This is a genomic window from Streptomyces sp. HUAS YS2, from assembly GCF_033343995.1.
Lineage (GTDB): Bacteria > Actinomycetota > Actinomycetes > Streptomycetales > Streptomycetaceae > Streptomyces > Streptomyces solicathayae.
Genome location: NZ_CP137573.1, coordinates 1,644,286 through 1,759,628, shown reverse-complemented (window position 1 = coordinate 1,759,628; position 115,343 = coordinate 1,644,286). Strand labels below are relative to the sequence as shown.

Here is a 115,343-nt window from a genome sequence, read left to right as displayed (position 1 = left end):
AGCCGGCCTCCTCGACGTACTCGAGGTGCGGCACCTCGGCCAGCCCGGCCGGGTCGGCGATCAGCCGGTCGAGGAAGGCGTTGTCCCACTCGCGGTTGATCAGGCCGGCACGGGGGCCCTGCAGCTGGTGGCTCATGCCGCCGGTGCCCCACACCTGGACCTTCAGCGGCCGGTCGTACGACTCGACGGCCTTGCGCAGCGCCTGCCCGAGCCTGAAGCAGCGGGCGCCCGAAGGCACCGGGTACTGCACCACGTTGACGTGGAACGGGATCACCCTGCACGGCCACTTCTCGACGTCGCCGAACATCAGCGACAGCGGGACGGTGAGGCCGTGGTCGACGGTCAGCTCGTTGGCGAGGGTGAGGTCGAAGTCGTCCCGGATCAGCGAGTGCGCTATGTGCGCGGCCAGGTCCGGGTCGCCCTCGACGCCCGGGACGGGACGGGGCCCGTACCCCTCGTCGGCGGTGGGGAACGAGGCGCCCGTGCCGAGCACGAACGTCGGGATCAGCGAGAGGTCGAACGACGAGGCGTGGTCGTTGTAGACCAGGAAGATCACATCGGGGAGATTCTCCCTCTCCCACGCCTTCGAGTACTCGTACCCGTCGAACAGCGGCCGCCAGTACGGCTCTTCGGTCTTCTCGTGGTCGAGCGCCGCACCGATCGCCGGTACGTGGGAGGTGAAGACGGCGCCGGTGATCTCGGCGTGTTCGGCCGGGGGAGTCGGGTCGGCGTGCGCCGCCTCCAGGACGGCGTGGTCGATGCGGTTGCCCTCGACCGAGCGGCCGCCGCCGACCATCATGGCGCGGTACTCCTCCTCGGTCATGCCGGTCATCGAGCCCGCCATCTGCTGGAACGAGAACCCCAGCGTGGCGCCCCACTTGGCGAGGAAGTAGATGTTGCCGCCCTCGCGCATCGCGGCGTTGAGGTCGCGGTCGAGCAGGGCCTGCTTCTGCTCCTCGCGCAGCGGCCAGGAGTCCAGGTAGGCACGCTCGTCGGCGAGGTACAGGGCGCGGTTCTCCGCCGTCATCAACGACATGCAGAACTGGTTGAGGTGGTAGCCCTTGGCGGACTGCTCGGCGTCGAAGATCGTGGTCCCCGGCACCAGTTTGTAGGTCTTGTCCAGTGACATGGTGGCCTCCGGTCGTGGGCGGGTCAGTCGGCGTCCGGCCAGTACAGGCGCATCGGGTTGGCCACGAGAAGCCTGTGCTGCAGGGCCGCGGTCGGCGCGATGTCGGGGACGAGGTCGACGAGCAGACCGTCGTCCGGCATGTGGTCGGTGAGGTTCGGGTGGGGCCAGTCGGTGCCCCACAGCACCCGGTCGGGGAACTCCTCGACCACGCGGCGGGCGAAGGGGATCACGTCGCGGTACGCGTGCCGCTCGCCGTCCAGGGCCGGCGGGCCGCTCTCGGTGAGCCGCTCGGGGCAGCTCACCTTGCACCAGATGTCGGGCCGGGCGCGCAGGAAGTTCAGGAAGGTCTCGAACTCCGGGCCGTCCGGGGCCTTGGTGACGTCGGGCCGCCCCATGTGGTCGACGACCAGCGGCACCGGGATCGACAGGAAGAAGTCCCGCAGGTCGGCGAGGTCGGCTGCCTCGAAGTAGACGACGACGTGCCAGCCGTAGGGCGCGATCTTCTCGACGATGTCCCGCAGGTCCTGCCGAGGCGCCGCGTCGACGAGCCGCTTGACGAAGTTGAACCGTACGCCGCGGACGCCGGCCTCGTGCAGCTCGCGCAGCTCGGCGTCGGTGACGTCCCTTCGTACGGTCGCGACGCCGCGGGCCAGGCCGCCGGATGTGCGCAGGGCGTCGACCAGGGCACGGTTGTCGGCGCCGTGGCATGTTGCCTGGACGACGACGTTGCGGGCGAGGCCGAGGTGGTCGCGGAGCGCGAAGAGTTGTTCCTTGGAGGCGTCGCACGGCGTGTACTTGCGCTCGGGCGCGTAGGGGAACTCGGCGCCGGGGCCGAAGACATGGCAGTGCGCGTCGACGGCGCCCTCGGGCACCCGGAACCTCGGCCGGCTCGGGCCGGCGTACCAGTCCAGCCAGCCGGGGGTCTGCTCGAAGGCCGGTGCGTCGAGGGTCTGCTCGAAGGCCGGCGCGCCGGGGGTCTGCTCGAAGGCCGGCGCGCCGGGGGTCTGCTCGGAGTTCGTCATCGTCGGTCCCCTCAGTCCTCGTACCGCAGGCCGAGCTCGGCCAGCGGGCCGCGCATCCCGTACATGTCCAGGCCGAGCTTCCCCGCGCGGAACCGGGCGCGCTTGCCCTCCTCGTTCGCCTCGCGGGCGGCCGAGGCGGCGGCCACCTCGGCCGCCCGCTCGCGCGGCACAACGACGACACCGTCGGCGTCCGCGACGACGACGTCACCGGGGCGCACGAGCGCGTTGCCGCAGACCACGGGCACGTTGACCGAGCCGAGGGTGGCCTTGACGGTGCCCTTGGCGTTGACCGCGCGGGAGAAGACCGGGAAGTCCATGCCCTCCAGGTCGGTGACGTCACGGACCCCGCCGTCGATGACCAGGCCGTGGCAGCCCCGGGCCCGGAACGAGGTGGCGAGCAGCTCGCCGAAGAAGCCGTCCTCGCTCTCCGTCGTGCAGGCCGCGACGACGACGTCGCCGTCCTGGATCTGCTCGGCGGCCACGTGCAGCATCCAGTTGTCGCCGGGCTGGAGCAGCACGGTCACGGCCGTGCCGCACATCCGGGCCTTCGGGTACACCGGGCGCAGGTAGGGGCGCATCAGCCCGACCCGGCCCATGGCCTCGTGGATCGTCGCGACGCCGTACTTCGACAGCTCCGCGACGGCCGCCGGATCCGCCCGGTCGATCTTCGTGTGGACGACGCCGATCTCGGTGTGTTCCATGCGTCCTTCTCCTGGAATGCGGGGGTCAGCGGCCGGCCGCGGCGAGGCGGGCGGCGAGTCGGGGGTAGACGCGCAGGGCGTTGCCGGAGTACACGGCGGCGCGGTCGGCGTCGGAGAGGTTCGAAGTGGCCTCGACGTACCGCTTCGTGTCGTCGAAGTGGTGACCGGTGCGCGGGTCGATGTCGCGGACCGCGCCGATCATCTCGCTGGCGAACAGGACCGACCGGCTGGGGACGACCTGGGTGAGCAGGTCGATGCCGGGCTGGTGGTAGACGCAGGTGTCGAAGAAGACGTTGTCGAGCAGTGTCTCCGGGTCCGGCCGACCCAGCGCCATGGCCAGGCCGCGGAACCGGCCCCAGTGGTACGGGACGGCGCCGCCGCCGTGCGGGATCACGAACTTCAGCGTGGGGAAGTCGGTGAACAGATCGCCCTGGAGCAGCTGCATGAAGGCCGTGGTGTCGGCGTTGAGGTAGTGCGCGCCGGTGGTGTGGAAGGCCGGGTTGCAGGACGTGCTGACATGGATCATGGCGGGTACGTCGTACGCGGCCAGCGCCTCGTAGACCGGGTACCAGCTGCGGTCGGTCAGCGGAGGAGCGGTCCAACTGCCGCCCGACGGGTCGGGGTTGAGGTTGACCGTCACCGCGCCGAGCTCCTCGACCGCGCGTCGCAGCTCGGGCAGGCAGGTCGCGGGGTCGACGCCCGGCGACTGCGGCAGCATCGCGCCCATGGCGAACCGGTCGGGATACAGCGTGCTGACGCGGTGGACCAGGTCGTTGCAGATCCGGGCCCACACCGAGGAGACCGCGAAGTCGCCGATGTGGTGGGCCATGAAGCTGGCGCGCGGGGAGAAGATCGTGAGGTCGCTGCCGCGGTCGTCCATGAGCCGCAGCTGGTTCTCCTCGATCGCGGCGCGCAGCTCGTCGTCGGTGATGACCAGCTCGGCGGGGTCCGGGACGGGGCCGCGGCCCTCGGCCGCCGCGATCTGCCGGTCGCGCCACCGCGCCAACTGCTGCGGGGCGGTGGTGAAATGGCCGTGACAATCGATGATCATGGGAAAACCTCGGGGTCCTCTCGGTCAGCGTGCGGAGCTGACGGGCCAGCCGGTGTACTGCTCGGCCAGGTACGTGCGTCCGGCGCGGGTGCCCACCACGTTGTCCAGCTCGCCGAGCTGGCGCCGCAGGTCGAAGGCCGAGCCGCCGGGCGCGGTGTGGAGCAGCTGGGTCATCCAGTACGAGAAGTTCTGCGCCCGCCAGACCCGCTGGAGGGCCCGCGGCTGGTACTCCTCCAGCGCGGCCCCGCCCGCGCCGCCGAGCGCCCGCGTCAGCACGTCGGCGAGCACCTTCACGTCGTGCAGTGCCAGGTTGAGCCCGCGGGCGCCGGTCGGCGGCACGGTATGCGCGGCGTCGCCGGCCAGCAGCAGCGAACCCCAGCGCATCGGCTCCTGCACGAAGGAGCGGAACCGCAGCACCGTCTTCTCCAGGACCGGCCCCTCCTTCAGACGGAAGCCGTCCTCGCCGGCAACCCGGGCCTGGAGGGTCTCCCAGATGCGGTCCTCGGACCAGGCGTCGACGGACTCTTCCGGGGAGCACTGGAAGTACATCCGCTGCACGGTCTCGGTCCGTTGGCTGATCAGCGCGAACCCGTGCTCCGAGTGGGCGTAGATCAGCTCGGGCGCGCTCGGCGGAGCCTCGGCCAGGATGCCGAACCAGGCGAAGGGGTACTCGTTGCCGTACCGCACCCGCCGGTCCTCGGGGACCAGGTTGCGGCACATGCTGCGGGAGCCGTCCGCGCCGACCACGTACCGCGCGCGGATCTCGTGCCGGGACCCGTCGGCCGCGGTCCAGCGGACCCGGGGCGCCTCGGTCGTGATGTCGAGGACCTCGGTGTCCCGGATGCCGAAGTGGACCGTCCCGCCGTCGCGTTCCCGCGCGTCGGCCAGGTCGATGAACACGTCGGTCTGCGGGTAGAGCCACACCGACTCGCCCACCAGGGCCTTGAAATGGATCCGGTGCGCCCGGCCGCCGAACCGTAGTTCGGTGCCCTCGTGCTCGTGGCCGTCCCGCAGGATCCGGTCGGAGACACCGGTCTCGACCAGGTCCCGGGCCACGTCGGCCTCCAGGATGCCGGCCCGCTGCGTCGTCTCGATCTCGTGCCGGGTACGGGTGTCGAGCACGACGGTCTCGATCCCGGCGCGCCCCAGGCGGTGCGCCAGCATCAGGCCGGCGGGGCCGGCGCCGACGACGGCGACGGGCACCGAGGCGACGGTGTCGACGGGGGCATCGGCCATGGCAACTCCTGAGCGGGCGCGGACGTTCGGAACACCCCGAACGCTGACACCCGACCCGGTGTCCGGTCGCCGCCGTTTCCGTCAGGCGGAAGCCCGTCCCGATCCGGGCAGGCGGAGGCCCGTGCCGATCCGGAGCCTCAGGAGCTCGTACGGGTCCGCCGGCCCAGCTCCTCGGAGATCCCGTGCGCGGCCCGCAGCAGCGGCTCCCGCAGCCGGCGCGCACGGCTCGCGCCCTGCGCCGTGATCACCACGCCCAGGGCGGCGCTCACCGGCCCGACCCGCCCGATGCGCACCGGCGCGGCCACCGCGACCGTGCTCTCGGAGAGCTGCCGGTCGCTGACGAAGACGTGCTCGCGGCGGATCCGGTCCAACTGCGCCCGCAGCGCCTTCGGATCGACGACCGTGTGCGGGGTCCAGGCCCGCAGCGGCGCGTCGAGGACCTCCTGCTGGATCTCCTGCGGCGCGTGCGCGAGGAGGACCCGTCCCATCCCCGTGGAGGCGATCGGGAACCGCGTCCCGACCATCGTCAGCAGCTCCACCGACCGGTGGCCCGCGATCCGTTCGACGAACACCAGCTCCGTGCCCTCCCGCACCGCGAGCTGGATGTTCTCGTGCGTCACCTCGTACAGGTCCTGCATGAACGGCAGCGCCACGTCGCGCAGGATCTGGGTGCGCGGGCATCCCGAGGCGATCTCCCAGAGCCGCAGCCCGACGTGCCACGACCCGTCCTCGCCGCGCTCCAGGGCTCCCCACGCGGCCAGCTCGGCGACCACCCGGTGCGTGGTGCTCAGGGCCAGGCCGGTGCGCTGAGCGATCTCCGACAGGGTCTGCGACGGGTGCTCGCGGTCGAAGGCCGAGAGGACCTCCAGGACTTTTCCAGCCGCCGTGCTCCGGGTTGCGCTCACTCCGCAAGTCTCCCAGACCGGCGTTGAGCCACCCGGTCGCCCGCCGTACCATCTGCCGGACATCCAAGGAGGCGACGTGCACCGACCGATCTCCGGGCTGTCCTCGATGGCGACGCGGCCCGTCCTGGCCGAGCTGTCCGAGCACATCCGGCTCGCCGACGGGCTCTCCGTCCGTTTCGATTCCGCGGGCGGGGTCGAGATCGCGCGCCGGGTGCGCGAGGGCGCCGAGGCCGACCTGCTCGTCCTCGCCGCCGGCGCCCTGGCCGCGCTGGAGAACGAGGGGTACGTCCTGCCGGGCACGGCGCGACCGCTGTGGGTCTCGCAGGTCGTCGCCGCCGTGCCGGAAGGCGCCGCCGTGCCGGCGCTCGGCTCGGAGGCCGACCTGCGCGCGGCCCTGCGGTCCGCCCGGCGGGTCGCCTACTCCACGGGCCCCAGCGGTACCGCCCTCCTCGAACTGATCGCCCGGCTCGGGCTCGCCGACGCGCTGTCCGACCGACTCGTCCAGGCGCCGCCCGGGGTGCCGGCCGGCAGCCTGCTGGCGGACGGCCGGGCCGACCTGGCGTTCCAGCAGCACAGCGAGTTGATGGACCTGCCGGGCGTCGTCGTCATCGGCCCGCTGCCCGGGGACACCGCGATCAGCTCGACGTTCGGCGGGGGCGTCCTCGCCGCCTCCGGCCGGCCGGGTCCCGCGGGTGAGGTCCTCGACCTCCTGGGCTCCGACGCGGCGTCGAGGGTCGCGGCAGCCCGGGGAATGCGGGCCGCCGAGAAGCAGGAGCACGGAAACTAGGGGATCGCGGCGGGACTCCCGGATCATGTAGACGTATCGGTGCCGGCCGGGCCACAGCCCGACCGGCACCGCACCCGAACACGATTCGAGGAGTTCCATGGACATCGCCGGTTCCGCCGCGCTCGTCACCGGCGCGGCGTCGGGTCTCGGCGCCGCCACCGCCGCCGCTCTCGCCGCCCGCGGCGCCACCGTCTACGGCCTGGACCTGGACAAGGCCGTCGCGGCGGCCGGTCCCCAGCCGGACGGCGTCACCCTGATCGCCGCCGACGTCACCCGGGAGGAGCCCGTCCGCGAGGCGCTCGCCCGCATCGACGCGGACGGCGCGGAGCTGCGGCTCGCGGTCAACTGCGCCGGGATCGCGCCCTCCGCCCGCGTCCTCGGCCGCAAGGGCCCGCACGACCTGGAGCTGTTCCAGACGGTCCTCCACGTCAACCTGCTCGGCACCTTCAACGTGATGCGGCTGGCCGCCGAGGCCATCGCGCGGCACGAGCCGGACGAGCACGGCCAGCGCGGCCTGGTGGTCAACACGGCCTCCATCGCCGCGTTCGAGGGCCAGGTCGGCCAGATCGCGTACGCCGCCTCCAAGGCCGGCGTCGCCGGGATGACGATCACCGCCGCCCGTGACCTCGCCCAGTACGGCATCCGGGTGGTCACCATCGCCCCCGGCATCGTCGACACGCCGATGATGGCCGGGTTCAGCGAGGAGATCCGCGCCGGGCTCGCCGCGGGCGTCACCTTCCCGCAGCGCCTCGCGCGCCCGGAGGAGTACGCGCGGCTCGTCGCCATGGTCGCCGAGCACGACTACCTGAACGGCGAGACGATCCGGATGGACGGCGCGCTGCGGATGGCCGCGCGCTGATCCCTGGCGTGGCACCAAGTGCCGCCGCGCGAGGGGTCTGAGTGTTAGGTTCGGGGTATGAGCACCAGCCCCGCAAAGTCCTCGATGCGCGACGCCCTCGTCGCGGCGGCCTTCCAGCTCTTCCTCGAGCGCGGCTACGAGCAGACCACGGTCGACGACATCGTGAAGACCGCGGGAGTCGGCCGGCGGTCCTTCTTCCGGTACTTCCCGTCCAAGGAGGACGTGGTCTTCCCGGACCACGAGCAGGCGCTCGCCGAGATGACCGCCTTCCTCGCCGCCAGCGCCGACACCGACGACCCGCTGGTCCGGGTCTGCGACGCCACCCGCCTGGTGATGCGGATGTACGCGGAGAACCCGACGTTCTCCGTCCAGCGCTACCGGCTCACCCGCGAGGTGACCGGACTGCGCACCTACGAGCTCTCCGTGGTCTGGCGGTACGAGAAGACCCTCGGCGACTATCTGCGCACCCGGTTCGCCGACCGCCGGGACGGCACCCTGCGGGCCAACGTGGTGGCCGCCGCCGTGGTCGCGGCGCACAACCACGTCCTGCGCGCCTGGCTGCGCTCCGGCGGCGAGGGCGACCCGCTCGCCGAGGTGGACCGGGCCCTGGCGTTCGTCCGGGACACCTGGAACCCGGACGGGCCGGGCGCGGAGCCGCCGGCCGACCGGGAGGACGAGGACGTGGTCGTTGTGATCACCCGGCGCAACACCCCGATGTGGCGGGTGGTGCGGGAGGTGGAGTCGAGTCTCGGTAACGGATGAGTTATCGAACTGAGGGAACTGAGTGCTTTCTTTCGTGGCACTCAGTGCCATATGTTGGATCCATGCACGGTCGAGCCGTCGAGTGCAAGGAGAAGGCATGTTCCACACGGGATTCAGGACTGGGACCGCCACCCGGACCGACGAGCCGGTAGTCGGCTCGGAGCTGTACTTCCAGCGCTGCCAGTGGTGTCACACCACGACGTTCCAGCGCCTCCTCTGTCCGACCTGCGGGTCGACCGATCTCACCCCCGAACTCAGCACCGGCGAGGGCATCGTCTCCGTCCGCCGCGGGGTCTCCGCGGCCGAGGCGGACCTCTGGCCGGTCCACATGACCGAGGGCTTCGTGGTGCGCTGCCGGGTCGACGGCCCGCTGCACGCGGTACGCCCCGGGGTCCGCGTGAAGGTCGCGGCCGCCTCCGAACTGCCCGGCACGGAGCCGGTGGTGCGGCTGTGCGAAGAGGTCCCGCTCGACGGCTGGATCTGAAACGGACGCAGAACGGCGAGAGCCGGTCGAAGGCCCAGGGCCTCCGACCGGCTCTCGTCTTGAGCGCGTCCTGACTACCGGGCGCCGATCTCGTCCGTCAGCTGCGGGAGCACCTCGAACAGGTCGCCGACGACGCCGTAGTCGACCAGGTCGAAGATCGGAGCCTCCGGGTCCTTGTTGACCGCGACGATCGTCTTCGACGTCTGCATGCCGGCCCGGTGCTGGATCGCGCCGGAGATGCCCGCCGCGATGTACAGCTGCGGCGAGACCTGCTTGCCGGTCTGGCCGACCTGGTTGGAGTGCGGGTACCAGCCGGCGTCCACCGCGGCGCGCGAGGCGCCGACGGCCGCGCCGAGCGAGTCGGCCAGGTTCTCGACGACACCGAAGCCCTCGGCGGCGCCGACGCCGCGGCCACCGGAGACCACGATCGCGGACTCGGTCAGCTCCGGGCGGCCGGAGGAGACGCGCGGGGTGCGCGAGACGACCTTCGCGGCGTTGCCGGTGAAGGCGACGGTGACGTTCTCGACCGTCCCGGCGGCCGGGGCGGCCTCGGGCGCGGCGGAGTTCGGCTTGACGGTGATGACCGGCGCGCCGTGCGAGACCGTCGACTTCACCTGGTACGAGGCGGCGAAGACGGACTGGGTCGCCACCGGGCCGTTCTCGCCGGCCTCCAGCTCCACCGCGTCCGTGATCAGACCGGACTCGAGGCGCAGCGCGACGCGCGCGGCGATCTCCTTTCCCTCGCCGGACGAGGTGACGAGCACCGCCGCGGCGCCCTTGTCCTTCGCGATCTGGGTGAGCGCGTCGACCTTCGGCACGACGAGCTGCTCGGCGAACTCCGGGCCGTCCGCGACGTACACGGTGGCCGCGCCGTACTCGCCGGCGGTGGCGGCGATCGCGGCGGCGGCGTCGCCGGCGCCGAGCACGACGGCGGAGGGCTCGCCGATGCGGCGGGCCAGGGTCAGCAGTTCGAGGGCCGGCTTGCGGACCGCACCGTCGGCGTGGTCCACGAGAACCAGGATCTCAGCCATGATTCATTGCTCCTGAAACGGTGAACAGCGGGGCGGTCAGATGAACTTCTGCGCGGAGAGGAAGGTGGCGAGCTGCTTGCCGCCGTCGCCCTCGTCCGTGACGATCGTGCCCTGGGTACGGGCCGGGCGCGGGGTCGCGGAGTCGACGAGGGTCCAGGACCCGCCGAGGCCGACCTCGTCCGCGTCGATGCCGAGGTCGTCCAGGTCGAGCTCCTCGACCGGCTTCTTCTTCGCGGCCATGATCCCCTTGAAGGAGGGGTAACGGGCCTCGCCGGACTGGTCGGTGACGGACACGACGGCCGGCAGCGGGGCCTCGATCAGCTCGGTGGCGGCGTCGCCGTCGCGACGGCCCTTCACCAGACCGTCCTCGACCGAGACCTCCGAGAGCAGCGTGACCTGCGGGAGGTTCAGGCGCTCGGCGAGCAGCGCGGGCAGTACGCCCATCGTGCCGTCGGTGGAGGCCATGCCGCAGACGACCAGGTCGAACCCGGTCTTCTCCAGGGCCTTGGCGACGATCGCCGAGGTGCCGATGACGTCAGAGCCGTGGATGTCGTCGTCGTTGACGTGGACGGCCTTGTCGGCGCCCATCGACAGCGCCTTGCGCAGCGCGTCCTTGGCGTCGTCCGGGCCGACGGTGATGACGGTGACCTCGGCGTCGTCGGCCTCTTCCGAGATCCGCAGCGCCTGCTCGACGGCGTACTCGTCGAGCTCCGACAGCAGACCGTCGACCGCCTCGCGGTCGGTCGTCAGGTCGTCGGCGAAACCGCGGTCGCCGGTGGCGTCGGGAACGTACTTCACGCAGACAGCGATCCTGAGGGTCACGGCCTGGCTCCTTCCAAGAGGTGGTGGGTTACGGGAGGTTGCGGGCCATGACGATGCGCTGGACCTGGTTGGTGCCTTCGTAGATCTGGGTGATCTTGGCGTCGCGCATCATGCGCTCGACGGGGTAGTCGCGGGTGTAGCCGTAGCCGCCGAGGAGCTGGACGGCGTCGGTGGTGACCTCCATGGCGACGTCGGAGGCGAAGCACTTGGCCGCGGCGCCGAAGAAGGTCAGGTCGCCGTCGACACGCTCGGACTTGGCGGCGGCGGCGTAGGTGAGCTGGCGGGCGGCCTCGAGCTTCATGGCCATGTCGGCGAGCATGAACTGCACGCCCTGGAAGTCGGCGATCGGCTTGCCGAACTGCTTGCGCTCCTTGACGTAGCCCTTGGCGTAGTCGAGGGCGCCCTGGGCGATGCCGATGGCCTGGGCGGCGATGGTGATCCGGGTGTGGTCCAGGGTCTTCATCGCGGTGGCGAAACCGGTGCCCTCGGCGCCGATCATCCGGTCGGCCGGGATGCGGACGTTGTCGAGGTAGACCTCGCGGGTCGGGGAACCCTTGATGCCGAGCTTCTTCTCCGGCGCGCCGAACGACACCCCCTCGTCGGACTTCTCCACCACGAAGGCGGAGATGCCCTTGGAGCGCTTGTCGGGGTCGGTGACGGCCATCACCGTGTAGTACTCCGAGACGCCCGCGTTGGTGATCCACCGCTTCACGCCGTTCAGCACCCAGGAGTCGCCGTCGCGCACCGCGCGGGTCTTCATGCCGGCCGCGTCCGAGCCGGCGTCCGGCTCGGAGAGGGCGTAGGAGAACATCGCGTCGCCCTTGGCCAGCGGGCCGAGGTACTTGTGCTTCAGCTCCTCCGAGCCGGACAGGATCACCGGCAGCGAGCCCAGCTTGTTCACCGCGGGGATCAGGGAGGAGCTGCCGCAGGCGCGGGCGACCTCCTCGATCACGATCACCGTGGCCAGCGCGTCCGCGCCGGCGCCGCCGTAGGTCTCCGGGACGTGCACCGCGTGCAGGTCGGCCGCGACCAGCGCGTCCAGCGCCTCCTGCGGGAACCGGCCCTCCTCGTCGACCGCCGCCGCGAACGGAACGATCTTCGCCTCCGCGAGCGAACGGACCGTCTCGCGGAGCATGTCGTGCTCCTCCGACGGCCGGTACAGGTCGAAGTCCTTGCCCATGATCCTGGCGCTCCCTCTGGCACGGCTACAGCTGGCTTTTGGCACTGAGTACCCTCAGCAAAACACACTCAGTGCCATGATGCCAGCAACTCGGGGAACGGGGTTCCGTGAGGAAGCTCGCGCGCGTCGCTCCGTACGCCCGAACGAAGGGCAATACCCCTTTTTATCCGTCTTATGGGGATTCTCTGATCGTCAGCCCGGTAGAGATGCGTCCGACGGCAGTCGTCCGACCTCTTGCAGCCGCACCGGGAGTACCGAGTTCCGATGACACATGCACGCACCCTGACCGTGGCGACCGCGGTGCTGGGGGCCGCGGGGGCCCTCCTCTGTCTGACGGCGGCGACCACCGCCACCGCCACCGTGACCCCGGCCGGCGGACCCGACGGACGGCCCGGCTCCGTCCACTCGGTGCCGGTGCCGGTGCCGCACGGCGCCGACCCCGGCGCCCGGGCCCTCTCGGCACGCACCACCGGACCGTTCAGCATGATCGGCCTGACCTGGGACGACCCGAAGGCCCAGCTGGGCGGCACGGCCCAGATCCGCACCCGGGACGCCCGTACCGGACTCTGGTCCACCTGGCGCACCCTCGACACCGACGCCCGCACCCCGGAGTCCGGCGGCGAGACCGCCGCCGGCGCCGTACGGCCCGGTGCCCAGCCGCTCTGGACCGGGGCCTCCGACGGAGTCCAGTTCCGGGCCACCGGCGACGGGCTGCCGGCCGGCCTGAGGGTGGAGCTCGTCGACCCGGGCGACCCGGTGACCCCGGCCGCGCCCACCGCTCCCGACGCCCCTGCCGAGACCGGCCTGCCGCCGATCACCTGGCGGTCCTGGTGGGGCGCCGACGAGTCGCTGGTCCGGTCCTCGCCGACGTACACCAAGGAGACCAAGGCGATCTTCGTCCACCACACGGCGGGCACCAACGCGTACCAGTGCAGCGAGTCGGCCTCCCTGGTCCGCGGCATCTTCCTCTACCACGTGCAGAGCCAGGGCTGGAACGACATCGGCTACAACTTCCTGGTCGACAAGTGCGGCACCGTCTTCGAGGGCCGGGCCGGCGGCATCGACAAGCCGGTCAAGGGCGCGCACACCTACGGCTTCAACACGGACACCAGCAGCATCTCCGTGATCGGCAACTACAACACCGCGACCGCCGACGCCGTCGTCCGCTCCGCCGTGGCCCGCGTCGCCGCCTGGAAGCTCCGCCTCTACGGCCACGACCCGGCCGGCGCGGTGACCCTCACCTCCGGCGCCGACAACGGCTACTACACGACCGGGCAGAAGGTCCTGCTGGCCCGGATCTCCGGCCACCGCGACGGCTACCCCACGGAATGCCCCGGCTCCGAGCTCTACGCCGCGCTGCCCGAGATCCGGCAGACGGCCGCGGCCGCCGGCTGACGGGAGTCGCCGGTCCGCCCTCGCCGCCCTCGCCGGCCTCGGCCGGCGAGGGCGGAGGCGTGCTCGGTGACCCTGTTCGACTCCGCAACCAGGTCCTCGGCGCGCTGATGGAACTGCCCGAGAGCCGGCGGGACATGCTGCTCACCACCATGTCGAACGTACTTCTCCGTCGACGGCTCGGCCGACAAGGCGGCGAAGCCGCTGTCGACCCCCGCCAATGACCGGTCCGGCCCGGGAACGGCCGGACCCCTAGGCCGGCGCCTTGAGCGCCGGGTCCCAGCCGCGTCGGGGCACGGAGGCCAGGAGCAGCCGGGTGTACGGGTGCTCCGGCGCCTCCAGGACGCGGTCGGTCGGGCCCGTCTCCACGACCTTGCCTGACTTGAGGACCAGCACCTGGTCCGCGATGTGCCTGACCACCGCCAGGTCGTGGGTGACGAACAGGTACCCGATGCCGGCCTCGCGGCGGATCGTCGTGAGCAGGTCGAGGATCTGCGCCTGGATGGACACGTCCAGCGCAGCGACCGCCTCGTCGAGGACGAGGACCCGCGGCTCCACCGCCAGCGCCCGGGCGATGGCCACCCGCTGACGCTGGCCGCCGGAGAGCCGGCGGGGCAGCGCCGTCGCCTCGCGGGCGCCCAGGCCCACCTGGTCGAGGAGTTCGGTGACCCTGGCCCGCCGCCCCGAAGCGTCGAGCGCGGTGTGCAGCCGCAGCACCTCGTCCAGGCAGCCGGACACCGTGATCCGCGGATCCAGCGAGAGGTACGGGTCCTGGAAGACCATCTGGATCTCCCGCGCGCGGGCCAGCCGCTCGGACCGGTTCCGCGGCCGGGCGGAGCGGTCCCGGCCGTCCAGCCGGACCGTGCCCGCGTCGGCCCGCTCCAGGCCGACGAGCATGCGGACCGTGGTGGTCTTGCCGCTGCCGGACTCGCCGACGACCGCCAGCGAGGAGCCCGGCGCGAGCGTGAACGACACGTCGTCGACGGCCGCATGGTCCCCGTACCGCTTGCACAGACCCTCGACCACGAGGCCGTTCGTTCCTGAGGTCGCCGTGGTCACAGCGTGATCCCTTCGTCGGCGCGGTGGCAGGCGGCGAGACCGTCGCCGTGCCGTGCGAGTACGGGCGCCTCGGCGGCGCAGCGCGGCAGCGCGTGGGCGCAGCGCGCGGCGAAGGCGCAGCCGGCCGGCGCCTCGGCCAGGGAGACCGGGCGGCCCGGGATCGGCCGGGGCGCCGGCGCACCCGCCTCGATGCGCGGGGTGCAGGCGAGCAGGCCCGCCGTGTACGGGTGACGCGGACGGTCGAACAGCGCGTCCGTGCCCTGCGTCTCGACGATCCGGCCCGCGTACATCACGTACACGCGGTCGCAGATCGCCGAGGCCAGCTCCAGGTCGTGGGTGACGAAGAGCAGGCCGGTCCCGCGCTCCGCCCGCAGCCGGGTCAGGATCGCGATGATCTCCGCCTGGGTCGTGACGTCGAGCGCCGTGGTCGGCTCGTCGGCGACCAGCAGCGCCGGCTCGGCGGCGAGCGCCGCGGCGATCACGACCCGCTGGAGCATGCCGCCGGAGAACTCGTGCGGATAGCGGCGCAGCGCGCCGCGCGGATCACGGATGCCGACCGAGGCGAGCAGCTCCTCGGCCCGCGCGGTCGCCGCGCCGGCCGGGGTGCCGGCCGCACGCAGCCCCTCGGTGAGGAAGTCGCCGACCCGGCGCAGCGGGTTGACGGAGGCGCGCGGGTCCTGGAAGACCATCGCGACCTGTTCGGCCCGCAGTCGGGCCCGCTCCGCGCGGTTCATCGTCAGCACGTCCCGGCCGGCGACCCGGACCTCGCCGTCGACCCGCGCGCCTTCGGGCAGCAGCCCGAGGACGCTGCGGCAGGCCACCGACTTGCCCGAGCCGGACTCGCCGACCAGGCCGACGGTCTCCCCGGGGCGGACGTGGAGGCTCACGCCGTCCAGGATCGGCCGGGCCGCCCGGTCGTCCGAGAGCCGGACCCCGAGCCCGTCGATCTCCAGGACCGGTGCCGGTCCGGTGCGCTGGTGGTTCATGCCGTTCACTGCTCTCGCCTCGAGATCCGGTCGGCGAGCCCCTCGCCGACGATGCCGAACGCCACCACGGCGAGCACGATGCACGCGGACGGCGCGAGGGCGGGCAGCATCGCCCCCTGCAGGATGGCCGACTGGCCTTCGTTGATCATGGCTCCCCAGTCGGCGGTCGGCGGCTGCACGCCGAAGCCGAGGAAGGAGAGCGCCGCCAGGTCCATCAGCGCGTAGCCGAAGTTCATCGCGGACTGCGCGAAGATCGTCGGAGCGATGTTCGGCAGCAGGTGCCGGACGCAGACCGTCCAACCCGACCAGCCCTGCACCCGGTACGACTCGATGTACGGCCGGGCCTTCTCCTGGCGCGCGAGGCCGCGCACCAGCCGCCCCGCGTACGGGGTGTAGGCCACGGCCATCGCGATCACCGGCGCGGTCATGCCCGAGCCGACGACCGACACGAGCAGGATCGCGAGCAGCAGGCCGGGGATCGCGAAGACCAGGTCCATCGAGCGGGACAGCAGCGCGTCCGCCCAGCCGCCGCGCCAGGCCGCGACCAGGCCGAGCAGCGTGCCGAGCAGCGTGGAGACGGCGACGACCAGCAGCGGCCCGAGCAGCCCGGTGCGGGCGCCGTGGATCAGCCGGGACAGGATGTCCCGCCCGGACTGGTCGGTGCCGAGCAGGTGGTCGCCGCTCGTCCCGGTCAGGCTCGCCGAGAGGTCGATGGCCTCCGGGTCGTACGGGGCGAGGACGGGGGCGAGCAGTGCGACCAGGACGAGCACGGCGAGCACCACGACCGAGGCGGTGAACATCGGGCCCTGGCCGAGCAGACGCAGTCTGCGCAGGCCGGGCCTGCGGTACGGCGCCGGGGTGGCGGTGGTGGTCATGAGGAGCCTTCCCCGTGGAGGGACAGACGGGGGTCGATGAGCGGGGCGAGCAGGTCGACGAGGAAGTTGACCAGGACGAAGGCCGCGACGCTGAGCAGCGTGACCGCCTGCACGACGGCGAAGTCCTTCGCGGTCACCGACTGCACGAGCAGCGAGCCGAGGCCGGGCACGTCGAAGGCGGTCTCGACGATCGAGGTGCTGATGAGCAGCCCCGCGAGCATCGTGCCGCCGACGGTGACGACCGGCCCGAGCGCGTTGCGCAGGACGTGCCGGCGGACCACGGTCCGCTCCGCGACGCCGCGGGCCCGCGCCACCTCGACGTGGTCGCGGCCCATTTCGTCGAGCATCGCCGAGCGGGTCACCCGGGCGAGCAGACCCGCGAAGGTCAGCGCCAGCGCGAAGGCCGGCAGCGTCAGGTGGTGCAGCCGGTCCCCGAGGCCGGTCGGGGTGCCGCCCGGTCCGGGGAACCAGCCGAGCTGGACGGAGAAGAGCGACACGAGCGCGATGGCGGTGACGAACGACGGGGTCGCCGTCGCCACGCCGGTGCCGACGAGCACCGCCCGGTCCAGCGGGCCCGGCCGCAGCGCGGCCAGGATGCCGGCCGCCACGCCGAGCACGGCGACGAGCAGCGCCGCGTACCCGACGAGCAGGGCGGTGCCCGGGAGCCGCGAGCCGATCAGGCTCGCGACGTCCTGGTGGAACTGCGCGGAGCGCCCGAAGTCGCCCTGCAGGACGCCGCCGAGCCACTTGCCGTACTGCACGGGCAGGGGATCGTCCAGGTGGTACTGGGAGCGCAGCGAGGCCACGGCCTCCGGGGTCGCGGGGCGACCGTGCAGCAGGAACGACACCGGGTCGCCGGGGGCCAGGTGGACGCTGCCGAAGACCACGATCGAGGTCACGAACAGCACCGCCACCAGGCCGAGGAAGCGTCCGACGAAGTAGCGGGTCATGGCGTCGCGGCCCCGATCGTCGCGGCCCACGGGTAGTACAGCTGGGCGATGCCGGTGGGCGCGCCGGTGATCCGCTTGCCGAGGAAGACCGAGTAGGGCGCCTCGTACACGGGGATGACCGGCAGCTCGCGCAGCGCGATCTTCTGCAGCTCCGCGGTGAGGTCGGTGCGGGCCGCGGCGTCCGGCTCGGCGTTCGCGCGGTCGAAGGCGGCGTCGTACTCGGGGTTCGACCAGTTGCCGTAGTTACCGAAGTCGCCGGTCCGCAGGTACTGGTAGAACTCCAGCGGGTCAGGGGTGTTGTCGTAGCCGTTGGTGATCACCAGGTCGAGGCCGGTGCGCGCCTTCGGGTCGACGAAGATGCTGCTGTACGCCTCGGGCGCGACGGGCTTCAGCTCGACGTCGAGGCCGATCGAGCGGCCGGCCGCCTGAACGGCGATCGCGACGACGCTGATCTCGGGCGCCAGCGAGCTGGTCACCATGGTGATCTTCTTGCCCTTGGCGCCCGCCTCCTCGACGAGCTTGCGCGCCCCCTTCACGTCGAAGGCGGGCTCGGGCAGCGCGCCGTAGATCTTCGCGGTCTTCTCCGGGGCGAGCGCCCAGGCGCCGCGCGCCGTGGGAGCCTTGGCGGGTTCGCCGACGCCGCCGGCGGCGGCCTTGACGATGTTCTTCCGGTCCAGCGCCATGGACAGCGCCCGGCGGACCCTGACGTCCCCCAGCGTGCCCTTGAGGTTCAGCACGGCGAGGTTCGCGGCGCCGGTGTTCGGGCCGAACAGCACGGTCCCCCGCTTGCTGGAGCGCAGGTCCGCGATCGAGGAGGACGGCACCATGTACCCGCCGTCGGCCGTTCCGGAGAGGAAGGCGTTGCTGCGGGCGGCGGCGTCCTCGACGAAGGTGAACTTCACCTCGGCGGTCTTCGGGGCGAGCTTGGTGTCCCAGTACCCGTCGTGCTTCTTCAGCGTGATGCTGTCGCCCTGCGCCCACTTCTGGACCGCGTACGGGCCGGAGCAGTTGACCTTGCCGTTCGGGGTGCCGTAGTCCTTGCCCTCCTTGCGGAGGGTGGCGGCGCTCTCCACGGTGCCGGGGGAGGCGGCCATCAGCTCGTGCAGCAGCACGTCGGGCTTGGAGAGCTTGATCGTCACCTCCAGCGGGCCGGTCTTCTCGATCGACGCGACGTTCTTGAACGCCGAGCCCCAGGGCGAGCCGGTGGCCGGGTCGGTGTGGCGCTTCAGGGAGGCGACCACGTCCTCCGCCGTCATGACCGTGCCGTCGTGGAACTTCACGCCGGGGCGCAGGGTGTAGACGAGGGTGCGCGGGTCGGGCTGGGTGTACTTCGTCGCGAGCCCCGGCTCGATCTTGAGGTCGGGAGTGACCCGGAACAACTGCTCGCAGACGTTGGCGAGCACGGTGTTCGGCGGGTAGTCGTACGCGAGGGCGTAGTCGAGCGTGTACGGCTCGGCGTACAGGGACCAGGTGAGCGAGGGCAGCGGGCCGCTCGCGGCCGGCGAGGTCGGCTCGACCTTGTAGCCGGTGGTGCCTACGGCGTTCCGCGGTGCGGTGGCGCCGGAGCAGGCGGTGGCGGTGGCCGCGAGTGCGGCGGTACAGGCGACGAACGCGAGGAATCTGGGCGTGCGCATGCAGACCCACCCCTTTACGGGTGTAGTGACGGGCGCTGGGGGATGGAGCGAGTATTGATGCGGGAACGTTCCCGCACAAGACTCTGCGGGAACGGTTTTCCAGAGGTCACGAGGGTGGCAACATCAGCCCCATGACCGATTCACGGCACGGCGGGCAGCCCTCGTCGCCCACCCCGCGCGTGCGGCTCGTCGACGTGGCCCGCGAGGCGGGTCTGTCCAAGACGACCGTGTCGGCGGCGCTCAACGGCACCGGCCGGCTCTCTCCCGAGGTCCGGGAGAAGGCCCGCGAGACCGCGCGCAGAATGGGCTATCGGCCCAATGCCACCGCGCGCCAACTACGTGCGGGACGGGCCAGGTTGATCGGATATGTGGTCGGTGAGCTCGTGGACGCGCCGTGGACGTTCCTGGAGTCCCCGTACTTCGCCCGGCTGACCGGCGCCACCGCTGCGACCGCGCTCGCGCGCGGCTACGCCGTGGTGCTGCTGCCCGCCGGTTCGCTGCAGCGCGAGTGGGCCGAGCTGCCGCTGGACGCCGTGGTCGTCGCCGACCCCGCCGCCGACGACCCGATCGTCGAGGAGCTGCTCGCCGCCCGGATTCCGGTGTTCAGCGACCGCTCCGTGGAGGGGCGGCCGGGGGCGCACTGGGTGGACGTCGACGGTGCCGCGGCTGTTCGCGCGAGCCTGGACCACCTGTGGGAACAGGGCGCCCGGCGGCCCGCGCTCGTGACGCCGGACAGCACCACCCGCTTCCACTCCGGCGTGTTCGCCGCGTACCACGCGTGGTGCGCGGAGCACGGCGTATCGGAGTGGGTGGTGCGCGCCGCGGCGCCCGGCAACGGTCCGGTCGTCCGCGCCGTCGAGACCGCCCTGGTGGGCGGCCCCGAGACCGGCGGCGAACGTCCGGACGCGCTGTTCGTGGTGGCCGAGGCGAGCCCGCCGCTCGTGCTGGAGGCGGCCCGCCGGCACGGCTACGAGGTGCCGCGCGACCTGCTCCTCGTCTGCGTGAGCGAGGACGTGACGGCCCTGCACACCGATCCCGCGGTGACGACGCTGAGCCTGCGGCCCCACGACGTCGCCCAGGCAGGCATCGAACTGCTCGTGGCCGTGCTGGAGCACGGCCACCTGCAGCCGTCCGGCGTGCTCGTGCCCACCGAGCTCGAGGTGCGGGCGTCTTCGGTCCGGCACGGTCAGACCGAGTGGACGAGTCGGCCGCCGACGTAGGTGCGCTCGACCTTCGCCTCCGCGATCTCCTCCGGCGGCGCGGTGAGGATGTCGCGGTCCAGGACGACGAGGTCCGCGAGGTTGCCCCGGACCAGCGTGCCGGTGTCGTCGAGCCCGTTCACGTGGGCGGTGCCGGCGGTGTACGCGGCGATCGCGCCGGGGAGGTCGAGGCGCTGCTCCGGCAGGAAGACCCTGTCGTCCTCCGCCTCCGGGTCCCGGCGGTTGACCGCGACATGGATGCCGGCCAGCGGGTCCGGGCTGCTGACCGGCCAGTCGCTGCCCGCGGCCAGCGTCGCGCCGGACCGCAGCAGGTCCCCGAAGGGGTACTGCCAGGCGGCCCGCTCGGGCCCGAGGAAGGGGATGGTGAGCTCGTCCATCTGCGGCTCGTGGGCGGCCCACAGCGGCTGGATGTTGGCGATCGCGCCCAGCCGCGCGAAGCGGGCGATGTCGTCCGGGTGCACGACCTGGAGGTGCGCCAGGTGGTGCCGGTTGCCGCGCCGGCCGTTGGCGGCCACGGCCGCCTCCACGGCGTCGAGCGCCTCGCGCACGGCCCGGTCGCCGAGCGCGTGGAAGTGCACCTGGAAGTCGAGGGCGTCGAGCTCGGTCACGTACGCGCGCAGGGCCTTCGGGTCCACGAAGCTGATGCCGGTGTTGGCGGTGGCGCAGCCGCAGGCGTCCAGGTACGGGGAGCTGAGCGCGGCGGTGAAGTTCTCCGCGATGCCGTCCTGCATGATCTTCACCGAGCCGGCGCGGAACCGGCCGTGCTTCAACTCCGCGCGCTTCGCGACCAGTTCGTCGATCTGCTCGGCGCCGCGCTCCCGGTCCCACCACATCGCGCCGGTCACCCGGGCGGTGAGCGAGCCGTCGCGGGCGGCGGTCAGGTAGGCGTCCGCGGGGTCGAGCATGCCGCCGAACGAGCCGAGCAGAGCGTCCTGCCAGGCCGTGATGCCGAGCGAGTGCAGCAGCTTCTGGGCCCGCAGCAGACCGGCCAGCCGATCCTCGGCGGTAGCCGCCGGCGCCAGCCGGGCGACCAGCCCGATCGCGCCCTCCTGGAGCACGCCGCTGGGGGTGCCGTCCGCCTCGCGCTCGATCCGGCCGTCGGCCGGGTCGGGGGTGTCGGCGGTGAGCCCGGCCAGTTCGAGCGCCCGGGTGTTGGCCCACGCGCCGTGGTGGTCGCGGTTCGAGAGCAGCACCGGACGATCGGGGACGACGGAGTCCAGCAGCTGCCGGGTGGGCAGGCCGCCGTCGAAGCTCTCCATCGACCAGCCGCCGCCGGTGATCCAGGTGTGGTCCGGGTGCGCGTCCGCGTACGCCCGGATCCGCTCCAGGTACTCCGGGACGCCGACCGTTCCGGTCAGATCGCACTCGGCCAGCTCCATGCCGCCGGAGACGGCGTGGATGTGAGCGTCCTGGAAACCCGGGACCAGCAGCTTCCCGGTCAGGTCGACGACCTCGGTGTCCGGGCCGACGAGCTCCAGCACCTCGTCATGGCCGACGGCCGCGATCCGGTCCCCGACGACGGCGAGCGACGTGGCCCGGGTGCGGGCCGGGTCGACCGTGAGGACGGGACCGCGGGTGAAGACCAGATCGGCCTTGGCCATGCGAAGCTCCAGTGCGAGAGGCGGCGGTGTGGTGGGCGCCATGGAAGCGGGACGCCCGTTTACACGTCAATGGTGTTGACATAAAATCGGGGCATGGTCGAACGCGTGGTTCCCGAAGGCAGGCGGCAGCGCCGCCGCCCCACCAAGCAGGGCGCGGTGCTCTCCGAGGCGCTGATCGTCGAGACCGCGCTGCGTCTGGTCGCGCAGCACGGCGCCGAGGCGCTGTCGGTACGCCGGCTGGGCGCGGCGCTGGGCGCCGACCCCACCGCCCTCTACCGCTACTTCCGCAACACCGACGACCTGTTGCTCGCCGTGGCGGACGAGCTGATCGGCCGGGCGCAGGACGGCTGGACCGCCACCGGCGACTGGCGTGCGGACCTGCGCTCCATCGGGCTGCGCATCCACGCCCAGTACCAGCTGAACCCGCAGGCCGCGATGCTCGCGGCGCACCGCACGACCGGGCGTCCGAACGAGACCCGGGCGGTCGAGGTGATCCTCGGCGTGCTGCGCACCGGAGGCTTCCCGGACCCGCTCGCGGTGCGGATCTATCACGCCTTCGTCGACCAGGCCCTCGCCTTCGCCGCCCAGGACGCCGCCGCCCTCGCGCTGCCGAAGGCGGCGCGGGACGGCGACGAGGAGGTCTGGCAGGCGGTGTACGGCCGGCTGCCGGCGGACACCCACCCGAACATCGCGGCGACCTATCCACTGCTGGCCGCCGACATGCGCGACAGCGGGTACCCGTTCGCCCTGGAGCTGATGCTCGACGCGGTGGCGGCGCTGCGGCCGAAGTCGCAGGAGGGCGACTGAACGACGATGTCTCGGGCGGCGTCGCGTCAGGCCAGGAAGCGGTAGACCGCCTGGGCGACGCAGGCCGGCTTGTCGGCGCCGTCGATCTCCACGGTCAGGTCGACGACGACCTCGACACCGCCCCTGACGTCCACGACGGACACCACACGGCCGTGCGTGCGGATCTTCGAGCCGACCTTCACGGGGGAGGGGAAACGCACCTTGTTCAGGCCGTAGTTGACGGCCATCGACACGCCTTCGACCTGAAGCAGCTCGCTCCACATGGGGATGAGGAGGGAGAGAGTCAGGTAGCCGTGGGCGATGGTGCCGCCGAACGGGCCGGTGGCGGCGCGCTCCTCGTCGACGTGGATCCACTGGTGGTCGCCGGTGGCGTCGGCGAAGGTGTTGACGCGCGGCTGGGCGATCTCGACCCAGGAGCTGTGGCCGAGGTCGGCGCCGGCCTGCGCGCGGATCTCGTCGATGCCGTTGACGGTGAGGGACATGAGGGTTTCTCCAGAAGGTCAGTCGGTGGGGTTGCTGCCGTAGCGGGCCCGGAGGGGGGCCTTCAGCAGCTTTCCGGCGGCGTTGCGGGGCAGTTCGGGCACGAGGACGAAGCTCCGCGGGAGCTTGTAGCGGGCCAGCAGGCCCTCGAGATGGGTGAGGAGTTGCTCGGCGGTCGGTGAGGTCCCCGAGCGCAGGACGACGACCGCCCGCCCCACCTCGCCCCACGTGGGGTCGGGCACGCCGATGACGGCCGCCTCGGCGACGTCCGGGTGCGCGAGCAGCGCGTCCTCCACCTCGGCCGGGTAGATGTTCTCCCCGCCCGAGATGATCATGTCCTTGAGCCGGTCGACGAGCGTCACGTAGCCGTCGGCGTCGACCGTGGCCACGTCGCCCGACCGGAAACGCCCCCCGTCGCGGAAGGCCGCGGCGGTCGCTTCCGGCAGGTTCCAGTAGCCCGGGGTGACGTTCGGCCCCGAGACCACGATCTCGCCCTTCTCGCCGGGCGCGGCCTCCTCGCCCGAGGGCAGCAGCACCCGTACGTCGGTGAAGAAGTGCGGTACGCCCGCCGAACCGGCACGGCTCAGCGAGTCGCCCCGGTCCAGGACCAGCGCACCGGGCGCCGTCTCCGTCATCCCGTACCCCTGGACGAAGGCCAGGCCCCGGTCCAGATAGGCGCGGGCGGTACGGCTCGGCACCGGCGCCCCGCCGCACAGCAGGGTGCGCAGACTGGTCAGGTCGGCGCTCGCCCAGCCGGGGGCGGCGGCGATCGCGTCGTACATGGTCGGCACCCCGAACATGCCGGTGACGCGGTGTCGTTCGACCAGCTCCAGGGTGCGGGACGGATCGAAGGAGGACTCGAGGAGGACCGTGCCGCCCTTGAGCAGGGTGGGCAGGCAGCTCATGTTGAGCGCGGCGGTGTGGAACAGCGGCGCGGAGACCAGGGCCACCTCGTCGCCGGCGACATCGGTGTCCACGACGACGTTGAGGCTGTTCCAGAGGACGTTGCCGTGGGTCAGCACGGCGCCCTTGGCACGGCCGGTGGTGCCGGAGGTGTACATGATGATGCAGACGTCGTCGTGCCCCACCTCCTCGTCGAGCGGCTCCGCCGACGCTGCCGCGAGCGACTCCTCGTACACCCGGCCCGGCCCCTCGCCCTCGACGGAGAGCAGGGTGGCGGTCCCGGTGGCCGAGACCAGTTCGGCGATCTTGCCGTCCGGCTGCCGGGCGTGCACCAGCACCCGGCTGCCGGAGTCGGTGAGCTGGTACGCCAACTCCGTCACGGCGAGACGGGTGTTGAGCGGCACGAAGACCGCCCCGAGGTTCCCGGCGGCGAACAGCGTCTCCAGGTACGACGGATGGTTCGGGCCCAGGAAGGCGACCCGGTCCCCGCGCTCCACGCCCGCGCCGCGCAGGGCGTGGGCGAGCCGGGTGGAGCGGTCGTGGAGGGTCGCGTAGTCGAACGAGCGCCCCTCGTGGAGGAGGGCGGTGCGGCGGGGAGTCCTCCGGTTCCGGCGGGCCGGCCAGGACCCGATGCCCTGATTGCGCATGGGGTCTCCCTCAGGTGGTGGTGAGGCCGAGCAGGCGGGCCGCGTTCTCCTTGAGGATCTTCGGACGGACCTCGTCCTTGATCGGGAGCCCGGCGAAGTCGGCCAGCCAGCGGTCCGGGGTCAGCAGCGGGTAGTCCGAGCCGAAGAGGACCTTGTCCTGGAGCAGGCTGTCGGCGTACCGGACCAGCTGCGGCGGGAAGTACTTCGGGGACCAGCCGGACAGGTCGATGTACACGTTCGGCTTGTGGGTGGCGACCGCGAGCGCCTCGTCCTGCCACGGGAAGGACGGATGGGCGAGGATGATCCGCATGCCGGGGAAGTCCGCTGCGACGTCGTCCACGTGCATCGGGTTCGAGTACTTCAGCCGGATGCCGCCGCCGCCCGGCGCGCCCGCGCCGATGCCGGTCTGCCCGGTGTGGAAGACCGCGATCGCCCCCGCGTCCTCGATCGCCTCGTACAGCGGGTACGCCATCCGGTCGTCGGGGCGGAAGGCCTGGATGTTCGGGTGGAACTTGAAGCCCCTGACTCCGAATTCCTCGACGAGCCGCCGGATCTGACGGACCGCCGCCTTCCCCTTGTACGGGTCGACGCCGGCGAACGGGATGATGACGTCGGGGTTCTCGGCCGCGGCCTCGGCGATCTCCTCGTTCGGCACCGGCGGGGTGCCGGTGGCCGACTCCGCGTCCACCGTGAACACCACGCACGCCATCCGGCGCTCGCGGTAGTACGTGGCGATCTCCGGCAGCGTCGGGTGACGGTGCTCCGCCTTGAAGTACGCGCCGGCCGCCCGGTCCAACTCGGCCGAGAGAGAGGCGCCGCCCTTCGCGGAGACCTCCGCGTGGGTGTGCACGTCGATGGCGACGAGCTCGTCCGGGTTCAGCGGGGTACGGGCGCTCACAGCTGCGGCGCCGGGATGCCGAAGGTCTCCGGGGTGCGGCCGACGGACACCGGCCAGGCGGCGGCGATCGCCTCGGGGCTCCAGCCGCCGTCCGCGTACGCCACCGACACCTCCTGCGGGTGCGACCACAGCGCCAGCTTGTCGCCGCCGATGCCGATGCACTGGCCGGTGACACCGGCGGCGGCGTCCGAGGCGAGGTAGGTCACAAGGCCCGCGACGTCCTCGGGCGTGCCGAAGCCCTCGCCCTTGCGCAGGCTGTCGGGGAGGGCGGTGCCGTGCTGCTCCAGCGCCTCGACGTGCGGGGCGAAGACGGGGATCGTCCTGGTCATCGCGGTCGCGGCGACCGGGATGACGGCGTTCGCGGTGATGCCGGCCTTCGCCAGCTCCATCGCCCAGGTACGCACCATGGCGGCGATGCCGGCCTTGGCGGCGGCGTAGTTGGTCTGGCCGAAGTTGCCGCGCTGTCCGGCGGGGGAGCCGGCCACCACGATCCGGCCGCCCTCGCCCTGCGCGCGCATCCGCTCGACGGCGGCGCGGACGCAGGTGAACGTGCCCCGAAGGTGCACCTCGACGACGGTGTCGAAGTCGTCGTCGGTCATCTTCCAGAGCACCCGGTCGCGCAGCACGCCGGCGTTGGTGACCATCGCGTCGATCCGGCCGAAGCTGTCGACGGCCCGGGCGACGAGCGCCTCGGCGGCCTCGGTGGAGCCCACCGGCACCACCTCTGCGACGGCCCGGCCGCCGTCCGCGGTGAGCTGCTCCACCGCGGCGCCGGCCGCCTCGGCGTCCACGTCGTTGATCACCACGGCCGCGCCGGCGGCGGCGAGGGAACGGGCGTAGGCGAGGCCGAGGCCGCGGCCGCTGCCGGTGACGACGGCGACCTTTCCGGAGAGATTCAAGGAGGTCATGAACGGGGTCCTTTCCCGTGGGCGTTCCCGTGAGCACGGCGCGGGGCGCGGGGGATCGCGACCGGACGCGCACCGTCGAGCGAACAAGTTAGGCACTTCTGTGTCGGGCGTCAATGAACTGCCGAATATTGAGGTCCTCGTCGGAAGTCCGCCCTACGCTGTCCCCGTGACGCACCCCGCCCCGCCCGCCCGGACCGCCTCCGCCGCCGAGCCCGGCTCCCCGCCCCGCCCGCAGTCGCTGATGCTGAGCTTCTTCGGCATCCACGTGCTCGGCACCGGGACCGCACTGTCCTCGGCGAGCGTGATCGACGCCTTCGCCCGGGTCGACGTCGGCGAGGACGCCGTCCGCTCGACCCTGACCCGCATGGTGAGCCGCGGACTGCTGGAACGGCACCGGCGCGGCCGCCGGATGTACTTCTCGCTGACGCCCCGCGCGGCCGAGGTCCTCGCCGACGGCGAGGAGCGGATCCACCGGAGGGGCGCGGTCAACCGCGGCTGGGACGGCACCTGGACGCTGGTCGGCTTCTCGCTCCCGGAGTCCTGGCGCAGCGAACGCCACGACCTGCGCTCACGGTTGGTCTGGGCGGGCTTCGGGCCGCTGCAGAGCGGGCTCTGGGTCGCCCCGGGGTGCGTGGACGTCGCGCCCATCGCCGCCGAACTCGGGTTGGGGGACCGTATCAGGGCCTTCCACGGGGAGGCCGCCGCGCCCACCGAGGCCGGCCCCCTGCTGCGTACCGCCTTCGACGTCGACGCGATCGCCGGGGGCTACCGGTCCTTCCTGGCGCGCTGGGGTGACGGCCCCGGCCCCGCCGAGGTGCGCGACGACCTCGGCCGCCAGCTCGTGCTGCACACCGACTGGCTCGACCTGGTGCGTCGCGATCCCCACCTGCCGGCCGAGCACCTGCCGGAGGACTGGCCGGCCGTGCGTGCCGAGGCGCTGTTCCGCGACCTGGCGGCGCGGTACGCGCCCGGGGCGCGCGCGATCGCCGAGGAGATCCTCGACCGCTGGGAGCCGGAGCCGCCACCGGCGCCGGGGGCGTAGGGCCCGCGGGGGCGGTCCGGCTTCGGGCCGGGGGCGTAGGTCTTGCCGGGTGGTCCGGTGTCGCGCCGGGCCGCGGGGCCGTCACCGCGACACTTATGTCAACACCATTGACCTTGCCGGGTGCGGCGTCGTCTCATGGGCGGCACCTCGGTGGGGCCCGCGCACTCGGGCCCCACCGCGACCCGAAGGAACACCCATGGATCCCCTCTCCTCGCTCCGGGACGCCGCGCCCACCCCCTTCTGGCTCGACGACCCGCGCCGGCCGCGGCCGGCCCCCGCCCTCGTCGGCGGCACCACCTGCGACCTGCTCGTGGTCGGCGGCGGCTACACAGGCCTGTGGACTGCCCTCGTCGCCAAGGAGCGCGATCCCTCGGTCGACGTGGTGCTCATCGAGGCCGACGAGGTCGGCGGCGCCGCCTCCGGCCGCAACGGCGGATTCTGCGAGTCCAGCCTCACCCACGGCCTGCACAACGGCCTCACGCGCTGGCCCGACGAGATCGGGACCCTGGAACGCCTCGGCCGGGAGAACCTCCAGGCCATCGAGGACACCCTCATCCGCTACGGCATCGACTGCGACTGGGAGCGCACCGGCTCCATCGCCGTCGCCACCGAGCCCTACCAGCTCGAAGGCCTCGCCGAGGAGGCCGAGGCCGCCGCCCGGTTCGGCGGCAGGCCCGTCCTCCTCGACGCCGAACAGGTTCGCGCCGAGATCGACTCGCCGACCTTCCTCGGCGGCCTGTGGAACAAGGACGACGTCGCGATGGTCAACCCGGCGCGGCTGGCCTGGGGCCTCAAGCAGGCCTGTCTCGGCCTCGGCGTCCGGATCCACGAGCACACCCCCGCAACCTCGCTCGACGAGCACGGCGCCCTGATCTCGGTGGGCACCCCGTACGGCCGGATCAGCGCCGGACGGGTCGCGCTCGCCACGAACGCCTTCCCGTCCCTCGTCCGGCGCCACCGCCCGTACACCATCCCCGTGTACGACTACGCGCTGATGACCGAGCCACTGACCGAGGCGCAGCTCGCCTCCGTCGGCTGGGAGCGCCGCCAGGGCTTCGCCGACTGCGCCAACCAGTTCCACTACGTCCGGCTCTCCGCCGACAACCGGATCCTGTGGGGCGGCTACGACGCGATCTACCACTACCGAGGCCGGGTCCGTGCCGAGCACGACCGGCGCCCGGAGACGTACGCGACCCTCGCCGGGCACTTCTTCGACACCTTCCCGCAGCTGGAGGGTCTCCGTTTCACACATTCCTGGGGCGGAGCCATCGACACGAGCACCCGCTTCTGCGTATTTTTTGACACGTGTCACCAAGGCAAGGTCGCCTACGCCGCCGGATTCACGGGACTCGGCGTCGGCGCCACCCGCTTCGGTGCCGAGGTGATGCTCGACCTGCTCGCGGGCGAGTACACCGAGCGCACCGCCCTCGAACTGGTCCGCCGCAAGCCGCTGCCCTTCCCGCCCGAGCCGGTCCGCTCGGTCGGCATCGGCATCACCAAGTGGTCCATGGCCCGTGCCGACCGGAACGAGGGGCGGCGCAACCTCTGGCTGCGCACGCTCGACCGCCTCGGCCTCGGCTTCGACAGCTGACCGCCCCACGAGAGACCTCACATGAACGCATCCGAAGCCCGGCCCCCCGCCGCCCCGCCGGCTGTCCCCGACCAGCCCGCCGCGCCCGGCAGGGCCGCCTCCGGCACGTCCCTGGTCCGCCTGATGCCCCTGCTCACCGTGGCCAACGCCGCGATGTACCTGGTCTACATGGGCATCGGCGCGGTGCTGCTGCCGCTCCAGGTCGAGCAGGTCGACCCGGCGGACAAGGTGGCCAACTTCGGCCTCGTCGCCGGTGTCGCCGCGATCTTCGCCACGCTGTTCAACCCCCTCGCGGGCCTGCTCTCCGACCGCTCCGGCCGGCGCAACCCGTGGATCCTCGGCGGCGGCCTGGCGGCCCTCGGCGCCCTGGCGCTGCTCGGCCAGGCCCGGACCGTTCTGCTGGTCACCATCGCCTGGTGTCTCGTCCAGGCGACGATGAACGTCTACCAGGCCGCCGTGACCGCCGTCGTCCCCGACCGGGTCCCCGTGGAACGCCGCGGCCTGGCATCGGCGATGGTAGGCATCGGCACCCCGATCGGCACCGCCGCCGGCATCTCGCTCGCCACCCTGTTCGTGCCGGGCGACATCGACCTGGGCTACCTCGTGATGGGCGCCGTGATCGCGGGCGCGGCCGTCCTGTTCACCGCGCTCGTCCGCGAGCAGCGGCGCACCGACCTCGCGCCCGCTCCGCTGGGCAAGCAGCTCGCCGCCTTCGCGACCACCCTGAAGGACGCGGACTTCCGCTGGGTGTTCATCGGCCGCTTCCTGACGATGCTCGGCTTCTTCGCCGTGTCGCTGTTCCAGCTGTACATCCTCCAGGACCACATCGCGCTGCCCGAAGGACTCGACCCGACCGAGGCGGTCGCGTTCATCGCCCCGATCGACGCGGGCGTCACCCTGGTCGCCACCCTCCTCGGCGGACTGCTCTCCGACCGCATCGGCCGCCGCAAGCCGCTGGTCGGTATCTCCTGCGCCCTCTCCGGCCTGGCCATGATGATCCCGGTCGTGAAGCCGGACTGGACCGGCATGCTGATCTTCACCGTCGTCGCCGCCCTGGCCTTCGGCTGCTACATGGCCGTGGACACCGCCCTGGTCACCCTGGTGCTGCCCAGCGCCGGCGACGCGGCCCGCGACATGGGCGTGCTCAACATCGCCAACGCCGGCCCGCAGATCATCGCCCCGTTCCTCGCCTCGCTCCTGGTCGGCCTGCTCGGCTACGACGGCCTGTACGCCGTCGCCGCGCTGATCACCCTGCTCGGTGCCGCCGCGGTGATCCCGATCAGGAAGGTGCGCTGACACCGCGCGGCACCGAGCACCCCACCCCTCCCCGAACTCGCGGCCCCACCGGGGCCGCGACGCCGGGCGGCGCGACCTGACCGAGCGCCGCCCGGCACCCTCCTCCCACAGAAGGGACTTCGCGCATGTCGAAGACGCTGCGCAGACTCGGCGCCGCGAGCGCCGGAGCCGTGGTGCTCGCCGCCGCGGGTGTGACCGCCTACGCCGCCACGTCCGGCCCTGGCACCGACGCCCGGCCGCTGGCCGGGATGCGGATCCTGATCTCCAACGACGACTCGATGCAGGCCGCCAAGGCGAGCAATTCCGACGGCCTCGGCCTGTACGAGCTGCGCCGCGCGATGTGCGCCGCCGGCGCCGACGTTGTCGTCATGGCCCCCTGGCAGTCCCAGTCCGGCAGGGGCACCGCCGTCACCAACGGCGGCGTCCTCACCGCCCAGCGCCGCACCGCCCTGCCCGCCGGGTACGAGAGCGACTGCGCGACCGCCCCCGCCAAGGGCGCGGTCATCGGCGTCTGCCTCGGCGAGAGCCCCTGTACGAAGGACAGTCCGAGCGCCACCCCGGCCGACACCGTGAAGCTCGCGCTGCGCGGCGGCCTGAAGGCCAAGGCCGGCTGGACCGACGCCCCCGACCTGGTCCTCACCGGCATCAACTCGGGCCCCAACGTCTCCGCACAGGTCAACGACTCCGGCACGGTCGGCGCGGCGATCGCCGCGATCGACGAGGGCGTCCCGGCCATCGCCTTCTCCTCCTCCGGCGACGAGAGCCAGACCTTCTTCCCCCGGGCCAACTACCGCGCGAACGCCGAGTTCGGCGCCCGCTTCGTCGCCGGTCTCGACGCACGCTCCCTGCTCACCTCGCAGTTCGCCCTCAAGGTCGACTATCCGGACGTCAGCGGCGGCACCCCGGCCGGACGCCCGGCCTGGACCGGCGTCGGGCACGGCAAGGTCGTCTGGCACGCCTACGAGCCCACCGGCGAGGACTCCTTCGCCATCGGCCTCGGCGTCTGCGAGGAGAAGCCCGGCGACCCCTGCACCGAGACGGCCCGCGACGCCGACTCCACCGCGCTGTTCCGCGACGGCCGGATCTCCGTCACGCCGGTGACCCGCGACCGCACCTACGGCGCCCACGAGCCGAACACCAAGACGCTGCGCAAGCTCCGCCAGTACGTCGAGCACGACGCCCCGGCCCACTGACCCCGGCCGGACGACCTCCCGCCCCCAGCCTCCAGGAGCACCGCCCATGACCGCGACCGCACCCGTCGTCCGCACCGCCCACGGGCCGGTGCGGGGCGACCTCCGCATCGACGGCACCCTGCGCTTCCTCGGCATCCCCTACGCACAACCGCCGGTCGGCGCCCTGCGGTTCGCGGCACCCGTGCCGCCCGAGCCCTGGACGGAGCCGCTGGACGCCACCGCGTACGGCCCCACCGCCCAGCGCCGCCCGTTCGCCGAGATGACCACGATCCCCGAGCCGTCGATCCCCGGCGACGGGGTGCTCAACCTCAACGTGTTCACCCCGGCGGCCGACCCGGCGGCGGCGCTGCCCGTCCTCGTGTGGATCCACGGGGGCGGGTACGTGGCGGGCTCGGCGGCCAGCCCCTGGTACGACGGGGCGGCGTTCAACCGGGACGGCATCGTGCTGGTGTCGATCGGCTACCGGCTCGGCGTCGAGGGCTTCCTGCACCTCGACGACGCCCCCGACAACCGGGGCGTGCGGGACTGGATCGCGGCCCTGGAATGGGTCCGGGACAACATCGCCGCGTTCGGCGGCGACCCCGCCAAGGTGACGATCGCCGGCCAGTCCGCGGGCGGCGGGGCCGTCCAGACCCTGCTCGCGATCCCGTCCGCCCGCGGACTGTTCCGCGCCGCGATCTCGGTCTCCGGGGCGGTCATGCGGCCCCAGGGCCGCGACCTGGCCGAGACGGTGTCGGCGCTGTTCACCGCCCGTACCGGCGTCCCGGCCGCCGCCGCGGCGCTCCGCGACCTCTCCGACGACGAACTGATCGACCTCCAGGACCGGTTGGACGAGGACGGACCCGAGCGCGAGGCGCTCCCGATGGTGGTCCTCGCCCCGTTCGCGGACGGCGAGCTGGTCCCCGCGCCCGTGCACGAGGCCCTCGTCGCGGGAACGGCCGGCGCCGACGTCCCCCTGATGCTGGGTTGCACCGCCCACGAGTTCGACAGCATGGAGCCCCGGGAACTGGGCGCGGCCGTCACCGACGCGATGTTCCGCGTCCCCGCCACGGAGATCGCCACGGCGCGGGCGCGGGCGGGCAGCCCGACCTGGCTGTACGAGTTCGCCTGGGAGGCCACGGCCCCCGCCTTCGAAGGCCTGGCCCACCACTGCGTCGACCTGCCTTTCGCCTTCGACCTGCTGGACGCCCCCGGCGTTCCCGAGGCCCTCGGCGAGGCGCCGCCGCAGGCGCTCGCCGACGCCGTCCACGGCGCCTGGGTGCGTTTCGTCCGGGACCTCGACCCGGGTCCCGAGTGGCCCCGGCACACCGGGGACAGCACGGGAGCGCACCTCTGGTCCGCGTGATGTGATGGGCCGGTGAGCAGCGCCACCGAAGACACCAACCGCCGCATGCTGAGGGCCCGGGACGCGATGGACCGCGCGTACGCGCAGCCGCTCGACGTCCCGGCCCTGGCACGGATCGCCCATGTGTCCCCGGCGCACTTCAGCCGCACCTTCCGCGCCACGTTCGGCGAGACCCCGCACCGCTACCTGCAGCGGCGCCGGGTCGAGCGGGCGATGTTCCTGCTCCGGGAGACCGACCGGAGCGTCACCGACATCTGCTACGAGGTCGGCTTCGGCAGCACCGGGACCTTCAGCCGCACCTTCCACGACATCGTCGGCAGCTCGCCGCGCGAGTACCGCAAGCGGGCGACGGCCGTGCCCGTGCCGAGCTGCTTCACCCGGGCGTGGACCCGACCGGCCGCCGACTGAGCATTTTTGGATAAGTTCTCGGCCGCCCCCGCCGCTAGCGTGGGGGACATGTTCAACGCCATCACGCACTCGCAGATTTTCGTCCTCGACCAGGACGAGGCCCTCGACTTCTACGTCGGCAAGCTCGGCCTGGAGGTCAACACCGACGTCGACCTCGGCTTCATGCGCTGGCTGACCGTCAACGTCCCCGGCTCCCCGGACCGCCAGATCCTGCTGGAGAAGCCCGGCGCGCCCGCGCACTCCGAGGAGATCGCGGCGCAGATCCGCGACCTGCTCACCAAGGGCGCCATGGGCGGCCACCTCATCTTCAGCACCGACGACTGCCGCAAGACCTACGAGACGCTGCTCGCCAAGGGTGTCGAGTTCACCGAGGAGCCCACGGAGCGCCCGTACGGCATCGACTGCGGCCTGCGCGACCCGTTCGGCAACAGCATCCGCTTCACCCAGCCGAAGGCCGGCTGAACGGGGCTGACCGGGGCGGGCCGGCCTGCGGGGCCGGCCCGCGGAAAAACCGTTGGCCGCCGGGCGCCGGGCTGCGATGATGCGCCTGTTTCCCAGGCGGAGGATTGTTGTTCGTTTTCGTTTGCGCGGGGTGCGGCGCCGAGTTGACCGCCCCGCTGACTGAAGTTCGTTTTCGTTTGCGCGGGGTGCGGCGCCGACGCACCGGTTGACCGCCCCCGGAGCGATCGTCGACCCGGTGACAGTCGCCGTGCTGCCCGCAGAGGCCCACCAGCAGTTCGGCAACGGGCTCCAGCTCCCGGTGCTCATGGAACCGGGGACGTACGCCGTCGAACCGGAGCCGTGGGGGCCACCGTGGCGCCGCTGGAACGAGTTCACCGAGGAAGAGGCGGCGGCCCGGGGCGTGTACGCACCGGTTTTCGCCCTGTCCGACGGTCTGCCCGGAGCGATCGTCGTCGCACCCGGTGACAGTCGGGGGACCGTGCTGATCCCGGAGTCGGCCGGCGGCTACTGCTGCGGCCTCGCCTGGACCGACGGCCCCAACATGGCCTGCGAGCGCTGCGGTCTGGAGGTGGCGGCCCGGGTCGACGACTGCTCGCTCTGGCAAGCGGTCTGGTTCCTCCCGGACGCCGTACGCCGCGTCCCGTTCGACGGCCCGGCCCGCGAACCCGACGCGTGGACGGATCTCCTGGCGAAGGGTCATGCCACCCCGGCGTCCGAGCCGATGGCCCGGTGGGCCCAGCAGCAGGAGACCCTGTGGTGGCGGTGGAGCCCGCGGTGGGAGGCGGCGGCCGGCGGAGCGCTGGCCCACCTGCTGGTGGCCTCGGAGGGCCGGCCGGTGATCGTGCCGGACGGGCGCGTCGCGCACGTGTTCCGCAACGCCCTCGACACACTGCTGCCCGCCGGACCGCCGCCGAAGCGGGCCGTCCTGGCCGGACCCGGACTACCCGCGCCCGGCGAGGACGCCGACATCGTCCTGGTCCCGGTCCACCCGCAGACGGGGGAGACCTGGGCCGCCCCCGCCGGCACCACGGCGGACGTCGTGCCGATACCCGGCGGCGTGTGGCTGTCCATGGCCTTCCCCGAGCGCGGCGCACCCGTCCCCGCGACGGGCGGCCTGCCCGACGGCGTCCTCCGCGACGACCCGTCGGCGCCGCAGCCCATGTTCTCCTTCCGGATCGACCGGCGCGCGTTCCTCCGGACCCTGAGCCGACTGCCCGCCGTCCGCGCCCCGTGGCTGCGCGAGATCTACGACGAGGTGGACATGTTCCGGCACACGGACCTGTTCTAACGGGTCAGGGCCTCCGGGGCGACGCCTCGGGGGCCGGGCCGAGGACGCGGTCGAGGTACGGGTTGGCGAAGACGCCGGCCGGGTCGTGCGTGTCGCGCAGGGCGACGAAGTCGTCGAAGCGGTCGTAGCGGGTGCGCAGTTGCGCGGCGTCGAGATCGTGCATCTTGCCCCAGTGCGGCCGGCCGCCGAAACCGCCGAGGATGTCCTGGCAGGCGCGGAAGTACCGCTTGTACGGCATGCGGTGGTACTGGTGGAACGCGATGTAGCAGCTCTCGCGGCCCTGCGCGGTGGAGAGCCAGATGTCGTCGGCCGCGGAGAACCGGACCTCCAGCGGGAACGACACCTTCTCGTCGTGGCTGTCGACCCAGCGTTTGATCTCGCGCAGCGCGTCCACGGCGTGCTCGCGCGGGATGGCGAACTCGCCCTCGTGGAAACGGACGTCGCGCACCGAGGCGAAGACCTTGTACGAGTGGTCGGTCCACTCCCGCGAGGACATGGCCTTGGCCGCGAACCGGGCGATCGGCGGGACGAGTCCGGGGAAGCGGGTGCCGATCCGGTTGAGCCCCTCGAAGCCGAGGCCGCTGACGGTCTCGTCGAGGCGGCGGGCGAACTCCCCGATCGGCTTCAGCGGCGCGTCGCCGGGCAGCCGGCGGAAGCGGCGGGTGAGCGTCGTGGTGCTGTGCGGGAACCAGAAGAACTCGAAGTGGTCGTTGCCGTCGGTGAACTCCCGTGCCCGCCCCAGCGTCTCCTCGACGGGCATCGCGGTGTCGCGGGCGTGCAGGGCGAACAGCGGCACGCACTGCAGCGTGACGCGGGTGAGAACGCCGAGCGCCCCGAGTCCGACCCGGGCCGCCGCGAACAGCTCAGGCCGCTCGGTGGGCGAGCAGGTGGCCACCGAGCCGTCGGCGAGGACCAGCTCCAGGGCCCGGACCTGGGTCGCGATGCCGCCGAACCGGACGCCGGAGCCGTGCGTACCCGTCGAGATCGCGCCGGAGACGGTCTGCCGGTCGATGTCGCCCATGTTCTCCAGGGCCAGGCCGTGCGCGGCCAGCAGCGGGTTGAGCTTCCACAGCGGCATGCCGGCCTCGACGGTCACCAGACCCGTCTCGGCGTCGATCTCCGACACCCCGTCCAGCAGGTCCAGGCGCAGCTGGACGTCGGGCGCGACCGCGGCGCCGCTGAAGGAGTGCCCGGAGCCGACGGGCTTGACCCGCAGCCCGTCTCGTACCGCGTCCTTCACCGCCGCGGCCACGTCCTCCGTGCTCGCGGGGCGCAGCACGCGCTGGGGCCGTGCCTCCTCGTTGCCCGCCCAGTTGCGCCACACGCTGCTCATGCCAGGAGTCCTCTCGACCGGATCGGCGGGGCCGGCGCGCGTTCCCGCGGCGGCTTCCGGGAAGACTGAACTTGGTCAACCGTCCAAGTCAAGGGTCCGGAACCCTTGACTTGGACGGTTGACCAAGAGACGGTGGCGGCCCCGCAACGGTCCACGGAAAGGCCGCACGCCATGGGAAGCACCGCGCAGCAGGGCCTCGCACGTCCCGTCTCCCCCGCGGGGTTCGCCGAGCTGGAGAAGGCCACGGCGGACCTCCAGCCGCCGTTCGCCGTGGTCGATCTCGGCGCACTGCGGGCCAACGCCGCGATGATGACGAGGCGGGCCGGCGGCAAGCCGATCCGGCTCGCCAGCAAGTCCCTGCGCTGCCGCGCGCTGATCGGCGACGTCCTGCGGATGCCGGGTTTCTCGGGGATCCTCGCGTTCACGCTGCCGGAGGCGCTCTGGCTGGCGGAGGACGGCGGGGAGGCACCGGGCACCCCGGCTTCCGACACGCCGGCTTCCGGCGGTGCGGCCCCCGACATCCTCGTCGGCTACCCCACCGCCGACGTGCCGGCGCTGCGCCGCCTGGCCTCCGACGAGCGGGCCGCCGCCCGGATCACCCTCATGGTCGACTCGGTCGAGCACCTCGACCTCATCTCCGACGCCGTCGGCCCGACCGGCCCGCCCGTCCGGATCTGCCTCGACCTCGACGCCTCGCTCCGCCTCCTCGGCGGTCGGCTCCACCTCGGCATGCGCCGCTCGCCGCTGCACGCGCCCGAGCAGGCCGCGCAGTTGGCCCGGGCCGTCGTGGCCAGGCCGCGGCTCCGGCTGGTCGGCGTCATGTCGTACGAGGGGCAGATCGCCGGGGTCGGCGACAACCAGCCCGGCGCGGGCCTGACGCGGGCGGCCGTGCGGCTCGTGCAGCGGGCCTCCGCCCGCGAGCTGCGGGCCCGGCGCGCCGCCGCGATCCGCGCGGTGCGGGCGGTGGCGCCGCTGGAGTTCGTCAACGGCGGCGGCACCGGCAGCCTGGAGGGGACCTCCGCCGAACCGGCCGTCACGGAGCTCGGAGCGGGCTCCGGCATCTACGCGCCGGTCCTGTTCGACCACTACCGCGGGTTCCGCCCGCTGCCCGCCGCGTACTTCGCGCTCTCCGTCGTCCGCCGGCCCGCGCCGCGCCACGTCACCGTCCTCGGCGGGGGCTGGATCGCCTCCGGCGCCCCGGGCACGGACCGGCTCCCGGTCCCCGTTTCGCCCGAGGGGCTGCGCCTGCTGTCCGCCGAGGGCGCGGGCGAGGTCCAGACCCCGCTGGTCGGCGCCGCCGCCGACACGCTGCGGCTCGGCGACCGGGTGTGGTTCCGGCACGCGAAGGCGGGCGAGCTGTGCGAGCGGGTCGACCGGCTGCACCTGGTCGAGGGCGACCGGATCGTGGACGTCGTCCCCACCTACCGCGGGGAGCGGCACGCCTTCCTGTGACGCGGCGGGACGACCGACGCACTGGGGTACGTTGACACGCGCCCGGACCGATGGACCCACCACCCCCAGGGAGCGTGCCATGCCCCGCCTGTCAGCCGACGAGCGCCGCGAGCAGCTGGTCGAGGCGGCGATCCGGGTGATGATCCGGGACGGCGTCGCGAAGACGACCACGCGCGCCGTCGTGATGGAGGCGGAGGTGCCGTTGGGCGCCTTCCACTACTGCTTCCGCTCCAAGGAGGAACTCCTCCAGAGCGTGATCGAGCAGATCATGAAGCGCACGCTCACCCCGGTCATCGACCGTCCCGAGGGCGCGAGCCCGTACGACGTCATCCGCGCCACCCTGCACGCCTACTGGGACCGGGTGCGCGAGCGCCCCGCCGAGCACCTCGTCACGTACGAGCTCACCCAGTACGCGCTCCGCCAGCCCGGCCTGGCCGACCTGGCCCGCAAGCAGTACCGCCACTACCTGGCGATCAACACCTCGTACCTGGAGTCCCTCGCCCGCACCGTCGGCATCACATGGACGGTCGACCTCCCGGTCCTCGCCCGCCACAGCCTCAGCCTGCTGGACGGCCTCACCCTGAACTGGCTCATCGACCCCGACGACGCCCAGGCCGCGGCGGCGCTCGACGAGTACGCCGCGTATCTCGCCTCCGTCGCCCGTCCGACCCGCTGACGCGGTCGCCCGGGGCGTCAGGACGGCGGGATGTCGGGCCGCCGGGATGTCGGGCCGCCGGGACGTCACGCCTCCGGCAGGTCGACCGTGAGGTGCGCGGACAGCGCGCGCAGGAAGTCCGGCGCGTCGAAGACCGCTCCGGCGGAGGCGACGCCGCCGCCCGTGGTCGTGGTCCGGCCGGTGATCAGGCGCTCCACCGCCTCCACGGCGAGCGGGGCGGTGACGGCGTAGATGTCCTGTCCGGTGGCCGTGGCGCGCCGCTCGGTGTCGCCGGTGCGTACGACGACGTCGACCAGGAAGGTCTGCGCCGACCGGCCCCGCTCGTCCGTCGCGGTGGGCGCCGGGGTGTCCGGGGCCGAGAGGTCCCGCGCCGCCTCGACCGTCATGTAGGTGGTCACCTCCGGGACGGACAGGTGGCTCGGGACGGTGACCACGTCGGCCATCGTGAAGTCCCCGATCACGGACCGCTCGCCCATCGCGCCGGGGAACGGCCAGGTGACGGTGGCCGGGGCGGCGTCGAAGTACACCAACTCCCCGTTCGCGTAACGGACTCGACGACCGCCGCGCCGCTCGCCGGAGACCCGGCCGGCCACGCGCGTCCCGGCGGTGGGGTGCCAGCTGTCCAGGCCGTACGCGACGTGCACCGCGTCGGCCTTCGTCGCGTCGCCGAGCGCCGCGGTGGCCAGCAGGTCGCCGAGGCCCCCGTAGAAGGCCATCGCGGGGACGATCGGCGTTCCGGCCGCGCGGGCCCGGTCCGCGTACCGGGCGAACGTGTCGGCGTTGGCCTCGATCTCGGCCGCCACGTCCACGTACGGGATCCCGGCCCGCAGCGCCGCCTCGATCACCGGCCCGGCGGTGACGGCGAAGGGCCCGGCGCAGTTGATCACGGCCGCGGCGCCGGCCAGGGCGCGGTCCAGGGCGGCCGGATCGTCGACCGACGCGGGCCGGACGTCGAGGCCGGGCCACGTCGTCGCCTGCGCCCGCAGCTTCTCGGCGTCCCGGCCGGAGAGCACCGGGACGAACCCGCGCTCCGCCAGCTCCGCCACCACGAACCGGCCGGTGTGCCCGTACGCGCCGTACACCACGACCTTGTGCCCCGCTGCCATGACTTCCTCCGTGCTCGAACGGTCAACTGCGAACATCCTGCGGGTGGTTGTCCGGTCGTCGTGAGTGTCCGGAACGACATCCTGCGTACAATTACGGACATGGAGAATGGGGTGGGAACCGTCGCGCTTGCCGTCACCGACGGCATGCTGCACTTCGAACTGTCCGTGGCCCACGAGGTGTTCGGCTCCGCACCGGACGCCGTCCAAGGCCACTGGTACGACCTCGCCGTCTGCGGCCCCGGGCCCGTACGGTTCGACCGCTTCCTGCTCGAACCGGACCGCGGCCTCGACCGTCTCGTGGGCGCGGACACCGTGATCGTCCCGGGGTGGGCCGACGTCGACGTGGCCCCGCCCGCCGAACTGGTCGACGCGGTGCGCGCGGCCCATGAGGCGGGCGCGCGCGTCGCCTCCCTCTGCACGGGCGCGTTCGTCCTGGCCGCGGCCGGACTGCTGGACGGTAGGCGGGCGACGACGCACTGGGCGCACACCGCGGCGCTGGCTGCCCGGTACCCCGCGGTCGTGGTCGATCCGGACGTGCTCTACGTCGACGAGGGCAGCGTGCTCACCTCCGCCGGCAAGGCCGCGGCCATGGACCTGTGCCTGCACCTCGTCCGTCTCGACCGCGGCTCGGCGACCGCCAACGCCGCCGCCCGCCGTCTCGTCGTGCCGCCCCACCGGGCCGGTGGCCAGGCGCAGTTCGTCACCGCACCGGTCCCCGAACAGGACGACCACCCGCTCGGCGACCTCCTGCCCTGGGCGATCGAGCGCCTCGACCGGGCGCTGACCGTGGACGACCTGGCCCGCCGCGCCCGGATGAGCTCTCGCCATCTCGGCCGCCACTTCCGGGCGACGACCGGCACCACCCCGCTGCAGTGGCTGCTGACCCAACGGATCCGCCGCGCACAGGAGTTGCTGGAGAGGACCGACGACAGCGTCGACTCGATCGCGACCGCCACCGGCATGGGCACCGCCACGACGCTGCGCCGCCACTTCAACCGGACCGTGGGCGTTCCCCCGGACACCTACCGCCGCACGTTTCGCAGGAATAAGTAGGCTCTCGCTCATGCCACAGCCGATACAACTCGTCATCCTGATCACCACGCTCCCGGGCCGAGGTCAGGAACAGATCGCCGCGTTCGAGGGCCTCGCGCCTCTGGTGCGTGCCGAACCCGGGTGTCTGCAGTACGACATGCACCAGGTGAGCGGCGATGCGGACCGCTTCGTTCTCATCGAGCGGTGGGCGTCGCAGGAGGCGCTCGCCGCACACGATGCCACTCCGCACATGATCGAGGCCGACGCGGCGAGCCCGGCGTTCCGCGCGGGGCCGGCGGAGGTCCTCCGGCTCGTCGCCGAACCCCTGGCCTGAGCCGGCGGACGCACGCGGCCCGGCGGCAAGGCCGCCGGGCCGCGTGCGTGGAAGAGCCGTAGGGCGTCAGCCCACGAGGGAGGAGTCCCGGACGCCCCGGGGCGCGGGCGCCGCGACCGCCTCACGGGCATCCAGCTTCTCGCCCTCCACGTCCAGGTTCGGCAGGAGCCGGTCGAGCCACTTCGGCAGCCACCAGGCGGACCGGCCGAGCAGCGCGAACAGGGCCGGCACGATCGCCATGCGGACGACGAAGGCGTCGAAGAGGACGGCGGTGGCGAGGCTGAAGCCGATCATCTTGACGAAGTCGTTGTCCTCCATGATGAAGCCGGAGAACACGCTGGCCATGATGATCGCGGCCGCGGCGACCACCCGGCCGCCGTGGCGGAACCCGGTCACGACCGCCTCGGCGGGGCGGGCGCCGTGGACGTACGCCTCACGCATCCTGGACACCAGGAAGACCTCGTAGTCCATCGCGAGACCGAAGACCACGCCGATCATGAAGATCGGCAGGGTGCTGATGATCGGGCTCGGCTGGTCGACACCGAACAGGTCGGCGAGCCAGCCCCACTGGAACACGGCCACCACCGCGCCGAGCGCCGCGCCCACCGAGAGCAGGAAGCCGAGCGCCGCCTTCAGCGGGACGAGCAGGGAGCGGAACACCAGCATGAGCAGGAGGAACGCCAGGCCGACGACCAGGCCGAGGTAGGGGAGCAGCGCGTCGTCGAGGGTCTGCGAGAAGTCGATGAACATCGCGGTCTGGCCGGCGACCATGATCGTGGAGGCGCCGGTACGGGACTCCAGACCGTCCGACATGCCGCGCAGGGTGTGCACCAGGTCCTCGGTCCGGGTCTCGGCCGGACCGGTGGCGGGGACGACGTTGACGAGCGCGGTGTCGCCCGACGCGTTGGCGGTGGCCGGGGAGACGGCGGCCACGCCGCGGACGTCCCGCAGTTCGCTGCGGACCTTCTCCGCGGCGGTCTTCGCGTCCTTCGCCTCGACGGTGATCGTCAGCGGCCCGTTGAAGCCGGGGCCGAAGGACTCCGACAGCATGTCGTACGCCTTGCGCTGGGTGGTCTCCGGGGCCATCGTGCCCTCGCCCGGCAGCCCCAGTTCGAGGCTCGCGGCGGGTACGGCGACGGCGCCGAGGCCGAGCACGCCGAGCAGCAGCACGGCGACGGGGCGGCGCAGCACGAACCCGGCCCAGCGGGCACCGAGGTTGGGCTTGCGGCGGGCGGCGCGCCTCTCCGCGGCACGCTGCTGTCGCTTCGTCAGCGGCTTGCCCGTGTACTGCTTGCGGTCCCGGCGGGCGAGCACCCTGATCGGGGCGAAGCCGAGGAGCGCGGGCACGAACGTGATCGCGACGAGGACGGCCACGGCGACCGTGCCGGCCGCCGCCATGCCCATCTTGGTGAGCACCGGGACGTTCACCACCGCGAGCCCCGCCAGAGCGATGATCACGGTCAGACCCGCGAAGACGACGGCGGACCCGGCGGTGCCCACGGCGCGGGAGGCCGCGTCGGCGTGCTCACGGCCCTCGGCGACCTCGGAGCGGTAGCGGGACACGATGAACAGCGCGTAGTCGATGCCCACCGCGAGACCGATCATCATCGCCAGCGTCGAGGTGGTGGACGACAGTCCGAGCGTGGCGGCGAGCGCGGTGATGCCGCTGACGCCGATGCCGACGCCGATCAGGGCGGTCAGCAGGGGCATGCCGGCCGCGATCAGGGAGCCGAAGGTGAGGAGCAGGACGACGGCGGAGACGGCGATGCCGAGCTTCTCACCCGTACCGCTCATCGCCTGCTCGACCGCGACGGCGTCGCCGCCCGCCTCGACGACGAGCCCGGTGCCCCGGGCCTGCTCCAAAGCGTCGGTGAGCCCGTCGTGCGCGGCGTCGGTCAGCTCGGTGGCCGCCACCTCGTACGTGACGTAGGCGTACGTGGTCGTCCGGTCGCCGCTCACCGCGTTCGCCTTGAACGGGTCGACGACGCCCGCGACCTGGGGTGCTTCGGCGAGGTCGGCGACGAGCCGCTCGACCTGCGCCTTGCGGGCCGGGGAGGTGATCTGCTCGGCGCCGGGGGCGCGGATGACGACGCGGGCGGCGGCGCCGTCCGCCCGGGTGTCCGGGAACTTCTCCTGGAGGAGGTCGAAGGCCTTCTGCGACTCCGTCCCCGGCATCGAGAAGGTGTCGGCGGGCGGGGCGGCGGCGGTCGTGGCCGCGAAGCCCGCGCCCACGAAGGCCAGGAGCCAGAGGAGGAGAACCAGGCCCCGCCGCCGGAAGGCGAAGCGGCCCAGTCGGGAGAGGAACGTAGCCATGGTGGAGGAAGTCCCGTCCGTGGGAGGTGGGATGGATGGGTGGCGCGGTGCTGTGTGGCGCGGTGCTGTGCGTTCTGAGGGCGGTGCTGTGGCGCGGTGCTGTGCGTGGCTATGCGGTGCGGTGCGCGGCCGTGGGGTCGTGCGGCGCGGTGGGCTCCAGGGCGGCGGCCACGGCCTGGACGAGCCAGGCGTTGACCGACAGGGACAGCCGGCCGGCCGCCTCCTCCACGCGCGCCTTGAGGGGCGCGGGGAGCCGGAGGCCGATGCGGACCGTGCCGCCGCCGTCACCGTCCACCGTGGGTTGCGCGCTTGGTGCCAGTGGTGCCACGGATGGCGCCATCGGCGGAGCCGCGGTGACCACGAACTCCGGCTCCAGGCCTCGCAGCCGCATGCCCACCGAGCCCGGCGCCAGTTCGCCGGTGATCTCCTCGGCGGCGGCGGACAGCGCGTCGAGGAGGGTCAGCCGGACGGCCGACTCCAGCGTTGCGATGAGTCGTTCCGCCAGGGCGCGAGCCTCGTCGCCGCCCGCGTGGGCGGCGACGGCGAGCTCGTCGCCGAGGTGATCGATGTACCGGGTCAGGTCCATGGCGCCATCTTGGCATCACAATGGCGCCATGGCAAGCCATAGTGGCGCCGGGTGGTGTCGATCGGCGCCGTCGGTGAGCCAGAGCGGCGCCATGCGTCGGCCGCCCTCACTCTTTCGGCGGGCCAGGTGTGGTCGCCCGTGGCCCGTGACGAAAGGCTCGGAGCAGGGCGACCGGGAGGCAGGATGTCGTGGGTGGACCGGGCGCGACGCATGCGCTCCTGGGGCGAGCGCAGGTTCCCCGTGCTCACCGAGCTGCTGGCGCGGCTGGCCTCGGGGAACCTGCTCGAAGCGGGCACCCGGCTGGCCGCGCAGATGTTCCTCGCCGCCGTCCCGCTGCTGTTCGCGGTGGCGGCGTTCGCCCCGGTCGGGGTGCGCGACCAGCTTCAGCAGTCCCTGCGCGCGATGTTCGGACTGACCGGAGCTTCGGACGACGAACTCACCCGCGTCCTCGACGGCTCGGCCGACGACACCCTGCGCGAGACCAGCGGCGCCGTGGGCCTCGTGCTGGCGCTCGTGTCGGCGACCAGCTGCAGCCGCGCGATGGCCCGGGTCTGCGAGCGGGCCTGGCGGCTGCCCAAGGCGAAGACGCGCGTGTCGGCGTGGCGGTGGGTGGTGTGGCTGCTGGCCCTGCTGTTCGTGGTCCTGCTGCAGGCGCCGATCCGGGACGGCTTCGGGGCGGGCGCCTGGCTGGGCACCCCGCTGCTCTTCGTCGTCAGCACGGGGGTGTGGCTCTGGACCCAGCACCTGCTGCTCGCCAACCGGGTGCCGTGGATGCCCCTGCTCCCAGGAGCCGTACTCGCCGCCGCGGCCACCACCGCCCTCGCGGTGACCGCGCGCCTCTACATGCCCGGCGCGCTCAACCGGGCCCTGGCCCAGTACGGCTCGCTGGGCATGGTCCTCACCCTGCTGTCCTGGCTCATCGTCGTGTGCGCCGCGGTCTCCTTCGCGTTCACCATCGGCGCCGTACTCGCCGAGGAGCCGACGATCAGCCGCTACCTGGGCCGCCCCGACGAGCGGGCCCCGGACCAGCCGCCGGAAGACACCCCCTAGGCCGCGGTCGTCGAGGCGGACCAGAATGGCGCCGTGACCGACGGGACAGAGGCGACGGCGCGGGCGCGCGCCGCGCGGGCGCGCGCGTTCCTGGCGTGCGCGACGGAGGTGGCCCGGCTCCTCGGGATCGAGGACGACGGGCAGGGGACGGACCCGAGACGCGCACGGCACCTGGCCGGCCGGTCGAGGAAGCCGCTGCGGGAGAGCGCCGGCCTGCCGGAGAGGTTCTTCGTCCCGCTCATGGCCGCCGCCGTGGCCGACCCGGACCCCAGCTTCTGCGGCTGGTTCGTCGAACCGGCGCTCTACTCCTTCGGCCGTCGCCGGGTGCTGGCCGCGCTCGTCGAGTACCTGCGGTCGGGCACCGACGCCGAGCGCGCGGGTGCGCTGCGCGCCTGGTACTGGGCGGGCGTGCCGCTGAGCGCGGACCGGTCGCCCGCCTACGCGCCGAACGGCACCCGAGACCCCGCGCTCGACGCCTCGCGGGGCCTGCGGGAAGCGTGGCTGGAGGCCTTGCTGCGGGGCTACGGGGAGGCCACCGACCCGCGGCTCCGCCACCAAGTCCTGTACTGGCTCCCCGACGCTCGGGAGTCGTACCCGTCACGGCTGCACGACCTGCTCGACCGCACGCTCGGCCTCGCCCGCACCGACCCCGACGCGGACCACCGGCGCTGGGCCGCCAGGATGGACCGCGCCGGATCCGAGGGGTGACCGGCGCGCGCGGGCCGTCCGGCTCGCGTGCGCCGGAGAGGGTGTCGATCGGACGGCCGGCGCGGCGGAGGCGCCGGGTGCCGGGTAGCGTCGGCCTCAGGGACGGCCGGCGGTGCCTTCGGCCGTGACGACCCCAGGCCGTGGTGCCCGCGCTCCGGCCAGGAGCTGACACATCCCTGGACCTCTCCCCACACGCCGCTGCCCGGCGTCGGAAAGCTCACGGAGTCCTGAAGGAGTTCTGAACCGGGGCGTCTTGTAGGGCCCGGGGCGCGCGCCCGATCCTGAGAATCCGGCGCGCCGCAGCGCGAGAGCGAGGACGGACACGCATGGCAGAGACGACCCAGGCCCCCACGGCCCCCACGACCCTCGCGCCCGGGGGCGGCCCGCTCTCCCCGGGCGTGCGCCGGATCACCCTCGACGCGGCCGGGCTCCCGCTCTCCGCCCTGCTGAGCGAACCCGCGGACGGCAGCGCGCCCCGCGCCACGATCGTCGCCCTGCACGGCGGCGGGATGCGGGCCGGGTACTTCGACGGCCAGGCGCACCCCGACGTGTCCCTGCTGACGCTCGGCGCCCGCCTCGGCTGCGCCGTCCTCGCCCTCGACCGCCCCGGCTACGGGGCGTCAGCCCCGCATCTGCCCGCGGGGCAGCCGCTGCTCGACCAGGCGAAGACGGTCCGGGCCGCGCTCGACGACGCCCGCGGACGGTACGTCGGCGGCCCGCTGTTCCTGCTCGCCCACTCCTTCGGAGCCAAGCTCGCCCTCGCCCTGGCCGCCGGCGCGCCGCGCGGCCTGTTCCTCGGCCTCGACGTGTCCGGCTGCGGACACCGTCCGGCCGTCGACGCGGCTCGTCTCCTCCGCCGCCCCGACGGCACCGCCCTGCGCCACCTGCACTGGGGCCCCTTGCACCTCTATCCGCCCGGCACGTTCCTGGCCGGGCAGCAGATCGTCGCCCCGATGCCCCCGCGCGAGCGGGACGCGGCCGGCGCCTGGGAGGCGTTCGCCCCGCGGCTGCTGCCCCGCGTGCGCGTCCCCGTGCGGTTCACGTTCGCCGAGCACGAGGCATGGTGGCGGCACACCGACGCGGATCTCGCCGAACTCACCGCGCTGCTGTCGGCCGCGCCGCGTGTCCTCGTCGACCGGCTTCCCGGGGCCGGCCACAACATCAGCCTCGGGTCCGCCGCCCGCGCGTACCACCTGCGCGCCCTGGCGTTCCTCGACGAGTGCCTCGGCGCCGCCGACCGGTCACCCGCCGCACCGTGACACCGACCGTCGCCACCCATCCGTTCCGCGCCCTCCGCGTCCGCAACTTCCGTCTCTTCGCCACCGGCCAGGTCGTCTCCGTCGCCGGCACCTGGATGTCCGTCGTGGCCCAGGACTGGCTCGTCCTGGAGCTGACGGGGGACTCCGCGACCGCCCTCGGCACCGTCACCGCCCTGCAGTTCACCCCGATGCTGCTGTTCACGCTGTACGGAGGGAGGCTCGCCGACCGCTACGACAAGCGGGCGCTGCTGACCGCAGCCAACCTCGTCTCGGGTCTGCTCGCCCTGCTCCTCGCGGTCCTCGTCCTCACCGGCACCGCGCGCCTGGGCCACATCCACGCCTTCGCGCTCTGCCTGGGCCTGGCCAACTCCGTCGAGGTGCCCACCCGGATGGCCTTCGTCGGCGAACTCGTCGGCGCCGAACTGCTGCCCAACGCCTCCGCGTTGAGCGCCGCGTACTTCAACGTGGCCCGGGTGGCCGGGCCGGCCGTCGCCGGACTGGTCATCACCGCCTTCGGCACCGGATGGGTCCTGCTCATCAACGCGGTCAGCTACGCCGCGACCGTCCTCGCGCTCCGGCGCATGCGCCCGGACGAACTGCACCGCGGCGCACGCCCGGCCGGCCGGGCACGGGTCGCCGACGGCCTGCGGCATGTGCGCGACCGCCCCGATCTGCTCGTTCCGCTCGCCCTGGTCGCCGGGGTGGGACTGTTCGGGCTGAACTTCCAGCTGACCCTGCCGCTGCTCGCCAAGACCGTGTTCCACGCCGACGCCGCCTCCTTCGGCCTGCTCACCACCGCCTTCGCCGCCGGTTCGCTCGCCGCCGCGTTCCTGACCACCGCCCGCAGGTCACGGCCCTCGGCGCGGCTGGTCACCGGATCGGCCCTGGTCTTCGCGGTCCTGGAGACCGCGGTCGGGTGGGCGGCGCCCGGCTACGCGGCTGCCGTCGTGCTGCTCTTCCTCACCGGCGGAGCCTCGATCTACTTCGCGCAGGCCGCCAACCACCGCATCCAGCTCGGCAGCGATCCCCACTACCGCGGCCGGGTCCTCGCCCTCTACACCCTGATCCTCCAGGGTTCCACCCCCGTCGGCGCTCTCGTCGTGGGCCGGATCGGTGCGGAATGGGGGGCCAGGGCCTGCTTCGTCGCCGGTGGCCTCGCCTCGTTCGTCATCGCACTCGCCGCGCTCGCCCTACGCGCCGGACGCTCCGGCCCCGAACCCGTGGTCCCCGCCTCGGGCGGCACGTCCGCTTCAGGGCCGGGCCGGGCCGCCGAGGACGTACGGTCATGACCCCCCGCCCCGAGGTCGAGCTGTGGACGCTGCGGCTGCCCGCGCCCGGCGAACCCCCGCCCCCGCTCGCGTACGGCGAACTCGACGCGGGCGAACGGCGCCGGCTCCCTCTACCGCCACCACCGCACCCTTCTCCCCCCGAGCGACGGGTCCGGCCGGCCCTAGGGGTTACGCGACGTCGACGCCGTAACCGCGTGCCAGTGCCTCCAGGCCGTGGTCGTAGCCCTGCCCGACGGCGCGGAAGCGCCACAGCGGACCTCGGCGGTAGATCTCCGCGAGAAGCAGGGTGCGCTCGCTGGTGGCGGCGTCGAGGGCGGCCTGCGCAGCGGCCGGTGCGTCACTGCCCGGGGCGAGCGTGATCTGGACGGCTCCGATGTCACCGAAGGTGGCTTCGCCGTCGATGGCGGCGGCGATCGCGATCCGGTGGACGGCGGGCGGCAGCGCCGTGAGATCGAGGGTGACGCTCTGCTCGGTCGGGCCGTCGCAGAGGAGCCGGGTGGCGCCGTCGGGGCTTTCCGGCGCGCCGTAGAAGACGAAGTCGCCGTCGCCGGAGACCTGTTCCTCCTCGTCGAGGACGAACGCGACGACGTCGATCTCGCAGTTCCTCTGGTGGGCCCAGGAGGCACCGACGTGCCAGCGGGCCGTGGCGGGGAGGTCGGGCAGATCGAGGACTCCGCCGCGGGGGAGGATGGCCGCCGGCGCACCGCCCCGGACTGGCGTGGCGACGGGCTGGGGAGCGGGCGCCCCGAGCCACACGGGATCGTGGACCGGCAGCCCCATCGAGGCGACGCGGCGCATGCGGCGGTCGTTGTCCCCGCCGGCGAGGAGGACGATGTCGGTGACGCTCGCGGAGAGGTTGATCGCGGCGGCCCAGCCCAGCTCGACGACCCTGGCCCGGGCGGCGGAGGCCTCCTCATGGGTTCCGCCCAGCACCAGGACCCGGCGCCGGCCGAACGGCTTGGCGGCGGGCGTCGATTCCGCCCGGGGAGCCGGCACCGACGGAGGTGTGGGCACGGTCGGGGAAGACGGTGGTGCGGCCGGGGCGACGGCCGTCGCGGGCGATCCCGAGGCCCGCTTGCCGTGGGGCGTGCCAGGATGCACGTCTTTCAGCAGGACGAGGAAGGCGTGCTCGTCGACGACCGGGACGCCTTCGGCGATCGCCCGCCGGGCCTTCGCCGAACCTGAGGTCCCGTCATTGGTGACCAGGACGCTGGTGTGCCGGCTGACCGTCGACATCACGTTCAGGCCGGCGTCGACGGCCCGAGTCACCAGCTCGGCCCGGGAGGTGGTGGTCTCGCCCGAGAGGGCGACCTTCATCCCCTGGACGAGCGGCCCGCCGGATGTGAAGCGGCCGGGATTCCGGTAGGCGCACGGGGTCTTCGGCGGCTTGGGCGCGAACTGCGGGTCCTGCCGGGGCGGGCAGGGCACCAGAGGCAGCGGGAGGTCGAGCCGGACGGCTTCCGCGAGGGAGGCGCGGAAGATCCCCGCGAGGACGCGCGTGTCGTCGAGCGCGTCATGGGCCTGTGTCTGCGACACGCCGTAGTGGGCGGCCAGCGACGCCAGGCTGAGGTCGTCGGTGGGCGGCTCCACCCGCCGGTTCAGAGCGAGGGTGCACAGGCGCTGGGTGACAGGGAGGTGGAGCCGGGCGCGGCCGAACTCGTGGGCGAGGAAGTCGTAGTCGAACTGCGCGTTGTGGGCGACCATGACGCGGTCCTGCAGCAGTGCGCCGATGCGTCCCGCGACCTGGTCGAAGGTGGGGGCGCCCTGCAGGCGTTCGGGGGTGAGCCCGTGGACGTGGACGGGACCCGGGTCGCAGCCCGGGTTCACCAAGGTGCTGAACTCCCCGGTCTGCTCGCCGTCCGGCCCGAAGGTCAGCACCGCGATCGACAGGATGCGGTCACGCCGGGCGATCAGACCGGAGGTCTCGACGTCGACCAGGGCCCAGTCGTACGCGTAGTCGGACAGGCGTGACACGTCGGGCGCGAGGGTTTCAGGAAGCATGACGGTAAGGATCATCCGGACGTGCGTGCCGGTTCAACCCGAATGACGATTTGTCCGCTTGGGTGAGCGGCCCCGACGGAGGGCGCCCGGGCCTGGGAGCGAGGCCCGGGCGCTTCGATCAGTGGTTGGGCTCCTGCATCGTCACGCAGTGGGCGCCGCCGCCTCCGTTGCCGTAGAGGTTGTCGAGGTTGAGCTGGACGACGGGCCGGCCGAAGGCCGAGGCGATCGCCGTCCTCGCGGCGGCGTCCTTCGCCGTGTCACCGAACTGGGCGGTGATCACCGCCCCGTTGGTGACGGTCCAGTTCATGTAGGAGCTGAGGAACTGGCTCTGCTTGCCGCGTGAGATCCGGGGCAGGACGTCGGGTCCTTCGATGGTGAGGACCTGCAGCCGGCGGCCCCGGGCGTCGGTCGCGTTCACCAGCACGTCGTGCATGGCCTGGGCGTTCTCGGTCCAGACGTCCGGCCGTACGGCGCCGGCCAGTTGCACCATGACCACGCCGGGGCCGATGTAGCGGGCGGTGCCGTCGATGTGCCCGTCGGTGACGTCCTGCCCGGTGACTCCGGGCAGCCAGATCATCTTCGAGGCGCCGAACCGGGCGAGCAGCTCCGCCTCGATCTGGCTCCGCGTCTTGCCGGGGTTGCGGTTGGAGTTGACCCAGCAGCTCTCGGTCGCCATCAGCGTGCCGTCGCCGTCGTACTCGATGCCGCCGCCCTCGCCGACCACGGCCGCCTGCGCGAACGGGACGCCCGCGTAGGCGGTGAGGTTCCGCGCGACCGCGCGGTCCTTGTCGTAGGCGGAGGCGGGGATGCCGTAGAAGCTCGTGGCGTTCTCGCCCCAGGCGTTGAAGTTCAGGCCGAAGGCGTCCACGCCGCCGGCCCCGTCGAGGCGGAACAACGGGCCGGTGTCCCGCATCCAGCAGTCGGAGACGGGGACCGAGCCGATCACCGTGACCGTGGACCCGCACATGGTCCTGGCCTGTGACGCGGCCGACGAGCCGTCCGCGCACATGACGACCGGCTCGTACTTGGCGATCTCCTTGGCGAGCTTGGCGATGTCGGCCTGGATCTTGGACAGCAGGTTGCCCCAGATCGTGTAGCTGGACGGCCAGGACATCCAGGTCCGCTTGTGCGGGGTCTCCTCGCCGGGAACCCGCCAGGACGCGGCCACGGCAGGCTGGATGCCGCCGAGCACCGGCCCGGCGGCGAGGGCCGCCGCCGCTGCTCCGGTCCGGGCCAGCAGAGTCCTGCGGCTGATGCCCCGTCGGCCGCCGTTGCCGTTGCCGTCGCCGTTGATGTTCTCGTTGCCGTCGTGCTGTGTCTTCACGTGGTGCTCCTTCTCAGGGAGGTGAGGTACGTGCTGCACGCGCTCGGGTCGCTCAGTGGAGTGGTGTCAGCAGCCCCTCCTCCCGGACCATCCGGCGTTCGGTGGCCAGATCGAGACCGCGGGCGAAGGCCCAGTAGAGGCCGCCGGCGACGGGCAGGCCGACCAGGATCGAGCAGTCGACGCCGCCGAGGCGCTCCGCGACCGGCCCGACGTACAGACCGGTGACGACCATGAACGGCGCCATGCAGGCGAGGCCGATCGCGTAGGCGAGGTTGCCGCGCCAGCCCCAACGGCCGTAGATCCCGTGCGGGTTGAAGATCTCCGCCACGACGTACTGGCCGCGCCGGACGAAGAAGTAGTCGACCAGGTTGATGGCCGTCCAGGGGATGAACAGGTAGGTCAGCACGACGACCACGTTGGCGAAGAACCAGTTGAAGCGGTCGATGCCGACGAGCGTGGAGATCGTTCCGACGGCCACCAGCATGATCCCGATGGTCACGACGCGGATGGTCCTCGTCGGCTGGACCGGCCGGAACGAGTCCACGATCGAGATCATGGTGAGGCTGCCGCCGTACTGGTTGATCGCCATGATGGACAGCAGCCCGATCAGCAGCACCACGACCGCGATGGTGCCGAATCCGCCGAACAGGCGGTCCGCGGCGAGCTTCAGCGCGGTCACCGGGTCGGTGCCCTCGGGGGCTCCGGCCGAGACCACCGCGCCGAGGACGAACACCCAGATCGCGGAGACCGCGCTGGGCAGGTATGTCCACCAGAAGGTGCTGCGGACGGGGACGTCCGGCCTGAGGTAGCGCGAGTAGTCCGAGACGTACGGCGCCCAGCCCAGCTGGAATCCGGCGACGAAGACGAACACCAGCATGAACGGGGCGAGTTCGAACGGGCCGGCGTCCCAGACCCCGGCGGGCAGGCCGCCGCCGAACAGCGCCGCCGCGGTGACGGCCGCGGTGATCACGACGAAGGGCCAGGTGAGCCACCGGTTCAGCCGGTGGATCCAGTCGTACCCGAACAGGGCGATGACGGTCGCGACCGCGGCGGCCAGCAGATAGCCGAGTCCGTTGGGCATCCCGGTGAGCATGTGCATGGCCTGGCCGGAGAGCAGGGCGTCGGAGGTGTTGAAGGCCACGTAGTTGACCAGGGCGAACACCCATACGGTCACCGCGGCGCCCAGGTAGCCGAACTGCGGTCGGGACTGGACCAGTTGGGGCAGGCCCAGCTGAGGGCCCTGTGCCGAGTGGAAGGCCATGAAGAACGTGCCGAAGAGCGAGCCGAGGACGGTGGCGACCACTGTCCAGAGGAGCGAGGCGCCCATCGAGAGCGTCACGACGCCGGTGGCCAGCCCCGTGAGGTTGAGGCTGCCGACGAACCAGATGGCACCCACACTCGAGGGCTTGCCGTGCCGCTCCTCGAGGGGCACCCAGTCGATCGAGTGCTGTTCCATGCCGGAGGATGGTGTCGACTCATCAGAATCCATGGCAAATGCACCCATGCGGTCCCTTAGGTAAGGAGGCGTCTGCCGTCCGCCTCGACGGCCTCGACTTCTGGAGGTGTCGGGGCTGCGTCACCGTAGGTATTGACTCAATTTTCAGTCAATACCTACGGACGAGTTACTTAGGGGAGTGCAGGTGAAACGGGAGTGCTCGTCAGGCGCGCCCACCCGTGGCGGTGTCACCGGGGGCGAGCCATCGGCGTGTCAGGTGCCTGATCTCCACGGCGAGCGCGTCCCCCATGAGCTCGCGCGCGCGGGTCGCGGTCAGGGCGCCGCTCAGCCAGCGGGTGCTGAGCCCTTCCAGGAGAGCCGTCAGGCGTTCCGCGGATGCGGTGAGCGCCGGGGCGGGAACCTGCGGGCACACCTGACCCAGATGTGCCGCGACGTCGTGCACCCAGGTCTGGCCGGCTCGGGCCAGGTCCGTGCGGAGCTCCGGCTCGAAGACCGCGCTGGCGCGCAGTTCGCCCCAGGCCGTGCTGTTCTCGCGGACCTCGGGACGGTCCTGGAATTCGAGCAGCAGCGACCGCTCCAGCTCCTGGTACGGGTCGAACGGCCCGGCGGTCTCCTCCCTGTCGGCGGTGTAGCGCTCGGCCCGGTCGCTGATGAACTCCAGCGTGTGGCGCAGGATCCCTGCCCGGTCCTTGAAGTGGTAGTAGATGAGCGCGGTCGAGACCCCCGCCTCCGCCGCCAGCTCCTCGACCCTCAGTCCGCGGACGCCCCGCCGGGCGATGACGCGGGCGGCCCCTTCCAGGATTGCCGTGCGGCGGTCGGTTGTCGTGCCGCCCCGTGTGGTCGTCTGCATCACGACAGTCTCTCACATTTGACTGAATCTTTAGTTGGTCGTCTTCGCGGCGTAGGGCTCGGCTCTGACGGCCATCACGACGACGGTGATCAGACAGAGCACGATGACCGTCTCGGCCCAGAAGAACGCGAGATAGTCGAGCAGGCTGCCGATCGGAGGCGCACCCGGGGCCGTGTTGCGGAAGGCGGCCAGGGCGAACAGGGTGGCGGCCATCCAGCCGAGGGCGGGCCAGGTGAGGCCTTGCCGGCGCGTGACGAGGAACCACGCGCCGATCAGGACGGAGACGGCGAGCGCCCACATGGCCAGCATCATGAACTCGGTGAACACGAGGACGCTGGTGGACCGCGCGAGCTCGACGTCGAAGCCGGCGATGCCCTCGCTCTCGGAGGCGTCCACCACCGCCGAGAACTGGGCGTCGTTGTTGCTCAGCTCCATGTGGACGGGCACCTGCTCACCCCCCAGCGTGGCGCCGAACTCGATGCTCGCGTCATAGGCGTCGAACGGATGGTCCGTGATCGAGCCACCTGTGAGGGCGACGGGCACGTCCCTGGCCGAGATGCGGCTGTGGGCCTCGAACGCCAGGTCACCACGGGTGGAGGTCGACGTCTGCAGCACGAGGTCCTCGCGGGGCGATGCTCCTCCGGCTTCGGAGAGCTCCCCTCGCGGGACGACCAGGACGCGCAGGACGAGCTCCCGGCCGGAGGCGTCGACCCGCTGGACGGTGGCTCTGACGTCCACGCGGTCGGGAGCCGAGCTGCCCGCCGAGTACACCGTGTCCAGGGCCTGACGTTCACCGAACTGGAACCAGGCACCCAAGGCGACGGCGGCCACCATGGCGAAGAGGATCAGGCCGGGGGCCCGCGTTCTCGTGCGCGTGCGCTGTTGGCGTCTGGGCTTGGACATGGTGACTCCGGTGCTTCGTGCCGTCAGGCGGCGGGCTCGCCGGGCTGGTCGTGGGTGGCGCAGTGGATGCCGCCGCCGCCGGTGGCGATGGTGTCGATGCTGACGGGGACGATGTCGCGCTTGGGGAAGTGTTCCTGGAGGATCCCGCGGGCGCGGTCGTCGGCCTTCTTGTCGCCGAACTTGGGCATGATGACGGCGTCGTTGGCGATGTAGAAGTTGGCGTAGGTGGAGAGGAAGTCGTCGCTGTAGCCGGGGATGCGGTCGGGGTCGGGCTGGGGGAGGTCGATGACTTCGAAGGTGCGGCCGTGGGCGTCGGTGGCTTGGCTGAGGACGGCCTTGGCCTGGTCGGAGGAGCGGGACCAGGAGTCGGCGGGCATTGCGGGGAAGGCGCGGTCCAGGAGGATGACGCCGGGGGCGGTGAAGCGGACGAGGCTGTCGACGTGGGCGTCGGTGATGTCTTCGCCGCGTACGCCCTTGAGCCAGATGACCTTCTGGATGCCGAGGGTTTCCTTGAGTTCGGTCTCGATCTGGGTCTGGCTCTTTCCGCGGTTGCGGTTGTCGTTGACGATCGAGCTTTCGGTGATGAGGAGGGTGCCTTCGCCGTCGGTCTCGAAGGAGCCGCCTTCGGCGACGAGGGGTGCCTGGACGCGGGGGATGTCGTACTCGGTGAGGAGTTTGCGGCCGATCTTGGCGTCGTTGGTGTGGACCTGCTTGTTGCCCCAGCCGTTGAAGTTGAAGTCGACGCCGACGACGTCGCCGTCCTCCTCGACGAAGACGGGGACGATGTCGCGGGCCCACAAGTCGTCGTTGGCCAGCGGGATGACCTCGACCTGGGAACCGCACGCCTTCTGGGCGGCCGCCACCTGCTCCGGGCGGGCCATCATCACCACGGCCTCGTACTCCCCGATGGCCCGGGCGACGCGGGCGATGTCCTCGCGGACGTAGGGCAGGTCGTCCTCCCAGACCGACTCCAGCGCGGGCCACGACATGAAGGTGCGGGCGTGGCTCTCCCACTCGGCACCCAGCCGAAGCTCGCCGCCCTCGCCGCCGCCCGGGTCGGAGCTGCTCCTGGAGCCGGTCGGGCCGCTGTCGGTGGGGCCGCACGCGGAGGCGCCGAGGATGATCGCGCTGATTCCGGCGAACGAACGCAGCGCGGAGCGCCGGGTGGGAAGGAAGGTCACGTGGGACTCCGATCGTGGACTGACGGGACCGAGGCGGGCAGACGCGGGGGAGAGGGGTGCGAACGCGGGGTCGCGATGCGCGTCCTGCGGCGGGAGGGTTCTCGCCGGTACCGCGAACGCCGGTGGCTGCCGCCGGCGACATGGCCGCCTCACGTCAAGCACTCTGACACTGACTGGAATTTCAGTCAAATACTCCTCGCCGGCTGATGAGGCGGGCGGCGGCCTCGAGGATGGCCGTTCTGCGGTCCGTCATCGCGTGATCCCTTCTGTGATGCCCGTTGATCATGGTCACATATTGACTGAAACTTTAGTTAGTTCCATGATGAGGGCGCATCATCCGAGTGCGTCCTGTTCCACCTGCCGAAAGAGCCACCACGTGTCCGCTCAGCTTCCCGGAGAGCAGCCCGCGCAGACGGCGCTGTCCTCCGACGACCCCAGTGAGATCGGTGGCTACCGCCTCCACGCCCGGCTGGGCGCCGGTGGCATGGGTGTCGTGTACCTGGCCTACACCCCGGGCGGGCGTCCCATCGCGCTGAAGGTCGTCAGGCAGGAATTCGCCGCGGACCCCGAGTTCCGTGAGCGCTTCGCCCAGGAGGTGGCCAGCGCCCGCCGGATCCACGGTCTGTTCACGGCTCAGGTGGTCGACTTCGGCGTGGACGCCCGTACGCCATGGCTGGCGACGGCCTACGTTCCCGGTCCGACGCTGCAGCAGGTGGTACGACGGCACGGCCCGCTGCCGGTCCGCACGGTGCTGCTGCTCGTGGCCGGCATCGCCGAGGCCCTGCAGGGGATCCACGGTGTCGGCGTGGTGCACCGCGACCTCAAGCCGGCCAACGTGCTGATGGCCTCCGACGGTCCGAAGGTGATCGACTTCGGGATCTCGCGGGCGGCGGACGCCGCCGCGCTGACCGGGACGGGCCTGCGGATCGGGACCGCCGCCTTCATGGCGCCCGAGCAGGCGCTGGGCCTCCGGGCGACGGCGGCGACCGACGTCTTCGCGCTGGGCGCACTCGCCGTGTACGTGGCCGGCGGCGCCCCGCCCTTCGGGGACGGGCCGGAGTCCGCGGCGCTGTACCGAGTGGTCCACGAGCAGCCCGACCTCGCCCGGGTCCCGGTCGAGCTGCGGGATCTGCTCGGGCGCTGCCTGGCCAAGCGCCCCGAGGACCGCCCGACGACCGCCGAACTGATCGCGGCCGTCCACGCCCATCCCGTCGTCGGCGGGCGGCCCGAGTTCGCCGAGGGATGGCTGCCCCACCAGGTCAGCGACGAGATCGCGCGGCACGACGCGGGTCGGGCACCGACGCACGTCCACGCCACCGCCACGGCAACCGCCGCCGTCGCCGCCACGGCCACCGCCACCGCGGTTCCGTCTCCGTACGGGCGCACCGGTGACGAGGGGGCGGCGGCCCCCGTCGGCTTCGGGGGCGTGGCCCCCGCCGACGGCCCGGGGTCCCGCCCGGGCGGGGACGCCGGGGCGCCGTACCCGCCGCGGTCGCGCCGCTCGCCCCGTCGCGGCGCGCGTGCGCCGCTCATCGTGCTGCTCGTGTTCCTCGCCCTGATGGTGGGCGGGGGAGCGGTCTACTACTTCGACTACCCGCCGGAGGGCGAGACCGAGTCGCCCGACGCCGGGGGCTCACCGTCGGCCGTGGCGACCGCCACGGCCGGGCCGTCCGATCCCTCCTCGCGTCCGTCCGGAACGGAGCCGGCCCGCTATGTGCCGGGCTACGCGAACGTCGAGCTGACCTCGCCGGACACGTCCTACGAGTTCGATCTCAGGACCGGGAAGGTCGTCCCCGAGGACACCGCGGCCTGGTATCTCGCCCGCAGCGCCGACGCGTTCGTCCTGCCCGAGGAGAGCGACGCCTTCATCGCGGCCGGAGACGAGCTGAGCGCGGCCGACTGCGTCCGCGGGATCGAGACGCAACCGGTGACGGCGCTGCCGTTCGCCGAGCTCTCCGACGAACGGCCCTTCTGCGTACGGAGCGCGGATCAGAAGGAGTTGGTGATCGCCCGCCTGGTCGAGGTGGCCCCGGAGGACGGGTCCGTCACGATCGTTCTGGACCGGCATCGCAGTGCGGATTGATCCGGAGATCCGGGGGAGGGCGTTTCGACGGTCCCGATAGAGTTCGAACATGGCGACCCGCAGTGATCAGATCCTCGAAGCGGCTGCGCGGGTGATCGCCCGACGCGGAATCCGTGGGCTGCGCGTGGAGGAGCTCGCCGGCGAGGCGGGGGTCTCCACGGCCCTCATCTACTACTACTTCAAGGACCGTTCCGGCATCCTGCGCGGCACCTTGGAGTTCATCATCGGCCGCGCGGAGCACTACACCGCGGAACGTGCCCCGGACGCGCCGCCGTTGACCCCGCGCGAGGAACTCGAGGAGACGCTCCTCCTGGAGCTCCAGGACACCGTCGAGGTGCGGGAGAACAGTGCGGCCTGGGGCGAGCTCCGGGCCAGTGCCGTCTTCGACGAACTGCTCCGCGAGGACCTGGCCCGGGCCACTTTGACGTGGGGTCAGGATGTGGCGGCGCTGCTCGGACAGGTCCGACCCATGGCGAGTGCCGCGGCGCTCGCCTCGGCGGGGGAGCGACTCACCGCTCTCCTGGAAGGGCTCAGCATGCGCTGGCTGTGCGGGGGGATCCACATCGATCACGCGCGCGCCCTGCTGCGCGACGCGATCGACGCGGAGCTGGCCGGACTCGGCTGAGCCCGCGGACCGCCTCGGAGCCCACGGACACCCGTCCGCCGATCACGGCTCGCTCCGGACCTCCGCTTTTCCTTCACCTGCATCTTGACTGGTTTTTCAGTCAGTGTCACAGTGGCATGGCCGAGAGCGGACCGCCCCAGCGCTCGTCCTCCGCCGGCTCCTCAATCTGTCGGGGCTCATCCCGCCCCGCGCCACCCCCGCCGCTTCCGGGCCACGACCGGCCTGATGGCACATCGCGGCCGTGACGCGCAGGTATCTCGCCCACTTTTCGGAGAAGGAATGAACATCATGGTTGCGACTGGCGTACGCGCCGGGGGAACCGGTCGGGGGCCGTCATGCCCCTGACTCCCACCGAGCGGGACCGCCTGCTCCTGTTCACCGCCGCCGAACTCGCCCGGGCACGCCACGCGCGCGGACTCCGGCTCAACGTCCCCGAGGCGACCGCGCTCGTCGCGGACACCGTCTGCGAGGCGGCCCGCGACGGCCTGCGCCTCGCCGAGGCGATCGAGCGGGGCCGCTCCGTACTCGGCCCCGACGACCTGCTGCCCGGCGTGGTGGACGTGGTCACCGAGATCCAGGTCGAGGCCGTCTTCGAGGACGGCACCCGGCTCGCCGCCGTGGCCGAACCCTTCGGAGCCTGGGAGCGCAACGACGGTGCCCCCGGGGCCGTACTGCCCGCCTCGGACACCGTCGACGGGCCGGAGCCCGCCATGACGCTCGTCGTCCACAACACCGCGGCCGTGCCCGTCAGTGTGACCTCCCACTTCCACTTCTTCGAGGCCAACCCGCGCCTGAACTTCGACCGGGCCGCCGCGTACGGCATGCGGCTCGCCGTCCCCGCCGGCGCGTCCTTCCGTTTCGACCCGGACGGCAAGGCCGAGGTGGGGCTCGTCCCGATCGGTGGCGACCGGATCGCCATCGGCTTCGCCGGCCTGGTCGACGGCCCCCTCGACGCACCCGGCGCCAAGGACGAGGCACTCCGCAGGGCAGCCGCCTGCGGCTACCTCGGAGCGACCGCCGCCTACGGAGATGTCTCCGCGGCCCTGGAAGGAAAGACCCTGTGAGCAGGCCGACCCGTCACAGTGACCACTGCGCCCCCGGGCACAGCCGCCACATCGACCCGTACGAGTACGCCTCGGTGCACGGCCCGCGCGCAGGCGACCGGGTGCGGCTCGGCGACTCCGGGCTCGTTGTGCGCGTCGAGTCCGATTCGCAGAAGGCCGGGGACGAGTTCCTCGCCGGCTTCGGCAAGACCGCCCGCGACGGCCTGCACCTGAAGGCCGCGGCCGTCCGTGAGACCTGCGACGTCGTGATCACCAATGTGCTGGTCATCGACGCCGTACTGGGCATCCGGAAGACGTCGATCGGCATCCGTGAGGGCCGGATCCACGCCATCGGCCGGGCCGGCAACCCCGACACGGTCGACGGGGTGGACGTCGTCGTCGGAACCGGAACGACGATGATCCCCGGCGAGGGCCTGATCGCCACCGCCGGCGCCATCGACACGCACGTCCACCTGCTGTCGCCGCGGATCATGGAGGCCTCGCTCGCCAGCGGCGTCACCACGATCATCGGCCAGGAGATAGGCCCGAGCTGGGGCGTGGGCGTCAACTCGCCCTGGGCCCTGAAGCACGGCTTCGGCGCGTTCGACGCCTGGCCGGTCAACATCGGCTTCCTGGCGCGCGGCTCTTCCTCGGACGCGGCTCCGCTGGTCGAGGCGCTCGCCGAGGGCGGTGCGTCCGGGTTCAAGGTGCACGAGGACATGGGTGCGCACACCCGCGCCCTGGACACCGCGCTGCGGGTGGCCGAGGAGCACGACGTCCAGGTCGCGCTGCACAGCGACGGCCTGAACGAGTGCCTGTCCGTCGAGGACACCCTGAGCGTCCTGGACGGCCGGACCATCCACGCCTTCCACATCGAGGGCTGCGGCGGCGGACACGTACCGAACGTCCTGAAGATGGCGGGCGTGCCGAACGTCATCGGCTCGTCCACCAACCCCACACTGCCGTTCGGCCGCGACGCCGTCGCCGAGCACTACGGGATGATCGTCTCCGTCCACGCGCTCAAGACGGACCTGCCGGGCGACGCCGCGATGGCGCGCGACCGGATCCGGGCCGGGACGATGGGCGCGGAGGACGTCCTGCACGACCTCGGCGCGATCGGCATCACCTCGTCCGACGCGCAGGGCATGGGCCGGGCGGGCGAGACCGTCCGGCGGACCTTCGCCATGGCCGGCAAGATGAAGGCCGAACTGGGCCCGATGGAGGGCGACGGCGAAGGCGACGACAACGCGCGCGTGCTGCGCTACATGGCCAAGCTGACCGTCAACCCGGCGATCGCCCACGGCCTTGCCCACGAGGTCGGTTCGATCGAGGTCGGCAAGATGGCCGACATCGTCCTGTGGCGCCCGCCGTTCTTCGGCGCCAAGCCGCAGATGGTCATCAAGAACGGCTTCCCGGCCTGGGGCGTCACCGGCGATCCCAACGCGGCCACCGACACCTGCGAGCCCCTCGTCCTCGGCCCCCTCTTCGGTGCCCACGGCGCGGCTCCCGCGGAGCTCTCCGTCGCCTTCGTCGCGCAGGCCGCCGTCGACCTCGGCTCCGACCGGATGCCGACCCGGCGCCGGCGCGTGGCGGTCCGCGGCACCCGCGGCATCGGCCCGGCCGACCTGCTCCTCAATTCCCGCGTCGGCGATGTCCAGGTCGACGGCCGTTCCGGGCTCGTCACCCTCGACGGGGCACCGCTGCGGTCCGAGCCGGCCCAGGAGGTCTCGCTCAACCGCCTCTACTTCCTCTGAACCCGCTCCACGTCTTTCGATTCCGCACGTGAACGACCCTTGCCCGTTCTCTTGACTGAATTTTCAGTTGAGAGGAAGATTCCAGCAAGAAGAAGAGAGATCGCAGATGACCGCATTCCGTATGCCCGCCGAGTGGTCCCCGCACGAGGGCTGTCTGATGGCCTGGCCCACCCGCCCCGACCTGTGGGACGAGGTGCTGGACGACGTCAAGGAGGAGTACGCGAACGTCGCGCGGGCCATCGCCGAGTTCGAGCCGGTCACGATGGTCGCCCCGCCCGGCCACGGCGACGAGGCCCGGGCCCGCTGTGGCGCGGACATCACCGCCATCGAGCTTCCGCTGGACGACTCCTGGTTCCGCGACTCGGCCCCGCTGTTCGTCCTCGACGGTGAGGGGCGCCGGGCCGGCGTCGACTTCCGGTTCAACGCCTGGGGCCGCAAGCACCACCCGTACGACTCCGACGACCGCATCAGCGCCCTGCTCCTCGAGCACCTCGGGGTGGAGCGCATCCCCTCCGGGATGATCCTGGAGGGCGGGGCGATCACCGTCGACGGCGAGGGCACGCTGATCACGACCGAGCAGTGCCTCCTGCATCCCAACCGGAATCCCGGCATGAACCGGGACGAGATCGAGGCCGAGCTGAAATCCCAGCTGGGCGTCCATAAGGTTGTCTGGCTTCCGTACGGCGGACTGCTCGACACCGAGACGGACGGCCACGTGGACGGTGTGGCCGCGTTCGCCGCCCCCGGCAAGGTCGTCGTGTCCCTGCCCGACGACGCCGATCACCCCGACTACGCGCGGATGCGTGCCAACCGCGCCGTGCTGGAGGCCTCGACCGACGCCGAGGGCCGGCCCTTCGAGATCGTCGACGTCCCGCAGACCGCGTACGCCGCGGTGGCGGGCAACGAGGTCGAGGTGTCGTACCTGAACTACTACGTCGCCAACGGCGGCGTGGTCGTCCCGGTGGCAGGCGTGCCCCAGGACGAGGAAGCCCTCGCGGTGATCGCCGCGGCCTACCCGGGCCGCAAGGTCGTCGGCGTGAGGGCGGCCGCGATCGCGTTCGGCGGCGGAGGAGTGCACTGCATCACGCAGCAGGTCCCCGTCGCCCGCCCGGGCGCGTAACCCGGACCGGACCCGCCCGCTCCTGCCGGACCCTCTCCCCTCGGGTCCGGCAGCCTCCCCCGTCACGTACGGAACCGCCGTACGGAAAGAGAGCGCGACGATGATCACACCCGTACCCGGCAGAGCGAGACGCGCAGGCGTCCGGCGAGGCGGGCAGGTCCCCCGAGGCCTCGCCGCCGCGGCTGCCCTCCTGACCTCCGCAGCCCTGGTCGCGGCCTGTTCGGGGCCGCCCAAGAGCGGCGGAAGCAGTGCAGCCGGCTTCACCCTCTCGAAGGGCACGCCCGCCGCGAAGGGCGAGATCGACTCCTTCAGCTGGGCCGTCTACGCCGAGCCGCCCACCCTCGACTACACCGTGGCGTTCGACTACCCGCAGAACACGATCCTCTCCAATGTCTGCGAGAGCCTGATGCGCTGGACGCCGGGGCTCACCCTCGAGCCGGGCCTCGCGCAGAAGGCGTCGAACCCGGACCCCACGACCTGGGTCTACGACCTCCGTTCCGGGGTGCGCTTCCACGACGGCAAGGTGATGACCGCCGACGACGTGGTGTTCAGCCTGGGCCGGCAGACCGACCCCAACAACGCCGCCGCCTGGGCCCAGGTCTTCCAGAACGTCGCCTCGGTGAAGAAGACCGGTCCGCTCCAGGTCACCGTCAAGCTGAAGAAGCCCGACTCCCAGTTCCCGCAGTACATGGCCACCGCGGCCGGCGTCGTCGCCTCCAAGGCTGGGGTCGAGGCGGCGGGCAAGGACTACGGCACCGCCGGGGGGCTCGCCTGCACCGGCCCGTTCGAGCTGGGCACCTGGAACAAGGGGCAGTCGGTCGAGCTCGACCGGTTCGACGGGTACTGGGGCACGAAGGCCAAGTCCGGCAAGGTCGTGTTCCGCTTCATGACCGACCCCTCGGCCCGTACCAACGCCATGCTCAGCGGCGACGCCGACGGCGGCTACCTCATCCCGACCGAGAGCTACGACCGCCTCAAGAACAGCGGCGTCGGCAAGCTGTACTTCGGCGAGGGCCTCAGCACGGTCAACGTCAACATCACCAACATGAAGGGCCCCCTCGGCGACGTCCGCGTGCGCCGGGCGCTGTCCTTGGCCCTGGACCGGACCGGCTTCGTCAAGGCGGGCCTCGGCGGCGCCGGTACCGTCACCAACTCGCTCACGACCCGCGCTGCCTGGGCCGGCGCCTCGGAGCAGACCCGCAAGAACGCCCTCGACGGCCTTCCGCCGGCCCGGCCCGACATCGAGAAGGCGAAGGCGCTGATCAAGGAGGCGGGTGCCACCGGGAAGACGCTGACGGTCGCCACCAGCTCCATCGGCCAGGACGTCTCCCTCCTCGCCACCGCCGTCCAGGCCGCCGGCGCCCAGATCGGTCTCGACATCAAGCTCAAGACCATCGCCCCCAACGCGTTCACCGCGCTGTTCACCGACCCGAAGGCGCGCGAGGGCATCGACATGTTCCCGCTCACCTACTACGACTCGGTCACCGACCCGCTGGACCTGCTGCAGAACTTCAAGACCGGCGCGTACATGAACTTCGCCGGCTACAGCGACAAGAAGTACGACGAGGTCGTCGACCGGGCAACGGCCGAGTACGACCCGGACAAGCGCCTGGCGATCGAGGCGGAGCTGCAGAAGCACGCCGCCGAGCAGCTGCTGTGGATCCCGGTCGCCGAATGGCCCACCGCCGTCTTCCTCAACAAGAGGATCACCGGCGCTCCCACCACCATCTCGTACATGTACCACCCGTGGGCCGCGGGCGTGGGGGCCGCGCCGTGAGCTTCACGAAATTCGCCGTACGGCGCCTGGCGGAGATGACCGTCACCCTGCTGTGCGCGTCGTTCGTGGTCTTCGGTGCGATGTACCTGGCGCCGGGCAGCCCGGCGAGCTTCCTGCTCGCCGGCCGCTCGGCCTCGCCCGAGGCGCTGGCCGCCATCAACGCCCAGTACCACTTGGACGACCCGTTCCTCGTCCGGTACCTGCGCTGGCTCGGCGACATGGCGCAGGGCGACTTCGGGCGCTCGATCACCTACCGCACGGACGTCTCGCGGCTGCTCGCCGACCGGCTGCCCACGACGCTGCTGCTGATCGCCATGTCGCTGGTCGTGGTCGTGGTCGTCGGCCTGCTGCTCGGCCGGATCGCGGCCGTGCGCGGCGGCGCCACCGACTCCACCGTGCTGGTCACCACCACGTTCGCCGTCGGCACCCCGTCCTTCGTCGCGGCGGTGCTCCTCCAGGCGCTGTTCGCGGTCAAGCTCGGCTGGTTCCCCAGCGGAGGCGCCGGCGACGGCTTCCTCGACCAGCTCTGGCACCTGACCCTCCCGGCGATCGCGCTCGCCCTGTACCTGATCGGCATGCTCGCGCGGGTGACCCGTTCCGCGATGCTCGAGGCCCTCGACAGCGAGCACGTCACCGTGGCCCGCAGCCGGGGCGTGCCCGAGCGCCAGGTCATCCGCCGTCATGTGTTCCGGAACTCGCTGGGCACGGTCCTGACCACCGGTGGCCTGATCGTCTCGACGCTGCTGGTCTGCACGATCCTCGTGGAGACCGCCTTCAGCATCGGCGGCATCGGCCAGCTCCTGGAACTGTCCACCTCCACCAAGGACTTCCCGACGGTCCAGGCCATCTCCCTGATCATCGTCGCCCTGTTCATGATCGTGAACCTCATCGTCGACCTGCTGCTGCCGCTGGTCGACCCGCGGATCACCCTCGGATCGAGGAGGTCCTCCGCATGACCGCAGTGCTCACCCGCCGACCCGGCCTCGCGAAGATCCGTACGGTCCGGTCGCCCTTGCACCTGTGCTGCCTGGGCTTCGTCGTGCTCGTCGTGGCCGGCGCGCTGCTCGCGCCCCTCGTGGTGCCGTACGACCCCAACGCCGTCGACCTCGGCAACGCGCTCGCCGGACCCTCCGCCGACCATCTGCTCGGCGTGGACGCCGCCGGCCGCGACACCTTCTCGCGCCTGCTGCTCGGCGCCCGCACCTCGCTCCTCGGCCCGCTCGGGGTGGTCCTCTTCTCCACGGTGGCGGGCATCGCCGTCGGCATGGCCGCGGCCTGGCGGGGCGGCTGGCTCGACTCGGTCCTCTCCCGCAGCACCGAGCTGGTCTTCGCCTTCCCCGGGATGCTGCTCGCGATCCTCATCATCTCGATCTACGGCGAGGGGCTGCTCGCTCCGGTCGTCGCGCTCGCGCTCGCCTACCTGCCCTACGTCAGCCGGTTGACGCGTTCCCTGGTGCTCGCCGAACGCGAACGCCCCTACGTGAGCGCCTACCGGGTCCAGGGCCACTCGGCGCTCCAGATCTGTCTGCGCCACATCCTGCCCAACATCGCGCCCGTCGTCCTCGCCCAGTCCACCATCAACTTCGGCTACGCCCTCATGGACCTCGCCGGTCTCTCCTTCCTCGGCCTCGGCGTTCCGGCGCTGACCCCCGACTGGGGCCGCATGGTCTTCGACGGTCAGACCGCAGTCCAGCACGGCTACCCGCTGTCCGCGATCCTGCCCTGTGTCCTCATCGTCCTGACGGTGGTCGCGTTCAACGTGGTCGGGGAACGCTGGGCCGACCGCGTCGCCAGGAGAGACCGATGAAACCGCTGCACACAACCGACCAGCCGGCGCTGGAGATCCGCGGGCTCAGGATCGACCTGCCCGGTACCGCGCGCCCCGTCCTGGACGGGATCGACCTCACCGTCGCGGCCGGCGAGACCGTCGCGCTCGTCGGCGAGTCCGGCTCGGGCAAGAGCCTCACCTCGCGCAGTGCCCTGCGGCTGCTGCCGCCGGGCGCCGTCACCGACGGGAGCGTCCTCGTCGACGGTCACGACGTCCTCACCCTGGACGCCGACCGGCTGCGTGCCCTGCGGACGAGCACCGTGGCGATGATCTTCCAGGACCCGCGGGCGGCCATCAATCCGCTGCGGCGCATCGGCGACTTCCTCACCGAGAGCGTCTGCCTGACCGGGGCGATGACCGCCGCGGAGGCCCGCGCGCGGGCCGTCGAGCTCCTGGAGGCGGTGGGCCTGGACGCCTCCGCCCTGGCGAAGTACCCCAGCCAGGTGTCCGGCGGCATGCTGCAACGCGTCATGATCGCCGCGGCGTTGATGGGGGACCCGGCCCTGCTCCTGGCCGACGAGCCCACCACCGCCCTGGACGTCACCACGCAGGCCGAGGTCATCGCGCTGCTGGGCAAGCTGCGCGAGCGATTCGGCACCGGGCTGCTGTTCGTCACCCATGACCTCGACCTCGCGGCGGCGATCAGCGACCGGGTGTACGTCATGTACGCCGGGCGGATCGCCGAGAGCGGACCCGCCGACGAGATCTTCGAGAACCCCCGGCACCCCTATACGGCCGCGCTTCTGGCGTCCACCCCCCGCATGGAGAACCCGCAGGGCCGGCTCGCCGCCATCGACGGTCAGCCGCCCGACCTCAGGGTGACACTCACCGGGTGCGCCTTCGCGGCCCGCTGCACGCTGGCCACCGACCTGTGCGACCAGCAGGCCCCGCTGCCGCTCCCGGCCCCGGGTCTGCCGGAACACCAGGCGGCCTGCCACCACAGTGACCGGCTCGGAAGGAGGGCGGTCGATGCCTGAGAACGTCGACAACACGTGGAACGGCGAGAACGCCGAGAACGTCCTGGTGGTCAAGGGCCTTCGGAGGACCTTCGGGGCCGTACGGGCCGTTGACGACGTGTCCTTCACCCTCCCGCCCGGCGGATCCCTGGGGATCGTCGGCGAGTCCGGCTCCGGAAAGACCACCACCGCCCGCATCGTCGTCGGCCTGGAGCAGGCGGACGAGGGCGAGGTCCATGTACGCGGCCGGTCCCGGACCGTTCGGGGCAGGGGCCGGGCGCAGCGGCTCGCCCGCGCCCGCGAGGTCCAGATGGTCTTCCAGGACCCGCTCCTGTCGCTCGATCCCCGGACCAGTGTCGAGGCGGCCCTCCGGGAGACGCTCAAGCTCCACTTCCCCGACCGGGACCACACCGCGCGGGTACGCGAACTGCTCGACCAGGTCGGCCTGGGGACGCGGGCGGCCGACGCGCTGCCGCGTCAGCTCTCCGGCGGACAGCGTCAGCGCGTGGCCATCGCCCGGGCGCTGGCCGTGGAGCCGGCCGTGCTCGTCCTGGACGAGGCGGTCGCGGCCCTGGACGTGTCGGTGCAGGCGCAGATCCTGAACCTGCTCGCGGACATCAGGGAACAGACCTCGATCGGCTACCTGTTCATCACCCACGACCTCGGCGTGGTCCGGTGCGTCACCGACGACGTCATCGTCATGCGGCACGGCGCCGTCGTCGAGGCCGGGCCCACCGCGGAGGTGCTCGCCGCGCCCCGACACCCCTACACCCGGCTCCTCCTGGAGTCGGTGCCGAGACCCGGGTGGGACCCGGAGCGGATCGCCGCCGCCCGCCGGGCGCTGTAGCGGGCGACGGCCCGCTCAGGCCCCGGCGGTGAGCGTGCGGACCAAGGACCGGAGGGCGGCCCCGCTGTCGACGTCCGCGCCCAGGGAGTCCATCGCGGCCAGTCCGTCGACGGCCGCGGCGACGGCCTCGCCCAGCGGCCGGGGGTCGAGGTCTCCGCCGCGCTCGTCGGCGAGGACCTGGAACAGGGAGACGAAGCAGGCGCGCCAGCGCCGGTACTCCGCCTCCAGGGCTTCACGCACCCGGTCGTCGTTCAACGCGTGCCAGTGCAGCGCGGAGTGGAGGTGGGCCAGGTCCGTGCCCTCGGGCGTGCCGAGCAGGTCCAGCACGCGCTCGGAGCGCTCGGCGAAGGTGCCGGGGGCGGCGACCGCTTCCTCCAGGGGGGAGATCCACTCCGGGCGGATGTCCGCGATGACGGCCACGACGAGGTCGGTCCGGTCCTGGAAGTGGTAGTGGCACATTCCGTGTGAAACCCCGCACAGTGCCGCCACGTTGCGCGTGGTGAAGCGCTCGCTCATCTCGCCCGCCAGCAGGGTGCGGGCCGCCGCGATCAGCCGCGCGCGCGTCTGCTCGCCCTTCGCCGAGGCGCGGGTCCGCGGTGCCGCGCCCGTCCGGGGCGGGGGAGCGGTGAGGTTCCGGGGGTCCTTCGCGGATGCGGCCATGGCCTCACTCTAATCCGTTCAGATTATTGACCGAGCGCTCGGTCAGTTCTAGCTTTCGTCCCACCGCGGAATCCCCCGCGGGCGTCGACGCAGGAGGTACACGTGAACGATCACGCCGAGAGTCACCCCGGCAGCGCGGGAAGGACGGGCAGGCGCCGGTTCCTGAAGCTCGCCGGACTGGCCGCCGCCGGAACCGCCCTGGCCGCGACCGAAGCCCGGGCCGGCGCCGCGTCGTTGCTGAGCCGGACCGCGGCGGCGGGCACCTTCGTCGTCCCGATCGAGGACGTCCGCCACACCCGTACCTGGATGGCCTTCCCGGACAGCACGTCGATCTGGGGCAGCAAGCTGAGCGGCGTCCAGGCGGACATCGCGCTGATCGCCCGGACGATCGCGAAGTACGAGCCGGTGATCATGTGCGCCAACTCCGCGAGCGCCGCCAGGGCCCGCTCGCTGTGCGGCTCCAGAGTCACCGTCATCAGCTCCATCCCCGTCAACGACTGCTGGATGCGCGACACCGGACCCGTCTTCCGCACCGACGGGGCCGGCGACCTCGACGCGGTCGGCCTCAACTTCAACGGCTGGGGCGGCAAGCAGACCTACTCCAGGGACGGCCTCGTCGCCGAGCGGATCGCCGCCTACGTCGGCGTCCCCTTCACCTACGCCGACCTGGTCGGCGAGGGCGGCGCCATCGAACAGGACGGCGCCGGCACCCTCATGGCCACCCGCAGCAGCCTGGTGAACAGCAACCGCAACCCCGGCATGTCCGAGCGGCAGATCGAGGCGGCGATGCGCGCCGCCTACGGCGCGACGAAGGTCATCTGGTTCGACGGTGTCCGCAACCAGGACATCACCGACGACCACGTCGACGCCACGTCCCGCTTCCTCGCCCCCGGCAAGGCGCTCGTGCAGATGCCGCTGTCCACGGACACCGACGCCTACGCCCGTGACGCGCGGCAGCAGTTCAGCGTCCTGTCCGCGTCCACGACGTCCACCGGCGCCCCGATGGCGGTGAGCAAGCTCCAGGGTCCCGACTACAACAAGATCCGCTCCACCAACCGGGACTTCCTCGCCTCCTACGCCAACTACTACCTGTGCAACGGGGCCGTCATCTCGGGCCAGTTCGGTGACACGCAGGCCGACGCGGCCGCCCGCGCCACCCTGGCCCGGCTCTACCCGGACCGCGTCATCGAGCAGCTCAACATCGACCGCCTCGGCACGGGCGGTGGCGGCATCCACTGCGTCACCCAGCAGCAGCCCGTCCGATAGGCGACCGGCAGAACCGAACGTCGCGGCGCAGGCCGCGTCGGTGGCCGGGCGGGCGAGCGGCGAGCGGACGAATCCGCGGCCTCCGGACCGGCCGGCCATCGAAGCCACCACCGTTGTCCAGTTCGACCGAGGAAGGGCGCACAGGTGAACGACACGTCGAGCGGGAGAAGAGGCGGGGGCGGGCTCAGGGCGGGGGCCCTGGGGACGTTCGACTCCGTGGTCACGGCGGTCGCGGGCTGCGGGCCCGCGTACACCGTCGTCGCGCTCATACCCGCCCTCGTGGCGGCGGTCGGCCTCGCCGCCCCGGCCGCCCTGCTCTACGGCGCCGTGCCCATGGTGGGCATCGCCCTCGCCTTCCGGCACCTGGGGCGGCTCGACGTGAACTCCGGAGCCACCTACTCCTGGGTCGCCAGGACCCTCCATCCCGCCCTGGGCTTCCTCTGCGGGTGGGCCGTGGTCGTGGCGACCACCCTCTTCGTCATCGCCTCGACGACTCCGACCGGCATGGCGACGCTGGCCCTTCTCGACCAGGACCTGGCCGAGAACCACGTCCTGGCGACCACGGTCGGTCTCGGCCTGTTCCTGCTCGTCGCCGCCCTCGCGGCCTCGGGCACCCGGATCGCGGCGGGGGCGAGGGTCGTCGCCGTCTCCCTGCAGCTGGCACTGCTGCTGGCCGTGGCGGTGCTCGCGCTGACGCGGAGCACCCATGCCGCCGACTTCTCCTTCTCGTGGCTCGGCTTCGGGCACTTCGACGGGACCGGCGCGTTCACGGCCGCCGCGCTGATCGTCGGCTCCCTCTACTGGGGCTGGGACGTGACGGCGAACCTCAGCGAGGAGACCCGCGGCGGCAGGGGCGGTTCGGGGCTCGGCGGCCTGATCGGCCTGCTGGTCGTCGCCGCCACGCTCATCACGCTGACCGTCAGCGCGAACGTGCTCCTGGGGCCCGACGCCGTCACGTCGACGGACGGGGCGTTCCTCTTCCAGCTCGGCGAGGCGGCCTGGCCCGGAGCGGGCGGCACCCTGCTCGCGCTCGCGGTGCCCCTCTCCATGGTCGCCGTCCTGGAGACCACGCTCCTCCAGGCGACCCGCACCCTGTTCGCCATGGGGCGCGACCGCACCCTTCCCTCGTTCCTCGGCCGGGTCCATCCCCTTCGGAAGACCCCCGCGACAGCCACGCTCTGCGTCGCCGCGCTCGCCGTGACGACCCTGACGGCCATCATGCTCACCGACCCCGGGGTCGGCATCCTCGAGGACGCCCTCATGGGCATCGGCCTGCTGATCGCGTTCTACTACGCGCTCGCCGGCATCGCCGTCACCGTGGCGTTCCGGAGTGTGCTCCGGGCGTCCCTCGGCAATCTGATCCTCCTGGGACTCTGGCCGCTGCTCGGCGCCGCGTTCAACATCTGGGTCTTCGCGGCCTCGCTACGGACACTGACCGGTGCGCAATTGACGATCGGCCTGGGTGCGCTGGCCGTGGGACTGCTCCCGCTGGGCATCGCGAGCGTCCAGGGCGGACGGTCCTACTTCCGCCCCCGGCCGCTCAAGCCGAAGGAAGCGGCCGACGGCGAGGCGTACGCCGGAGACGCCCTGCCGGCGGTCGGCCCCGCCGACAGCCGACGGGACGGCCTCCTGTCGGACTTCTGAACCGCGCCGCCCGGAACCCGTACGAGGGAGTCTCAATGACGAAGTCAAGCCGCCTGCGTGACCGGTGGGGCGGAGGTGAACGTCCGTCTGTCACGCAGCAGTGCCCAGAGCACGCTCGCGCGGCGGCGGGCCAGGGCGATGACTGCCTGGACGTGCTTGCAGCCCTCACCGCGCTTCTTGAGATAGAAGTCCCGGTTGGGTCCTTCGCGGATGATGCTGGTCTGTGCGGACATGTAGAACACTCGACGCAGGCGGCGGCTGTAGCGTTTGGGTCGGTGCAGGTTGCCGGTGCGTCGGCCCGAGTCACGGGGGACGGGCACCAGCCCGGCCGCCGAGGCCAGGTGTCCGGCGTCGGCGTAGGCCGCGAGGTCGCCGGCGGCGACGACGAACTCGGCCCCGAGTATCGGGCCCATGCCGGGCATGGACTCGATGATCTCCGCCTGAGGATGGCTGCGGAACGTCTCCCCGATCTGCTTGTCGATCCGCTTCAGGCGGTCGTCCAGAGTGAGGATCTGTTCGGCCAGGTCGGCCACGATCTGGGCCGCGACGTCCTCGCCGGGCAGCGCAGTCTGCTGGGCCTGAGCTGCCTCCAAGGCGGTCGCGGCCACTGCGTCGGCGCCCCGGACACCGCGGTTGGCCAGCCACGCCGTGAGCCTCGCCCGGCCTCGGCGGCGGATCGCCGCCGGCAGCTGGTAGCCGGTCAGCAGGACCAGCGCGCCCTTGTGGCTGCTGTAGTCGAAGGCCCGCTCCAGCGCGGGGAAGACACCAGTCAGGACATCGCGCAGCCGGTTGATCATCCGTACCCGGTCAGCCATCAAGTCGGATCGGCGAGCCGTCAACAGTGCCAGATCGGCGGCAAGTTGGGCGGGCACGTCGATCATCGCGAAGTCCCGGCGGTGGCGGGATGTCTCCGCGATCACGTAGGCATCGCGGGCGTCGGTCTTCGCCTCGCCCCGGTAGGCGCCAGCCATGCGGTTGACCGTGCGTCCGGGCACGTAGACCGCCCGTTGGCCGTGACCTGCGAGCAGGGCCAGCAGCAGCGCCGAGGACGTGCCGGAGATGTCCACCGCCCAGTGGACTTCCTCCGCCAGGTCCAGGAGCTCGCCAAGCGCGGCCAGGATCGCCGCCTCGTCGTTCTCGATCTTCTTCGACCACAGCGTCGCGCCGGTCTCATCGACCGCCGCCCCCCAGTGATGTCCCTTGCCCGCGTCGATACCGACCCAGACCTCGGTCTTCCTGTCGCTCACTTGCTCCTCCCCGGTCCGCACAGCCCTGCCGTCGGCCCGAGGAACACCCCGCTGTCATCTCCGTAAATAGCGACCGAAGCGCACATCTCAATCAGCAGCCAGGGCGCCCCGGAGAGCCGGACGGCCGCTCCTTCGCAGCCACAACTGGCAAGACCACATCAGCCACATCCGGCTCTCCCGGGCCGCCTAACAACTTACGGAGAACCACATGGCCGCATGGCTGCGCCGGCGTGAAGCGCGACCCGTCTACGACCCGGCCTTCGGCGACACGGCACTCGCGGCGGCCGCGAGGACGAATCGGACCGTATCGCCCGCACCGCCCGCGGTCGAACGTGGTGTCCGCGGCGGAGCTGCCGCACTCCCGCGGGCTGCCGCCGACGGCACCTCTTCGCAATGAAGTGCAGCTCGTACAAACAAAGTTGTGCGAGCTGCACTTCCCTGGGAGGTCCGCGCGCCGCCACCCGCGTGAAGGTCGGGCCCGCGGCAACCGGCGCCGTGCGCGTTGCCGTGACCCGCCTGCCGCCGCCGGATAGCCTCGCCAGCCCGTGATCGGAGAAACCGTGCCCCAGCCCTTCCCCACCCGGCGCAGCGCCCTGGGCGCCCTGGCCGGCCTCGCCGGATCCCTCGCCCTCGGCGCCACGGCCTGTGGCTCCGACGGCTCCGACGGTTCCACCGGGGCCGGGGAGACCACCGGCCCCAGCGGATCCGCGGCCTCGCCCGGTGCGGGCGGTGAGCGCCGGTTCGGTGCCGAGTGGGAGAGTCACACGCGGACGTTCATGTCCTGGCCGGCCCTCGCGTCCGTCTGGGGCGACGAGCTGCCCTCCGTACGCGCGGACATCGCCCGGATCGCCCGCGCCGTCGGGGAGTACGAGGCCGTGGTGATGATGGCCCGGCCCGAGCAGGTGGCGGCGGCCCAGCGGGCCGTCGGCTCCCAGGTCGAGGTCATCCCGCTCGCGGTCGACGACCTGTGGGCCCGCGACACCGTCCCCGTCTTCGTCGAGGACGACGGCAAGCTCCTCGGCGTCGACTTCAACTTCAACGGCTGGGGCGACAAGCAGGAGCACACCAACGACGCCCAGGTGGGCCGGAAGCTGCTCGCCAGGTACGACATCCCGCGCGAGCGGGCGCCGCTCGTCGCCGAGGGCGGCTCCTTCGAGACCGACGGCGAGGGCACGCTGCTGATCACCGAGAGCTCGATCGTCAACGACAACCGCAACCGCGGCAAGAGCCGGGCCCAGATCGAGGACGAGCTCATCGAGACCCTCGGCGTGGAGAAGGTGGTCTGGCTGGCCGGCGTCCGCGGCCAGGACATCACCGACGCCCACGTGGACAGCCTCGTACGCTTCACCGCCCCCGGCGTGGTCCTGCTCGACCGGGCCTTCCCCGGCAATCCCCCGGACTCCTGGTCCCGTTCGTCCGACCAGGCCGAGGCCGTGCTCAGCAAGGCGACCGATGCCCGGGGCCGGCGTTTCGAGATCATCGACCTGCCGCAGCCCGACCTCGACGAGATCACCGGCGCGGGCGACGACTTCGTGTCCACCTACGCGAACTTCTACGTCGCCAACGACTCGGTCTTCCTGCCCAGGTTCGGAGACCGGGCGGCGGACGGCCGGGCCAAGGGCATCCTTCAGGAGCAGTTCCCCGAGCGGGAGGTCGTGCAGCTGCAGATCGACACCATCGCCTCCGGTGGCGGTGGCATCCACTGCTCCACCCACGAGCAGCCCGGCCGGCCCGCCGCCTGACCGTGGTTCCGCCGGCGCATGAGCGGGGCCGCGTCAGGGGGTCCGGCGCAGCCGGATGAGTCGGCTCGCGTAGTCGCCGGCGGGCAGGGTCAGGTCGATGCCGCGCCGGGTGAGGACGGCGCCGCTGTGGGTGGTGCCTTCGTCCAGGTCCACGTAGCGGGCCCCGGGGTCCAGGGTCGGCAGCGCGAGTGCCGTGGGCGCGTGGCCGAAGCGGGTGGTGGGGCGCCAGGCCAGGACGGCGTGGTCGGTGTCGTCCTCGGAGGCGTAGTGTACGGCCGTCACTCCGTCGGGGGTGCTCAGGCGGTACTGCCGGCCGTGCTGGACGAGGGGACGGATCTCCTTGTAGCGGGCGACGAGCGCGGCCGTCTCCTGGAGTTCCTCCTCGGACCAGTGGGTGAGGTCTCCGCCCAGGCCGAGCGCTCCGGCCATCGCCACGTGGAAGCGGAAGCTCAGGGGCGTGGCGCGGCCGGTGGTGACGTTGGGGCTGTCGGTCACCCAGGCGGCCATGGTCTGCGCGGGAAAGAGCTGGCTGAAGCCGTGCTGGATGCCGATCCGGTCGACGGGGTCGGTGTTGTCGGAGGTCCAGGCCTGGTCGGTGCGGGCGAGGATGCCGAGGTCGACCCGCCCGCCGCCGCCCGCGCACGCCTCGATGCGCAGGCCGGGGTGGTCGGCGCGGAGGCGGTCCATGATCCTGTACACGGCGCGGGTGTGGTCGATCCACAACCGGTCGGGGTCGGGGTGTCCGGGCCAACCCGCCTCCGTGACGACCCGGTTGGCGTCCCACTTGAGCCAGTCCACCGCGTTGTCACGAACCAGCCGGTCCAGCGTGCGCAGGGCCCACGCCTCGACCTCGGGGCGGGCGAGGTTCAGCATCAGCTGGTTGCGGAGCTCGGTCGCGTCCCGGGTGGGTGTGTGGACGACCCAGTCCGGATGGGCGCGGTAGAGGTCGCTGTCCCGGTTGACCATCTCCGGCTCCACCCACAGCCCGAAGTCCATGCCCAGGCGGTGCACCTCGTCGGCGAGCGGCCGCAGGCCGTCGGGGAAGGCCGAGGGCCGGGGTGTCCAGTCGCCGAGGCCCGCCCGGTCGCTGGTGCGCGCGCCGAACCACCCGTCGTCCACGACGAACAGCTCGGCTCCCACGCGTGCCGCGAGGCGGGCGAGGTGCAGCTGTCCGGGGTGGTCGACGTCGAAGCCGGTGGCCTCCCAGGAGTTGTAGAGGACGGGCCGGTCGCGGTCGGGGGAGGGAAGCACGCTCGTACGGATGTACGTGTGCCAGGCGCGGCTCGCGGCGCCGAAGCCGGCGGGGGTGTACAGGCCGGCGAAGACCGGGGTACTCAGGCTCTCGCCCGGGGCGAGCGTCCAGCCGGTCCCCTCATGGCCGAAGCCGCCGGTCCAGGTGGTGCAGCCGACCGGGTCGCGGTGCACGGTGACGCGCCAGCTTCCGCTCCATGCCAGGACGGTGCTCCAGACCTCCCCGTCCTCCTCGCCCGCGGTGCCGTCGTCGAGGGCGAGCCAGGGGTTCGCGTGGTGGCTGGTGAGGCCGCGCCGGCTGGTGAGCACCGTCTCGGCGACCGGCAGCCGGTCGCGGTGCAGTTGGAACTCGCTGTTCCAGCCGCCGACGAGATGGCTGAGGCGGTAGTCCGACAGGGCCGGTGCCGTCCAGGCGGCCGAGTCCAGCCGGTCGACGGAGATCGGGTCGGAGCCACCGGTCCCGGTGTGGGTGAGTTCCGTCCAGCGTTCGATGACGTCACTGCCCGGCCGGACCCGGTAGCAGAGCTCGGCGGCCAGCGGGTAACGGCGGTCGGCCAGGCGCAGGCGCAGCTCGCGGCCCTCGATGCGGTGGCCGGTGAAGTGCCACTGCGCACCCCGGGTGCCGTCCGCGAAGCGGACCTGCAGGCCGGCCGGCCCGAAGCGCGCCCCGCTCTCCGGGGCCAGTTCGTCCGGCGCGGCATCGGCCTCGAAGCTGCTCGCGGCGGGTGATGCCGCCTCGGACAGCGCCCCGAGGTCGGCGGTGTCGAGCGCGGCCCCCCAGTGCAGATGCCGGGGGCTGCCGTCGGTGCCGATGCGTACGGCGTAGACGCTGTGCGGGGTCCGGAGGACCGCGAGCCCGAGGGCGCGGTCGAACGAGACGGTGGAGAACGTTCCAGCCACGAGTGATCCCAGGAAGGTGTCGAGCGAAGGTGCGGATCGGCGCGCAGTGGAAGGCACGGCCGTCGTCAAAGGGGTCCGGAGAGGCCCGGAAGTGACCCGAGGGTAGGGGCGCCGGTCCGTGAAAATCAATACTGGACGAACTTATTTATTTACCGGTACGTTGCCGCCGTGTTTCCGAACCAGCCAAGGCCGTTGGTCACCGCTCCGGCCGAAACAGCCATCCTGAGCCTGCTGTTGGCCGAGAGCCCGCTCAGTCGGGTCGAGCTGGCCCGCCGCACCGGGCTGTCCTCGACCGCGGTGACCAAGGCCGCCAGGCCGCTGATCGACGACGGCTACCTGCACGAACTCCCGCCGGAGCGAACCGCTCCAGGGGCCGGGCGCCCCGTCAACCCGCTGTCCGTCACTCCTGACCGGGAGTTCTTCGTCGGGGTGAAGATCAGTGCCGACGCCCTGTACGGCACGGTGTGCGATCTGCGGTCCCGGCCCCGCGTCCACGCGAGCCGCCCGCTGGACGAGCGCGGCCCGGCGGAGGTGTGCGCCCTGATCGCCGACCTCGTCGCCGAACTCCTCGACGCGGAGCCCGAGTTCCGGGAGCGGACGCGGCACGTGGGCATCGCCGTCTCCGGCGACGTCGATGCGCCCGGTGGGCAGGTGCGCTACTCGGTGCTCCCCGGCTGGCGCGACGTGCCGCTGGCCGAGACCGTGGCCGCGGCGACCGGGCTGAACGTCGCCATAGCCAACGACGTCAAGGCCCTGACAGTCGCCGAGCACTGGTTCGGCGACGGCATCGGGACCGACTACTTCGCGCTGGTCACCATCGGCGCGGGCATCGGCTCCGGCATCGTCGTCAACGGCCGACTGGTCGACGGCGCGTACGGGGTCGCCGGCGAGATGGGCCACATCAGTGTCGATCCGGCCGGTCCCCGCTGTCACTGCGGCTCGATCGGCTGCGTCGAGGCGATCGCCTCCAGCGACGCCATCCTCGGCACGGTGCGCCGGGCCACCGGCCGGACGGACCTCGACTTCGACGGCACGGTCCGCCTCGCCCGCGACGGAGACCCCGCCGCGCAGGAGGCTTTCGCCCGGGCCGGCAAGGCCATCGGCGTCGGCATCGCCACCCTCGTCAGCCTCATGGGGCCCGAGCGCGTCGTCGTCACCGGCGAGGGGCTCGACACCTACGACCTCTTCGGCTTGCACATCAAGGAGGCGTACGCCGCGCACTGCTTCAAGGCGGCCGCGAAATGTCCGCTGACCCTGCGTCCCCTGCCCTGGGAGGAATGGGCCCGCGCGGCCGCCGTCGTCAGCATCCAGGCGCTCTTCCCATGAGGCACCACGGACCTCGACGAAGGGGCACCCCATGATCGCCGGCTGACCGGTCACCCGATCAGCGGCCCACGTCCCCGACGTGGCCGATGTCCGTCACCGCCTGCCAGCCGTGAACGTCGGACACCGGCCCCGCCGGACAACACAACCCCGCACGCCCCATCACCACTCAAGGAAGCGACATGAGCGCACAGAGAGCCCAGCTTAGCCGCAGAGGATTCCTCGGAGGGTCCCTCCTCTTCGTCGCCGGAACGGCGATCGGCTGCACCACCAGCCCGACCGGCGGTTCCTCGTCCGGGGCGAAGACCACCCTGAACGTCTGGTCCCACGCCTACGGCGAGGCCGGCACCCAGCAGGCCCTCACGCGCTACGCCGCCGCCTTCACCAAGGCGAACCCGGACATCGCGGTCAAGGTCACCTGGGTCCCCGGCGACTACACGGCCAAGCTCAACGCCTCGCTGCTCACCGCCGCGGCGCCCGACGTCTTCGAGCACGGCGACTTCACCCAGGGGCTCGCCCGGCGTGGCCAGGTCGCCGCGCTCGACGCCGAGTACGGCAGCACCAAGGACGACTTCAACCAGGGCGCTCGCGACCTGGTGACCGTCGACGGGAAGCTCTACGGCGTCAAGATGATCGACGACGTCCAGATGCTCTACTACCGCAAGAGCGTCCTCGCCAAGGCCGGGATAGCCCCGCCCACCACCTTCGACGCGCTCGTCGCCGCCGCCAAGGCGCTGACCACCAAGAAGAGCAAGGGTCTGTTCATCGGCAACGACGGAGTCGGCGAGACTCCGGCCCTCTCGGTGTTCTCCAACCGCGGCGAGCTGGTCGCCGACGGCAAGATCGGCTTCGCCTCACCCCAGGCCGTCGAGGCCGTCACGGGCCTCAAGCGCCTGCACGACGACAAGTCCCTGCTGCTCGGCTTCACCACCGACTGGTGGGACCCCTCCGCCTTCGTCCAGGGCGTCGTGCCGATGCAGTGGACCGGGCTCTGGGCCATGCCCGCCATCGAGAAGGCGCTCGGCGACGACTTCGGCATCCTGCCGTGGCCCGCTTTCAAGGCCGGCGGCTCTCCGGTCCTGCGCGTCGGCGGCTGGACGAGCTGCGTCAACGCCAAGGGCAAGAACGTGGCGGCGGCCAAGAAGTTCGTCAAGTGGCTCTGGATCGAGAAGACCGACCTCCAGCAGGACTGGTCCGAGGGCTACGGCTTCCACGTCCCGCCGCGCACGTCCGTCGCCGCCACGGCGAGCAAGCTCGGCAAGGGCACCGCCAAGGAGGCCGTCGAGCTGGCCGCGAAGTACGGCAGGAGCAACCCGAACACCTGGGACTCCGCCTCCGGCACCCCGTTCGGCGCCGCCGTCGCCAAGGTCGTCACCGGTCAGGGAGACGCCGCCAAGCTGCTGGCCGACGCGGCCGAGCAGGCCCAGGCGGCCGTGGACAAGCAGCTGTCCTGATGAACGCCACCACGCACGCCGTACCACGCTCCGAGGGAGCAGGGCGCCCCGCGGACACCCCGCGGGGCCCCGCCCGGGCCCGCCGTCGCCGTGCCGACCTGCGCTCCTGGGGCGCGTTCGCCCTGCTCACGGCTCCGATGCTGATCGGCCTCGGGGTGTTCAAGTACATCGCCATCGGATGGAGTTTCCTGCTCAGCCTCAGCGAGGCCCAGGGCACCATCGCGCTCGGCGACTGGGTGGGGCTCGACAACTACCGGCAGCTGTTCGGCGACGCCGTCTTCCGGAACGCGCTGAGCAAGATCGGGCTGTTCACCCTGTTCATCGTCCCGATCACGTTCGCGGCCTCACTCGGCCTCGCGCTCCTGGTGCACCGGATCCGACGGGGCCGGGCCGTCCTGCGGACCGCGTTCCTGATCCCGGCCGCCGTCTCCTACGTCGCGGCCTCGCTGCTGTGGAAGATGTCCCTGTTCAGCGGGATGCCGGCGGGGATCGCCAACATGATCGGCGGCTGGTTCGGGATGGAGGCCGTCCCCTGGCTGCAGGGCGGTGATCCCCCGCTGTACTGGATCGCCCTGGTGACCGTGCGCCTCTGGCTCCAGGTCGGCTTCTACATGGTGCTCTTCCTCGCCGGCCTGCAGGCGATCCCGAAGGAGATCTACGAGGCCGCGGCCCTGGACGGAGCCACCGGGCTGCGTCTGCTGCGCCGGATCACCCTGCCGATGCTGCGCAACACCTCGGTGGCCGTGCTGATGCTGATGTTCATCGCGGCGTTCCAGGCGTTCGACGAGTTCTACAACCTGTTCGGCGGCGGCATGTCCGGATCGGGCACCGCGCCGGTGAAGACCCCGATGACGTACCTGCACGACACCGCGATGGGCGCCCAGAACTACGGTCTCGGATCGGCCGGCTCCTTCGTCCTCACGGCCCTGATCGTCGGGGTGACGCTGGTCCAGGGGCGGATCACGGGCTTCGGAAAGAGCGAGGAGTGAGCCCGGTGACGACCGTACGAGAGGGAGCGCGTGCCCTGCGGGGCCCCGCGCGCGGCTTGCTGGCCGGGGCCCTGATGGTGGTGTTCCTCGCCCCCTTCTACCTGATGCTGCGCAACTCGCTGATGGACACGCAGGCCCTGACATCGCCCGAGTGGACCTGGTGGCCCTCGACGATGCACTGGGAGAACTTCACCTCCCTGTTCAGCGACCCCATGGTGAACATGGGCCAGTCCCTGGCCAACTCCCTGCTGATCGCCGTGATCACGGCCCCGCTGTCGACGCTGCTGGCCTCGGCCGCCGGATTCGCGCTCGCCCGCATCCCGGTTCCCGGCCGCGGTGTCGTGCTCGGCCTCGTCCTGGCCACGCTCATGATCCCCGGCTCGGCGACCTTCGTGCCCACCTTCGTCGTCGTGGGCGCGCTCGGCGGGGTCAACACCCTGTGGGGCCTCATCGTCCCCGGACTCTTCAACCCCTTCGCGGTCCTGCTGTTCCGTAACTTCTACCTGCAGCTCCCCCGCGAACTCGAGGAAGCCGGCCGCCTGGACGGCCTCGGCTGGCTCGGCCTCTACCGCCGGATCGCGCTGCCGTCGTCCGGCGCCATGCTGGCCTCGCTCGGCGCGCTCGCCTTCATCGACAGCTGGAACTCCTTCCTGTGGCCCCTGGTCATCGGCCAGGACCCGTCCGCCTGGACGGCGCAGATCGCCCTGTCCACCTTCCTCACCGCGCAGACCATCAACCTGCCCGGCCTGTTCGCGGGCGCCGTCGTGACCATCACCCCTCTGGTGGTCATGTTCCTGATCGCCCAGCGCCACATCGTCGAAGGCATCGCCCACACCGGCCTCAAGGGCTGACGCGAAACCCTCGGCTCCCCGACTCCGGACCGCCGGTCCGGGATGGCAGCACCTTCCTCACACCCCCACCCCTTGGAGGGCAGCACCATGAGATGGAACAGCCCCAGCTCTGTCGGCCGAAGGGGCACAGCGCGGGCACTGCCCGCCGCCCTGGCCGCGGCAGTACTGTTGACAGGCCTGACCCCCGGTACGACGTCGGCCGCGACGTCCGCCGCCGACATCACCGTGCTCACCGGGGAGCAGCTCGCCGAGTCCTGGCGAGCGCCGCTGAGCACCCGTGGCCGGTACATCGTCGACGCCGACGGCAACCGCTTCAAGCTGAAGGCCGGCAACTGGTCCGGTGTGCAGGGCACCTGGGAGGGCAGCGGCGACGTCAACGATCCCGCGAACCACCAGGCCGACCAGAAGTCGAACAACATCCCTCTCGGTCTGGACCGCACCCCGATGGCCCGGATCCTCGCCGACTTCCACGAGCTCGGCCTCAACTCCATCCGGCTGCCGTACGCCGACGCGATGATCCGCGACACGACGGTGGTGCCCGACTCGGCCGTAACCGCCAACCCGCAGCTCAAGGGCAAGACCCCGCTGCAGGTGTACGACGCCGTCGTCGCCGCCCTGACCGCGGACGGGTTCGCGGTCATCCTCAACAACCACACCACGACCTACCGCTTCTGCTGCAGCCTGGACGGCAACGAGCGCTGGAACACCAGCCAGTCCACCCAGGAGTGGATCGACAACTGGGTCTTCCTGGTGAACCGCTACAAGGCCAACAAGCGGGTGGTCGGCGCCGACCTGCGCAACGAGGTCCGCCGCAACACGACCGACGACCCCAACTGGGGCTGGGGCAACGAGCACGACCTGTACAACGCGTACGAGAAGGCCGGCAACAAGATCCTCCAGGCCGACCCCGACATGTTGATCATCATGGAGGGCATCAACTGGCAGGGCATCCCGCAGGGAATGTTCCCTCACGGCCGCCCGACGCTCACGCCGGTACGGAACCTCTCCCACACCCTGATCGAGTCCGGCAAGCTGGTGTACGCGGCCCACTTCTACGGGTTCACCGGCCCGAACCACACCGGCGCGACCGGAGGCTGGCAGAACGGCGAGACCAACGACCCCCGCTACCGGGACCTGAGCCCCGAAGACCTCGTCAAGGTCGTCGACGACCAGGCCCTGTTCGTCACCCAGGCCGGGCAGCACTTCACCGCTCCCGTCTGGGTCAGCGAGTTCGGCACGGGCGGACGCGGCATGACCGACGCCAAGGAGATCGACTGGTTCCGCCGCTTCACCGACATCCTGGTGAAGAACGACACCGACTTCGCCATGTGGCCACTGGTCGGCTGGACCGGCGCCGACGGCAAGCCCCAGGACAACTGGGCCCTGACGACCTACGACACCAATGGCCGGCGGCTCGGCCTGCAGGAGGGCGGAGACTGGCGGGCCGAACACTGGACCAAGCTGGTCAACGCCCCCGGCAAGTCCGGTCAGGTCGACCGCGTGAACCACTGGAACATGCTCGACCTCGACTTCGGCGACCAGAACGTCTCCAGCACCATGCTGGCGAAGGCCGACTGGAGCAGCGGCAACCGCAAGGGCAACTGTCCCGACAGCCAGCGTCTCGTCGCGCTCGCCCGCAGCAACAACCGCGGTCTGTGCACCGACGCCGGCCAGCCCGCCAAGACCGCCGGCGCCTGGACCACCGTCACCGACGAGCGCTACGTCACCCACGGCGACTGGGCCTCCGGCTACAACAAGCTCCAGTGCCCGGACAACTCCTTCGCCGTCGGCTATAGCGTCAACGGCAACTCGATGGCGGCTCTGCTCTGCGCCCCGTCCGCCACCGCGCTGCCGCTGACCGGCCGCAACGTCTGGTTCGACCAGGGCGACAACCGGCCCGCATCCGGAGGCTCCGTGAACAGCGACTGGGCCCCCGGCGCCTACAAGGGCCAGTGCAGGGACGACGAGTACCTCGCCGGCGTCGCCTACACCTGGAAGTGGCAGCACGGCGGAGCCCCCGACGCCCTCCTCTGCCGCCCTCTGAGCTGACCGCCGGCCCCAGGCACCGGCACCCCGCACGGCACCACAGCAACGACACCTAGGAGCACCACAGTCATGCCTCGACTGGAGATCGCCGCAGACGGCTTCCGTCTCGACGACCGCCCGTTCCGCATCATCTCCGGCGGACTGCACTACTTCCGCGTCCACCCGGAGCAGTGGGCCGACCGGCTCCACAAGGCGCGGCTGCTGGGGCTCAACACGGTCGAGACCTACGTCCCGTGGAACCTGCACGCGCCCCGGCGCGGCGAGTTCCGCGCGGACGGAGGTCTCGACCTGCCCCGCTTCCTCGATCTCGCCGCCGCCGAGGGCCTGCACGTCCTGCTCCGGCCCGGCCCGTACATCTGCGCCGAATGGGAGGGCGGCGGCCTGCCCTCGTGGCTGCTCGCCGACGAGGACATCGAGCTGCGCAGCCGCGATCCCCGCTTCCTGAAGGCGGTGGACGACTACCTCGAATCCCTCCTGGCGACCGTGGGCCCGTACCTCGCGACCCGCGGCGGACCCGTCGTCGCCGTCCAGCTGGAGAACGAGTACGGCGCCTACGGCGACGACTCCGGCTACCTCGCCGACCTGGCCGACCTGCTGCACCGGCACGGCGTGGACGTTCCGCTCTTCACCTGCGACCAGCCCTCCGACCTCGAGCGCGGCGGCCTCGACGGCGTCCTGCGTACGGTCAACTTCGGCAGCCGCGTGGACGCCGGGCTCGCCGAACTGCGCACCCGGCAGCCCGAAGGCCCGCTGATGTGCTCCGAGTTCTGGATCGGCTGGTTCGACCGCTGGGGCGGCACCCATGTCACCCGCAGCGCGGAGGACGCGGCGGCCGACCTCGACCGGCTGCTGGCGGCCGGCGCCTCGGTCAACCTCTACATGTTCCACGGCGGCACCAACTTCGGCTTCACCAACGGCGCCAACGACAAGGGTACGTACCGCCCCACCGTCACCTCCTACGACTACGACGCCCCGCTGGACGAGGCCGGCGACCCCGGCCCCAAGTACGCGGCCTTCCGCGAGGTCATCGCCCGATACGCGCCCGTCCCCGAAGAGCCGGTCCCCGCCCCCGCGCCCAAGCTCGCCCCGGCCGTCGCCGAACTCACCTCCTGCGCCGGGCTCCTGGATCAGGCCGAGCGGCTCGGCGGCCTCGCGGTGCACGCCGACCGGCCGGTCACCATGGAACAGCTGGGCCAGTCCTTCGGATTCGTCCTGTACGAGACGACCCTCCCGGACGCCGGCCGCACCGTGCTCCGCGTCGGAGAGGTGCGCGACCGCGCCCAGGTCTTCGTCGACGGGCAGCCGGTCGGCGTCCTGGAGCGGGAGAACCACGAGCACGCGCTCACCTTCTTCGTTCCCCGACGCGGCGCCCACCTGGCCGTACTCGTCGAGAACCAGGGCCGCGTCAACTACGGCCGGGCCATGCACGACCGCAAGGGCCTGCACGGTGCCGTCACCGCCAACGGCCTGCCCCTCGTCGGCTGGCACAGCCGTCCGCTGCCGCTGGACGACCCGAGCGCGCCGTCCTACACGGCTCTGGACCCCTCCGCGCCCCCGGTCGGCCCGGCCTTCCACCGCGGACACGTGGACATCGCCCGCCCGGCCGACGGCTTCGTCGCCCTGGACGGCTGGACCAAGGGCCAGGTGTGGATCAACGGCTTCGCGCTCGGCCGCTACTGGTCCCGGGGCCCGCAGACCACGCTCTACGTCCCCGGCCCGGTCCTGCGCGCGGGGCGTAACGAGGTCACCGTCCTCGAACTGCACGGTTCCACCACCCGGACGGTGGCACTCCGCGGCACACCCGACCTGGGACCCGTCGAGGACTGAGACCGGCGCGGACCCGGCCCACGGCCGGGCGCCGGCCGGCTCGCCCACTCCGATCGGCACTCTCCCGAACGACCACGGAGACATCCATGCACAGCAAGCAGCGCCTCACCGAGCAGCGGCTCGCCCGTGTCCTCGACGAGCGCATCAGGCCGGCCGTCCACGCCCGTACGGTCCCGCTCGACATCGCGATCTGGAACGTTCCCGGCGAACCCGTCCCCGTCGCCGACGGCCTGGCCGCGCCGTACCGGTCGGTGGCGCTCGGCCACCGCTGGGGGCCGCCGTGGACCACCAGCTGGTTCCGGATCAGCGGCAGGGTGCCGGAGGAGTGGGCGGGCCGCCGTGTCGAGGCCGTCGTCGACATCGGCTTCAACTTCACCGGTGCGGGCTTCTCCAGCGAGGGCCTGGTGTACCGCGCCGACGGCACCGTCGTGAAGGCCCTCAACCCGCGCAACGCCTACATTCCGGTCGCCGACCCGGCGGTCGGCGGCGAGGAGTTCACGTACTACGTCGAGGCCGCAGCCAACCCGAACCTGAACGACAGCCACGTGCCCGACCGCACGGGCGGCCGGCCCTCCTGGCTGACGGGTACCGGCATCGCCGGCGCCCCGCTCTACCAGCTGCTCCGCCTCGATCTGGCGGTCTTCGACACCGAGGTGTGGGAACTCGCCCAGGACCTGGACGTCCTCGGCGAGCTGATGCGCGAACTCCCCGAGGCCGAACCGCGCCGCTGGCAGCTGCTGCAGACCGTCGAGCGGGCCCTGGACACCATCGACCTGCAGGACGTGTCCGGCAGCGCCGCCGCCGCCCGTGAGGTGCTCCGCCCCGCGCTCGCCGCTCCCGCCTCGCCCAGCGCCCACCGCATGTCCGCCGTCGGGCACGCCCACATCGACACCGCCTGGCTCTGGCCGCTGCGCGAGACCGTGCGCAAGGTGGCCCGGACGCTCTCCAACGTCACCCACCTCATGGACGACCACCCCGGCTTCCGTTTCGCCATGTCCCAGGCCCAGCAGCTGGCCTGGCTCAAGGAGCGCCGCCCCGAGGTCTACGGCCGCGTCCAGGAGAAGGCGAAGACCGGACAGTTCCTTCCCGTGGGCAGCCTGTGGGTGGAACCCGACACCAACATCATCGGCGGCGAGTCCCTCGCCCGGCAGCTGATCCACGGCAAGCGTTTCTACCTCGACGAGTTCGGCGTCGAGACGAAGGAGATGTGGCTGCCCGACACCTTCGGCTACAACGCGGCCATGCCGCAGCTGATGAAGCTCGCCGGTGTGCGCTGGTTCCTCACCCAGAAGATCTCCTGGAACACCACGAACAAGTTCCCGCACCACACCTTCTGGTGGGAGGGCATCGACGGCACCCGGATCTTCACCCACTTCCCGCCCGTCGACACCTACAACGCCGAGATCACCGGAGCCGAACTCGCGCACGCGGTGAGGAACTTCCAGGACAAGGAGGCGGCCAACACCTCGCTCCTCCCCTTCGGCTACGGAGACGGCGGCGGCGGCCCCACCCGCGAGATGCTGGCCCGCGCGTCCCGCTTCGCGGACCTGGAGGGCTCGCCGAGGGTGGCCATCGAGAGCCCGGCCGACTTCTTCGAGCGGGCGCGCGCGGAGTACCCCGACGCGCCGGTGTGGCTCGGTGAGCTCTACCTGGAGTTCCACCGCGGCACGCTCACCAGCCAGTTGCGCACCAAGCAGGGAAACCGGCGTGGCGAACAGCTCCTCCGGGAGGCCGAGCTGTGGTCCGCCACCGCAGCCGTCCGCACCGGATTCGCCTATCCCCACGACGCCCTCGACCGGCTCTGGAAGACGGTCCTGCTGCACCAGTTCCACGACATCCTGCCCGGCTCCTCCATCGGCTGGGTGCACCGCGAGGCCGAGGCGACCTACGCGGCGGTCACGGCCGAACTGCACGGCGTCGTCGACGCCGCCCAGCGCGCCCTGGCCGGGGAGGGCGAGGAGCAGGTGATCTTCAACGCCTCCCCGTTCACCCGCGACGGCATCCCCGCCCTCGGCGCGTCACCCTGCACGGCGCCCGCCCGCCCGGTCGCGCCCGCGCCGACCGAGGGCGGCGGCCACCTCCTCGACAACGGACTCGTCCGCGTCCGGATCGACGACCGGGGCCTGGTGACCTCGGCGTACGACATCACCGCCGCCCGCGAGGCCCTGGCCCCCGGCACGGTGGCCAACCTCCTCCAGCTCCACCAGGACTTCCCCAACCAGTACGACGCCTGGGACATCGACGCGTTCTACCGCAACACCGTGCACGACCTCCGTGACGCCGACTCGGTGAGCGCCGAGGCAGGAGGTGTGCGGGTCGTACGGACGGTCGGCGCGTCGCGGATCGAGCAGTTCATCTCCCTCGACGAGGGATCGCGGCGCCTCGACATCGCCACCGACATCGACTGGCAGGAGGAGGAGAAGCTCCTCAAGGCCGCCTTCCCGCTGGACGTCCGAGCGGACCACTCCAGCGCGGAGATCCCCTTCGGACACGTCCAGCGCCCGACGCACACCAACACCAGCTGGGACGCCGCCAAGTTCGAGTTCTGCGCCCACCGCTTCCTCCATGTCGGCGAACGGGGCTGGGGCGCGGCCCTGGTCAACGACTCGACCTACGGACACGAGGTCACCCGGGACGTCCGCCCCGACGGCGGCACCACCACGACGGTCCGGCTCTCGCTGCTCCGCGCCCCGCGCTATCCCGACCCGGACGCCGACCGGGGCCGGCACCACCTGCGGTACGGGTTCGTGATCGGCGCCGACATCGCGGACGCGGTGCGCGAGGGATACGGCCTCAACGTGCCCGAGCGCTCCGTGCCCGGTTCCCCGGCGGCGGTCGCGCCCCTGGTGGCCACGGACGACGACGCCGTCGTCATCGACACGGTCAAGCTCGCCGACGACCGCTCCGGCGACATCGTCGTACGCCTCTACGAAGCGCAGGGAGGCCGGGCCACGGCCCTGCTGACCACCGGCTTCCCGCTGGAGTCGGCCACCGTCACCGACCTGCTGGAACGCCCGCTCGCCCCCGGCGAGGACTCCGCCGCCGCCCGCGAGACGGCCGCCGGACAGGTGTCCCTGACCCTGCGCCCGTTCCAGATCCTCACCCTGCGCCTGCAGCCCGTGTCCGGACGAAGCCGGCAAGGATCATGATGCTCCGAGAACAGCGCGTGCCCCATGACACCGATCCCGTCGCCCGTGCCGCCGCCGCTGCCGGCCCGAACCGGGTGCACGTGGTCTACAAGACCCACCTCGACCTGGGGTTCACCGACCTCGCGGTCGACGTCCTCAGCCGGTATCGGGACGAGTTCATCCCGGCGGCCGTCCGGCTCGGACGTGACCTGCTCGACGCGACCGGGAAGCGCGATTTCGTCTGGACCACCGGGTCCTGGCTGATCGCGCACGCGCTGGAACACGGCACCGCCGCCCAGCGTGCCGATCTCGATGCGGCCGTCCGAGACGGGATCGTGGCCTGGCACGCCCTGCCGTTCACGTCGCAGACCGAACTCATGAGCCGGGCCACGATCGAGCACGGTCTCGAGGTGTCGAAGCGGCTCGACGCGCGATACGGCCGCGAGACGTGCGCCGGCAAGATGACCGACGTCCCGGGTCACACGATCGGCATCGTGCCACCCCTGGCGGAAGCGGGGGTGCGGTACCTCCACATCGGGGTGAACCCGGCCTCGCCCGTGCCGGACGTGCCGGAGCACTTCGTATGGCGTGCGCCGGACGGCAACGAGATCGTGGTCTCGTACGACCCCGGCTACGGCTCGGACCCGGAGACGGCGCGGGTGCGCCGACTGCGCGGATCGAACGACGCGCTGTTCCTCGCGTTCACGAACGACAATCACGGTCCGCCCACCCGAGAGAGCGTGGAGCGCCTGCTCGCGGTGCTGCGCGAGCAGTACCCCGATGCCGAGGTCGGCGGATCGACCCTGGACGCTTTCGGCCGGACGGCCTGGGCCGCCCGCGAGCACCTGCCGGTGGTGGACCAGGAGATCGGGGACAGCTGGATCCACGGCGCTTCGGCCGACCCGGTCCTCACCTCCCGGCTGACCCGCCTCCAGCGGCTGCGCGACCAGTGGCTCGCCGACGGCCGGCTGGAGCGCCACGGCCCGGTGGACCGGGGGCTCGCCGACGAGCTTGCGCTCACCGCCGAGCACACCTGGGGCTTCGACGTGAAGGGGTACCTTCCGGACTACACGGTCTACACCAAGGCCGACTTCCGAGCGGCTCGCGCGCGGGACGCGATCGACCTCGACCGGAGCGTCCCGCCGAGCCTGGGCCACCTGCGGCAGTGGGCGCGGGAGCCGTTCGGCTACGAGGCGACCCTTGCCTCGTTCGACGAGAAGCGCGCACGCACGCAGACCGCGCTGGACGTCCTCCCGGCCGACCTGCGTGCCGAGGCGGACGCCGAACTCGTGGTCGCCCCCGCCCCACTGCCGGCCCACGCCGTCCAGGTGCACGGCGGTGCGGTCCACGACGACGTGGAGCTGGAGATCGACGCACACGGTGCGCTCATCGCCCTGACCGTCGCCGGTCGCCCAGTTCTCGCGACGCGACCGACCACCGCCGATCCGCGCGGCCACGGCGAGTTGGGCGGATACTCGTACATCGCGTACGGCTCGGGCGACGAGCAGCGCTGGCTGCGCGAGTACCTGCGTGACCCGGAGCGCCACGCGGATTGGGCGTTCCCCGACATGGGAAAGCCGGGGCTGGAACTCGTGCGTCCCGAGCGCGTGACCGAGGTGTTCCGGCCGTACGTGCGGACGGCACACAGCTGGACCGACGCCGACGGCGCAACCGTGCTCCGGGTCACGGCGGGCCTGCCCCCGCGGGCCACCGAGGAGTTCGGGGCGCCACGCACGGTCACGCTGGAGTACCGGGTGTCGCGGGGGGACGTGCTGCGGCTGGGAGTCACCGCCTTCCTGTGCGACAAGGACGCGTTCTACGGACCCGAGGCATCCTGGCTGCGCCTGCGGCCGATCGTGGCGACCCCTTCTCGGTGGCGCCTGTTGAAGTCGGGCGTGTCGGTGGACCCGCTCGATGTGGTGCGCGACGGCGGGCGGGCGTTGCACGCGGCGCACGGCCTGGTGTACGCCGACTCCCGGAGCTCGGTGCGGATCACGCCGCTGGACACGCCGGTGCTGGCCGTCGGAGGGCCGCGGTTGTTCAGCCACGACGACACGTTCGGCGACCCCGGCGAGGGGTTCGCCTTCTGCCTGCACAACAATGCGTGGGGCACCAATTATCGGCAGTGGTTCGAGGAGGATCAGCGCGCGGAATTCGTGCTCGAATTCGACGCGTGCAGGTCCTGACCCCGCACACCGACCGGTGGACGACGCGCGCAGGAGGCTGACCACCTTGGCGAAGGCCCTCGATCGCGGTCGACCCGCACACGGCGGAGGCTTCCCGTTCGTGGGGCGGCAGCGCGAGCTCGACCGCCTGCTGGTCGCGGTCCGGCGCCCTCCGGCGGTCGTCCTGATCGAGGGCGAGGCCGGGATCGGCAAGTCCCGACTCGTGCACGAGGCGGCGTGCGTGCTGGCCGGGGAAGGCGGCCGGGTGCTCACCGGCTCGTGCCACCCGCTGCGCGAGCCGTTCCCGTACGGCCCGGTCGTGGACGCGCTGCGGGAGGCCGGCGACTGGCTGCCCACGGCGGGTGTCCCGCCGACGGCGGGCGCCCTCGCCCCGCTGCTCCCCGACCTGGCCGACCGGCTGCCGCCGCCCCCCGACCCGGTCGAGGACCCCCACGCCGGGCGCCACCGACTCGTCCAGGCGGTGCGGTCGTTCCTCGCCGCGCTCGGACCGGCGGTCCTGGTCGTGGAGGACCTTCACTGGGTGGACGGTGCCACGCGGGATCTGCTGCTTCTCCTCGCCCGCGACCTGCCCGAGCGGCTCTCGCTCGTCCTCACCTACCGTGCCGAGGACCTGCCGCCGGGGACCCCGGTGCTCGGCGCCGCCTACCGCCACCCGCCGGGGGTCGGCGGAACCACGGTCCGCCTCGGCGCCCTCACCGAGGAGGACATCCACGAACTGGCCACCGCCACCCTGGGCCACCACGCCACCCGAGCGATCGGCCGGGCCCTCCACCAGCGCAGCGAAGGACTGCCGTTGGTCGTGGAGGAGGACCTGATCACGCTGCGGGAGCAGGGCCGGCAGACGGGCTGCGACGACGACACGGTGGAGAGACTGCGCCGGGCGGACGTACCGCACGGGCTGCGCGAGGCCGTCACCGAGCGGCTCGCCGCGCTGACGCCCGCCGGTGCGGCCGTCGTGCACGCGGCCGCGGTGCTCGCCGTCCCGGCCTCCGAGCCGCTGCTCGTCCGGGTCGCCGGGCTCGACCCGGACGAGGGTGCCACGGGCATCATCGAGGCGCTTGCGGCCTCGGTCCTGCGCGAGACGGATCCGGGCCGCTACGCCTTCCGGCACGTACTGGCCCAGCAGGTCGCCTACCGGCACGTTCCCGGACCTCGGCGCCGGCGGCTGCACCAGAAGGCGGTCGAGGAACTGCAGGCGCAGCGCCCCGTCCCGCTGGTGCAGGTCGCCCACCACACGCTCGCCCTCGGTGACCGGGAAGAATGGCTCCGCCGCACCGAGGAAGCCGCCGACCAGGCCGTCTCCGTCGGCGACACCGGTACGGCGGCCACGCTGCTCCGGCAGATCCTCGAACAACAGCACCCCGACGAGGCCCTCCGCTCCCGGGCAGCGCTCGCCCTCGCCCGCATCGCGACCTTCGGCGCGGACCACACGGCCAACGCGGCGCTGCTCCGCCGCATCCTGTCCGACCGGCAACTTCCCGAAGCCGGCCGGGGCGAGGTCCGGCTCGGCCTCGGACTGCTCATGGCCACGCAGGCGGGGGACCGCGCCGGCTTCGGGGAGATCGAGCAGGCCGCCGCCGAGCTGGAGAGCCGTCCGGAGCGGGCGGCCAGGGCGATGATCGCGCTTGCCATGAACGAGTGGGGCGGCGCGGTCGAGCAGGCCGGGGCGTGGATGGACCGGGCCGAGGCCGCCGTCGCCGGCAGCCGGAACGAAGGCATACGGGCTGCCGTCCGGGCCACCCGGATCACCCTCATGGCCCGGGAGGGCGACCCGGCGGTCTGGTCGCTGCTCGAACGGCTTCCCTGGGAGTCGGACGATCGGGAGGTCGTCCGGCAGACCGCCCGCGCGGTGCACAACGCGGGCACCCTGACCGCGGAACTCGGCCACGACGCACGCGCCCGGCGGCTTCTCGCCGGAAACGAGGAACGGGCCGACACCTCGGGCATCCCGTACCTGGGGGTGTACGGGCAAGCCACCCTGCTGAGCCTGGACTTCCTGGGCGGTCGATGGGACGGCCTGGAGGAGCGCCTCGCCGCCCTCGCCGACGAGTACCCCGACATCATCCTGGTCGGCGTCGAACGCGCCCTGCTCCTCGGAGGCCTGGCCGCGGCCCGGGGGCAGCGCAGCCGCGCGCTCGAGCACTTCGGCACCGCGGCGGCGTACGGGGAGTGCCACTCCGAGGTGAGCGTGGCGCTCCGGGCGGCCACCGGACTCGTCCACATCCGTCTCGCCCTGGGCAGCGCCGAGGAGGCCGCGTCCACGGCCGCGCCCGCCGTCGCGCTGCTGCGGGAGGCCCGGGCCTGGCCGAGGAACGCCGGGCTGCTCTCCGCCGCGATCGAGGCGGCTCTGGCCACCGGCGACCGCGACGGCGCCGAACGCCTCGCGCAGGACGCCGAACGCGCACTGCGCGGACGGGACACGCCCGCCGCGCACGCCGAACTCCACCTCGCCCGCGGCCTGCTGCTGCGCCACGGAGCCCCCGCCGAGGCGGCCGAGCGGTTCGAGCGGGCCCGGCGCGCGTGGCACGAGATCGGCCGCCCCTACGAGGCCGCCCGCGCCGCCGAGCGCCTGGGGTGCATCGAGGCAACGCGGCCGGGCGGCGAGCCGCGGCACCTCGTCGAGGCGCTGGACGCCTACACGCGGCTCGGTGCGTCGGCCGACGCCGCACGGTGCCAGCACGCCCTGCGCGAACTCGGGCTGGGGCAGCGGGCGTCGCAGGGGCGCCGGGGGTACGGGGACCGGCTGTCCCCTCGCGAGCTCCAGGTCGCCGAGCTGCTGTCGCGCGGAGCGACCAACCAGGACATCGCCGCAGGGCTCTTCCTGTCGACCCGCACCGTCGAGCAGCACGTCGCCCGGGTCCTGCGGAAGCTCGGCACCACGCGGAAGACGGTGGGCGAGGCGCTTCGGAGGCTGGGGGACAGCCGCTGAGCCGGGTTCCGGCTCCTTTACGTATACCTACTTCGGCCACCCCTGATTGTCCGCGGACGTGGGTGACGGCAGGGTCGGGTCCGCCCCGCCAGGCACGACCCCGCGGGACGTGCCAGGGAGCAGGCACGGTGCTGAGCCGCAGCATCGGCCGCCTGACGCCGGACCGACGGCACGGTCCCCCATGTCGGGCCGTCGGTCCGGTCCGCACCTTCCACAGATCCGCCTTCCCGCCCCCACCCCAGAGGGAAAGACATGACGTTCGAGAGGCCGGCTTCCACCGGCAGAAGGCCCGTGTCCCGCATCCTGCCCGCCACCGTCGCCGTCTCGGCGCTGGTGCTCACAGGAATCACCGCGGCCGACGCGGCACCGCTCGCCACGGGCGCGACGGCTGCCACCGTGAAGGCCCCCGCCGCGCTCACCGGGCCGCAGCTCGCCGATTCGTGGCAAGGGCCGCTGAGCACCCGTGGGCGGTACGTCGTCGACGCCGACGGCAAGCGGTTCAAGCTGAAGGCCGGCAACTGGTCCGGCGCCCAGGGCACCTGGGAGGGCAGCGGCAGCGAGAGCGACGCGGCCAACCACCAGGCCGACCAGATGTCGAACAACATCCCGCTCGGTCTGGACCGTGTCCCGATCAGCCGAATCCTCGCCGACTTCCACGCGCTGGGCCTGAACACCATCCGGCTGCCCTTCGCCGACGCGATGATCGACGACGACACCCTGGTGCCGAACTACGCGGTCGCGGCCAACCCGCAGCTGGAGGACAAGACCCCGCTGGAGGTCTTCGACGCGGTCGTCAAGGCCCTGACGGACGACGGTTTCGCGGTCATCCTCAACAACCACACCACCACCTACCGTTGGTGCTGCGGCCTGGACGGCAACGAACGCTGGAACACCAGCCAGTCCACCCAGCAGTGGATCGACAACTGGCGGTTCATGGTGAACCGCTACAAGTCCAACACCCGGGTGGTCGGCGCGGACCTGCGCAACGAGGTCCGGCGGGACTGGAACGACGACCCGAACTGGGGCTGGGGGAACGAGCACGACCTGTACAAGGCGTTCCAGGAGGCCGGCCTCAGGATCCAGGACGCCCACCCGGACATCCTGGTCATCATGGAGGGCATCAACTGGCAGGGCATCCCGCAGGGCATGTTCCCGCACGGCCGGCCGACGCTCACCCCGGTCCGCAATTTGTCCAACACCCTGATGTACTCCAACAAGCTGGTCTACTCGGCGCACTTCTACGGCTTCACCGGTCCCAACCACACCGGTGCGAGCGGTGGTTGGCAGAACGGTGAGACCAACGACCCGCGCTACCGGGACCTCAGCCCCGAGGATCTGATCAAGGTCGTCAACGACCAGGCGCTGTTCGTCACCGAGTCCGGGCAGCACTTCACCGCCCCGGTGTGGGTAAGCGAGTTCGGCACGGGCGGACGCGGCCAGACGGACCAGAAGGAGATCGACTGGTTCAACCGCTTCACCGACATCCTGGTGAAGAACGACACCGACTTCGCCGTCTGGCCGCTGACCGGCTGGACGACCAACGGCAAGATCAACGACAACTGGGCGCTGATCTCCTACGACGACGACGGCAACCGAAAGAGCGTCCTCGACCCCGGCGACTGGCGCACCACCGCCTGGAACAAGCTCGTCAACGCGCCCGGCAAGACCGGCCCGGTCGCCCAGGGCGAACGCTGGAACATGCTGAACGTCGCCTCCGGCAACCAGAACGCCGCGTCCTGGATGCGCGCCAACGCCCCGGTCCAGACCCCGGGCAACCGCCAGGGCTCCTGCCCCGACGGCCAGCGCCTGATCGGCATCAGCCGGGAAAACCGCCGCGGCCTCTGCACCGACGTCAACCACCCCGCCACCGGCTCGGGCGACTGGAAGGTCGTCAGGGACCAGAGCACCGTGACCAAGGACTGGGCCCCCTGGTACGAGAAGCTGGAGTGTCCCACGAACCACTACGCGGCCGGGTTCGCGTTCTGGGACACCGCGATCTCCGGGCTGCTGTGCGCGCCCGCGACCGGCACACTGCCGAAGACCAACCGCGTCGCCTGGTTCGACCGGGGTGACAACCCGTCGCTGAACGAGACGCAGATCAAGAACGACTGGGCCCCCTACGACTACAAGGGCCAGTGCCACACCGACGAGTACCTCGCTGGCGTCGCCTACACCTTCAACCGGACCCAGGGCGCCCCGGCCCACGGCAAGCTGGGCGTCCCCGACGCCCTCCTCTGCCGCCCTCTGACCTGACCGGCCCACACGTCGAAGGCCGGACCGGGCGCTTCGATGTGACGAACCGTCAATTCCATGCAACGCCGTTTCTCCCTGCCCCCCAACAGAAGGCGGCCCCACCTCATGTCCATACGCAAGAAGACCGCTTCCGTCCTGGCGGTCACCTCGGTGCTCGCGCTCTGCGGCCTCGGCGCGGCTCCGTCGGCGAGCGCCGCCGCGGCGGCCCCGGTCGCCGCGCCCCTCGTCACCGGCACGGGCGGAGTCCAGTTGGTCTCGTACGACGCGAAGACCGGCGCCGCAGTGCTCTCCGCCGGTACCGCGTCCGCCGGCGTCAAGGTCGGCCAGGTGATCGACAGCCTGCCGTGCGCGGCGGCTCCGGACGGCGCGCTGCTCGTGGTCACGGGCGTGCGGAAGGCCGCTGACGGCAAGATGGCCGTCAGCACGCGCCCGGGCGCCATCAACGAGCTGCTGGGCTCCAAGTCCGCTTCCGTGAATACGGCGTTGTCCGCGTCGAGCTTCGACGTCACTCCGGAGGTGTCCGGGCTCGAGGTCAGCTATGTGCCGCGGATCGACGGCGCCTCGGCCTCGGCCTCGATGGCCCTGAAGCTCAGCGCCGACACCGACATCGACCTGCCCGACGGCACCTCGGCCGAATTCTCGGGCTCCATGGAGGTCGCCCCGGCCATCGACTTCGACTACACCGGTGCCGTCTTCGACGTCCAGAAGGCCCACGTCGGCTTCACGGCCGACACCAGGGCGGACTGGCACGTCAAGGGGAGGTTCGCGACGGACGACGCCTCGATCAAGGTTCCGCTCGCATCCCTCAGCGCCTCGCCGGTGCTCAAGGCGGCCGGCCTGCCGGTCGTCGTGAACCTGGACCTCACGCTCTACGCCCACATCACCGCCGACGGCGAGGTCACCGTCGACGTCGAGCAGAGCTACGCCGACGACTGGGGCGTGTACGCCGACTACACGAAGGGGAGCGGCTGGAGCAGGAGCACCGACTCCGGCAACGAAACGGCATTCCCGGTCAAGGGATCGATCTCCGGAGAAGGCGACATCCGCACCGGTCTCCTCACCGAGGGCACCGTCGCGATCTTCGACAGCCTGGGTGTGAAGGCCGGCGTCGAGCCGTACCTGCGCACGACAGTCAGCGGCAAGGTCGTCTTCGACGGCGAGGGCGGCGTGGAGTCCCAGACCGGTCCGGTCGAGCTCTACGGCGGTCTGGACGTCGGCGGCGCGCTCTTCGCCCGCCTCAGGATCCTGGGCACCACCCTGTTCGAGCGGGACCTGCCGTTCACCGTCTACCGCGAGGAGTGGCCGCTGCTGAGCGTCCCGGGCACCTCCGACGACGAGGTCTTCGCCGACAGCTGACCCGACGACGCGTGTCTGTGCGGACCGCTCCCCGAGCGGTCCGCACCCCCTCCGGGCTCACTCCGTCCCCTCCTTCAGGGGCAGTTCGCACCAGATGACCTTGCCCTCCGCCGTGTAGCGCGTGCCCCAGCGGTGAGAGAGCTGGGCGACCAGGAAGATGCCGCGGCCGCCCTCGTCCGTCGTGGCAGCCCAGCGCAGGTGGGGGGCGGTGCTGCTGCCGTCGGAGACCTCGCAGACCAGGCTGGTGTCCCGGAGCAGCCGGACCCGGACCGGCGCCGTGCCGTAGCGCAGCGCGTTGGTGATCAGCTCGCTCAGGATCAGCTCGACGGTGAAGGCCTGCTCGTCGAGCCCCCACTCGGACAGCCGTCGGGCGCAGGCGGACCGGATCCGCCCCACCGCGGACGGGTCCATCGGGACGTCCCATTCCGCCACCTGGTCCGGCGCGAGCCGGCCGGCCCGGGCGACGAGCAGGGCCACGTCGTCCTCCGGGTGCGGGGCGGGCAGCGCCCGCGCGGCGGCCCGGCAGGTCTCCTCGGGGCCGAGCCGCCCTTCGCCGGCGAGCGCGGAACGCAGCCGCTCCAGGCCCTGGTCGACGTCCCGCTCGCGGGTCTCGACCAGTCCGTCGGTGAACAGCACCAGGTGTGTGCCCTCTTCGAGCTTGAGTTCGGTGCTCGCGAAGGGCCGGCCGCCCACGCCGAGCGGCGGCGCCAGCGCCGTCTCGGGGTACTCGACCGAGCCGTCCGGGGTCACCAGGGCGGGTCCGAGGTGCCCGGCGCGGGCGAGGGTGCAGATCCCGGAGACCGGGTCGTACACCGCGTACGCGCAGGTCGAGCCGGTGATCTGGTACTCGTCGCACTCCTCGTCCGTCTGCGCCACCAGCTCGTCGAGCCGGCCCAGCATCTCCTCCGGCGGCAGGTCGAGAGCCGCGAACGTGCGGATGGCGATGCGCAGCCGGCCCATCGCGACGGCCGCGTGGATGCCGTGCCCGACCACGTCCCCGACGACCAGCGCGGTGCGGAAGCCCGGCAGGGGGATCACGTCGTACCAGTCGCCGCCGACCCCGGCCTGGGCCGGCAGGTAGCGGTGCGCGATGTCCAGCGCGGTTCGCCCGGGCGCGATCCGCGGCAGCAGGCTGTGCTGCAGGGCCTCGGCCGTGCCGTGCTCGCGGGTGAAACGGCGCGCGTTGTCGATCGACACCGCGGCGCGGGCGGCCAGCTCCTCGGCGAGCAGCAGGTCGTCGCGCTCGTACGGCGTGCCTTCCGGTGACCGCCGGAACTCGACGAGCCCGAGCACACCGTCCCGTACGCGCAGGGGCGCCACGATCACCGAGTGAGCCCCGTCGGCCGACAGGACCGCGTGGCCGTCGTCCAGGCACCGTGCCTGCGGCGAGCCGTCGGCCACCACGACCGCGCCGCCCACGACCGCACCGCCCGCGGCGGCGGGCCCGCCCGCGCCGGGCGTCCCGCGCAGCGCCGTGCGACGCAGCAGGCGGTCGGGCGCGGCCGGATCCTCGCCGCGTGTGACGGCGTCGACCAGGTCGACCGTGACGGCGTCCGCGAAACGGCCGAGCGCCACGTCGGCGAGCTCGTCGCAGGTATGGGTCATGTCGAGGGTGTCACCGATCCGCATGCCCGCCTCGTACAGCAGCAGCCGGCGCTGTCCCGCGGCCTCGACCCGGCCGGCCAGCTCGTGCAGCTCGGTCGAGTCGCGCAGGGTGACCACGCTGCCGGGCGGGCCGCCGAAGGGCGCGGTGGGCCGTTTGTTCACGGCCAGGGTGCGGTCGCCGGCCTGGTGGATGCCGTCGGTGACCTCGTCGGCGGAGGACAGCAGGGCGGCTGTGGCGGGGTCCAGTTCGCTCACGGGTCGCCGCTCGGCGTCGGGCGGCAGCGCGAGGAGCCGGCGGGCCTCGTCGTTGGCGAGCGTGATCCGGCCGTCGCCGCCGACGATCACCACGCCCTCGCGGACGGCGTGCAGCACGGCGTCGTGGTGCTCGTACATCCGGGCCAGCGACGCGGGGCAGAGGCCGCGTGTCTGCCGCCGCAGCCGCCGGCCCGCCAGCCCTGTCGCCACCACGGCCAGCGCCACGGCGGCCGCGGCACCGCCCAGCAGAACCGGCAGATCGGCGCCCACGACGGAGTCGACCGTCTCGACGGTGATGTGGACGGCGACCACGCCCTTGGGCGTACCGTCCGCCCCGAACACCGGCACGGCCGTCGCGATCGAGTGGTAGTGGGCCTCGTCCAGCTCGAAGGTGACCGTCCGCCCCTTCCGCAGCTGCGGCACCACGTTCTCGGCCACCTGCCGCGGCTGGGCGTACGGGCGGCCCAGGTACTCGGGGTACGGCGAGGTGAGCTGCACGGAGTCGGCGGTCAGGACGACCACGGAGTCCACGCCGGTCGCCCTGCGCACCGCTTCGGCCCGGGGCTGCAGCGTCGCGGAAGGGTTCGGGCCGTCCAGCGCCGCGATCAGGCCCGGAGCCCGGGCGAAGGACTCGGCGACGCCCCGGGTCACCCGCCGGGCGTCGTTCACGGTGCTGGACCGGGCCTGGAGCACCAGCGCGGTCACGCCGGCGGCCACCAGCAGCAGCACGATGACGAGCTCGACCACGAGTGCCCGGCCGGCCACGCTGTGCGGGTCCAGAAGCGCCCGCAGGCCGGTCCGGCCGCGGACCGCCTGGCTGGTGTGGGCGCGTGATCGCACCCGAAGACGCTCGAACACGCATCCACCGTGCCGGGGGCGCGTCAGGATGGGGACGGAGAAACTACGTATTCGACTACGTATTCTCGAAATGTCAGGAACAGTCGGATGCGAGGCCGGCCGGGAGGCGGGACACAGAGTGACTGCAGCGAGCGGCCGGGCGAAGGCCGGGAATCTGCCGGCCGACGTCACCAGTTTCGTCGGCCGGCGGCGCGAGATCACCGAGGCGCTGCGCCTGCTCTCCTCCTCGCGGCTGCTGACCCTCACCGGCTCCGGCGGCGTCGGCAAGACGCGCCTGGCGCTCCGGGTGGCCGAACGGGCGCGCCGGAACTTCCGCGACGGCGTCTGGCTGGTCGAGCTCGCCGACCTCAGCGACCCGTCCCTGCTCGCCCACACCACCGCCGAGCGGCTGGGCCTGCGGGCCGAGCCCTCCCGCGATCGCGTCGAGCTCGTGATCGACCACCTCACGCCCCGCGAGACGCTGCTCGTCCTGGACAACTGCGAGCACCTCGTCGACCAGTGCGCGGCCTTCGTCGCGGCCCTGCTGCCCGCCTGCCCGCGGCTCACCGTCCTCGCGACCAGCCGGCAGTCCCTGGGCGTCTACGGCGAGAACACCCTGCTCGTGCCGCCGCTGCCGGTGCCCGACCCCGACCACGTGCTCTCGGCCGCGGAGCTGGCCCGGTACGACTCGGTGGCGCTGTTCGTCGAACGCGCACGGGCCGTCCTGCCCGGCTTCGACGCGGCTGACGGCGCCTCGCCCGAGGTCCTGGCCCGGCTCTGCCGCGATCTCGACGGCATCCCGCTGGCGATCGAGCTGGCGGCCGTCTGGCTGCGCACGCTGTCCCTGGGGCAGCTGGAGGAACGCCTCTCCGAGCGCTACCGGCTGCTCACCACAGGCCCGCGCAGTGCGCCGACGCGTCAGCGGACACTGCGCGCGCTGATCGACTGGAGCCACGAGCTGTGCTCCCGCCCCGAGCAGCTGCTGTGGGCCCGGGCCTCGGTCTTCGCCGGCGGCTTCGACCTCGCCGCCGTCGAGTACGTGGGCGCCGGCGACGGGGTGACCACCGAGGAGCTGCCGGACCTGCTGCACTCCCTCGTCGACAAGTCGGTCCTGATCAGGGAGGAGCATCGCGGAGACGTCCGCTACCGGATGCTGGAGACGCTCCGCGCGTACGGACTCGAACGGCTCGCGGAGGCCGGCGAGGAGACGGCGGTACGGCGCCGGCACCGCGACTGGTACGCCGCTCTGATCGAGCGGTTCGAGGCGGAGTGGATCGGTCCCGGGCAGGAGGCCTGGCTGGACCGCCTGGATCACGAACACGCCAACCTCCGTGCCGCGCTCGCCCACTGCCTGAACCGGCCCGGCGAGGGTGTCGTCGCCCTGCGCATGGCCACCGCCGTCGACGAGTACTGGAGCATCCGCGGCCTCAACACCGAGGCTCGCTACTGGCTCGACCAGGCGCTCGCCGCCGCCCCGGAAGCCGGCCGGGAACGGATCTCCGCGCTCTGCCTCAACGCCTGGTACGCGCTGCTGCAGAGCGACCCCGCGTCCGCGCTGCCGCAGCTCGACGAGGCGGAGGCGCTGGTCGAATCCGCCGGTGGCCCCGGCCAGGCCGCGTTCGTCGCGCACGTCAGGGGCATGGCGGCCCTGTTCGCCGGCGACGTGGACCGGGCGGCGGAACTGCTCGACCGGGCGCTCGCCGGCTTCCGGGCCGGACGCCCCCGCGGCGAACTGTTCGCACTGTCCATGCTGGGCCTCGCCGAGGGGCTCCGCGGCGAACGCGTGCGGGGCCTGGCCCGCATCGAGGAGTGCCTTGCCCTGGCGCAGGAGCGCGGAGAGGCGTACTGGCGCTCCTGGGCCCTGTGGTCCCTCGCCTTCCTGGAGCTCGGCCACGACCTGGGCCGCTCGGAGGCGGCGGCCAAAGAGGCGCTGACCGTCCACGGCCACATGGAGAGCCGGCTCGGCACCGCCTTCCTCATCGACCTGCTCGGCTGGGTGAGCGCGCGGCAGGGCCGCCATGTCCGCGCCGCCACCCTCTTCGGTGCGGCCGCCGCGGTCTGGCACCCGATGGGCACCGCCACCCTCGACGGGATGGCACCCATGGCCGCGGTCCAGGACGAGCACCTGGCCGGCGTCCGCGCCGCCCTCGGCGACGAGCGGTACGAGTCCGCCTTCCGGCACGGCAACGGGATGTCGGCGCGCAGCGCCGTCGAGTTCGCGCTGGAGGACGGTGAGAAGCCGCAGCGCCGGGCGCCGCGGGACGCCGGCGACGAGACCCTGCTGACGCCGAGGGAGCGTCAGGTCGCGGCCCTGCTCGCCGAGGGGCACTCCAACAAGGAGATCGCCGCCCGCCTCGTCGTGTCCACCCGTACGGCCGAGACCCATGTCGACCACATCCTGAGCAAGCTCGGCTTCACCTCCCGCGCGCAGGTCGCGGCCTGGGCCGCCGCCCACGACCTCACCCCGCCCGCCGACGTCTGAGCGGCCGGGCGGTTCGACTGCCGTCAGGCCCCGGCGGCCGCGCGCCGGATCGCGTCGAGCGTGCGCGCCACGTCGTCGTCGGTGGTCGACCAGTTGCTCACCGAGATCCGCATGACGCGTCTGCCGTGCCAGGTGGAGCCGCTGATCCACGCCGTGCCGTCGTCGAGCAGCCGGTCGAGTACCCGGTCGGTGCGTCCGTCGCTGCCGAACTCGGCGCAGACCTGCGTGAACGCGACCTCGTTGAGAACGGTGGCGCCGTCGATCTCGGCGATGCCGGCCGCGAACGCGGAGGCGTGGCGGCACAGCCGCTCCACGAGGTCGGAGACGCCTGATCGGCCGAGGGACCTGAGGGCGGCCCACACGGTGAACGCTCTGCCGCGCCGCGAGAGTTCGGGCACCTTGTCGATGGGGTCGCCGTGCTCGTGCTGGATGAGGTAGTCGCCGCGCTGACCCATCGCCGCCCGGACCGCGGACGCGTCGCGCACGATCGCGAGTCCGCAGTCGTAGGGGACGTTCAGCGTCTTGTGGGCGTCCGTCGCCCAGGAGTCCGCGTCCGCGCAGCCCGCCGTCAGGTGGGCGTAGCGTGGCGAGGCGGCTGCCCACAGTCCGAACGCGCCGTCGACATGGACCCAGGCGTCCGCCTCGCGTGCCGCACCGATGCTCGCGGCGAAGGGATCGAAGGCGCCGGAATGGATGTCGCCGGCCTGGAGGATCACGATCGTGGGGCTCTTTCCGCCGGCCGTCAGCGCCCTGCGCAGGGCCTCGGGCTCGATGCGCCCCTGATCGTCCGCCGCCACCAGGTCGGGCCGGCCGAGCCCGAGGTAGCGCAAGGCCAGGTCGATGGCCATGTGCCGGGACTCGCCGGCGATGACACGCACGTGCGGGCCACCCGTGAGGCCGTCGCGGGCGACGTTCCAGCCGGTGCGTCGCAGCACCGTGTCCCGCCCGGCGGCGAGGCACGTGAAGTTCGCCATCGTCGCGCCCGTGGTGAAGCCCACGGAGCTGTCCTCCGGCAGGCCGAGCAGATCGAGCAACCAGGTGCCGGCGATCTCCTCCGCCGCCGCGTACGCGGGCGTGACGGTGCGCATCACACAGTTCTGGTCCCAGGCACTGACCAGCCAGTCGGCAGCCAGCGCGGCCGGCTCGGTGCCGCCCACCACGAACCCGTAGAAGCGGCCGCTGGGAAACGCGGTGAGCCCCGGCTCACAGGCCGTGGCCATCAGGTCGACGACGTCGGCGGGCGTGCCGGGGCCGGCAGGCAGTTCGGCACCGAGCGCGCCCACGATCTCGTCGACCGAAGCGCGGGCGGGAATCCGACGGTCGGGCAGGCTCGCCAGCCACCGGACAGCATGGTCGTACGCCTGTCGGAGCGCCGCCTCACGCGCGTCCATACCTCGGACTATGCGACCGTCGCCACCGCCCCGCAACCCGGGTGGTCGATCAGGTGGTCCCGGGGCTCTACAGCCAGTCCTTCTTCTTGAAGACCACGTACAGACTCGTGCACACCACCGCCATCAGGACCACCGCGAACGGATACCCGCCCGCCCAGTGCAGCTCCGGCATGTTGTCGAAGTTCATGCCGTAGATGGTTCCGACGAGGGTGGGTGCGAACAGGATCGCGGCCCAGGCGGAGATCTTCTTGATCTCCTCGTTCTGTTCGAAGCCGGCCTCGGCCAAGGCCCGCATCTCGGCGCCCTGTTGCTGGGCGACCAGGGTGGCGTTGACCGTGAGGATCTCGCTGAGGGCCTGGCGGAAGCCGTCGACGCGTTCGCTGGTGTGGGTGACGTGGTCGGCGACGTCGCGGAGGTAGCGCTGGAGCTCCTCGTCCGTGCCGTACTTGGCGAAGCCGGCCATCAGGCCGTGCAGCATGCTCACCAGCGGGCGGGTGGCGCGCTGGAACTCGACTATCTCGCGGGAGAGTTCGTAGATGCGGCGGGACACCGCCGGGTCGCCGCCGAAGACCTCGGTCTCGATCTCGTCGATGTCGTTCTGGACGCCGGCGACCACGGGCGCGTACCCGTCGACGACCGCGTCCAGGATCGCGTACAGGACCGCCTCCGGCCCCAGGGCCAGCAGTTCGGGGGTCTCCTCCATGCGGCGGCGGACCGCCGACAGGTCGGGGGCCGCGCCGTGGCGGACGGTGATGACGAAGTCGGTGCCGACGAAGACGTGGAGTTCGCCGAAGTCGACCTCCTCCGGTGCGTCCAGGTAGCGGGCCGCCCGGAGCACCACGAACAGCGTGTCGCCGTAGCGTTCCAGTTTCGGGCGCTGGTGCGCCTCCATCGCGTCCTCGACCGCCAGCTCGTGCAGGTCGAACTCGGCGGCCAGGGAGTGCAGTTCGTCCTCCGTCGGACGTTGCAGACCGATCCAGGCCATGCCCTCCGGCTGCTCGCGCAGCTGCCGGAAGGTCTCCGCGAGCGTGTCCGGCGAGGACACCCGGCGGCCGTCGCGGTACAGCGACGCCTGTACGACGCTCGGCCGCGGCTCCCCGCCCGGCGGCTCCGGCGGCCCGCCCTTCCCCGGAGAGCCCGACCCGCCCGATCCGCTGGACGAGCCCGATCCGCCCGCTCCGCCCGAGGAGCCCGCCGAGCCCGACGGCCCCGAGGACGGGGGCTCCGCCTGGCGGCGCCAGGGGTGCTTCAGCGGGGAAAGGGCGGCCCGCGGGCGGCGCTCCGACATCGTGGGGTCCACCTCCACGGGAATGATCAGCATCTCGGAGCAGGATATACGGGGCCAATCCCGCGGGCTTCCCGGTGTCGGCCCGCCTCTTGCGGACCGTACCTGTCCGCAATGCTGAGTACCGTTCCTGTCATGGCCGCACAGAAGAACGCCCACCCGGTGCTCACCCGCCGTGCCCTCAACCGCGCCACCCTCGACCGGCAGCTCCTGCTGCGCCGGTCCGCCCGCCCCGCCGAGGACGCGGTCCGGCATCTCGTCGGCCTGCAGGCCCAGAACACCAAGCCGCCGTACTACGCGCTCACCGCCCGGCTCGACGGCTTCCGGCCCGAGGACCTCTCCGCGCTCATGGAGTCCCGCGCGGTCGCTCGGATGGTCACCATGCGGTCCACCATCCACACCCACACCGCCGACGACTGCCTCGCCCTGCGCCCCCTCATGCAGGCCGGCGGCCCGGACCGCGAGCTGAAGGTGTTCCACAAGCGGCTCGACGGCGTCGACCTGGACCGCCTCGCCGCCCTCAGCCGCGCCGCCGTCGAGGAGAAGCCCAGGCCGGTCAAGGAGCTCCGTACCCTGCTGCTCGCCGAGTGGCCGGACGCCGACCCGCTCGCCCTCACCGTCGCCGCCCGCTGCATCCTGCCCCTGGTCCAGGTCACCCCGCGCGGCCTGTGGGGCCGCAGCGGCCAGGTCGCCCTCACGACCGCCGAGCACTGGTTCGGCCGTCCCGTCGCCGACCCGCCGCCCGCGCCGGACGAGACCGTCCGCCGCTACCTCGCCGCCTTCGGCCCCGCCTCCGTCAAGGACATGCAGGCCTGGTCCATGCTGACCGGGCTGCGAGAGGCATTCGAGCGGCTGCGGCCGGAGCTCCTGGTCCTCCAGGACGAGAACGGCGTCGAGCTCTTCGACCTCCCCGACGCCCCCCGGCCCGACGCCGACACCCCGGCCCCGCCGCGCCTCCTCGCCGAGTTCGACAACCTGCTCCTCTCGCACGCCGACCGCAGCCGCGTCGTCCCGCCGGAGTACAAGGGCCGCACCTGGTCGGGGAACCAGGCGCACCCCACCTTCCTGCTCGACGGATTCCTCGCCGGGACCTGGCGGCTGGACACCGGCAGGAACGGGGTCGGCAAGAACAGCGTCGTCATGACCCTCCAGCCCTTCGCCGCCCCCACCCGCGCCCAGCGCGCGGCGCTCCAGGAGGAGGCCGGCCGCACCCTTTCGGTGCTCGCGTCGGACGTCGCCGACCACGACGTCCGTTTCGAGGACTGACCCCTCACCCTTACCGGAGCAGCCCCGCCCCGCGGGCCGCCACCACCGCTTCCAGCCGTGTGTGCGCCCCCAGCTTCCGCATCGCCGAGCGCAGGTACGCCTTCACCGTCTCCGGCCGCAGCCCCAGCCGCTCCGCCGCCGCCGCGTTCGTGGCTCCCGTGGCCACGGCCGCCAGCACGTCCAGCTCCCGGGGGGCCAGCGAAAGCTCCGGGGCGGCGCCGGTCCCGCCGGTCGCCGAGGCGAGCCGGCCGCAGACCGCCAGGAGCCGCTCCCGCAGCTCCGGGTCGTCGATCCGCGGCGCCAGGTCCCGCAGCTCCCCGTGCGCCCGCCGGACCTCGTCCCACGACGGGACGCCCGCCTCCTGGGCGCGGTCGCGTACCGCGAGCGCCTGCTCGACGTCCCGGGCGGCCGCCATCGCCGCGTCGAAGGTGCGGTCGCCGATCGGCAGGGCGTCGCGCAGCGCCCCGTACAGCACGCCGCGCACCTTCCGGCGGACGACGACGGGGACCGCGATCACCGAGCGCAGCCCCTCCGCCGACACCGGGCCGTCGTACTCGTGCGTGATGTGCCGCGCGGAGGGATAGTCCGTCACCGCGCACGGCCGCGAGAGCGCCAGGGCCTTCCCACCGAGGCCGCTGCCCGTCGAGATCGCCAGGCCGTCCAGCGCCGGCGTGAGCGCACCGCTCAGCTCGGCGATCCGCATCCGCCGGCCGTCGCCCCGCAGCAGACCGCCGAAGGCGACCGGAAGGCCGGTGGCGCGCCGCATGCGCAGCAGCGCGGCCCGCAGCTCCACCCCCTCGACGTGTTCGGCCACCGCGTACTCCTTCGTTCGCTCCTTCACCCCCGAACGGGGGTAGTGAGACCTGGGTCACCGATTACACGATGTCCCTGACCGGTCCCGCAACGGTCCCGCAACGAGGAGGACGCATGTCGGAACGCAGCGAGACGACGAGGTTCCGGGCCGCCCGGGACTTCCTGCTGCAGCACCGCGAGGACTACGAGACGGCGTACGAGGGCTTCGCCTGGCCCCGGCTCGACCGTTTCAACTGGGCGCAGGACTGGTTCGACGTCATCGCCCGGGACAACGACCGCACCGCGCTGCACATCGTCGAGGAGGACGGCAGCGAGGTCCGGCGCAGCTTCGCGGAGATGTCCGAGACCTCCGACCGGGTCGCGAACTGGCTGCGCGGGCTCGGTGTCCGCCCGGGCGACCGGATCATCGTGATGCTCGGCAACCAGGTCGAGCTGTGGGAGACCGCGCTCGCCGCGATGAAGCTGCGCGCCGTCGTCATCCCCGCGACCCCGCTGCTCGGGCCCGCCGACCTGCGGGACCGGGTGGAGCGCGGCCGGGCCCGGCACGTGATCGTACGGAGCGAGGACACAGCCAAGTTCGCGGACGTGCCGGGGAACTACACGCCGATCGCCGTGGGCGAGCGGGTCCCCGACTGGATCGCGTACGAGGAGGCGTACGGGGCGTGCGCGCCGTTCGACGGCGCGGGCGTCACCCAGGGCGACGACGCACTGATGCTGTACTTCACCTCCGGCACCACCGCCCGCCCCAAGCTCGTCGAGCACACCCACACCTCGTACCCCGTGGGTCACCTGGCCACCATGTACTGGATCGGTCTGAAGCCCGGCGACGTGCACCTCAACATCTCCTCGCCTGGCTGGGCCAAGCACGCCTGGTCGAACCTGTTCGCCCCGTGGAACGCCGAGGCGACCGTCTTCATCCACAACTACACGCGCTTCGATCCGGCCCGCCTCATGGCCGAGATGGACCGCAACGGAGTCACCAGCTTCTGCGCCCCGCCGACCGTGTGGCGGATGCTGATCCAGGCCGACCTGTCCCAGCTGAAGACGCCCCCGCGGGAGGTCGTCGCGGCCGGCGAACCGCTGAACCCCGAGGTCATCGAGGCCGTGCGGCGCGCCTGGTCGGTCACCATCCGGGACGGCTTCGGCCAGACCGAGACCGCCGTCCAGGTCTCCAACAGCCCCGGCCAGCGCCTCAAGGAGGGCTCCATGGGCCGGCCGAGTCCCGGCTTCCGGGTGGAGCTGCTCGACCCGGTCACCGGCCGGCCGGGCGCCGAGGAGGGCGAGATCTCGCTCGACCTGTCCGCCGACCCGGTGGGCCTGATGACCGGCTACCACGGCGACCCGGAGCGTACGGCCGAGGCGATGGCCGGCGGCTACTACCGCACCGGCGACATCGGCGCCCGCGACGCCGACGGCTACATCACCTACATCGGGCGCGCCGACGACGTGTTCAAGGCCTCCGACTACAAGATCTCGCCGTTCGAGCTGGAGAGCGCCCTGCTGGAGCACGAGGCGGTGGCGGAGGCGGCCGTCGTCCCCGCGCCGGACCCGCTGCGGCTCGCGGTGCCGAAGGCGTACGTGGTCCTCGCGGCCGGCTGGGAGCCCGGTCCGGACACCGCGAAGGCGCTGTTCGCGCACTCGCGCGCGGTGCTCGCCCCGTACAAGCGGATCAGGAAGCTGGAGTTCGCCGAGCTGCCCAAGACCGTCTCCGGCAAGATCCGCCGGATCGAGCTGCGGGAGCGCACGGCCAAGGGCGAGGGTACCGAGTACGACGAGGGAGACCTGCGATGAACCGACCGCACACGCTGCCGGAGCTGTCGTACGCGCACGGCACGAGCGATGTCCCGCTGCTCGCCGACACCATCGGGACCAACCTGGACCGCGCCGTCGGGGCCTGGCCCGACCGGGAGGCGCTGGTCGACGTGCCCTCCGGGCGGCGCTGGACCTACGCCCGACTCGGCGCGGAGGTCGACGAGTTGGCGGACGCGCTGCTCGCCAGCGGGGTCCTGAAGGGCGACCGGGTCGGGATCTGGGCGGTCAACTGTCCGGAGTGGGTGCTCCTCCAGTACGCCACGGCCCGCATCGGCGCCGTCATGGTGAACATCAACCCGGCGTACCGGGCGCACGAGTTGGAGTACGTCCTCAAGCAGGCCGGCATCACGCTCCTGGTCGCCTCGCTCACCCACAAGACCAGCGACTACCGCGCGCTCGTCGAGCAAGTGCGCGGCAATTGCCCGGAGTTGCGGGAGACGGTCTACATCGGCGACGCGAGCTGGGACGCGCTCGTCGCCCGGGCGGCCGATGTGGGGGAGTTCCGGCCGGCCGCGCTGAGCTGCGACGAACCGGTCAACATCCAGTACACCTCGGGAACCACCGGCTTCCCCAAGGGTGCGACGCTCTCGCACCACAACATCCTGAACAACGGGTACTTCGTGGGCGAGATGATCGCCTACACCGAGCAGGACCGGATCTGCATCCCCGTCCCGTTCTACCACTGCTTCGGCATGGTGATGGGCAACCTCGCGGCCACCTCGCACGGCGCCTGCATGGTGATCCCGGCCCCCTCGTTCGACCCGGCGGCCACGCTGCGCGCGGTGGAACAGGAGCGCTGCACCTCGCTGTACGGCGTGCCGACGATGTTCATCGCCGAGCTGAACCTGCCGGACTTCGCCTCGTACGACCTCTCCTCGCTGCGCACCGGGATCATGGCGGGCTCGCCCTGCCCGGTGGAGGTGATGAAGCGGGTGGTCGCGGAGATGAACATGGCGGAGGTGTCGATCTGCTACGGCATGACCGAGACCTCGCCGGTCTCCACCCAGACCCGGCGCGACGACGACCTGGAGCGCCGCACCGGCACGGTGGGCCGCGTGATGCCGCACGTCGAGGTGAAGATCGTCGACCCGGCGACCGGCATCACCGTCCCGCGCGGGGCGGCGGGGGAGCTGTGCACCCGCGGCTACAGCGTGATGCTCGGCTACTGGGACGAGCCGGAGCGCACGGCGGAGGCGATCGACGCCGGACGGTGGATGCACACGGGCGACCTGGCGGTGATGCGCGAGGACGGCTACGTGCAGATCGTCGGCCGGATCAAGGACATGATCATCCGCGGCGGGGAGAACGTGTACCCGCGTGAGATCGAGGAGTTCCTCTACGGCCACGAGAAGATCGCCGACGTGCAGGTGGTGGGCGTGCCGGACGAGAAGTACGGCGAGGAGATCCTCGCCTGCGTGATCCCGCGCGACCCGGCGGACCCGCCGACCCTGGAGGAGCTGACGGCGTACTGCCGGGACCGGCTGGCGCACTACAAGATCCCGCGCCGGCTCGAGGTCCTCGTGGACTTCCCGATGACCGTGAGCGGGAAGGTCCGGAAGATCGAGCTCCGCGAGCGGTACGGGACGGTCGGCTAGGCCCCGGGCGACGTGGGGGCGAGCGTGCGCCGCATGCAGACGCGCGGCCAGCAGTCCAGGCCGTGCGCCGCCTCGGCGCGCCTGATCTCCCGCAGCCCGTCGGTGAGTTCGGTCTCCGCGAGGGTGCGGAAGCCGAGCCGGGCGTAGTACGGGGCGTTCCACGGCACGTCCGCGAAGGTCGTCAGGGTCAGCGCCGTGAGGCCCTGCGCCGCGGCGACGGACGCCAGGTGGTCGATCAGGGCCCGGCCGATGCCCTGCCGGGCCGCCGCGGGGTGGACCGACACCTGCTCGATGTGCGCGGCCCCGTCCACGGCGTCCATCAGCAGGTACGCCACCGGCCGGCCGGCCCCGTCCGGGTCCGCGACCCAGGCCCGGCCCGCGTCACGGTACGACTCCAGGACGTCCAGCGGCAGCGGTTCGTCCTCGGCGATCGCCACCATGCCGAGCGAGCGGAACGGCTCGCCCGCGGCGCGTTCGATGTCCTGGAGCAACGGGAGTTCGGCGAATGAGGCCGGGCGGATGCGCATGGGTCGAGTATCGCGCGTGCCCGCGGGACCTCGGCCCCGTCGTGCGGGAACCGCTCGGCCCCGGGGTGCGACCTCGGCCACCGGGCGGGGCCGCGGCCTGGCCGGTCTTCGCCGGTCTTCGCCGGTCTTCGCCGGTGTGTCAGTCGCTGCCCGACCCGCCGCCGGAACCGCAGCCTCCCGCGCCGCCGCAGCCGCCTCCGGCCTCCCCGCATCCGGCGCTGTAGTGGCCGCCGTGGCCGAACTTCCGGTAGACCCGGATGTGCAGGCTCGGGATCTCGTCGACGCGCTGCCACGCGGTTCCGGAGTCGAGGTTGCCCCGGCCCGCGCCGAGCAGCCCGCCGTCGCGCGCGAAGTTCGGACAGAAGAGCTTCAGGGCGGCGTCGCCGTACAGCGCGACGTACAGCTGGATCCGCTCCGCCGTCCCGGCCGCCTCGCTCGACAGGGCGCGGCGGTGGGCCGGCAGCGGGTGGCGGGCGCGCTCGTCGGCGAGCGTGCGGCGGGCCTCGCGGGTAATGCGAGGCACCCGCCACAGGGCGATCGAGACGATGATCGTGACGGCGCCGACGGCGTACGGGACGACGGCGTCCGCACCGCCCCACGGGGCGACGAGCAGGCCCGTGACCAGCGTGACCGGGACGAGCACCAGCAGGGCGCGGGCGGTGCGCCAGCGGCCGGGCCGGCGCAGCAGTCCGGCGAGACCGAGCTCGGTACGGAGCGCGTCGACGGCCTTGCGGGCACGCGGCCGGCCCGTCAGCGCACCGACTCCGATGGCGCGGTGCAGCGAGGCGTGGACCCCGCGCTGGAGCGGGTCGCGGGTGGCGCCGGGGCCGCCGTTCGCGCGGACGGTTTTGCGGCGTCCGGCGGCGACCGCGCCGCGCTGGTGCAGGGCGACCAGCGCGACGGTCACGGCGGCCCGCGAGCCGCCGCGCAGCAGCGCGAGGGCCGACGGCGCGAGCTCGGTGGGGCGGGGGCGTCCGGCCCGTAGCAGTACCGACGCGATCACCGTCTGGACGCAGGCGACTCCGACGAACCACCACAGCTCCGTAGCCATTTCAACCACCCCCAGGAGTGGTGTGCCCTGCGGAGGGAGATCGTCACGCGTGAATGGCCGGATTCAGAGCAGGATTTGAGGTTTGTCGCGCCCCGCCCGGCGGAGGGTGTGCTTCAGCCGAGCAGGTCGACGGCCTGCCGGTTGAGGGGCTGCGGGGTGCCGGTGAGATCGAGGACGAAGAGGGCGACGCCGATGTCGTCGGCGCGGGCGCGCGCCTCGGAGGTGTAGCCGGCGAGCGAACACAGGACGCCGACGGAGGACGCGCTGAGGCCGCCCAGCCACAGGCACTCGACGGCGCGCGTCCCGACCGGCCGGGTCGACGGGTCGACCCGGGCGACGAGCCCGCGTCCGCGCAGGTCGATCCCGTCGGCGGAGCGCTCCTCGGTCCGCAGGACGTCCTGGAACCCGAGCCACCGGAGGAACAGCGCGACGGCGTCGACGGCGTCCCGCGCGGTCCTGATCGTGCGGGGCCGAAAGGGGGCGCGCTCGGCAACCGGCACGGGCGCGGTCGACGGCAGGGGTGCGGGGGTGGGCGCGGGTACGGACGCGGGGTCCGTGGCGCGGGCGGGCGCGGTGCCGGTGGCCGGGCCGCCGCCGGACGCGTCCGCGGCCGCCGCAGAGCCGGGCGGGCCGTAGGCGGCGCCCGGTGCGGCGTCGTAGGCGACGTCGGACCTGACCTCGTACGGGGCCTCGTACGGGGCCTCGTACGGGGCCTCGTACGGGACTCCGGACGGGAGGTCGTACGAGGCCTCCGGCGCCGCATCGCGGCCCGACGGCCCGGCTCCCACCCCGGCCCCCGCCCCGTCCGCCGCCACGGGGTGCACCGGCACCCTCAGGACCGTCCCGCAGGCGCAGCCGACCTCCGGGTGGGGCCAGTCCGCCTCGTGCCCGCAGGCGGTGCATCGGACCGCGACCCACTCGTCCGACCAGGTGCGATGCGTCACCGGCCGCCCCGGTACCCCGGCGATCAGCGGCGGCACCACGGGCGCCCCGCAGGCGCACGGGTAGGCGGGTGGCGCGTACAGGTGCGTCCGCCGACACTCCGGACATTCCACCCACACCGACTCGGACCCGCCCACGCCGACCGACCCCCTTCGTCCCACCCCGACGTCCCGTCCTCATGGTCCACCAAGCGGACTCCCGGTGGGGCCGGATCGGCACTCCCTTGACGACTCTCGGCTGACGCGCCTAACCTGCTTCCGTATAGCAGAACAATACTTCCGCATTACGGAAACGGATGGAAATCGCGCCCCGCCCGGGCGGCCCGCAGTCCGTCTCCGCCTGGCCGAAGCAGGAGCACCCCATGCCCCGTATGACCGCCGCCGCAGCGGCCGTTGAGATCCTCAAGCGCGAAGGCGTCACCCAGGCGTTCGGCGTCCCCGGCGCGGCGATCAACCCCTTCTACCGCGAGCTCAAGAACGTGGGCGGCGTCAGCCACACGCTCGCCCGCCACGTCGAGGGCGCGTCCCACATGGCCGAGGGCTACACCCGCGCCAAGCCGGGCAACATCGGCGTCTGCATCGGTACGTCCGGCCCCGCCGGCACCGACATGATCACCGGCCTGTACTCGGCGATCGCCGACTCGATCCCGATCCTGTGCATCACCGGCCAGGCTCCGGTCTCGAAGCTCCACAAGGAGGACTTCCAGGCCGTCGACATCGCCACGATCGCCAAGCCGGTCACCAAGGCCGCGACGACCGTCCTGGAGGCCGCGCAGGTCCCCGGCGTCTTCCAGCAGGCCTTCCACCTGATGCGCTCCGGCCGTCCCGGCCCGGTCCTCATCGACCTGCCGATCGACGTCCAGCTCACCGAGATCGAGTTCGACCCGGAGACCTACGAGCCGCTGCCGGTCTACAAGCCGTCCGCGACCCGCGCGCAGGCCGAGAAGGCCCTGAGCTTCCTGCTCGAGGCGGAGCGCCCGCTGATCGTCGCCGGTGGCGGGATCATCAACGCCGACGCCACCGACCTGCTGGTCGAGTTCGCCGAGATCACCAACATCCCGGTCATCTCCACCCTCATGGGCTGGGGCACCATCCCGGACGACCACGAGCTCGCCGCCGGCATGGTCGGCGTCCAGACCGCGCACCGCTACGGCAACGCGACCTTCCTCGAGTCGGACACCGTCATCGGCATCGGCAACCGCTGGGCCAACCGCCACACGGGCTACAACCTGGAGGCGTACACCAAGGGCCGCAAGTTCGTCCACGTCGACATCGAGCCCACCCAGCTCGGCAAGATCTTCGCCCCGGACTACGGCATCGCCTCCGACGCCAAGGTCGCCCTGGAGCTGTTCGTGGAGATCGCCAAGGAGTGGAAGGCCGCGGGCACGCTGCCGGACTTCTCCGCCTGGGCCGCCTCGGCGCAGGAGCGCAAGGCCACCCTGCAGCGCCGCACGCACTTCGACAACATCCCCATGAAGCCGCAGCGCGTCTACGAGGAGATGAACAAGGCGTTCGGCAAGGAGACCCGCTACGTCACCACCATCGGTCTCTCCCAGATCGCGGCGGCGCAGTTCCTGCACGTCTACAAGCCGCGCCACTGGATCAACTGCGGCCAGGCCGGCCCGCTCGGCTGGACCATCCCGGCCGCGATCGGTGCCGCCACCGCGGACCCGGAGACCCCGGTCGTCGCGCTCTCCGGCGACTACGACTTCCAGTTCATGATCGAGGAGCTGGCGGTCGCCGCCCAGCACAAGGTCCCCTACGTCCACGTCCTCGTGAACAACGCCTACCTGGGCCTGATCCGTCAGGCGCAGGGCGGTCTCGGGATCAACTTCGAGGTCAACCTCGAGTTCGAGAACATCAACACCCCGGAGATCGGCGTCTACGGCGTCGACCACGTCAAGGTCGCCGAGGGCCTGGGCGTCAAGGCGATCCGCGTCGAGGACCCGGACAAGCTCGGCGAGGCGCTGGAGGAGGCCAAGAAGCTGGCCGTCGAGTTCCAGGTCCCGGTCGTCGTCGAGGCCATCCTGGAGCGCATCACCAACATCGCGATGAGCAAGACGGTCGACATGAGCGACGTCACCGAGTTCGAGGAGCTCGCGACCGAGCCCGGCCACGCGCCGACCGCGATCAAGGCCCTCAAGGTCTGATCACGCGTCACCCGGCCGCAAGGCCGAGGCCCTCGCCCCGAAGAGCACCGGGGCGGGGGCCTCGCCCGTTCGGTGGCGTGCCGGTCCCTCCGTGGCCGTGCAGGTCCTCGTACGCGCCCCGTCTCACGACTGGGCGCGTACGAGCATCTCGCCGGCTTCCGTCCAGTAATAGAGGACGGACCGTCCCGAGCGCCTGCGCCGGACGAGGCGGGCGTCGAGCAGCACCTTCAGGTGCCGGCCCACCGAACCGAGCCCCTGTCCGGTGAGTGCCACCAACTGGCTGGTGGACTTGGGGGATTCGAGCCGCACGAGGACCCCCGCCCGAGCCGGTCCGAGCAGCACGCCCAGCGCGTCCGGCACCGCCGGGGCGTCCGGCTCCGCCAGGGTGCCGGAGCAGGGATAGACGATCGCGTACCGCTCCGTGCGCTCCCAGGAGACCCA

Annotated in this window: 92 protein-coding genes (2 of these 92 only partly in view); 52 read left to right on the top strand and 40 right to left on the bottom strand. The window is 72.3% G+C overall.

The window, feature by feature from the left end:
- The 6 genes from ligA to R2D22_RS08020 form a co-directional block, all read right to left on the bottom strand.
- Positions 1-1,129 carry the 5' portion of a protocatechuate 4,5-dioxygenase subunit alpha gene (ligA, locus tag R2D22_RS08045; protein ID WP_318102224.1) on the bottom strand. It extends 182 nt beyond the left edge of the window, so 1,129 of the gene's 1,311 nt are visible here — the first part of the coding sequence; the start codon lies at positions 1,127-1,129; its stop codon lies beyond the left edge, outside the window.
- A 23-nt stretch (positions 1,130-1,152) separates the two neighbouring features.
- The gene (locus R2D22_RS08040) at positions 1,153-2,151 is read right to left on the bottom strand and encodes an amidohydrolase family protein (RefSeq protein ID WP_318102223.1); all 999 of its coding nucleotides are present in this window, start codon (positions 2,149-2,151) and stop codon (positions 1,153-1,155) included.
- A gap of 11 nt (positions 2,152-2,162) precedes the next feature.
- Complete coding sequence (gene ligK, locus R2D22_RS08035) at positions 2,163-2,852, bottom strand: 4-carboxy-4-hydroxy-2-oxoadipate aldolase/oxaloacetate decarboxylase (RefSeq protein WP_318102221.1); 690 nt, start codon at positions 2,850-2,852, stop codon at positions 2,163-2,165.
- A 25-nt stretch (positions 2,853-2,877) separates the two neighbouring features.
- On the bottom strand, positions 2,878-3,903 hold the full coding sequence (locus R2D22_RS08030; RefSeq protein WP_318102220.1) for an amidohydrolase family protein: 1,026 nt from the start codon (positions 3,901-3,903) through the stop codon (positions 2,878-2,880).
- 24 nt (positions 3,904-3,927) lie between these two features.
- Positions 3,928-5,139 (bottom strand): 4-hydroxybenzoate 3-monooxygenase, encoded by a 1,212-nt coding sequence (locus tag R2D22_RS08025; RefSeq protein ID WP_318102219.1) that lies wholly within the window; start codon positions 5,137-5,139, stop codon positions 3,928-3,930.
- A gap of 137 nt (positions 5,140-5,276) precedes the next feature.
- Positions 5,277-6,044 (bottom strand): IclR family transcriptional regulator, encoded by a 768-nt coding sequence (locus R2D22_RS08020; protein ID WP_318102218.1) that lies wholly within the window; start codon positions 6,042-6,044, stop codon positions 5,277-5,279.
- A 76-nt stretch (positions 6,045-6,120) separates the two neighbouring features.
- On the opposite strand from R2D22_RS08020, the gene R2D22_RS08015 reads away from it, so the two are divergent.
- From R2D22_RS08015 to R2D22_RS08000, 4 genes are all read left to right on the top strand, one after another.
- The gene (locus R2D22_RS08015) at positions 6,121-6,831 is read left to right on the top strand and encodes a substrate-binding domain-containing protein (protein ID WP_318102216.1); all 711 of its coding nucleotides are present in this window, start codon (positions 6,121-6,123) and stop codon (positions 6,829-6,831) included.
- A gap of 97 nt (positions 6,832-6,928) precedes the next feature.
- Positions 6,929-7,690, top strand: a complete 762-nt coding sequence (locus R2D22_RS08010; RefSeq protein ID WP_318102214.1) for an SDR family NAD(P)-dependent oxidoreductase — start codon at positions 6,929-6,931, stop codon at positions 7,688-7,690.
- Positions 7,691-7,747: 57 nt separating this feature from the next.
- Entirely contained in the window at positions 7,748-8,452 is a 705-nt protein-coding gene (locus R2D22_RS08005; protein ID WP_318102213.1) for a TetR/AcrR family transcriptional regulator, read from the top strand.
- A gap of 97 nt (positions 8,453-8,549) precedes the next feature.
- Positions 8,550-8,936: a PhlB family protein gene (locus R2D22_RS08000; RefSeq protein WP_318102211.1), complete on the top strand. Its 387-nt coding sequence runs from the start codon at positions 8,550-8,552 to the stop codon at positions 8,934-8,936.
- A gap of 74 nt (positions 8,937-9,010) precedes the next feature.
- Here the strand turns inward: R2D22_RS08000 and R2D22_RS07995 are convergent, their stop codons facing one another.
- Genes R2D22_RS07995 through R2D22_RS07985 form a run of 3 tightly spaced genes read right to left on the bottom strand, consistent with a single transcriptional unit; the run spans position 9,011 to position 11,969 of the window.
- Positions 9,011-9,967, bottom strand: a complete 957-nt coding sequence (locus tag R2D22_RS07995) for an electron transfer flavoprotein subunit alpha/FixB family protein (protein ID WP_318102210.1) — start codon at positions 9,965-9,967, stop codon at positions 9,011-9,013.
- Between the two features lie 36 nt (positions 9,968-10,003).
- Positions 10,004-10,789 (bottom strand): electron transfer flavoprotein subunit beta/FixA family protein, encoded by a 786-nt coding sequence (locus tag R2D22_RS07990; protein ID WP_318102209.1) that lies wholly within the window; start codon positions 10,787-10,789, stop codon positions 10,004-10,006.
- Positions 10,790-10,817: 28 nt separating this feature from the next.
- On the bottom strand, positions 10,818-11,969 hold the full coding sequence (locus R2D22_RS07985; RefSeq protein ID WP_318102208.1) for an acyl-CoA dehydrogenase family protein: 1,152 nt from the start codon (positions 11,967-11,969) through the stop codon (positions 10,818-10,820).
- A gap of 264 nt (positions 11,970-12,233) precedes the next feature.
- Between R2D22_RS07985 and R2D22_RS07980 the strand changes: the two genes are divergently transcribed.
- Positions 12,234-13,364: an N-acetylmuramoyl-L-alanine amidase gene (locus tag R2D22_RS07980; protein ID WP_318102206.1), complete on the top strand. Its 1,131-nt coding sequence runs from the start codon at positions 12,234-12,236 to the stop codon at positions 13,362-13,364.
- 249 nt (positions 13,365-13,613) lie between these two features.
- Here R2D22_RS07980 and R2D22_RS07975 read toward each other — a convergent pair whose 3' ends face one another.
- The 5 genes from R2D22_RS07975 to R2D22_RS07955 are packed head-to-tail and all read right to left on the bottom strand — an operon-like array spanning position 13,614 to position 18,865.
- The gene (locus R2D22_RS07975; protein ID WP_318102205.1) at positions 13,614-14,420 is read right to left on the bottom strand and encodes an ABC transporter ATP-binding protein; all 807 of its coding nucleotides are present in this window, start codon (positions 14,418-14,420) and stop codon (positions 13,614-13,616) included.
- Positions 14,417-15,406, bottom strand: coding sequence for an ABC transporter ATP-binding protein (locus R2D22_RS07970; protein ID WP_318102204.1), 990 nt, complete (start codon positions 15,404-15,406; stop codon positions 14,417-14,419). Before R2D22_RS07970 ends, R2D22_RS07975 begins: the two co-directional genes overlap by 4 nt.
- Positions 15,407-15,411: 5 nt before the next feature.
- The gene (locus R2D22_RS07965) at positions 15,412-16,281 is read right to left on the bottom strand and encodes an ABC transporter permease (RefSeq protein WP_318102203.1); all 870 of its coding nucleotides are present in this window, start codon (positions 16,279-16,281) and stop codon (positions 15,412-15,414) included.
- Positions 16,278-17,231: an ABC transporter permease gene (locus R2D22_RS07960; RefSeq protein WP_318102202.1), complete on the bottom strand. Its 954-nt coding sequence runs from the start codon at positions 17,229-17,231 to the stop codon at positions 16,278-16,280. The genes R2D22_RS07965 and R2D22_RS07960 overlap by 4 nt, the downstream gene beginning before the upstream one ends.
- A complete protein-coding gene (locus tag R2D22_RS07955) occupies positions 17,228-18,865 on the bottom strand; it encodes an ABC transporter substrate-binding protein (protein WP_318102201.1) in 1,638 nt (545 codons plus the stop codon). The genes R2D22_RS07960 and R2D22_RS07955 overlap by 4 nt, the downstream gene beginning before the upstream one ends.
- A gap of 131 nt (positions 18,866-18,996) precedes the next feature.
- On the opposite strand from R2D22_RS07955, the gene R2D22_RS07950 reads away from it, so the two are divergent.
- A complete protein-coding gene (locus R2D22_RS07950) occupies positions 18,997-20,085 on the top strand; it encodes a LacI family DNA-binding transcriptional regulator (protein ID WP_318102199.1) in 1,089 nt (362 codons plus the stop codon).
- Here R2D22_RS07950 and R2D22_RS07945 read toward each other — a convergent pair.
- Positions 20,052-21,686 carry an amidohydrolase gene (locus tag R2D22_RS07945; RefSeq protein ID WP_318102198.1) on the bottom strand — a complete coding sequence of 545 codons (1,635 nt, stop codon included), beginning with the start codon at positions 21,684-21,686 and terminating at the stop codon, positions 20,052-20,054. The genes R2D22_RS07950 and R2D22_RS07945 overlap by 34 nt on opposite strands.
- A gap of 93 nt (positions 21,687-21,779) precedes the next feature.
- Between R2D22_RS07945 and R2D22_RS07940 the strand changes: the two genes are divergently transcribed.
- On the top strand, positions 21,780-22,493 hold the full coding sequence (locus tag R2D22_RS07940) for a TetR/AcrR family transcriptional regulator (protein WP_318102197.1): 714 nt from the start codon (positions 21,780-21,782) through the stop codon (positions 22,491-22,493).
- Between the two features lie 26 nt (positions 22,494-22,519).
- Here R2D22_RS07940 and R2D22_RS07935 read toward each other — a convergent pair whose 3' ends face one another.
- Genes R2D22_RS07935 through R2D22_RS07920 form a run of 4 tightly spaced genes read right to left on the bottom strand, consistent with a single transcriptional unit; the run spans position 22,520 to position 26,329 of the window.
- A complete protein-coding gene (locus R2D22_RS07935; protein ID WP_318102196.1) occupies positions 22,520-22,975 on the bottom strand; it encodes a MaoC family dehydratase in 456 nt (151 codons plus the stop codon).
- An 18-nt stretch (positions 22,976-22,993) separates the two neighbouring features.
- The gene (locus R2D22_RS07930) at positions 22,994-24,523 is read right to left on the bottom strand and encodes an acyl-CoA synthetase (RefSeq protein ID WP_318102195.1); all 1,530 of its coding nucleotides are present in this window, start codon (positions 24,521-24,523) and stop codon (positions 22,994-22,996) included.
- Between the two features lie 10 nt (positions 24,524-24,533).
- A complete protein-coding gene (locus R2D22_RS07925; RefSeq protein WP_318109649.1) occupies positions 24,534-25,403 on the bottom strand; it encodes an amidohydrolase family protein in 870 nt (289 codons plus the stop codon).
- A 14-nt stretch (positions 25,404-25,417) separates the two neighbouring features.
- Entirely contained in the window at positions 25,418-26,329 is a 912-nt protein-coding gene (locus R2D22_RS07920) for an SDR family NAD(P)-dependent oxidoreductase (protein ID WP_318102194.1), read from the bottom strand.
- A 166-nt stretch (positions 26,330-26,495) separates the two neighbouring features.
- Here R2D22_RS07920 and R2D22_RS07915 point away from each other — a divergent pair, with 166 nt between their 5' ends.
- From R2D22_RS07915 to R2D22_RS07880, 8 genes are all read left to right on the top strand, one after another.
- A complete protein-coding gene (locus R2D22_RS07915; protein WP_318102193.1) occupies positions 26,496-27,371 on the top strand; it encodes a PaaX family transcriptional regulator in 876 nt (291 codons plus the stop codon).
- Between the two features lie 196 nt (positions 27,372-27,567).
- On the top strand, positions 27,568-28,962 hold the full coding sequence (locus R2D22_RS07910; RefSeq protein WP_318102191.1) for an NAD(P)/FAD-dependent oxidoreductase: 1,395 nt from the start codon (positions 27,568-27,570) through the stop codon (positions 28,960-28,962).
- A 21-nt stretch (positions 28,963-28,983) separates the two neighbouring features.
- Positions 28,984-30,258, top strand: a complete 1,275-nt coding sequence (locus R2D22_RS07905; RefSeq protein WP_318102190.1) for an MFS transporter — start codon at positions 28,984-28,986, stop codon at positions 30,256-30,258.
- 125 nt (positions 30,259-30,383) lie between these two features.
- Positions 30,384-31,451, top strand: coding sequence for a 5'/3'-nucleotidase SurE (gene surE / locus R2D22_RS07900; RefSeq protein ID WP_318102189.1), 1,068 nt, complete (start codon positions 30,384-30,386; stop codon positions 31,449-31,451).
- 46 nt (positions 31,452-31,497) lie between these two features.
- The gene (locus R2D22_RS07895; protein WP_318102188.1) at positions 31,498-32,796 is read left to right on the top strand and encodes a carboxylesterase/lipase family protein; all 1,299 of its coding nucleotides are present in this window, start codon (positions 31,498-31,500) and stop codon (positions 32,794-32,796) included.
- Between the two features lie 45 nt (positions 32,797-32,841).
- A complete protein-coding gene (locus R2D22_RS07890) occupies positions 32,842-33,204 on the top strand; it encodes a helix-turn-helix domain-containing protein (RefSeq protein WP_318109647.1) in 363 nt (120 codons plus the stop codon).
- A 48-nt stretch (positions 33,205-33,252) separates the two neighbouring features.
- Positions 33,253-33,666: a VOC family protein gene (locus tag R2D22_RS07885; protein WP_318102187.1), complete on the top strand. Its 414-nt coding sequence runs from the start codon at positions 33,253-33,255 to the stop codon at positions 33,664-33,666.
- A gap of 235 nt (positions 33,667-33,901) precedes the next feature.
- A complete protein-coding gene (locus tag R2D22_RS07880) occupies positions 33,902-34,954 on the top strand; it encodes a hypothetical protein (RefSeq protein WP_318102186.1) in 1,053 nt (350 codons plus the stop codon).
- 4 nt (positions 34,955-34,958) lie between these two features.
- Here the strand turns inward: R2D22_RS07880 and R2D22_RS07875 are convergent, their stop codons facing one another.
- A complete protein-coding gene (locus R2D22_RS07875; protein WP_318102184.1) occupies positions 34,959-36,287 on the bottom strand; it encodes a D-arabinono-1,4-lactone oxidase in 1,329 nt (442 codons plus the stop codon).
- A gap of 171 nt (positions 36,288-36,458) precedes the next feature.
- Here R2D22_RS07875 and R2D22_RS07870 point away from each other — a divergent pair, with 171 nt between their 5' ends.
- Together R2D22_RS07870 and R2D22_RS07865 are read left to right on the top strand one after the other, a co-directional pair.
- The gene (locus R2D22_RS07870; RefSeq protein WP_318102182.1) at positions 36,459-37,739 is read left to right on the top strand and encodes an alanine racemase; all 1,281 of its coding nucleotides are present in this window, start codon (positions 36,459-36,461) and stop codon (positions 37,737-37,739) included.
- Between the two features lie 79 nt (positions 37,740-37,818).
- Entirely contained in the window at positions 37,819-38,415 is a 597-nt protein-coding gene (locus tag R2D22_RS07865; RefSeq protein WP_318102181.1) for a TetR/AcrR family transcriptional regulator, read from the top strand.
- Positions 38,416-38,480: 65 nt separating this feature from the next.
- Here R2D22_RS07865 and R2D22_RS07860 read toward each other — a convergent pair whose 3' ends face one another.
- Positions 38,481-39,521 carry a saccharopine dehydrogenase NADP-binding domain-containing protein gene (locus R2D22_RS07860; RefSeq protein ID WP_318102180.1) on the bottom strand — a complete coding sequence of 347 codons (1,041 nt, stop codon included), beginning with the start codon at positions 39,519-39,521 and terminating at the stop codon, positions 38,481-38,483.
- Between the two features lie 111 nt (positions 39,522-39,632).
- Between R2D22_RS07860 and R2D22_RS07855 the strand changes: the two genes are divergently transcribed.
- The gene (locus R2D22_RS07855; protein WP_411977127.1) at positions 39,633-40,574 is read left to right on the top strand and encodes a helix-turn-helix domain-containing protein; all 942 of its coding nucleotides are present in this window, start codon (positions 39,633-39,635) and stop codon (positions 40,572-40,574) included.
- A gap of 10 nt (positions 40,575-40,584) precedes the next feature.
- Entirely contained in the window at positions 40,585-40,887 is a 303-nt protein-coding gene (locus R2D22_RS07850; protein WP_318102177.1) for a putative quinol monooxygenase, read from the top strand.
- A 66-nt stretch (positions 40,888-40,953) separates the two neighbouring features.
- Here R2D22_RS07850 and R2D22_RS07845 read toward each other — a convergent pair whose 3' ends face one another.
- Together R2D22_RS07845 and R2D22_RS07840 are read right to left on the bottom strand one after the other, a co-directional pair.
- Complete coding sequence (locus tag R2D22_RS07845) at positions 40,954-43,200, bottom strand: MMPL family transporter (RefSeq protein WP_318102175.1); 2,247 nt, start codon at positions 43,198-43,200, stop codon at positions 40,954-40,956.
- A gap of 109 nt (positions 43,201-43,309) precedes the next feature.
- On the bottom strand, positions 43,310-43,786 hold the full coding sequence (locus tag R2D22_RS07840) for a hypothetical protein (protein ID WP_318102174.1): 477 nt from the start codon (positions 43,784-43,786) through the stop codon (positions 43,310-43,312).
- A gap of 183 nt (positions 43,787-43,969) precedes the next feature.
- On the opposite strand from R2D22_RS07840, the gene R2D22_RS07835 reads away from it, so the two are divergent.
- The 4 genes from R2D22_RS07835 (at position 43,970) to R2D22_RS07820 (ending at position 48,092) form a co-directional block, all read left to right on the top strand.
- The gene (locus R2D22_RS07835; RefSeq protein WP_318102173.1) at positions 43,970-44,836 is read left to right on the top strand and encodes a YhjD/YihY/BrkB family envelope integrity protein; all 867 of its coding nucleotides are present in this window, start codon (positions 43,970-43,972) and stop codon (positions 44,834-44,836) included.
- A 33-nt stretch (positions 44,837-44,869) separates the two neighbouring features.
- Positions 44,870-45,544, top strand: a complete 675-nt coding sequence (locus tag R2D22_RS07830; RefSeq protein ID WP_318102172.1) for a hypothetical protein — start codon at positions 44,870-44,872, stop codon at positions 45,542-45,544.
- 326 nt (positions 45,545-45,870) lie between these two features.
- Positions 45,871-46,803 (top strand): alpha/beta hydrolase, encoded by a 933-nt coding sequence (locus tag R2D22_RS07825; RefSeq protein WP_318102170.1) that lies wholly within the window; start codon positions 45,871-45,873, stop codon positions 46,801-46,803.
- Positions 46,800-48,092 carry an MFS transporter gene (locus R2D22_RS07820; protein ID WP_318102169.1) on the top strand — a complete coding sequence of 431 codons (1,293 nt, stop codon included), beginning with the start codon at positions 46,800-46,802 and terminating at the stop codon, positions 48,090-48,092. Before R2D22_RS07825 ends, R2D22_RS07820 begins: the two co-directional genes overlap by 4 nt.
- Positions 48,093-48,260: 168 nt before the next feature.
- Here the strand turns inward: R2D22_RS07820 and R2D22_RS07815 are convergent, their stop codons facing one another.
- From R2D22_RS07815 to R2D22_RS07790, 6 genes are all read right to left on the bottom strand, one after another.
- Positions 48,261-50,093 (bottom strand): TerD family protein, encoded by a 1,833-nt coding sequence (locus R2D22_RS07815; RefSeq protein ID WP_318102167.1) that lies wholly within the window; start codon positions 50,091-50,093, stop codon positions 48,261-48,263.
- A 118-nt stretch (positions 50,094-50,211) separates the two neighbouring features.
- Positions 50,212-51,417 (bottom strand): agmatine deiminase family protein, encoded by a 1,206-nt coding sequence (locus R2D22_RS07810; protein WP_318102166.1) that lies wholly within the window; start codon positions 51,415-51,417, stop codon positions 50,212-50,214.
- Positions 51,418-51,469: 52 nt separating this feature from the next.
- A complete protein-coding gene (locus R2D22_RS07805; protein ID WP_318102165.1) occupies positions 51,470-52,873 on the bottom strand; it encodes a purine-cytosine permease family protein in 1,404 nt (467 codons plus the stop codon).
- Between the two features lie 202 nt (positions 52,874-53,075).
- The gene (locus tag R2D22_RS07800) at positions 53,076-53,723 is read right to left on the bottom strand and encodes a TetR/AcrR family transcriptional regulator (protein ID WP_318102164.1); all 648 of its coding nucleotides are present in this window, start codon (positions 53,721-53,723) and stop codon (positions 53,076-53,078) included.
- Between the two features lie 30 nt (positions 53,724-53,753).
- A complete protein-coding gene (locus tag R2D22_RS07795; RefSeq protein WP_318102163.1) occupies positions 53,754-54,626 on the bottom strand; it encodes a DUF4436 family protein in 873 nt (290 codons plus the stop codon).
- Between the two features lie 23 nt (positions 54,627-54,649).
- On the bottom strand, positions 54,650-55,807 hold the full coding sequence (locus R2D22_RS07790; RefSeq protein ID WP_318102161.1) for an agmatine deiminase family protein: 1,158 nt from the start codon (positions 55,805-55,807) through the stop codon (positions 54,650-54,652).
- A gap of 376 nt (positions 55,808-56,183) precedes the next feature.
- Between R2D22_RS07790 and R2D22_RS07785 the strand changes: the two genes are divergently transcribed.
- The 10 genes from R2D22_RS07785 to R2D22_RS07740 all read left to right on the top strand — a co-directional run bounded on the left by R2D22_RS07785 (position 56,184) and on the right by R2D22_RS07740 (position 67,840).
- Entirely contained in the window at positions 56,184-57,890 is a 1,707-nt protein-coding gene (locus R2D22_RS07785) for a serine/threonine-protein kinase (protein ID WP_318102160.1), read from the top strand.
- A 49-nt stretch (positions 57,891-57,939) separates the two neighbouring features.
- A complete protein-coding gene (locus R2D22_RS07780; RefSeq protein ID WP_318102158.1) occupies positions 57,940-58,515 on the top strand; it encodes a TetR/AcrR family transcriptional regulator in 576 nt (191 codons plus the stop codon).
- Positions 58,516-58,850: 335 nt separating this feature from the next.
- Positions 58,851-59,579 (top strand): urease subunit gamma, encoded by a 729-nt coding sequence (gene ureA, locus R2D22_RS07775; protein WP_318102157.1) that lies wholly within the window; start codon positions 58,851-58,853, stop codon positions 59,577-59,579.
- On the top strand, positions 59,576-61,312 hold the full coding sequence (locus tag R2D22_RS07770) for an urease subunit alpha (protein WP_318102155.1): 1,737 nt from the start codon (positions 59,576-59,578) through the stop codon (positions 61,310-61,312). Before ureA ends, R2D22_RS07770 begins: the two co-directional genes overlap by 4 nt.
- Positions 61,313-61,418: 106 nt before the next feature.
- The gene (locus tag R2D22_RS07765; RefSeq protein ID WP_318102154.1) at positions 61,419-62,432 is read left to right on the top strand and encodes an agmatine deiminase family protein; all 1,014 of its coding nucleotides are present in this window, start codon (positions 61,419-61,421) and stop codon (positions 62,430-62,432) included.
- A 100-nt stretch (positions 62,433-62,532) separates the two neighbouring features.
- Positions 62,533-64,209, top strand: a complete 1,677-nt coding sequence (locus tag R2D22_RS07760) for an ABC transporter substrate-binding protein (RefSeq protein WP_318102153.1) — start codon at positions 62,533-62,535, stop codon at positions 64,207-64,209.
- Positions 64,206-65,165, top strand: a complete 960-nt coding sequence (locus tag R2D22_RS07755; protein ID WP_318102151.1) for an ABC transporter permease — start codon at positions 64,206-64,208, stop codon at positions 65,163-65,165. The genes R2D22_RS07760 and R2D22_RS07755 overlap by 4 nt, the downstream gene beginning before the upstream one ends.
- Positions 65,162-66,016 (top strand): ABC transporter permease, encoded by an 855-nt coding sequence (locus tag R2D22_RS07750; RefSeq protein ID WP_318102150.1) that lies wholly within the window; start codon positions 65,162-65,164, stop codon positions 66,014-66,016. Before R2D22_RS07755 ends, R2D22_RS07750 begins: the two co-directional genes overlap by 4 nt.
- Complete coding sequence (locus R2D22_RS07745; RefSeq protein ID WP_318102147.1) at positions 66,013-67,014, top strand: ABC transporter ATP-binding protein; 1,002 nt, start codon at positions 66,013-66,015, stop codon at positions 67,012-67,014. The genes R2D22_RS07750 and R2D22_RS07745 overlap by 4 nt, the downstream gene beginning before the upstream one ends.
- Entirely contained in the window at positions 67,007-67,840 is an 834-nt protein-coding gene (locus tag R2D22_RS07740; protein WP_318102146.1) for an ABC transporter ATP-binding protein, read from the top strand. The genes R2D22_RS07745 and R2D22_RS07740 overlap by 8 nt, the downstream gene beginning before the upstream one ends.
- A gap of 15 nt (positions 67,841-67,855) precedes the next feature.
- Here R2D22_RS07740 and R2D22_RS07735 read toward each other — a convergent pair whose 3' ends face one another.
- Positions 67,856-68,500 (bottom strand): TetR/AcrR family transcriptional regulator, encoded by a 645-nt coding sequence (locus R2D22_RS07735; RefSeq protein WP_318102144.1) that lies wholly within the window; start codon positions 68,498-68,500, stop codon positions 67,856-67,858.
- 102 nt (positions 68,501-68,602) lie between these two features.
- Between R2D22_RS07735 and R2D22_RS07730 the strand changes: the two genes are divergently transcribed.
- Both R2D22_RS07730 and R2D22_RS07725 read left to right on the top strand, forming a co-directional pair.
- Positions 68,603-69,766: an agmatine deiminase family protein gene (locus R2D22_RS07730; RefSeq protein ID WP_318102143.1), complete on the top strand. Its 1,164-nt coding sequence runs from the start codon at positions 68,603-68,605 to the stop codon at positions 69,764-69,766.
- Between the two features lie 216 nt (positions 69,767-69,982).
- Positions 69,983-71,410: an APC family permease gene (locus tag R2D22_RS07725; protein ID WP_318102141.1), complete on the top strand. Its 1,428-nt coding sequence runs from the start codon at positions 69,983-69,985 to the stop codon at positions 71,408-71,410.
- Positions 71,411-71,454: 44 nt separating this feature from the next.
- Here R2D22_RS07725 and R2D22_RS07720 read toward each other — a convergent pair whose 3' ends face one another.
- A complete protein-coding gene (locus R2D22_RS07720; protein ID WP_318102140.1) occupies positions 71,455-72,657 on the bottom strand; it encodes an IS110 family RNA-guided transposase in 1,203 nt (400 codons plus the stop codon).
- A 545-nt stretch (positions 72,658-73,202) separates the two neighbouring features.
- Between R2D22_RS07720 and R2D22_RS07715 the strand changes: the two genes are divergently transcribed.
- Positions 73,203-74,399 (top strand): agmatine deiminase family protein, encoded by a 1,197-nt coding sequence (locus R2D22_RS07715; protein ID WP_318102138.1) that lies wholly within the window; start codon positions 73,203-73,205, stop codon positions 74,397-74,399.
- A gap of 33 nt (positions 74,400-74,432) precedes the next feature.
- Here the strand turns inward: R2D22_RS07715 and R2D22_RS07710 are convergent, their stop codons facing one another.
- On the bottom strand, positions 74,433-76,550 hold the full coding sequence (locus tag R2D22_RS07710) for an alpha-galactosidase (RefSeq protein ID WP_318102137.1): 2,118 nt from the start codon (positions 76,548-76,550) through the stop codon (positions 74,433-74,435).
- 192 nt (positions 76,551-76,742) lie between these two features.
- Between R2D22_RS07710 and R2D22_RS07705 the strand changes: the two genes are divergently transcribed.
- From R2D22_RS07705 to R2D22_RS07655, 11 genes are all read left to right on the top strand, one after another.
- Complete coding sequence (locus R2D22_RS07705; RefSeq protein WP_318102136.1) at positions 76,743-77,876, top strand: ROK family transcriptional regulator; 1,134 nt, start codon at positions 76,743-76,745, stop codon at positions 77,874-77,876.
- A 179-nt stretch (positions 77,877-78,055) separates the two neighbouring features.
- A complete protein-coding gene (locus tag R2D22_RS07700) occupies positions 78,056-79,327 on the top strand; it encodes an ABC transporter substrate-binding protein (RefSeq protein WP_318102135.1) in 1,272 nt (423 codons plus the stop codon).
- Positions 79,327-80,316 (top strand): carbohydrate ABC transporter permease, encoded by a 990-nt coding sequence (locus R2D22_RS07695; RefSeq protein ID WP_318102134.1) that lies wholly within the window; start codon positions 79,327-79,329, stop codon positions 80,314-80,316. The genes R2D22_RS07700 and R2D22_RS07695 overlap by 1 nt, the downstream gene beginning before the upstream one ends.
- Positions 80,317-80,321: 5 nt before the next feature.
- Positions 80,322-81,167 carry a carbohydrate ABC transporter permease gene (locus R2D22_RS07690; RefSeq protein ID WP_318102133.1) on the top strand — a complete coding sequence of 282 codons (846 nt, stop codon included), beginning with the start codon at positions 80,322-80,324 and terminating at the stop codon, positions 81,165-81,167.
- Positions 81,168-81,335: 168 nt separating this feature from the next.
- Positions 81,336-83,216 (top strand): glycoside hydrolase family 5 protein, encoded by a 1,881-nt coding sequence (locus R2D22_RS07685; protein WP_318102132.1) that lies wholly within the window; start codon positions 81,336-81,338, stop codon positions 83,214-83,216.
- A gap of 66 nt (positions 83,217-83,282) precedes the next feature.
- Positions 83,283-85,040 (top strand): glycoside hydrolase family 35 protein, encoded by a 1,758-nt coding sequence (locus R2D22_RS07680; protein ID WP_318102131.1) that lies wholly within the window; start codon positions 83,283-83,285, stop codon positions 85,038-85,040.
- A gap of 86 nt (positions 85,041-85,126) precedes the next feature.
- The gene (locus R2D22_RS07675; RefSeq protein ID WP_318102130.1) at positions 85,127-88,189 is read left to right on the top strand and encodes an alpha-mannosidase; all 3,063 of its coding nucleotides are present in this window, start codon (positions 85,127-85,129) and stop codon (positions 88,187-88,189) included.
- A 17-nt stretch (positions 88,190-88,206) separates the two neighbouring features.
- On the top strand, positions 88,207-90,354 hold the full coding sequence (locus R2D22_RS07670) for a DUF5054 domain-containing protein (protein ID WP_318102129.1): 2,148 nt from the start codon (positions 88,207-88,209) through the stop codon (positions 90,352-90,354).
- A 100-nt stretch (positions 90,355-90,454) separates the two neighbouring features.
- Positions 90,455-93,283, top strand: a complete 2,829-nt coding sequence (locus R2D22_RS07665; protein WP_318102128.1) for an ATP-binding protein — start codon at positions 90,455-90,457, stop codon at positions 93,281-93,283.
- A 291-nt stretch (positions 93,284-93,574) separates the two neighbouring features.
- The gene (locus R2D22_RS07660; RefSeq protein WP_318102127.1) at positions 93,575-95,536 is read left to right on the top strand and encodes a glycoside hydrolase family 5 protein; all 1,962 of its coding nucleotides are present in this window, start codon (positions 93,575-93,577) and stop codon (positions 95,534-95,536) included.
- Positions 95,537-95,641: 105 nt separating this feature from the next.
- Positions 95,642-96,892 carry a hypothetical protein gene (locus tag R2D22_RS07655; protein WP_318102126.1) on the top strand — a complete coding sequence of 417 codons (1,251 nt, stop codon included), beginning with the start codon at positions 95,642-95,644 and terminating at the stop codon, positions 96,890-96,892.
- Positions 96,893-96,949: 57 nt separating this feature from the next.
- On the opposite strand, the gene R2D22_RS07650 is transcribed toward R2D22_RS07655, so the two are convergent.
- Positions 96,950-99,610 (bottom strand): SpoIIE family protein phosphatase, encoded by a 2,661-nt coding sequence (locus tag R2D22_RS07650; protein ID WP_318102125.1) that lies wholly within the window; start codon positions 99,608-99,610, stop codon positions 96,950-96,952.
- Positions 99,611-99,728: 118 nt separating this feature from the next.
- Here R2D22_RS07650 and R2D22_RS07645 point away from each other — a divergent pair, with 118 nt between their 5' ends.
- On the top strand, positions 99,729-102,071 hold the full coding sequence (locus tag R2D22_RS07645; RefSeq protein WP_318102124.1) for an ATP-binding protein: 2,343 nt from the start codon (positions 99,729-99,731) through the stop codon (positions 102,069-102,071).
- 23 nt (positions 102,072-102,094) lie between these two features.
- Here the strand turns inward: R2D22_RS07645 and R2D22_RS07640 are convergent, their stop codons facing one another.
- On the bottom strand, positions 102,095-103,462 hold the full coding sequence (locus R2D22_RS07640; RefSeq protein ID WP_318102123.1) for a pyridoxal phosphate-dependent decarboxylase family protein: 1,368 nt from the start codon (positions 103,460-103,462) through the stop codon (positions 102,095-102,097).
- A gap of 67 nt (positions 103,463-103,529) precedes the next feature.
- Entirely contained in the window at positions 103,530-104,750 is a 1,221-nt protein-coding gene (locus tag R2D22_RS07635) for a magnesium and cobalt transport protein CorA (RefSeq protein ID WP_318109645.1), read from the bottom strand.
- 132 nt (positions 104,751-104,882) lie between these two features.
- Between R2D22_RS07635 and R2D22_RS07630 the strand changes: the two genes are divergently transcribed.
- Entirely contained in the window at positions 104,883-106,013 is a 1,131-nt protein-coding gene (locus R2D22_RS07630) for a winged helix DNA-binding domain-containing protein (RefSeq protein ID WP_318102122.1), read from the top strand.
- A 10-nt stretch (positions 106,014-106,023) separates the two neighbouring features.
- Here R2D22_RS07630 and R2D22_RS07625 read toward each other — a convergent pair whose 3' ends face one another.
- Entirely contained in the window at positions 106,024-106,827 is an 804-nt protein-coding gene (locus R2D22_RS07625; protein WP_318102121.1) for a helix-turn-helix transcriptional regulator, read from the bottom strand.
- A 113-nt stretch (positions 106,828-106,940) separates the two neighbouring features.
- On the opposite strand from R2D22_RS07625, the gene R2D22_RS07620 reads away from it, so the two are divergent.
- Both R2D22_RS07620 and R2D22_RS07615 read left to right on the top strand, forming a co-directional pair.
- Positions 106,941-108,617 (top strand): AMP-binding protein, encoded by a 1,677-nt coding sequence (locus tag R2D22_RS07620; protein WP_318102120.1) that lies wholly within the window; start codon positions 106,941-106,943, stop codon positions 108,615-108,617.
- Positions 108,614-110,233, top strand: coding sequence for an AMP-binding protein (locus R2D22_RS07615; RefSeq protein ID WP_318102119.1), 1,620 nt, complete (start codon positions 108,614-108,616; stop codon positions 110,231-110,233). Before R2D22_RS07620 ends, R2D22_RS07615 begins: the two co-directional genes overlap by 4 nt.
- On the opposite strand, the gene R2D22_RS07610 is transcribed toward R2D22_RS07615, so the two are convergent.
- From R2D22_RS07610 to R2D22_RS07600, 3 genes are all read right to left on the bottom strand, one after another.
- Positions 110,230-110,760 (bottom strand): GNAT family N-acetyltransferase, encoded by a 531-nt coding sequence (locus tag R2D22_RS07610; RefSeq protein ID WP_318102118.1) that lies wholly within the window; start codon positions 110,758-110,760, stop codon positions 110,230-110,232. The genes R2D22_RS07615 and R2D22_RS07610 overlap by 4 nt on opposite strands.
- A 139-nt stretch (positions 110,761-110,899) precedes the next feature.
- Positions 110,900-111,811: a TIGR04222 domain-containing membrane protein gene (locus R2D22_RS07605; RefSeq protein WP_318102116.1), complete on the bottom strand. Its 912-nt coding sequence runs from the start codon at positions 111,809-111,811 to the stop codon at positions 110,900-110,902.
- Between the two features lie 113 nt (positions 111,812-111,924).
- Positions 111,925-112,755 (bottom strand): hypothetical protein, encoded by an 831-nt coding sequence (locus R2D22_RS07600; RefSeq protein WP_318102114.1) that lies wholly within the window; start codon positions 112,753-112,755, stop codon positions 111,925-111,927.
- A gap of 359 nt (positions 112,756-113,114) precedes the next feature.
- On the opposite strand from R2D22_RS07600, the gene gcl reads away from it, so the two are divergent.
- Complete coding sequence (gene gcl, locus R2D22_RS07595) at positions 113,115-114,902, top strand: glyoxylate carboligase (RefSeq protein ID WP_318102112.1); 1,788 nt, start codon at positions 113,115-113,117, stop codon at positions 114,900-114,902.
- 123 nt (positions 114,903-115,025) lie between these two features.
- On the opposite strand, the gene R2D22_RS07590 is transcribed toward gcl, so the two are convergent.
- Positions 115,026-115,343: the 3' end of a transcriptional regulator gene (locus tag R2D22_RS07590; protein WP_318102110.1), read on the bottom strand. It continues 654 nt past the right edge of the window; 318 of the gene's 972 nt are visible here — the last part of the coding sequence; its start codon lies beyond the right edge, outside the window; its stop codon occupies positions 115,026-115,028.

Bases quoted from the DNA above. Each gene is read 5' to 3' on its own strand.
- R2D22_RS07740 (WP_318102146.1), top strand. From the start codon at position 67,007: ATGCCTGAGAACGTCGACAACACGTGGAACGGCGAGAACGCCGAGAAC.
- R2D22_RS07860 (WP_318102180.1), bottom strand. From the start codon at position 39,521: ATGGCAGCGGGGCACAAGGTCGTGGTGTACGGCGCGTACGGGCACACC.
- ligK (WP_318102221.1), bottom strand. From the start codon at position 2,852: ATGGAACACACCGAGATCGGCGTCGTCCACACGAAGATCGACCGGGCG.
- R2D22_RS07930 (WP_318102195.1), bottom strand. From the start codon at position 24,523: ATGCGCAATCAGGGCATCGGGTCCTGGCCGGCCCGCCGGAACCGGAGG.
- R2D22_RS08005 (WP_318102213.1), top strand. From the start codon at position 7,748: ATGAGCACCAGCCCCGCAAAGTCCTCGATGCGCGACGCCCTCGTCGCG.
- R2D22_RS07965 (WP_318102203.1), bottom strand. From the start codon at position 16,281: ATGACCACCACCGCCACCCCGGCGCCGTACCGCAGGCCCGGCCTGCGC.
- R2D22_RS07760 (WP_318102153.1), top strand. From the start codon at position 62,533: ATGATCACACCCGTACCCGGCAGAGCGAGACGCGCAGGCGTCCGGCGA.
- R2D22_RS07905 (WP_318102190.1), top strand. From the start codon at position 28,984: ATGAACGCATCCGAAGCCCGGCCCCCCGCCGCCCCGCCGGCTGTCCCC.
- R2D22_RS08040 (WP_318102223.1), bottom strand. From the start codon at position 2,151: ATGACGAACTCCGAGCAGACCCCCGGCGCGCCGGCCTTCGAGCAGACC.
- R2D22_RS07940 (WP_318102197.1), top strand. From the start codon at position 21,780: ATGGTCGAACGCGTGGTTCCCGAAGGCAGGCGGCAGCGCCGCCGCCCC.
- R2D22_RS07910 (WP_318102191.1), top strand. From the start codon at position 27,568: ATGGATCCCCTCTCCTCGCTCCGGGACGCCGCGCCCACCCCCTTCTGG.
- R2D22_RS07870 (WP_318102182.1), top strand. From the start codon at position 36,459: ATGGGAAGCACCGCGCAGCAGGGCCTCGCACGTCCCGTCTCCCCCGCG.
- R2D22_RS07980 (WP_318102206.1), top strand. From the start codon at position 12,234: ATGACACATGCACGCACCCTGACCGTGGCGACCGCGGTGCTGGGGGCC.
- R2D22_RS07815 (WP_318102167.1), bottom strand. From the start codon at position 50,093: ATGCTTCCTGAAACCCTCGCGCCCGACGTGTCACGCCTGTCCGACTAC.
- R2D22_RS08000 (WP_318102211.1), top strand. From the start codon at position 8,550: ATGTTCCACACGGGATTCAGGACTGGGACCGCCACCCGGACCGACGAG.
- R2D22_RS07620 (WP_318102120.1), top strand. From the start codon at position 106,941: ATGTCGGAACGCAGCGAGACGACGAGGTTCCGGGCCGCCCGGGACTTC.
- R2D22_RS07695 (WP_318102134.1), top strand. From the start codon at position 79,327: ATGAACGCCACCACGCACGCCGTACCACGCTCCGAGGGAGCAGGGCGC.
- R2D22_RS07680 (WP_318102131.1), top strand. From the start codon at position 83,283: ATGCCTCGACTGGAGATCGCCGCAGACGGCTTCCGTCTCGACGACCGC.
- R2D22_RS07750 (WP_318102150.1), top strand. From the start codon at position 65,162: ATGACCGCAGTGCTCACCCGCCGACCCGGCCTCGCGAAGATCCGTACG.
- R2D22_RS08010 (WP_318102214.1), top strand. From the start codon at position 6,929: ATGGACATCGCCGGTTCCGCCGCGCTCGTCACCGGCGCGGCGTCGGGT.
- R2D22_RS07840 (WP_318102174.1), bottom strand. From the start codon at position 43,786: ATGGACCTGACCCGGTACATCGATCACCTCGGCGACGAGCTCGCCGTC.
- R2D22_RS07845 (WP_318102175.1), bottom strand. From the start codon at position 43,200: ATGGCTACGTTCCTCTCCCGACTGGGCCGCTTCGCCTTCCGGCGGCGG.
- R2D22_RS07945 (WP_318102198.1), bottom strand. From the start codon at position 21,686: ATGGCCAAGGCCGATCTGGTCTTCACCCGCGGTCCCGTCCTCACGGTC.
- R2D22_RS07735 (WP_318102144.1), bottom strand. From the start codon at position 68,500: ATGGCCGCATCCGCGAAGGACCCCCGGAACCTCACCGCTCCCCCGCCC.
- R2D22_RS07890 (WP_318109647.1), top strand. From the start codon at position 32,842: ATGCTGAGGGCCCGGGACGCGATGGACCGCGCGTACGCGCAGCCGCTC.
- R2D22_RS07615 (WP_318102119.1), top strand. From the start codon at position 108,614: ATGAACCGACCGCACACGCTGCCGGAGCTGTCGTACGCGCACGGCACG.
- R2D22_RS07895 (WP_318102188.1), top strand. From the start codon at position 31,498: ATGACCGCGACCGCACCCGTCGTCCGCACCGCCCACGGGCCGGTGCGG.
- R2D22_RS07800 (WP_318102164.1), bottom strand. From the start codon at position 53,723: ATGCAGACGACCACACGGGGCGGCACGACAACCGACCGCCGCACGGCA.
- R2D22_RS07640 (WP_318102123.1), bottom strand. From the start codon at position 103,462: ATGGACGCGCGTGAGGCGGCGCTCCGACAGGCGTACGACCATGCTGTC.
- R2D22_RS07745 (WP_318102147.1), top strand. From the start codon at position 66,013: ATGAAACCGCTGCACACAACCGACCAGCCGGCGCTGGAGATCCGCGGG.
- R2D22_RS07850 (WP_318102177.1), top strand. From the start codon at position 40,585: ATGCCACAGCCGATACAACTCGTCATCCTGATCACCACGCTCCCGGGC.
- ureA (WP_318102157.1), top strand. From the start codon at position 58,851: ATGCCCCTGACTCCCACCGAGCGGGACCGCCTGCTCCTGTTCACCGCC.
- R2D22_RS07835 (WP_318102173.1), top strand. From the start codon at position 43,970: ATGTCGTGGGTGGACCGGGCGCGACGCATGCGCTCCTGGGGCGAGCGC.
- R2D22_RS07610 (WP_318102118.1), bottom strand. From the start codon at position 110,760: ATGCGCATCCGCCCGGCCTCATTCGCCGAACTCCCGTTGCTCCAGGAC.
- R2D22_RS08030 (WP_318102220.1), bottom strand. From the start codon at position 3,903: ATGATCATCGATTGTCACGGCCATTTCACCACCGCCCCGCAGCAGTTG.
- R2D22_RS07875 (WP_318102184.1), bottom strand. From the start codon at position 36,287: ATGAGCAGCGTGTGGCGCAACTGGGCGGGCAACGAGGAGGCACGGCCC.
- R2D22_RS08025 (WP_318102219.1), bottom strand. From the start codon at position 5,139: ATGGCCGATGCCCCCGTCGACACCGTCGCCTCGGTGCCCGTCGCCGTC.
- R2D22_RS07675 (WP_318102130.1), top strand. From the start codon at position 85,127: ATGCACAGCAAGCAGCGCCTCACCGAGCAGCGGCTCGCCCGTGTCCTC.
- R2D22_RS07630 (WP_318102122.1), top strand. From the start codon at position 104,883: ATGGCCGCACAGAAGAACGCCCACCCGGTGCTCACCCGCCGTGCCCTC.
- R2D22_RS07825 (WP_318102170.1), top strand. From the start codon at position 45,871: ATGGCAGAGACGACCCAGGCCCCCACGGCCCCCACGACCCTCGCGCCC.
- R2D22_RS07950 (WP_318102199.1), top strand. From the start codon at position 18,997: ATGACCGATTCACGGCACGGCGGGCAGCCCTCGTCGCCCACCCCGCGC.
- R2D22_RS07885 (WP_318102187.1), top strand. From the start codon at position 33,253: ATGTTCAACGCCATCACGCACTCGCAGATTTTCGTCCTCGACCAGGAC.
- R2D22_RS07970 (WP_318102204.1), bottom strand. From the start codon at position 15,406: ATGAACCACCAGCGCACCGGACCGGCACCGGTCCTGGAGATCGACGGG.
- R2D22_RS07805 (WP_318102165.1), bottom strand. From the start codon at position 52,873: ATGGAACAGCACTCGATCGACTGGGTGCCCCTCGAGGAGCGGCACGGC.
- R2D22_RS07935 (WP_318102196.1), bottom strand. From the start codon at position 22,975: ATGTCCCTCACCGTCAACGGCATCGACGAGATCCGCGCGCAGGCCGGC.
- R2D22_RS07920 (WP_318102194.1), bottom strand. From the start codon at position 26,329: ATGACCTCCTTGAATCTCTCCGGAAAGGTCGCCGTCGTCACCGGCAGC.
- R2D22_RS07700 (WP_318102135.1), top strand. From the start codon at position 78,056: ATGAGCGCACAGAGAGCCCAGCTTAGCCGCAGAGGATTCCTCGGAGGG.
- R2D22_RS07985 (WP_318102208.1), bottom strand. From the start codon at position 11,969: ATGGGCAAGGACTTCGACCTGTACCGGCCGTCGGAGGAGCACGACATG.
- R2D22_RS07955 (WP_318102201.1), bottom strand. From the start codon at position 18,865: ATGCGCACGCCCAGATTCCTCGCGTTCGTCGCCTGTACCGCCGCACTC.
- R2D22_RS07765 (WP_318102154.1), top strand. From the start codon at position 61,419: ATGACCGCATTCCGTATGCCCGCCGAGTGGTCCCCGCACGAGGGCTGT.
- surE (WP_318102189.1), top strand. From the start codon at position 30,384: ATGTCGAAGACGCTGCGCAGACTCGGCGCCGCGAGCGCCGGAGCCGTG.
- R2D22_RS07795 (WP_318102163.1), bottom strand. From the start codon at position 54,626: ATGTCCAAGCCCAGACGCCAACAGCGCACGCGCACGAGAACGCGGGCC.
- R2D22_RS07780 (WP_318102158.1), top strand. From the start codon at position 57,940: ATGGCGACCCGCAGTGATCAGATCCTCGAAGCGGCTGCGCGGGTGATC.
- R2D22_RS07960 (WP_318102202.1), bottom strand. From the start codon at position 17,231: ATGACCCGCTACTTCGTCGGACGCTTCCTCGGCCTGGTGGCGGTGCTG.
- R2D22_RS07865 (WP_318102181.1), top strand. From the start codon at position 37,819: ATGCCCCGCCTGTCAGCCGACGAGCGCCGCGAGCAGCTGGTCGAGGCG.
- R2D22_RS07655 (WP_318102126.1), top strand. From the start codon at position 95,642: ATGTCCATACGCAAGAAGACCGCTTCCGTCCTGGCGGTCACCTCGGTG.
- R2D22_RS07995 (WP_318102210.1), bottom strand. From the start codon at position 9,967: ATGGCTGAGATCCTGGTTCTCGTGGACCACGCCGACGGTGCGGTCCGC.
- R2D22_RS07635 (WP_318109645.1), bottom strand. From the start codon at position 104,750: ATGTCGGAGCGCCGCCCGCGGGCCGCCCTTTCCCCGCTGAAGCACCCC.
- gcl (WP_318102112.1), top strand. From the start codon at position 113,115: ATGCCCCGTATGACCGCCGCCGCAGCGGCCGTTGAGATCCTCAAGCGC.
- R2D22_RS07605 (WP_318102116.1), bottom strand. From the start codon at position 111,811: ATGGCTACGGAGCTGTGGTGGTTCGTCGGAGTCGCCTGCGTCCAGACG.